Source organism: Pseudomonas sp. McL0111 (assembly GCF_052567255.1).
Window position 1 is genome coordinate 508,091 of record NZ_CP199585.1, and the last position, 115,343, is coordinate 623,433.

Sequence of the window (115,343 nt, forward strand, 5' to 3'; positions counted from 1 at the left end):
GGTGAAGAAGTCGAGAAAGTCCGCGAAGCCACCCTGCTCGCCCATGAACAACAGCACTCGCTGCTGATCGACGGGCCGTTGCAGTACGATGCCGCCGCCAACCAAGACGTGGCTCGACAACTGGCGCCGAACAGCCAGGTGGCTGGTCGTGCAACAGTGTTCGTGTTCCCCGATCTGAACACCGGCAACACCACCCACAAAGCCGTGCAGCGCAGCGCCGACTGCGTCAGCCTCGGTCCGATGCTTCAAGGCTTGCGTAAACCGGTGAATGATTTGCCGCGTGGCGCGCAGGTCGATGACATCGTTTACACCATCGCCCTGACCGCGATTCAAGCCGCCAACCGACCTATGGATGTGTAAATGCTGGACTTCCTCCCTGCCCCTTTGCGCGGCGTGATCGCCGCGCTGCTGCTGGCGCTGAACACGATTCTGCTGTGCTCGTTTCTGTTTTGCGTGGCGCTGATCAAGGTGCTGCCATTCGACCTCGCCCGACGTGCTTCGCTGTGGCTGATGAGCCATACCCACGAAGCGTGGATCAGCAACAACAAAGCCTGGATGAACCTGGTGCGGCGCACGCGCTGGCACATCAGCGGGCTGGAAGGTCTCGACTACCAACACTCGTACCTGATCACCAGCAACCATCAGAGCTGGGTCGATATTCTGGTGCTGCAATACGTGCTCAACCGCCGCATTCAGCCTCTGAAGTTCTTTCTCAAGCAGGAGCTGATCTGGGTTCCGGTGATCGGTCTGGCGTGGTGGGCGCTGGGCTTTCCGTTCATGAAACGCTACTCCAAGGCCTATCTGCAAAAGCACCCGGAAAAGAAAGGCAAAGATCTGGAAACCACCCGCAACACCTGCGCGAAATTTCGCGATAACCCGGTGGGAATTTTCAATTTTGTCGAAGGCACGCGCTTTACTGAAGGCAAACACGCGCAGCAGCAGTCGCCGTTCAGATACCTGCTCAAGCCCAAGGCCGGTGGTATTGCGTTTGTGCTGGATGCGATGGGCGAGCAACTGGAATCGATCGTCAACGTGACGATTCACTATCCGGGCGGGCGTCCGGGTTTCTGGGATTTGCTCTGCGGCAATGTGCGTGATGTGGTGGTGCACTTTGAAGAGCTGAAGATCCCACAGCAGTTCATCGGCAAGAACTACGATCAGGACGGCGAATATCGCCTGCAGTTTCAGGGCTGGATCAATCAGCTGTGGCAGGACAAGGATGCGTTGCTGGAGCAGATGCACCGCGAGTATCCAGCGAAGCCTTGAGGCGCCTGTTCCGGCCCCTTCGCTGGCAAGCCAGCTCCCACAGGTTTCTTGGCCGAACACAATATTTGTGTTCACTGAAGATCACTGTGGGAGATGCACCGCGAGTATCCAGCGAAGCCTTGAGGCGCCTGTTCCGGCCCCTTCGCTGGCAAGCCAGCTCCCACAGGTTTCTTGGCCGTACACAATATTTGTGTTCACTGAAGATCACTGTGGGAGATGCACCGCGAGTATCCAGCGAAGCCTTGAGGCGCCTGTTCCGGCCCCTTCGCTGGCAAGCCTGCTCCCACAGGTTTCTTGGCCGTACACAATATTTGTGTTCACTGAAGATCACTGTGGGAGATGCACCGCGAGTATCCAGCGAAGCCTTGAGGCGCCTGTTCCGGCCCCTTCGCTGGCAAGCCAGCTCCCACAGGTTTCTTGGCCGTACACAATATTTGTGTTCACTGAAGATCACTGTGGGAGATGCACCGCGAGTATCCAGCGAAGCCTTGAGTCGCCTGTTCCGGCCCCTTCGCTGGCAAGCCAGCTCCCACAGGTTTCTTGGCCGAACACAATATTTGTGTTCACTGAAGATCACTGTGGGAGCTGGCTTGCCAGCGATAGCAATCTTGAAGACAACAAAAAACCCGCTGATGATCACTCATCAGCGGGTTTTTCTTTAAGCAGCTAACGCTTAGATCGCGCCACGCTTGCGCAGCAGTTCCAGCACTTGCTTGACGCTGTCTTCCAGCGACAGCGACTGGGTGTCGATCACCAGATCGGCATTCAGCGGTACGTCGTACGGGAAGGATTCGCCCGGAATGTTGTCGCCACCAGCGGCGTACAAACCTTGCGGATCACGCTCGGCGCACACGGCTGGCGATGCCTGCACATAGACCGTCAGCAAACGCTCTTTGCCGATCAGGTCCTTGGCCTGCTCGCGACCTTCGGCACTCGGTGCAACGAATGCAGCCAGGGTCAGCAGACCGGCTTCGTTGAACTGACGTGCAACGTGCGCGGCACGACGCCAGTTCTCGGTGCGACCGGCACGATCCTGCGGCAGACCCTTGTTGAGGTCGTGACGCAGATTCTGACCATCCAGCACAAACACCGCACGGCCCATGTCGAACAGCTTGCGCTCGACGGCATACGCCAACGTGCTCTTGCCTGCGCCCGACAAACCGCTGAACAACACGGTAGCCGGTTGCTGGCCGAAGCGCTGGGCGCGCTCGACAGTCGCGACATGCGCCAGTTTGCCGTGGTGCGTGGCGCTGCCATGCGACACCGGCTGAGCGACGATCATGCCGGCGCCGACGGTGCCGTTGGTCAAACGATCGATGATGATAAACGCGCCGGTGGTGCGGTTGCTTTCGTAACCGTCGAGGGCAATCGGCGCATCGAGCGCGATCCTGACCTTGCCGATTTCGTTGAGCTGCAACGCGCTCGCCGGGCCTTCTTCAAGGGTGTTCACGTCGACCTTGTTGACGATGCTGGCGATGGAGCCCGGCACGTAACTGGTGGCGCGTTTGATGTCGTATTTCTTGCCCGGCAGCATCGGCTCTTCAGCCATCCACACCAGCATTGCTTCGAAGCTGTCGGTGACCGGCGGCACGTTGTCGGCATGCACCAGCAGATCGCCGCGGGAGATGTCGATTTCGTCTTCCATGGTCAGCGTCACCGCTTGACCCGGGCCGGCGTGCTCCAGTTCACCTTCGAAGGTGACGATGGATTTCACACGGCTGCTCTTGCCCGACGGCAACACCACGACTTCGTCGCCTTTCTTGACGATGCCGCTGGCAAGGGTGCCGGCGAAACCACGGAAGTTCAGGTTCGGCCGGTTGACGTACTGCACCGGGAAACGCAGATCGGTGAAGTTGCGGTCGCCCGCCACTTCCACGGTCTCGAGAATTTCCATCAGCGACTGGCCGGTGTACCACGGCGAGCGCTCGGACTTGTTCACCACGTTGTCGCCCTTCAAGGCAGACATCGGCACGAAGTGCATGCTGGTCGGCTTCATCTTCAAGCCTTCGGCGAACTTCAGGTAGTCGGCCTTGATCGACTCGAACACACCTTCATCGAAGTCTTTCAGGTCCATCTTGTTGATGGCGACAACGATGTGTTTGATGCCCAGCAACGAAGCGATGAAGCTGTGGCGACGGGTCTGGGTCTGCACGCCGTAACGGGCATCGACCAGAATGATCGCCAGGTCACAGGTGGAAGCACCGGTGGCCATGTTGCGGGTGTACTGCTCATGGCCTGGGGTATCGGCAATGATGAATTTGCGTTTGGCGGTGGAGAAATAGCGGTAGGCGACATCGATGGTGATGCCCTGCTCACGCTCGGCCTGCAAGCCGTCAACCAGCAATGCCAGGTCGATGTCGTCACCAGTGGTGCCGACTTTCTTCGAATCACGGGTGATCGCTTCGAGGTGATCTTCGTAGATCATCTTCGAGTCGTGCAGCAGGCGCCCGATCAGGGTGCTTTTGCCGTCATCGACGTTACCGCAGGTCAAAAAGCGCAGCAGCTCTTTACGTTCGTGCTGGCCCAGATAGGCGAGGATGTCCTCGCTGATCAAATCAGATTGATGCGACATGACAGCCCCTTAGAAATAACCTTGACGTTTTTTATCTTCCATCGAGCCTGCGCCATCGTGGTCGATGACACGGCCCTGGCGCTCGGAAGTTCGCGTCAGGAGCATTTCCTGGATGATGTCCGTCAGGCTTTCAGCCTCGGACTCCACCGCGCCCGTCAACGGGTAGCAGCCAAGGGTACGGAAACGCACTTTCTTTTTGACGATGCGCGCTTTGTCTTCATCGGACAGGTGTTCGAGGATGCGCTCGTCGTCGATCATGATCAGCGTGCCGTTCTTCTCGATCACTTCGCGTTCGGCGGCGAAGTACAGCGGCACAATCGGGATGCCTTCGAGGTAGATGTACTGCCAGATGTCCAGTTCGGTCCAGTTCGACAACGGGAACACACGGATGGATTCGCCCTTGTTGACCTTGCCGTTGTAGACGTTCCACAGTTCTGGACGCTGGTTCTTCGGGTCCCAGCGGTGCTTGCTGTCGCGGAACGAGTACACGCGCTCTTTGGCGCGGGATTTCTCTTCATCGCGACGGGCACCGCCGAATGCTGCGTCGAAACCATGCTTGTCGAGTGCCTGCTTGAGGCCCTCGGTTTTCATGATGTCGGTGTGCTTGGCGCTGCCGTGGGTGAACGGGTTGATGTTCTGTGCAACGCCATCGGGATTGATGTGGGTGATCAGGTCCAGGCCCAGCTCTTCGACCATCTTGTCGCGGAACTTGTACATCTCCTGGAATTTCCACCGGGTGTCGACGTGCATCACCGGAAACGGCAGTTTGCCCGGGAAGAACGCCTTGCGTGCCAGGTGCAGCATCACGGCGGAGTCTTTACCGATGGAGTACAGCATCACCGGGTTATCGAACTCGGCGGCCACCTCGCGGATGATGTGGATGCTTTCCGCCTCCAGCTGTTTCAGATGCGTCAGTTTGTCGACCATGGCTACTCACGAAAGCTTTCTTATGAACGGCCAGCGGGCCGTGTTCGAGCGGGGAATCCTAGCACAGCGACCTGCTTCTAATCAGGGCGCCAACTAGAACGAAAGGGCATATGAATATGCCCACATGTTTGGCTCGGGAGCGCTGCTCTGTGGGAGCGAGCTTGCTCGCGAATGCGGTGTGTCATTCAACATTGATGCTGGCTGAACGACCGTATTCGCGGGCAAGCCCGCTCCCACAATTGATGTAAGTGTTCCGTCAGATCGGGTTCGGGCAGTCGATGAAGATGTGTTCGAGGGCAAAGCGCTTCGCCAGATAGTCACCCAGCGCCTGCACGCCGTAACGCTCGGTGGCGTGGTGGCCAGCGGCGATGAAGCTGATGTCGTTTTCCCGGGCGCTATGGAAAGTCTGCTCGGACGCCTCACCGCTCAGGTACAGATCGACGCCAGCCGCTACGGCCTGATCGATATAGCCCTGACCGCCGCCTGTGCACCAGCCGACACGCCGAATCATTGCACTGCCTTCTATAAGCAGTGGCTCGCGGCCCATGACTTCCTGTACGCGACGGGCGAAATCCCGGGGAGTTGCCGGCTCGTTGAGCGAACCGACCAGTCCGACGACTTTCAGATTGGCAGGGTCCAGCGGGCCCTCGACGGTGATGTCCAGTTGACGGGCAAGTTGCACGTTATTGCCGACATCCGGGTGCAGATCCAGCGGCAAGTGGTAGGCGAGCAGACTGATGTCGTGCTTGAGCAGTGTCTTCAGGCGACGCTGCTTCATACCGGTGATGCACGGGTTCTCGCCTTTCCAGAAGTAACCGTGATGCACCAATACCAGATCGGCCCCGGCCTCGACGGCGGCATCGAGCAACGCCTGACTGGCGGTGACGCCGCTGACGATGCGCATCACCTGCGGACGGCCTTCGACCTGCAAACCGTTGGGGCAATAATCGGCGATTTTCGAGCTGCCGAGGTAACGGTCGGCTTCCTCGACCAGGGTGCTCAGAGCGACGGCCATGAAAGACTCCTAAATATCCCGTTCAGAGGCGCGCGCGGCCTCGTATAATGCGCGTCATTATGGGCGGTCTGACCCCGCCTGCAACCTTTCCAGGACGTGCTTAATGTTCAAGGCGCTGCGTTTTTTCGGCTGGCCGCTGTTGGCCGGTGTGCTTATCGCTCTGTTGATAATCCAGCGTTACCCGCAGTGGGTCGGGCTTCCGAGCCTCGACGTCAACCTGCAACAGGCCCCGCAAACCACCAGCGTGCAGCAGGGGCCGGTGTCTTATGCGGACGCGGTAGTCATCGCTGCGCCATCGGTGGTCAACCTGTACACCACCAAAGTCATCGCCAAACCGGCGCATCCGCTGTTCGAAGACCCGCAGTTCCGGCGCTTCTTCGGTGATAACTCGCCGAAGCAGAAACGCATGGAATCGAGCCTCGGTTCCGGCGTGATCATGAGCCCGGAAGGCTACATCCTGACCAACAACCATGTGACCACCGGCGCGGATCAGATCGTCGTGGCGCTCAAGGATGGTCGCGAAACCCTGGCCCGCGTGATCGGCAGCGACCCGGAAACCGACCTCGCAGTCCTCAAGATCGACCTGAAAAACCTGCCGGCGATCACCGTCGGTCGCTCCGACAACATCCGCATCGGCGACGTCGCACTGGCCATCGGCAACCCGTTTGGCGTCGGCCAGACCGTGACCATGGGCATCATCAGTGCCACCGGGCGTAACCAGTTGGGCCTGAACAACTACGAAGACTTCATCCAGACCGACGCGGCGATCAACCCGGGCAACTCCGGCGGCGCGCTGGTCGATGCCAACGGCAACCTGACCGGTATCAACACCGCGATCTTCTCCAAGTCCGGTGGCTCGCAAGGCATCGGTTTTGCGATCCCGGTGAAACTGGCGATGGAAGTGATGAAGTCGATCATCGAGCACGGTCAGGTGATCCGTGGCTGGCTCGGCATTGAAGTACAACCGTTGACCCAGGAACTGGCCGAATCGTTTGGTTTGTCCGGGCGTCCGGGGATTGTCGTGGCGGGGATTTTCCGTGACGGCCCGGCGCAGAAGGCCGGCCTGCAATTGGGCGACGTGATCCTCAGCATCGACGGCGAACCCGCCGGTGATGGTCGTCGTTCGATGAACCAGGTGGCGCGGATCAAGCCCACCGACAAGGTGACAATCCAGGTGATGCGCAACGGCAAGGAGCTCAAGCTGAGCGCAGAAATCGGTCTGCGCCCACCGCCTGCACCGGTGAAAGAAGAAGAGTAAAACTTTTTTCGCGCCAAGCGCGCGAATAAAAGACATTCTCAAAAGGCATGTTATATTGTTTCAATTAGACAATTGGAACAACATAACATGTCGTCTCGAAAAAAGGCCTCGCTGCTAGGGCTGACCCTTGGCCTGCTTGGCGATCCGGTATTTGCCGAAGAGCCGCAGCCACTCGAACTCGACGCGATCAGCGTCACCTCCGAATACGAATCCGCCACCGGCCCGGTCAAGGGCTACCGCGCTATCCGCTCCTCCAGTGCGACCAAAACCGACAGCGCGATTCGCGATATTCCACGGGCAATCAGCGTGGTGCCCGCCAGCGTACTCAAGGATCTGGGGAGCAACAGCGTCGAGCGCGCTCTGGACTTTGCCGGCGGCGTGTCGAAGCAGAACAACTTCGGCGGCCTGACACTCTACGAATACAGCGTGCGCGGCTTCACCACTTCGGAGTTCTACAAGGACGGCTTCAGCGCCAACCGTGGTTATCCAAGCACGCCGGACGTCGCCAACATCGAGCGCATCGAAGTGCTCAAGGGCCCCGCCGCCAGTCTCTACGGACGCGGTGACCCCGGTGGCACGGTGAACATCGTCAGCAAAAAACCGCAGCCCGAAGCCTTCACCACTCTGCAAACCAGCGCCGGTAGCTGGGATCGTTATCGCACCGCTGTGGACGTCAATACGCCGCTGGATGAGCACGGCGATGTGCTTTCACGGATCAACCTCGCCGTTGAAGACAACAACAGTTTTCGCGATCACGTCGACAGCAAGCGTGTGTTTGTCGCGCCCTCGATCAGTTGGCAATTGAACCCTGACACGTCGCTATTGGTGGAAAGCGAGTTCGTCCGCCACAGCTCGACTTTCGACCGTGGCATCGTCGCGCCGAACAATAAATGGAGCGGTGTTTCACGCTCGACGTTTCTCGGCGAACCCAACGACGGCAACATCGACAACCACAACAACATGCTCCAGGCCGCTCTCGAACATCAGCTCAATGACGACTGGAAACTGCGTCTGGCCAGCCATTACAAGGACGGCAAACTGTGGGGATTCGCCTCGGAAAATCGTCCGTTGAATGCCGACGGCCATACCGTCAACCGACGCTATCGCGAGCGCGATACCAATTGGCATGACAGCATCACGCAACTGGAACTGCGCGGTCTGTTCGACCTCGGCCTCTGGCAGCACGAACTGCTGATCGGCACCGAATACGAGAACTTCCGCAAGAACGAGCGGGTCACCACCATCGCCGGCGGCCCGTATGCCATCGACATTTACCAGCCGATTTACGGCCAGCCAAAACCCGACGGCAAACGCTCCGGCAGCGACTTCTTCGAACACGTCGAAAGCCACGCGCTGAACCTGCAGGATCAAATTGTCTTCACCGACAAACTGCGCGGGATGATCGGTGCGCGCTTCGAGCATTTTGATCAACACATCGACGATCACAGCCGTAATGCCAAAAGCGACCAGCGCCACGACGCCCTCACCCAACGCGCCGGCCTGCTCTATCAACTGACACCACAGACCGGCGTGTTCGCCAACGCCTCGACCTCGTTCAAACCGAACAATGGCCTCGATGCCTCCGGTAAATCCTTCGATCCGGAACAAGGTGTGGGTTATGAAATCGGGATCAAGAACGAGCTGTTCGATGATCGCCTGAGCAGCACCCTCGCCTTCTTCCATATCGACAAGGAAAACGTCCTCGCCCTCGACCCGGCCACCGATACCAGCCGAGCGATGGGCAAGGCGCGCAGTCGTGGTTTTGATTGGCAGGTCAGCGGGCAGATAACCGACGCCGTGCGGGTGATCGGCGCGTTCGCCTACATCGACGCCGAAGTGACCAAGGGTGATGCGGTGATTCCCACCGGCAGCCGCATCCTCGGTGTAGCCAAACGCAGCGGCAGTCTGTTGGGCGTTTATGAATTTCAGGACGGCCATCTGCGCGGCTCGGACGTTGGCGCAGCGTTCACCTATGTCGGTGATCGCTCGGGCGAATCCGGCAGCGACTTCGAATTACCCGCCTACCAGACCGTCGATTTGCTGGCCCATTACAAGGCCAGCGACACCGTCACCGTCGGCCTCAATCTGAACAATCTGTTCGACGAAAAATACTACGAGCGCTCGTACAGCAACTACTGGGTCAATCCCGGCGAGCCGCGCAACTTCACTGTCAGCCTTACTCTCAACCTGTAAAAGGACGTCCCCAATGCACCACCGCAAAATCCTCCTGCTCGTCGCCGCGCTGTTCGCCACGCAAGCCTCGGCCCATGGTCTGTGGACCGAGCAACGACGCGGCAATATCGAAGTGATTTACGGCCATGGCGCCGAAGACAACGCGTTCAAGGCGCAGAAAATCAGCGGCGCCTGGGCGTATGACGCGGGCGGCAAGATGATCCCGGTCACGGTTGAACGTCTGGCCGATCACGCACGCCTGCAACCGTTGAAACCACCGGCCGTGATGGCGGTGGCGCTGAACAATGGCATGTGGTCGCAAACGGCGGACAAGAAGTGGATCAACCAGGGTCGCAGCAAGGTGCCTGGGGCGATTGAGTCGACAGAAACCTTCAAGTACAGCCTGGCGATTTACCAGCCGGGGGCAAAGTTGCCCAAGCTGGATCAAATGAAATTGCTGATCTTGCCGGAGGTTGATCCGCTGACCGTTGGCCCGGGCAAATCACTGCCGGTGCGGGTGTTGCTCGATGGCAAACCAGCGGCGGGGATCAAGTTGATTGGCGACTATCGCAGTGCGCCGAACACCTTGAGTACCGAGACCGACAAGGACGGTCGCGCGCAGGTGCTGGTGCGTAATGAAGGGCTGAATGTGATTGCGGCGCAGGTGGAAGTGCCGGTGAAGGACAGTGCTGATGTGAGCAGCCGTGGATTGTTCAGCTCGCTGACATTCCTTGGTGAGCCGCATCACGAGTAGGTCTTTAGATCGGCGGCGCGGCATTCGCGGGCAAGCCCGCTCCCACATTAGATTTGTGAACAACACAGATCCAGTGTGGGAGCAGGCTTGCTCGCGAAAGCGGTTTAGAGGTCGCCAAGGCCGTCGATCAACGCCTGATTCTGCTCCGGCGTGCCGATCGAGATCCGCAGGAACTGGGCAATCCGCTCCTGTTTGAAGTGACGCACGATCACCCCTTGCTCACGCAGTTTGGCCGCCAGCCCCGCCGCATCATGTTGCGGATGACGAGCGAAAATGAAGTTCGCTGCCGACGGCAACACCTCAAATCCCTTGGCCTGCAACTGCGCGATCACCCACTCACGGCTCTCGATCACCAGACGGCAAGTCTTGTCGAAATACTCGCGATCTTCGAATGCCGCCGCTGCGCCGACATTCGCCAGACGATCCAGCGGATAAGAGTTGAAGCTGTTCTTAATCCGCTCCAGTGCCTCGATCAGATCCGGATGCCCGACCGCCAGACCGACCCGCAGGCCAGCCAGCGAGCGCGACTTGGACAGGGTCTGAGTCACCAGCAGGTTCGGATAACGATCCACCAGACTGATCGCCGTCTCGCCGCCGAAGTCGATGTAGGCCTCATCCACCACAACCACCGAATCCGGGCTGACCTTGAGGATTTGCTCGACGGCGTCCAGCGCCAACAGGCAACCGGTGGGCGCGTTCGGGTTAGGGAAAATGATTCCGCCGTTCGGCTTGGCATAGTCGGCCGGGTTGATCTGGAACTGCGCGTCCAGCGGCACCGCGTCGAACTTGATGCCGTAGAGCCCGCAGTAGACCGGGTAGAAGCTGTAGCTGATGTCAGGGAACAGCAGCGGCTGATCGTGTTGCAGCAACCCGTGGAAAATGTGCGCCAGCACTTCATCGGAACCGTTGCCGAGGAACACTTGGTTGCTCTGCACGCCGTAGTAATTGGCGACGGCGTTTTTCAGCAGATCGCTGTTCGGGTCCGGGTACAGACGCAGGTTGTCGTTGAGTTCGGTCTGCATCGCCGCCAAGGCTTTTGGCGACGGGCCGTACGGGTTTTCATTGGTGTTGAGCTTGACCAGTTTAGTCAGCTTCGGTTGTTCGCCGGGTACGTAAGGCACCAAATCCTTGACGAACGGGCTCCAGAATTTACTCATCTTTCAGTTCCCCTTCTGTTCGTCTTTGATGCGGTATTCGGCGCTACGGGCATGCGCGCTCAGCGATTCGCCACGGGCGAGAACCGAAGCGGTCTTGCCCAACTCGGAAGCACCTTCCTCGGAGCAGAAGATGATCGACGAGCGTTTCTGGAAATCGTACACCCCCAGCGGCGAGGAGAAACGTGCGGTGCCGGAAGTTGGCAAGACGTGGTTCGGCCCGGCGCAGTAGTCGCCCAGCGCCTCTGAGGTGTGGCGGCCCATGAAGATCGCACCGGCGTGGCGGATCTGCGGCAGCCAGGCTTGTGGGTCGGCGACCGACAGCTCCAAGTGTTCCGGAGCGATGCGGTTGGCGACTTCGATGGCTTGCGCCATGTCACGTACTTGAATCAGCGCACCACGGCCATTGATCGAGGTTTCGATGATGGTTGCGCGGTCCATGGTCGGCAGCAGCTTGTCGATGCTCGCGGCAACCTTGTCGAGGAACTCGGCATCCGGGCTGACCAGAATCGCCTGAGCGTCTTCGTCGTGTTCGGCCTGGGAAAACAGGTCCATGGCGATCCAGTCCGGATCGGTCTGGCCATCGCACACCACGAGGATTTCCGAAGGGCCGGCGATCATGTCGATACCGACCTGACCGAATACGTGACGTTTGGCGGTGGCGACATAGATGTTGCCCGGGCCAACCACCTTGTCCACTTTCGGCACGCTTTCGGTGCCATAAGCCAACGCAGCCACGGCTTGCGCGCCACCGATGGTGAACACCCGGTCAACGCCTGCGATGCACGCGGCGGCGAGCACCAGTTCGTTGATTTCACCGCGTGGGGTCGGCACGACCATGACCACTTCGGTCACACCGGCCACCTTGGCCGGAATCGCGTTCATCAGCACCGATGACGGGTACGACGCCTTGCCGCCCGGTACATACAGACCGGCGCGATCCAGTGGCGTGACCTTCTGGCCCAACACGGTGCCGTCCGCTTCGGTGTAGCTCCAGGAATCCTGCTTCTGTTTTTCGTGGTAGCTGCGCACACGGGACGCGGCTTTTTCCAACGCTTCACGTTGCGGCACGGTGATGCGGGTCAGGGCCAGTTCCAGACGCTCGCGCGGCAGGATCAAGTCCGCCATGGAGGCGACTTCGAGGCCGTCGAATTTCTGGGTGAACTCGACCAGCGCCGCGTCACCGCGCTCGCGTACGGCCTTGATGATATCCAGCACCCGCTGATTGACCGAGTCGTCAGACACACTTTCCCAGCTCAGCAGATGATCCAGATGATGCGCGAAATCCGGGTCAGCAGCGTTGAGTCGGCGAATTGCAGTCGGTGCGGTCATAGCGAGAGCCTCATAGGAATGGCAAAAACTCAGGCGCCCGAAGGTGCGCTGACGTTTAATAACGATCGCGTTGGTACTGTGGTCGCGCCAGGCAAGGCGCGGGACAAAGGTAAGGGTTGTTTCCTTACCGAGTCCCGCAACGCAGCATGGCGCGACCACAGTGCCAACCCGCAGGGCCTTGCTTCAAAAGGCAGGCCTCTACGCGATTTTTACTTCTGAGAAAATTCTTCTGCTGCTTTAGGTCGCCTTTTGGAGCATGGCGCGGTCGTTATTAAACGTCAGCGCACCTTCCCCGGCCAGTCGTTTCCGCTTGGGCACCTGAGATTCTGGCTATGAGGCGGATAGACGGGCGCGACTCAAGGTCGCGCAGGTAAATCAGCCGCGGTGTCGCGACTCCACTGCCTTGCGCAGGGTGTCGATCAACGCCTGGATACGGGCGTGTTGCATTTTCATCGAAGCCTTGTTGACCACCAGACGCGAGCTGATCGTGGCGATCAGTTCCTGAGGTTCCAGGCCGTTGGCGCGCAGGGTGTTACCGGTGTCGACCACGTCGATGATCTTGTCGGCCAGGCCAATCAGCGGTGCCAGTTCCATCGAGCCGTAGAGCTTGATGATATCGACCTGACGGCCCTGCTCGGCGTAGTAACGCTTGGCGACGTTGACGAACTTGGTCGCCACACGCAGACGGCCCTTGGGCTCGACCGCGCCGATCTTGCCGGCGGTCATCAGCTTGCATTGGGCAATCTGCAGATCCAGCGGCTCATACAGGCCCTGGCCGGTGTATTCCATCAACACGTCTTTACCGGCAACGCCGAGGTCGGCCGCGCCATGCTCGACATAGGTCGGCACATCGGTGGCGCGCACGATCAACAGACGTACGTCTGGCTGGGTCGTGGGAATGATCAGCTTGCGGCTCTTGTCCGGATTCTCGGTCGGCACGATACCCGCTTCAGCCAGAAGCGGCAGGGTGTCGTCAAGGATGCGGCCCTTGGACAGTGCGATGGTCAACATGGGAAACGTCAGTCCTTATCAAGGTACTCATGTCCGGTCGCAATCGGCGCCGAACACACATCGAGCCGGAAACCGGCTCGACTCAATCTAATCCAGTGGACACTTCCCTGTGTCCCGATGCAGCTATCAGCCCGGAACGCGACGGATCTTGGCGCCCAGCATCTGCAGTTTTTCTTCGATGCACTCGTAACCACGGTCGATATGGTAGATGCGGTCGATCAGGGTATCGCCTTCGGCAACCAGTGCCGAGATCACCAGACTGGCCGAGGCCCGCAGGTCGGTCGCCATCACTGGCGCGCCCTTCAGGACTTCGGTACCGGTAACGATGGCAGTGTTGCCTTCGACCTGGATCTTGGCGCCCATGCGGTGCAGTTCGTAAACGTGCATGAAACGGTTTTCGAAGATCGTCTCGATCACTGCGCCAGTGCCTTCGGCGATGGCGTTGAGCGAGATGAACTGCGCCTGCATGTCAGTCGGGAAAGCAGGGTACGGCGCGGTGCGCACGTTGACCGCTTTCGGACGCTTGCCGTGCATGTTCAGCTCGATCCAGTCTTCACCGCTGGTGATTTCTGCCCCGGCTTCACGAAGCTTTTCCAGAACGGCTTCAAGAATGGTCGGATCAGTGTCCTTGACCTTGACGCGGCCACCGGTAACGGCAGCAGCAACCAGGTAGGTGCCGGTTTCGATACGGTCAGGCATGACTTTGTAGAAACACGACCCCAGACGCTCGACGCCATCGATGGTGATGGTGTCGGTGCCAGCGCCGGAAACCTTGGCGCCCATGGCGTTCAGGAAGTTCGCCAGGTCAACCACTTCTGGTTCGCGAGCGGCGTTCTGCAGCACGCTGCGACCCTTGGCCAGTGCAGCGGCCATCATGATGTTTTCGGTACCGGTCACGCTTACGGTATCGAAGAAGAAGCTCGCACCACGCAGGCCGCCTTCTGGCGCCTTGGCCTTGATGTAGCCGCCTTCGACGTCGATCACCGCGCCCATGGCTTCGAGGCCACGGATGTGCAGGTCAACCGGACGCGAACCGATGGCGCAACCGCCAGGCAGTGCGACTTCGGCTTCACCGAAACGGGCAACCATCGGGCCCAGAACCAGGATCGACGCACGCATGGTTTTCACCAGTTCGTACGGCGCGATCAGGGTCTTGATGGTGCGCGGGTCGATTTCGACGCTGAGCTTCTCGTCGATCACCGGCTCAATGCCCATGCGACCGAACAGCTCGATCATGGTGGTGATGTCGTGCAGGTGCGGCAGGTTGCCAACGGTAACCGGGCCATCGCACAGCAGGGTGGCGGCCAGGATTGGCAGGGCAGAGTTCTTTGCCCCGGAAATGCGGATCTCGCCATCAAGACGAGCGCCACCGGTAATAATCAATTTATCCATAAGAATCTCGACGCCCTAGGGCTCAGGTGCGCTCGGCCCAGGCCGCGCTGCTGAAAAATTTCATAGTGACCGCATGGATGCTGCCATCGGTGATCCATGGGTTCAAATGGGCATAGACCTGCTGCTGACGCTTCACTGGGCTCAACGCCGCCAGTTCATCGCTAATCAAGTTCAGCTGGAAATTGCAGCCTTCGCCTTCAACTTCCACCTGGGTTCCTGGAAGTTTTTCTTCAAGGAAGCTCTTCACTTCTACGGCCTGCATGCTCAACCTCAATCGGCGCCCATTGCGCGCGGGTCGGACATCATACAAAAAAGCCCCGCGCCTGCGAACCCCGCATGGCAGGACTCTGACGGGGGGCTTCTCTGGTGATGCGTATTAGGGTTGCGCCAACAACTCGGTCAGTTCACTGACCTGAGCGATTTCGCGCATGTCTTCGGGCATTGCGCGGATGCTCACAGCCTTGCCGGCCGCTTGCGCATCACGCATGAAGCACAGCAGCAGCGACAAGCCGACACTGCTGGACTTCTTCACTGCCGAGCAATCGATCACCAGCGAGGCGGCCTTGCTGGACTTGATCAGCGCCTGACCTTCTTTGCGCAGATCAGGCCCGGTGCGGTAATCCAGCACTCCGCTGAGCAAAAGCTCGTCGACATCACTCATACGAACTGCCGCCTCATTCATTGCGCTGGCTTCTCGGCAGCTTTCTCGGTTGTTTCCTTGGCCTTGGCGACTTCACCGGCCCAACCATTGATGGTCTTGTCCAGATCGTTGCCATTGCGCTGCATCGCGTCGGCGAACTGATCACGGAACAGCTTGCCGATGTTGATGCCGTTGATGATCACGTTGCGCAGTTTCCACTCGCCGTTGATCTTCTCAAGGGTGTACTGCACCGGATAAACCGCGCCGTTGCTGCCCTTGACGGTCATGCCGACGCTGGTGCGGTCGCCCGACTCGTCCTTGGCAGGATCAACGGTGATGCCCTGATTGTTGTACTCAAGCAAGGCGTTGCCGTAGAACTGGAACAGGCCTTTCTTGAAGTTTTCCTGGAAGGTCTGCATCTGCGCCGGTGTTGCCTTGCGCGAATACTTGACCGTCATGATGCTCTTGGAAATGCCTTCGGCATCCACCACCGGGCCAACGATGTTGTTCAGCGCGGTATAGAAGTCGCTAGGGTCCTGCTTGTACTTCTCTTTATTGGCGGCAAGATCCGCCAGCATCCGATTGGTTGTATCAGTAATCAGATCGTGTGCCGACTGTCCGGGCGCAGCGCTGGCCATCAGCGGCAATGCCGCGAGCAACACCAACAGGCCACGTCGCAAGGTAGAGATCATTCAAAAGCTCCTCATTTGGCGTCTTTGCTAACGGTATTGAGCAGGAATTTACCGATCAGGTCTTCCAGTACCAGTGACGACTGCGTGTCATGAATGGTTCCACCATCCTTGAGCCGGGCATCTTCCCCGCCCACGCTGATACCGATGTACTTCTCGCCGAGCAATCCAGCGGTGAGGATAGACGCAGTGGAGTCGGTCGGCAGGTTATCGACCTTTTTATCCACTTGCAGGGTCACTCGACCGGTGAAGCTGTCGCGATCCAGATCGATTGCCGTGACCTTGCCGATGGTTACACCGGCCATGGTCACTTTGGCTCTGACCGTCAAACCGGCGATATTATCGAAGTACGCATACAATTTATAAGTATCGGTGGTCGACGTCGGAGACAGGCCACTGACCCGCAACGCAAGCAGAAGCAAAGCCAGTATCCCTGCCAGCAGGAACAGGCCGACACCGATTTCCAGGGTGCGGTTTTGCATCAGAAATCTCCAAACATCAAAGCGGTCAGAATAAAGTCCAGGCCGAGTACTGCCAGCGAGGCAAACACCACGGTCTTGGTAGTGGCACGACTGATCCCCTCGGAAGTGGGCTCACAGTCATAGCCTTGGAATACGGCGATCCAGGTCACGACAAAGGCAAAAACCACACTCTTGATGACGCCATTAAGCACATCGCCAGTGAAGTTCACGCTGTTCTGCATGTTCGCCCAGTAGGAACCTTCATACACGCCCAGCCAGTCGACGGCTACCCACGAACCGCCCCAGATACCCACGACGCTGAAGATCATCGCCAGCACCGGCAGGGAAATGAAACCGGCCCACAGACGCGGGGCAATAATGTACTTGAGCGGGTCGACACCGATCATTTCCAGGCTGGAAAGCTGTTCGGTGGATTTCATGTTGCCGATTTCGGCGGTCAGTGCCGAACCGGCACGCCCGGCGAACAGCAGCGCAGTCACCACCGGCCCCAGTTCACGCAGCAACGTCAGGGCGACCATCTGCCCTACCGCCTGCTCCGAACCGTAGCTCGACAAAATACTGAAGCCTTGCAGCGCCAGCACCATGCCGATGAAGATCCCGGAAACAACGATGATTACCAGCGACATCACGCCGATCGAATGCAGCTGTTTGATCAGCAGCCCGAAACCGCCGCTGATACCGCCACGGCCGATCAAGGCATGAAACAGGAACACGGTCGCCCGACCAAACACCGCAATGGTGTCGATCGCGCCTTCGCCGAAGCGGCGCACGCGCTCTATCAATGAAAGTTTGCGCATCAACGCTTCCCCAGAAGATCTGCGCGGTAATCCGTCGCTGGAAAGTGGTACGCCACCGGGCCATCCGGGTTGCCGGTCATGAACTGGCGGATTCGCGGCTCGTCCGAGTTCATCAACTCGTCCGGCGTGCCCTGCCCCAGCACCTGACCGTCACCCACTACATAGATGTAGTCGGCAATGCTCGCGGTTTCGGCCAGATCATGGGAAACCACGATGCTGGTGATCCCCAGTGCATCGTTGAGCAGACGAATCAGCCGGACCAGCACGCCCATGGCGATCGGGTCCTGACCGACGAATGGCTCGTCGTACATGAGAATCTGCGGATCGAGCGCAATCGCCCGGGCCAGCGCGACACGCCGTTTCATGCCACCGGACAACTCATCGGGCATCAGCTCGATGGCACCGCGCAAACCGACCGCCTGCAATTTGAGCAGGACGATGTCGCGGATCATTTCTTCCGGCAACTGGGTATGAACGCGCAGGGGGAATGCGACGTTCTCGAAGACATCGAGATCGGTAAACAGCGCGCCGCTCTGGAACAGCACACCCATGTGCTTGCGTGCATCGAACAGATCACTGCGCGACAGTTGCGGCAGGTTCTGTCCGTTGACCCAGACTTCCCCGCTGGACGGACGCAACTGTGCGCCCATCAGACGCAGCAGTGTGGTCTTGCCACACCCGGAAGGCCCCATGATGCCGGTGACCTTGCCGCGCGGGATGCGGATATCGACGTTATTGAAAATGCTGCGCGCACCGCGCTTGAAGGAGACTCCCTTCAGCTCGACCGCGTAGGCGTTATCGGCACTCATCTAAACTCCTTGCGATGCAGCCTCTCACTCGGACGCCTGGCTTTCTTGAAAAAGCACGTACATCCCGGGCAGGCCGAACTGGCGGCGAACTATATCACTGCAAACGCCAACCGCCCAAGGCTTGTGCCGGCCCTAGTTCAGCTATATGACAGGTCTTGAGGGTGTTTTTCGAGGTTTTGGTAACGAGTAATGACAAAGCACGACGAACTAGCGTGAGGCTTTGCAACATAACCGCTATAATCGCCGCCTTTTCATCGGGCTATACGATTTCTGACATGAGCCAAACCAGCGACCTGATTCAATCGGCACAACGCACCATCCGCCTCGAAGTGGAAGCCGTACAAGGCTTGTTGCCCCATATCGACGCCGATTTCGTACGCGCTTGCGAGATGATTCTGGCCAGCAAGGGCCGTGTGGTAGTGGTCGGCATGGGCAAATCCGGGCACATCGGCAACAAGATTGCCGCGACCCTCGCCAGCACCGGCACCCCGGCATTTTTCGTGCACCCGGCCGAAGCCAGCCATGGTGACATGGGCATGATCACCCGCGACGACGTGATTCTGGCCCTGTCGAACTCCGGCTCGACCAACGAAATCGTCACCCTGCTGCCGTTGATCAAGCGCCTGGGCATCCAGTTGATCAGCCTGACCGGTAACCCGCAGTCGGCACTGGCCAAGGCTGCCGAGGTCAATCTCAACGTTCACGTCGAGCACGAAGCCTGCCCGCTGAATCTGGCACCGACCTCTTCGACCACTGCGGCACTGGTCATGGGTGACGCACTGGCAGTGGCATTGCTCGAAGCCCGCGGCTTTACCGCCGAAGATTTCGCTTTTTCCCATCCGGGCGGCGCATTGGGTCGTCGCCTGTTGCTGAAAGTCGAAAACGTCATGCACGCCGGCCAGGAACTGCCGCAAGTACAGCGCGGCACCCTGCTCAAGGACGCACTGATGGAAATGACCCGCAAAGGGCTGGGCATGACCGCCATTCTTGAAGCCGACGGCAAACTGGCCGGGATCTTCACCGACGGTGATTTGCGTCGCACCCTGGATCGCAGCATTGATATCCGTACCGCGACGATCGATCAGGTCATGACCGAACACGGCAAGACCGCCCGGCCCGAGATGCTCGCCGCCGAGGCGTTGAAAATCATGGAAGACCACCGAATCAACGCGCTGGTCGTAGTCGATGAAGAAGATCGCCCTGTCGGCGCCTTCAACCTCTCCGATCTGTTGCGCGCAGGAGTCATGTAATGAGCACCGATCTGCTGCAACGCGGCAAAGCGATCAAACTGGCGGTTTTTGACGTCGACGGCGTCCTCACCGACGGGCGCCTGTATTTCCTTGAAGACGGCAGCGAATTCAAGACGTTCAACACTCTCGACGGTCAAGGCATCAAGATGCTGATGAACGCCGGCGTCACGACCGCGATCATCAGCGGCCGCAAGACCCCGGTGGTCGAGCGCCGGGCGAAAAACCTCGGCATCCCGCACCTGTTTCAGGGGCGCGAAGACAAATTGGTTGTCCTCGACGGTCTTCTTGAGCAACTGGGCCTAAGCTATGAACAGGTCGCCTACCTCGGTGACGACCTGCCCGATCTGCCGGTGATCCGCCGCGTAGGTCTGGGGATGGCCGTAGCCAATGCCGCCGATTTCGTGCGCGAACACGCCCATGGCGTGACCCGGGCCCGTGGTGGCGAAGGTGCCGCCCGCGAATTCTGTGAATTGATCCTGCGCGCCCAGGGCCGCCTCGATGCGGCCAACGCCGCGTACCTGTGAGCCAAACCATGTTTAGCAAAAAGTTTCGCAACTTCCTGCTGTTCGGCTGCATCGCTGCGCTATTCGCAGCGGTCGGCTACTGGAACATCAGCCCGGAACGCTTCCTCGACAAGCCACCGGCCAAGTCTGAAGAGAGCCCGATCGACTGGTACGCGACCAACACGCATACCTTTCAATACCTGCCGGACGGCAAATTGCAGTATGAAATGACGTCCGACAAAGCCGAGCACGTCAAAGCGACCGACATCACGCTCGTCACCAAACCCGACCTGAACATGTTCCGTGGCACCGAGTTTCCATGGCACGTGACCAGCGAGCGCGGTGAAGTGAATTCGGGCGGCACCGAGGTCGAACTGATCGACTCGGTACGCATCAAACGCACCGACGAAAAGAACCGCGACACCCTGATCACCAGCACTCGTATGACAGTGTTCCCGCAGCAGCAATATGCGCAGACCCAGCAACCCGTTAGAATCGACGGCGCTGGCGGTGTATCGACTGGCGTGGGAATGAAGGCATATTTGAAGGAAAGCAGGATACACCTGCTATCGAACGTAAGAGGACAGTATGAGGCTCGTTAAAACCCTCCCTATTTTGCTCAGTCTGGGCGCAGCACTGGGAAGCGTGAGCGCCTGGGCTCTGCCGAACGATCAGCAGCAACCTATCCGCATTCAAGCCGACGACGCCCAACTGGACGACAAGAACGGCATCGCTACCTATAAAGGTGATGTGATCATCACCCAGGGCTCGATGATCGTTAAAGGCAACACCGTAACCATCACTCGTACGCCGGCTGGCGATATCGACGTGGTGACTTCGGTGGGCAATCTCGCCTACTTCGAGCAACTGCAAACCCAGGGTGATACCAAACCTGTGCAGGGCTGGGGCGTGACCATCCAGTACCACGCCGCGCAAAACCGTGTCGTGCTGATCGACAAGGCCAAGGTTGTCGACAAGGACAACAACACCACTCAAGGCGAGAAAATCGTCTATGACACGGTGAAAAAACTGGCCAGTGCCGGTCGCGCTACCGGCAGCAAGGTCACCGAGTCGCGTCCGCGCATCGACATGGTGATCCAGCCGAAGAAGAAAACCGACGAGAAGACCCAGTAATGGCAACTCTGAAAGCTCAGCATCTGGCAAAGGCCTACAAAGGCCGCCAGGTTGTGCGTGATGTCAGCCTGTCGATCGACAGCGGGCAGATCGTCGGCCTGCTTGGCCCGAACGGCGCCGGCAAGACCACCTGCTTCTACATGATCGTCGGTCTGGTGCAGGCTGATCAGGGCCGCGTACTGATCGATGATCTGGACGTCAGCCATCAGCCAATGCATGGCCGCGCTACTGCGGGCATCGGCTATCTGCCGCAAGAAGCGTCGATCTTCCGCAAACTGTCAGTGGCCGACAACATCATGGCCATCCTCGAGACCCGCAAGGAACTCGACAAGGCCGGTCGTCGCAAGGAGCTGGAAAGCCTGCTGCAGGAATTCCACATCAGCCACATCCGCGACAACCTCGGCATGAGTCTGTCCGGTGGTGAACGCCGCCGGGTGGAAATTGCTCGCGCCCTGGCCACAGCGCCGAAATTCATCCTGCTCGACGAACCGTTCGCCGGTGTCGACCCGATTTCGGTCGGCGATATCAAGCAGATCATCCATCACCTCAAGGCCAAGGGCATCGGTGTACTGATCACCGACCACAACGTGCGTGAGACCCTGGATATCTGCGAAACCGCCTACATCGTCAACGACGGTCAACTGATCGCCGAAGGTGATTCCGCGACCATCCTGGCCAACGATCTGGTCAAGGAAGTGTATCTGGGCCACGAGTTCCGCTTGTAAGCACGACGGTACTCGGTCAGCCGCCCGGGTGCTGTAACGATGAAGCAGGTTTAATTCGCTTTAATTGTTACAGCACCCTAGGCAAACACCGCAGTTTCAGGCATATAATTTGCTTAAGTTTGGCGCTCCGGCGCCCTGTAGTGGATGGCGCATGAGCGCCGGCGAATAAGGTGTTAAGCCCCTGCCATGAAACCATCGCTAGTCTTGAGAATGGGCCAGCAGCTGACGATGACACCGCAGCTGCAACAGGCCATCCGCCTGCTCCAATTGTCGACCCTGGATCTGCAACAGGAAATCCAGGAGGCTCTGGAATCCAATCCGATGCTCGAACGCCAGGAAGAAGGCGAAGACTTCGACAACACTGATCCCCTGGCCGACAACCCCGAACAGAAACCCACCGAAATCCAGGAACCCTCCTATCAGGAAACCGCCCCGACGGTGGATAACCTCGAGGACGGCGAATGGAACGAACGCATTCCCAACGAGCTTCCGGTAGACACTGCCTGGGAAGACGTCTACCAGACCAGCGCCAGCAGCCTGCCAAGCAACGATGATGATGAGTGGGATTTCACCACCCGCACCTCTGCCGGCGAAAGCCTGCAAAGCCATCTGCTGTGGCAACTGAACCTCGCGCCGATGTCCGACACCGATCGCCTGATCGCTGTGACCCTGGTCGATTGCATCAATAATCAGGGCTACCTCGACGAAACTCTCGAAGAAATTCTTGAAGCGTTCGATCCGGAGCTCGACATCGAGCTGGACGAGATCGAAGCCGTCCTGCACCGCATCCAGCAGTTCGAACCCGCCGGCATCGGTGCGCGCAATCTGAGCGAATGCCTGTTGCTGCAATTGCGTCAGCTGCCAGCCAAGACCCCGTGGCTGAGCGAAGCCAAGCGTTTGGTGACCGACTACATCGATCTGCTCGGCAGCCGCGACTACAGCCAGTTGATGCGCCGCATGAAGCTCAAGGAAGATGAACTGCGTCAGGTCATCGAGCTGGTGCAGAGCCTCAATCCGCGCCCGGGCTCACAGATCGAGTCCGCCGAAGCCGAGTACGTCGTACCCGACGTGATCGTGCGCAAGGACAACGAGCGCTGGCTGGTCGAGTTGAACCAGGAATCGGTACCACGCCTGCGGGTCAACGCGCAGTACGCCGGTTTCGTCCGTCGCGCCGACACCAGCGCCGACAACACCTTCATGCGCAATCAGCTTCAAGAGGCCCGCTGGTTCATCAAGAGCCTGCAAAGCCGCAATGAAACCCTGATGAAAGTAGCCACTCAGATCGTCGAGCATCAGCGCGGCTTCCTGGAATATGGCGACGAGGCCATGAAGCCGTTGGTCCTGCATGACATCGCCGAAGCGGTCGGCATGCACGAATCGACGATTTCCCGGGTTACCACGCAAAAATTCATGCATACCCCGCGCGGTATTTATGAGCTGAAATACTTTTTCTCCAGCCACGTCAGTACCTCCGAAGGCGGTGAATGCTCGTCCACGGCGATCCGCGCGATCATCAAAAAACTGGTTGCCGCGGAAAATCAGAAAAAGCCGTTGAGTGACAGCAAGATCGCTGGTTTACTGGAGGCACAAGGCATTCAGGTGGCTCGCCGCACCGTCGCCAAGTACCGCGAATCCCTCGGGATCGCGCCTTCGAGCGAACGCAAGCGGTTGATGTAAGCCACGTTACAGCGTTCCAGTGGCAGGCTTTTCGGCCTGCCGCTTTATGCACTGGCAACGAAGGAGAAGCGGTATGCAAGTCAACATCAGTGGACACCAACTGGAAGTGACCAAGCCCCTGCGCGAATACATCGAGCTCAAACTCAAGAGGCTCGAGGGGCATTTCGACAAAATCACCAACGTGCAGGTCACGATGACGGTCGAGAAGTTGAAACAGAAAATCGAAGCCACCTTGCATATACCCGGCAACGAAGTGGTCGCCAACGCTGAACATACCGACATGTATGCAGCCATTGACGCCCTTACCGACAAGCTGGATAAACAACTCAAAAAGCATAAGGAAAAGACCCAGAGCCTCCTCCAGGGCGCGACCGGTCGTTAACTCCCCCATCCCATGATCCGACTTGAAAGTATCCTGACCCCCGGCCGTTCCCTCGTGAACGTGCCGGGCGGCAGTAAAAAGAAAGCCCTCGAGCAAATTGCCAACCTGATCGCCCGCGAAGTGCCGGATCTGGAGATGCAAGATGTCTTCGAGGCGTTGATCGCCCGTGAAAAACTCGGTTCTACCGGTTTTGGCAACGGCATCGCCATTCCCCACTGCCGCCTGAAAGGCTGCGAAGCGCCCATCAGCGCCTTGATTCACCTCGAAGCACCCATCGATTTCGACGCCATCGACGGCGCACCGGTTGATCTGCTGTTTGTACTGCTGGTGCCGGAAGCTGCTACCGATGCGCATCTGGAATTGTTGCGTCAGATCGCCAGCATGCTGGATCGCAAGGACGTGCGCGATAAATTGCGCAGCGCTTCAAGCAACGAAGCCCTGTACCAGGTTGTACTGGACGAACAAAACGGGCAGTAATCATGCGTTTGATCATCGTCAGTGGCCGTTCCGGCTCAGGTAAAAGCACCGCGCTCGATGTTCTTGAGGACAACGGCTACTACTGCATCGATAACCTGCCTGCAGGTTTGTTGCCGGAATTGGCCGAACGCGCGCTGATCCACACCGAACTGGCCCAACCGTTAGTGGCCGTTTCGATTGATGCGCGCAACTTGCCAAGCCATCTCTCGCGCTTCCCCGAGCTACTTGAAGAAGTGCGCAGTCGCCATATTCAGTGTGACGTGCTGTATCTGGATGCCGACGAAGAAACCCTGCTCAAGCGTTTCTCGGAAACCCGTCGTCGTCACCCGCTGAGCACCGCCAACCGTTCGCTCGCTGAAGCGATCAACGATGAAACCGCCCTGCTCGGCCCGATTGCCGACCTGGCCGACCTCAAGGTCAACACCACCAATCTGAACCTGTACCAGTTGCGCGACACCATCAAGCTGCGCCTGCTGAACCAGCCGGAGCCGGGTACGGCGTTTCTGGTCGAGTCGTTCGGCTTCAAGCGCGGCATGCCGGTGGATGCGGATCTGGTGTTCGATGTGCGTTGTCTGCCCAATCCATATTGGAAACCGGAGCTACGCGCACAATCGGGTCTTGATGAGCCGGTAGCCGAATACCTGGCAGCCCAGCCGGAAGTCGAAGAAATGTTCCAGGACATTTTCGCTTACCTGCACAAGTGGCTGCCGCGTTTCGCCGCGAGCAATCGCGCCTACGTCACCATTGCCATTGGCTGCACCGGGGGGCATCACCGCTCCGTCTACCTGACCGAACGTCTGGGTCAGGCCCTGCAGAAAACCCTGAAGAATGTCCAGGTCCGCCACCGCGACCTCACTTAAAGGATTCACACCGCGATGCCTGCTCTGGAAATTGAAATCATCAACAAACTGGGCCTGCATGCCCGGGCATCGGCCAAATTCGTTGGCGTCGCGGGACAGTTTCAGGATTGCTCGATCAGAGTCGGACGCACGCCAGCAACCACGGTCGATGGCAAAAGCATCATGGCTATGATGATGTTGGCGGCCGGCAAGGGCACCAAAATCTACTTGAGTACCGAAGGGCATCAGGAACAGGAAGCGCTGGATGCGCTGGTGGCGTTGATCAACAACTACTTCGACGAAGGCGGTTGATCATAAAAGATCAAAAGATCGCAGCCTGCGGCAGCTCCTACAGTTGGAATGTGTTTCCCTGTCGCAGGCTGCGATCTTTTTGTTTTAGCCTAACGCAGTATCCATCACCATCATCAGACAGAACCCGCTCAACAGCCCAAGGCTGGCCATTTTGTCGTGACCATTGCGTCGCGACTCCGGAATGATTTCGTGAGTGACCACCAGCAGCATCGCACCTGCCGCCAACGCCAGCCCCAGCGGCAACAACAACTGCGCAAGACTGACCAGCCAGGCGCAGAGCAGCGCAAATACCGGCTCGACCAATCCTGACGCCGCGCCGATCAGGAACGCCTTGACCCGCGACATCCCGGCCCCAGCCAATACCAGCGCAATCACCAGACCTTCCGGCACATCCTGCAGGGCAATGCCCATCGCGAGGCTATCGGCGTCAGGCATGCCGCCGCCGGCAGAAACACCGACAGCCATGCCTTCAGGGATGTTATGGGCAATGATTGCGAACACGAACAGCCAGATTCGCGGCGGTATCACTGGATGTTCGACAGTGCCAACGAGCATTTCCGGCGAAGCGCCCGAGACCTGACGATCCACCAGAAACAGCCCGAACGCGCCGAGCATGATGCCAAAGCAGATCAGGCCGCTGGCCGCCCACGGAGTCAGGCCCAGACTTTCAGCGGCGGCGATTCCCGGCACGATCAGCGAAAACGCGGTCGCCGCCAGCATCACCCCGGCGCCAAATCCCAGCAGCGTATCGCTGAGTATTTGCGGCATGCGCCGAATCACCAGCACCGGCACCGCTCCGAGCGCCGTGCCGAGGGCGCAGATCGCGCCGCCCTGCAACGCTCGTGACAGTCTCGGCTCAAGGTTCAGCCATTCAAGTCCATGTGCCGCCAGCAACGTCATGCCCGCCAGCAGCAACAATGATCCCACTGCGTAACGAAACATACGCCCGCCGCCGATCGCCAGTGTTTCAGTGCCCATAGTCAGCCTTGGATTGTTTTTATTGGAGACTTAAACCAGTGCGGCTTGATAGCGCGCAGCAACTTCAGGCCAATTGATCACGTTGTAGAACGCGTTGATGTATTCCGGGCGGCGGTTCTGATAACGCAGGTAGTAAGCGTGCTCCCAGACATCCAGACCGAGAATCGGCGTATTGCCGTTCATCAACGGGCTGTCCTGGTTACCGCTGCTTTCAACTACCAGCGTCTTCTGCGGAGTCACGCTGAGCCATGCCCAGCCGCTGCCGAAACGGGTCAGCGCGGCTTTGGTGAAAGCCTCTTTGAAACTGTCGAGGCCACCCAGTTGCTCGTCGATGGCCTTGGCCAGCGCGCCGTTTGGCTTGCCACCGCCGCCAGGCACCATGACTTCCCAGAACAACGAATGGTTGGCGTGACCACCGCCCTGATTAATCACCGCTGCGCGGAGTTTTTCCGGCAGTTGCTGAACGCTGGCGACCAGTTTCTCCACCGGCCACTCGGCGTATTCGGTGCCTTCTACTGCGGCATTGAGGTTGTTGATGTAGGTCTGGTGATGCTTGGTGTAGTGGATTTCCATGGTTTGCGCATCGATGTGCGGTTCCAGGGCATCGTAGGCGTAAGGCAAGGCAGGCAAGGTAAAAGCCATTTCAATGGACTCCATGGTGATGTGAGGCTGAGGCACGGCGCGCATTGCCAGTGTCCGGGTGCAGCAGACGCTGGGTTCGCGGGTATTCGCCGTGCTCGCTGATGAAATTCAACAACTCGACGTAGGTCTTGCTGCTCTGGCGCAACGCGGCCTCACGCAAGGCCGGGCGCAGGCGCTCGTCCTGCATGGTCTGCAATAGCCGTTGATGGATCGCGCAGAGGTATTCGGCGCTCTCCTCCGGCTGGTTCAGGCGCAGGTGCAAGTCCGCCAGGTTGTGATGGGAAATCACACAAGCCGCCACCGCTTCGTCGGCATCCGCCCAACGCTCATACAGCACTTGCGCCAGCGCCAATGCTTGCAGGTAAGCCTCGCGGGCATCGATCAGTTCGCCCAGCATGAAGCAGCGATTAGCCCGTTCAATCGTGCGTTTCCAGTGCTCCATGGTGAGCCTCCAAAGCGGTTGCGGTGATTACACGCCGCCGGCGGTGAGTTTCTCGGGATTGAGCAACTCTTCCAGTTGGCTGCGCGACAGGTCGGTGTGCTCCAGCGCGACGTCGATCACCGGGCGACCCTGCTTGTAGGCCTGCTTGGCGATTTCGGCGGCTTTCTGGTAACCGATGATCGGATTGAGTGCGGTAACCAGAATCGGGTTGCGCGACAGCGCTTCCTTGAGCCGCGACTCGTTGACCTTGAAGGTGGCGATTGCCTTGTCCCCCAGCAAACGGCTGGAGTTGGCCAGCAACTCGATGCTGCTCAGCAGGTTGTCGGCGATGATCGGCAACATCACGTTCAGTTCGAAGTTGCCCGACTGACCGGCAATGGTGATCACCGAATCGTTGCCGATCACTTGCGCGGCAACCATCGCGGTGGCTTCCGGAATTACCGGATTGACCTTGCCCGGCATGATCGACGAGCCCGGTTGCAGCGCTTCGAGTTCGATTTCACCGAGACCGGCGAGCGGACCGGAGTTCATCCAGCGCAGGTCGTTGGCAATTTTCATCAGCGACACGGCAGTCGCCTTGAGTTGTCCGGAGACCGCAACGGCGGTGTCCTGAGAACCGATCAGGGCGAACAGATCCTTGCCTTGAGTGAATTGCACGTCGGTAAGTTGGCTCAACTGACGGCTGAAACGTGCAGCGAATTCCGGGTGAGCATTGATCCCGGTGCCGACCGCCGTGCCACCCTGAGCCAGCGCTTGCAGGCTCGGAAGTAAGTCTTGCAGATGGCCGATATTGGCCTTGAGCTGTTGCGCCCAGCCATTGAGCACCTGACTCATGCGCACCGGCATCGCATCCATCAAATGCGTGCGGCCGGTTTTGACGTGATGGTGAACCTGCGTGGCTTTGCTTTCGATCACTTGCACCAGGTGCAGCAGCGCCGGCAGCAGTTGCTCATGCAGGGCCAGCGCGGCGCTGACATGGATGGTGGTCGGAATGATGTCGTTGCTGCTCTGGCCGCAGTTGACGTGATCGTTAGCGTTCACAGGTTCGCCGAGCAGGCGGGTAGCCAGCGTGGCGATCACTTCGTTGGCGTTCATGTTGGAGCTGGTGCCGGAACCGGTCTGGAAGATATCCACTGGGAAATGCTGCATGAAATCGCCTTCCAGTAGACCCTGAGCGGCATCGCTGATGGCTTTGCCCTGCGCAGCGCTGATCTGGTTGAGTTCGACGTTTGCCCGCGCGGCTGCGGCTTTGGCCAGGATCAGCGCGCGGATGAATTGCATCGGCATTGGTTTGCCGCTGATCGGGAAATTATCCACTGCGCGCTGGGTTTGCGCGCCGTAGAGAGCGTCCACCGGCACCTGCAATTCGCCCATGCTGTCGCGCTCAATACGTGTCTTGGTCATCTGAAAATCCTTGCACCAGTTCAATAAGAGGAATCGAGGGTTGCAACTCGCAGGTCGCCAGTTGCCAGGAGTAGCTTTGCCAGCGCTTGAGCCGGCATTTGCACAAAGACAGGCGCTCCATTTCACGCAGGGGGCGCCAGGCTTGATCGAGACAGAGGCTGCGCCAGTGCCACGGCAGCGCAATGTCGGTGGCCGTGTCGAGCAGCAGACGGAAGGAGGTTTCAGCGATGGTCCAGGGTGAGGTGGCCGTGCAACACGACAGATAACGGCCTTCCGCCAGATAGTGTTCGATCAGGCGCGGCTCGTCGGGGTCCATCGCGCAACGAATCTGGCGGCTCATCCAGCGCCAGCTTTCAAGGTAAGGCTGCTCGTGCAAGGCAGAACTCATGATTCGGGGCTCATCCGATAATGAGATTTATTATTAGATGATAATGAGAACCAAAACAAGCGTGCCTGTACAGGAAGCCAGACACAAAAAAGGCGCGCCACCCGGTTGGGTGGCGCGCCTTTTGTGTAACGGCCGAGCGTTAGCTGCCCGCCACCGTCATCCGCTCGATCAATACCGAGCCTGTGCGAATGTTGCTGCGCAGTTCCAGATCGTTACCGACCGCGACGATCTGCTTGAACATGTCGCGCATGTTGCCGGCGATAGTCACTTCCTGCACCGCAAACTGGATTTCGCCATTTTCGACCCAGAAACCCGCAGCACCACGGGAATAATCGCCGGTCACCATGTTCAGGCCATGGCCCATCAGTTCGGTAACCAACAACCCGCGCCCCATACGGCGCAGCAGCGCAGCTTGATCTTCGTCGCCATGGGTGACGAACAGGTTGTGCACGCCGCCAGCGTTGGCGGTGCTTGGCATGCCGAGCTTGCGACCGGAGTAGGTGCCGAGAATGTACGAGACCAACTCGCCTTTTTCGACGAACGGCTTGGCGTAGGTCGCCAGGCCATCACCGTCGTACGCCGAGCTGCCCATGGCGCGCATCAGATGTGGGCGCTCATCGATGGTCAGCCACTCAGGGAACAGCGTCTGCCCCAAAGTGCCTTCAAGGAACGACGACTTGCGATACAGACTGCCGCCGGAAATCGCCGAGAGGAAACTGCCGAACAACCCGCCCGCCAGCTCGGCGGAAAACAGCACCGGCACTTCGCAGGTCGGCACCGGACGCGCGCCGAGACGGCTCGCCGCCCGTTGCGCAGCACGCTGACCGATGCTCACCGGATCAGCCAGCAATTCGCCCTGACGGCTCACGTCATACCAGTAGTCGCGCTGCATCTGGCCATCAGCCTCGGCGATCATCACGCAACTCAGGCTGTGCCGGGTCGATGAATAACCACCGATGAAACCGTGGCTGTTGCCATAAACGCGGCAACCCTGATGCGTGCTGAGCGTGGTGCCATCGGCATTCTTGATCCGCGCATCGGTATCGAAGGCCGCCGCTTCACAGATCAACGCTTTCTCGATGGCCTGCTCCGGGGTGATATTCCACTCGTGAAACAGATCGAAATCGCGCAGGTCCTTGGCCATCAGCGCAGCATCGGCCAGACCCGAGGCTTCGTCCTCGGAGGTGTGCTTGGCAATGGCCAAAGCAGCGGCAACCGTTTCACGGATCGCGTCCGGACCGGTGGCCGAGGTGCTGGCCGAACCTTTGCGCTGACCCACGTACAAGGTGATACCAAAACCCTGATCGCGGTTGAACTCGACAGTTTCGACCTCGCGCTGACGTACTGAAGTCGACAGGCCCTGTTCCAGCGACACCGCCACTTCACAGGCACTGGCGCCCTGACGCTTGGCTTCGGCGATGATCTGCTCGACTTGTTCCTGCAGTGCCGGCAACGCTTGCGGGCCGACGCTTTGAACTGCACTCATGCTCATCTCCACTCAAATTCTGCTTTCGGCTGGGGTCATCGAGCGACCGGGCCGGACAAGCGGCCCCCGACTGGTTATCATGGCGGCGTTTCTTTGCGGACTGCCACCATGGTTGATTCTTACGACGACTCCCTCGATACGGGAGAAAAAAGCAAATCTCAGGTCAAACGCGAGCTGCATGCTCTGGTTGACCTCGGCGAGCGCCTTACAACACTAAAGCCTGACTTGGTGGCAAAACTGCCTTTGACCGACGCTATGCGCCGGGCTCTGGCCGATGCACCCAAGCACACCGCGAACATCGCGCGTAAACGGCACTTGCAGTTCATCGGCAAACTGATGCGCGATCAGGACACTGACGCGATTCTGACTTTGCTCGATCAACTCGATGCCTCTACCCGTCAGTACAACGAGCGTTTCCATAATCTCGAACGCTGGCGTGACCGCCTGATCGCCGGTGATGACGCCGTGCTGGAGAAATTCGTCGCCGAATACCCGGACGCCGATCGCCAGCAACTGCGCTCGTTGATCCGTCAGGCTCAGCACGAGGTTGCGCAAAACAAACCTCCTGCTTCCGGCCGTAAAATCTTCAAGTACATCCGTGAACTGGACGAGACTCAACGCGGTCTGCGTTGATATTCGTCATCGGGTGGCCGCACCGCGCGCCACCCGCAGTTCCATCCCTTCTTATGCGCCCGTGCCACCGACGGTGATCGCATCGATTTTCAGCGTTGGCTGGCCGACACCCACCGGCACCGACTGCCCATCCTTGCCGCATGTGCCCACACCGCTGTCCAGCGCCAGATCGTTACCGACCATCGACACCCGGCTCATCGCCTCCGGACCATTGCCGATCAACGTCGCGCCTTTGACCGGAGCAGTGATTTTGCCGTCCTCGATCAGGTAGGCCTCACTGGTGGAGAACACGAACTTGCCGCTGGTGATATCGACCTGACCGCCGCCAAGGTTGGCGCAGTAGATGCCTTTCTTCACCGAAGCGATGATTTCTGCCGGATCGCTTTCGCCACCCAGCATGTAGGTGTTGGTCATCCGTGGCATCGGCAGATGCGCGTAGGATTCGCGACGACCGTTACCAGTACGGGCCACGCCCATCAGGCGGGCATTGAGCTTGTCTTGCATGTAGCCCTTGAGCACGCCGTTTTCGATCAGCGTGGTGCACTCGGTCGGGGTGCCTTCGTCATCGACGCTCAGCGAGCCGCGACGACCACTCAAAGTACCGTCATCGACGATGGTGCACAGCTTGGAAGCAACCATTTCGCCCATACGTCCGCTGTAGGCGGAACTGCCCTTGCGGTTGAAATCGCCTTCCAGACCGTGGCCCACCGCTTCGTGCAGCAGCACGCCGGACCAGCCCGAACCCAATACCACCGGGAACGTGCCGGCTGGAGCAGGAATCGCTTCGAGATTGACCAGTGCCTGACGCAACGCCTCACGGGCATAGCCCATGGCGCGGTCTTCCGAGAGGAAATAACGGTAATCGGTACGCCCGCCGCCGCCATGTCCGCCACGCTCGCGACGGCCATTCTGCTCGACGATCACGCTGACGTTGAAACGCACCAGAGGTCGCACATCGGCTGCCAGACCGCCGTCAGTGGAAGCGACAAGAATGCGTTCCCAGACCCCGGCCATGCTCACGCTGACTTGCTGGATACGCGGGTCGAGGGCACGAGTCGCGACGTCGATACTCTTGAGCAACTCGACTTTCTCGGCACGGCTCATGACATCCAGAGGGTTGTCAGGTGCATACAGCTGGGCGACGTCCTGAGTGGTGAACGCCTGCACGGTGCCGTTCTGCCCGGCACGGGAAATCGAACGTGCGGCACGCGCCGCTGCGCCCAGGGCTTCGAGGGTGATCGCGTTGCTGTAGGCAAAACCGGTTTTCTCACCGGACTGCGCACGCACGCCAACACCCTGGTCGAGGTTGAAGCTGCCTTCCTTGACGATGCCGTCTTCCAGCGCCCAGGTCTCGGAGATCTGCCCCTGGAAATACAGGTCGGCAGCATCGATGCCCGGACCTGCCAGGTCGCCCAGCACGCTTTGCAGGCTTTCGATCGTCACGCCACCGGGCGCCAACAGATGATCACTGACTGAGGACAACAACTCGCTCATAGGTTTACGCCTTAAATTCGTGTTCTGAAGCAGGACGCTGTGCGCCCTGCGAGAAAAACCGCCGATGGCTCACCACCGGCATTCGCGCCCTGATGGACGCTTGTTCATTGCTGTCGCGTTCGGCCAGCAGCACCGCTTCGCCTTGATCCTGATGCGCCAGCACGCGGCCCCACGGGTCGACAATCGCCGCATGCCCGAAGGTTTCACGCGGGCCTGGATGAGTCCCGCCCTGCGCCGCCGCCAACACATAACACTGAGTCTCGATGGCGCGTGCGCGAATCAGCACGTCCCAGTGCGCCGCGCCGGTCACTGCGGTAAAGGCCGACGGTGCGGTAATCAATTCGGCCCCGGCAGCACGCAACTCGCTGTACAGCTCGGGAAAACGCAGGTCGTAACACACGGTCAGGCCGACTCGACCGACCGGCGTGTCCGCCACCACCACACCACTGCCATAAGCATAGTCATCGGATTCGCGATAACGGCCGCGATTGTCCGCTACATCGACATCAAACAGGTGCAACTTGTCATATCGCGCAACGGTTTCGCCCTGATCGTTGATCAGCAACGAACAGGCATGCACCTTCGCCGACGGTTGATCAACCGGCGGCAACGGCAACGTGCCAGCCACTATCCATAACTTGAGGTCGCGAGCGGTCTGTTTCAACCATGGCAGGATCGGACCTTCGCCCAATGCCTCGGCGCGGCCGATATCGGCGATGTCGCGACGGCCCATGGCAGCGAAGTTTTCTGGCAATACCGCGAGTTTCGCGCCGCCGGCCGCCGCTTGCTCGAGCAGGCGCCGGGCCTGGGCCAGATTTGCCAGCACATCGCTCTGGCTGACCATTTGAATCACCGCTACCGACATGGCTGCTTCCTTAATTGAAATCAACTCATACCCTGCAGGAGCTGCGGCACGCTGCGATCTTTTGATTCTGCTTTAAAAACAAGATCAACAGATCGCAGCGTGCCGCAGCTCCTACACGGTTACGGTCATGCTACTAGTGGCTGTTCAAAAAGGCTTGTCGAATGTGATTTTCGGCTCTTTCCACGGGCCTTTGACGGTGTACTTCACACTGGCAAAGCGCGCCACGCGGTCACCGATCAGCTTGTCGATCAGGAACAACGCACCGCCGACCGCCGGCGCACCAATGATCAGCGCGGCAATCGGCAGGTTATTGGTGACTGGCAGCGTCACCAAGAGTTTGGCATCGACCTGATCACCGACCAGATCCAGCGTACCGTTCATTTCGATGTTGCTCGACGGCCCGGTCAGGCGAATCGGCTCGCGGGTCACGTAAACGCCGTTGTTCGCCACCAGCAAGCCTTTGACCCGGTCGTAACTCAGGCCTTTGCCGAACAGATCAGAGAAGTCCAGACGCAAGCGGCGGCCGATGGAGTTGAAGTTGAGCAGGCCAAACACGCGCAATGCCTGGGCGCCGCCCTCAACCTCGACGAACTGGCCCTTGTTCAGCGACGCATCGAGCGTGCCGGAGAAGCGCTTGGTCGCCAGCCATGCCGGCGAACCCGGCCAGCGGCCATCGACGTCCATGTGGAAGTCTTCGCTGGTCACACTTGGCGCAAACCCCCAGCCCTTGAGCACATCGGCGAGGTTCTTGCCGCTGATCCGACCCTTGAACCAACTGTTAGTGGCGCCCGGCAAACCTTCCCAGCCACCGTTGCCCTGCAACAGAATGCCTTTGAGGCCCATATCGAGGCTGTTCAGAGCAATGCCTTTGGCGGTCGGCCGCACCTTCAGCGACCAGCCACCGACCAGATCCGGCCCGAGGAACAGTTGATTGATGGTGATATCCAGCGCCGGGATGTTGGTCGGATTGACCGAAACCAGCGGGTCAGGTGAATTCTCGTCCGCTTGTACCGTCGGGTCCGGCGCCGGCAGTTTCACGTATTGCAGGTTGACCACAATCGGCGCGCTCTTGGCATCTGGCAGGCTGGCAGTGCCCTTGGCCTGCTGACTGTCGAGCGCCAAGGCCCAGACTCCCGGCTTGCGATTCAACTGCACCGCAGCCTGATCGAGCGTGGTGCCGAATGCAGTCAGCTTGCCCACTTTGAAATCGGCACCACTGAGCAATTGCTTGGCACTGCCGCCCGGGTCCTGACCCGCGTATTTGCTGACCAGATCCTGCCACGGCGCTACATCCAGCTCCGACAGCACGCCGCGAATGCGCAGACCTTTACCGGCGGGCAGCACGGCCTCGCCTGCGCCAAGGAACAACTCGCCCCGACCTTCAGCGAAATTGCTCGGCGGCGCCGCGAAAGTGAAATTGGCCAGCTGGTCGTAATTGACCCAGTAACGGCGTTCCGCGCCTTGCAGCGTCATGCGGAACACGGTGTCGCGACCGACCTGCGCAGACATGCCGAACGGCGCCGGCAAATCCACCGCGACACCTTTAAGGTTGGAGCTGACCATCAGTTGACTGTCGGCACCGTCCAGATTCAGTTGCAACTGATACGGAATCGTCCCCGACACCGGCAACGGTTGGGTCACGCCCAGCCAGTCGGTGAGTTTCTTGACCTCAACCTGCCCCGACGCCGCCACCCGGGTCTTGAGCTTGCCAGGACTGCCATCAGCGAAGATCTGCGCCGTCACCGGTTTGTCGAATGCTCGCGCAGCGATGTTCTGTCCACTCAGGCCCTTGGCGCTGTCGAAGCGGAAATCGCCCTTGAGCTGAGTCAGTTCCAGCTTCGGCTCAGCCAGTTTCAGGCGTGCATTGGCGGTTTTGAAGTCGACAAGGATTTTCGGTTGATCGCCTTTTTCCAGGGGAACGTCGAGTTTGAGTTTGCCTTGCAGATCCCCCTCGCCTTCCCACCCGGCAAAGGTTTCGCCAGTGCCGATCGGCGCCGTCTGCAGAATTTTCAGACCATCGCCCAGCCCGCCGGCAAACGCGCCGTCGAGGAACAGGTGGGTCTTTTGCCCGGCCGGTACATGCGGAATATTGACGAAAACATCGCTGACCTGCGTGTCGAGCAACTGGCCTTTTTGCGCGACGATGCGCACGCCGCTGTCTTCGATGAAGACATCACCGCTGACCTTGCTCACATGTGGCCAGCCCGGCTGGAACGCCAGTTCGGCGTCATGCACCTTGAAGAACAGGCTGATGCTGCGATCCGCTTCCCCGGCGTCTTTGCTCAGCGAACCCTGATACTGGAAGAAACCCTGATCCACCGCGCCTTTGAGGATCGCAGTACGCAGCCACTCGTCGAGCGCCGGGCTGAGAACCTTCGGCAGATACTTGGCGGTGTAGCGACCATCGCCTTCGACCAAACCGACCCGCAGGTCCATATAGTCTTCCTGGGTGTGGTCGAAGTGCAGGCGAATCAGGAAGTCGCCGGCAATCTTGCCCTCTTCGCCCAGCACCTTCAGGTACGGCGCAATCAGGGTGAATCCTTCTTTGTCGAGCTTCCAGGTCAAGCGGGCGTTGGCCTGAAGGTATTGCCATGGCTTGGCGAAAATCGGGTCGAGGTGCAGCATGAAATCCTTGCTGTCCATGCGCAACTCGCCGCCGTCGAGATTGCCGCTCAGGCTGCCGCTGACATTCCGCGCCGCCGGGGCACCGTGATAGGCATCGAAACCGACGCTATCGAGATTGGCCGCAAAGCTGAATTTTGTACCGTCGGTAGCGTTAGGACGGAAATCCAGCAGCACGTTGCGCAAACCACCGGTCACTTTCAAATGATCGACGACGGTAGCGAAACCTTCCGGCAACGGCCCCAGCGCATTGAGCAACGGCGTGATCGGCGTCAGGTCGAGGCGATCAGCCTGCATGTGCCAGAGCTCGTCGACCTTGTCGCTGGCAGACGTCTGCTTGAGCTGTACATGGGACTCCCAACGGGTTTCGCCGAAATTCATCGCCAGCGAGTCGAGGGTAATGGTCGCACCCTCGGCACTGCTCTGGTAATACGCGTTGAGCGCCAGATTATTGATCTGAATCGGCTTGCGCTCGGCATACGCACCGGTCAGTTGCGGCGCGTTCAAACGCAGTGCCGCGCTTTGCAGGGAACCTTCTTTCCAGTCCACCCACAGCTCGCCGCCCGCTTTGATCTCGGTGAAGTTCCACTGCTGGGTCAGACGCTCAGGCAGCCACTTCGACCAGTCGCTCTGCGGCAGGCTCGCGTAACCTTCCACGCCTGCGTTTTGCCAGTCGGCGGCTCGAATCCGGGTGTTCAGGCTCAATGCGACGGGTTGACCGTCCGGCAGGGTCAATCGCGCATCGAGGCGCTGACGGCTGGAACCGGTTTTCAGATTGATCCCAACATACGTCATGGTCATTGGTGCATGGTCCAGCGGCTGCAACGTCACCTGGCTGTCGAGTACCGACAGCTGTTGCACCATCTGCATGCGATTGAACAGTTGCTCCGGGTCAACCGGCTGATCGTCTTTGACCGGCAAACCTTCCAGAGCCCACTTGCCGTCATCGCCTTCCTTGAGGCTGATTTTCAGGCCATTGAGTTCGAGATGAGCAATGCGCACTTCACGGGCCAGCAGACTGGCCCACAGATCCGGCACGACGCGCACGCGATCAAGGCGCAAGGCGTTCGCGCCATCGCCGACGATCACGTCATGTGCCAGCAGAATCGGTGCGAAACCGCTCCAGTTGCCTTCCAGCTCACCGATCTGCAGCGGCATGCCAAGAGCGGCAGTGGCTTTGTCTTCGATCTCGGCGCGGTATTCCGCCACCAGCGGCGTCAGTTCCCGGCCGAGGCTGACGTACAACGCCATCAACACCAGAACCAACGCGCACAGGCCCAGCCCCCAGCGGGTGAGTGCGGCCAAAATGCGTGTCAGACGCTCCATGTCAGTTGGCTCCCATGGCAAAAATACTGCAAAAAGCTGAGGCCAGCCGATGTGGAAAAAATGTGCCGCAGGGGTTCAGAGCAGTACCACGTCATATTGTTCCTGGGAATACATGGTTTCCACCTGGAAGCGTATGGTGCGGCCGATAAAACCTTCAAGTTCGGCGACGTTACCCGACTCTTCGTCGAGCAAGCGGTCGACGACTTTCTGGTTCGCCAGCACGCGATAACCCTCGGCCTGATAGGCGCGAGCCTCACGCAGGATCTCACGGAAAATTTCGTAGCAGATGGTTTCCGGAGTCTTCAACTTGCCGCGTCCCTGGCAACTGCTGCACGGCTCGCACAGCACTTGCTCAAGACTTTCGCGGGTGCGCTTGCGGGTCATCTGCACCAGGCCCAACTCGGTGATCCCGATGATGTTGGTCTTGGCGTGATCGCGCTCCAGCTGTTTTTCCAGGGTTCGCAGCACCTGGCGACGGTGCTCTTCATCTTCCATGTCGATGAAGTCGATGATGATGATCCCGCCCAGATTGCGCAGGCGCAGTTGTCGGGCAATCGCGGTGGCCGCTTCGAGGTTGGTCTTGAAGATGGTTTCTTCGAGATTGCGATGGCCGACAAACGCCCCGGTGTTGACGTCGATGGTGGTCATGGCTTCTGCCGGATCGACCACCAGATAACCACCGGACTTCAGCGGCACTTTGCGTTCAAGGGCTTTCTGGATCTCGTCTTCGACGCCGTACAGGTCGAAAATCGGTCGTTCGCCCGGGTAATGTTCCAGACGGTCGGCAATTTCCGGCATCAGCTCGGCGACGAACTGCGTGGTTTTCTGAAAGGTTTCCCGCGAGTCGATGCGGATCTTCTCGATCTTCGGACTGACCAGATCACGCAACGTGCGCAGCGCAAGGCCGAGGTCTTCGTAGATTACGCTCGGCGCGCCGATGGTCTTGATCTGCGAATTGATCTGATCCCACAGACGCCGCAGGTAGCGGATGTCCATGAGAATCTCATCGGCACCGGCACCTTCGGCAGCCGTGCGCAGAATAAAGCCGCCCGCCTCCTTGATCCCTTCCTTGGCCACACAATCGCTGACCACTTGCTTGAGGCGCTCGCGCTCGGCTTCGTCCTCAATTTTCAGGGAAATGCCAACGTGGGCGGTGCGCGGCATGTACACCAGATACCGCGACGGGATCGACAGTTGCGTGGTCAGGCGCGCGCCCTTGGAGCCAATCGGGTCCTTGGTGACCTGCACCACCAGACTTTGCCCTTCGTGTACCAGCGAACTGATGCTTTCTACCGCCGGGCCTTCGCGCAGGGAGATTTCCGAGGCATGGATGAAAGCGGCGCGATCCAGACCGATGTCGACGAACGCTGCCTGCATACCCGGCAGCACCCGGACAATCTTGCCTTTATAGATGTTGCCGACGATCCCGCGTTTTTGCGTGCGCTCGACGTGCACTTCTTGCAGCACACCGTTTTCGACCACCGCCACGCGCGATTCCATCGGCGTGATGTTGATCAGAATCTCTTCACTCATGGCAGGATCTCGTTCAGGCATGTTCACGATAATGGCCGCATCTGGATTCGTACGACGCTCATTGCGCGTTCAGGTTTTGCCAACAGGGTATGCCGAAATGGCCCAGCAGTTCTGCGGTTTCGCACACAGGCAGTCCGACTACCGCCGAATAACTGCCATTGAGCCCGGCGACAAACACCGCACCGAGGCCCTGAATGCCATAGCCGCCGGCCTTGTCCCGGGGTTCGCCGCTGGCCCAATAGGCCGCAGCTTCTTCACGGCTGATCGGTCGAAACCGTACCAGACTGCGCACCACCCGCGACTCGCAACGGTCGCCGTCAAGCACGGCGATGGCGGTCAGCACTTCATGTTCCTTGCCGGACAACATCATCAGCATGGCGCATGCGTCGGCTTCGTCCACCGGTTTGCCAAGAATTTTGCCGTCGAGCACCACCGCCGTGTCAGCGCCCAAGATGCAAAACGCCGTTGCCGATGTGAGCGTGCGCCGACCGGCCTCGGCCTTGCCGCGCGCGAGGCGCTCGACATAGGCCGATGGCGATTCTTCAGGTAAAGGGGTTTCATCGATGTCCGCGCTGATGGCGGAGAACGGAATGCCGATCTGCGTGAGCAATTCACGTCGACGCGGCGATCCAGAGGCGAGGTAAAGCGCTTTCATCAAGACATCTCCCTGTCGAGGTGCGGGCACATGCCTGACCGAATTAATTGATTTTGTAGCGGCGACGCAATCCACGCAAAGCGAAGCTGACCCAAGGCCAGAGCAAGGCACTGACCAGTGCTGGCAGTACCAGCGCCAGCGTCGGCTGACGATTGCCGGTCAGGGCGCTGAGCCACAGTTGCACCAGTTGTGCGAGGCCGAAAATCACCAGAATCACCAGGCATTGCTGCCACATCGGGAACATCCGCAGGCGCTGTTGCAGCGACAGGACCAGGAAGGTGATCAGTGTCAGGATCAACGCGTTCTGTCCCAGCAACGTGCCATACAACACATCTTCAGCGAGGCCCAGACAGAATGCGGTGACCATGCCGACCGTCTGCGGCATGTACAGCGCCCAGAACGTCAGGAGCAGTGCCAGCCACAGCGGGCGGAGGATTTCCATGAATTGCGGCAACGGCGAAACGCTGAGCAGCAGGCCGATGGCGAACGTCAGCCAGACTATCCAGCCGTTTCGGGAAGCAGTAGCCCCGACCATTATTCTTGTCTCCCGGTATTGGCGGGCGCGGTGACCGGCGGTTTCGCCGCTGGTCGCGCAGCAGGCTGGGTAGCCGGAGGTTTACTGGCCGCTGGTGGTTTTGCAGGCGGTTTGCCGGCAACCGGTTTGGCAGGTGTGGCTGCGGCCGGCACCGATGCAGCAGCGGGAGTTGCCGGGGCGGCGGTCGCTGGAACGGTATTCACGGTTTTCGGCACAGTGGCCGGAACGATCGGGCCGCCACCGAAGGCATCAAGATTTTCCTGCGCCTGCGCCGCATCATTGGCGCGTTCTTCGGCGGTGCGGGTGTCACTGAATACCAGCAGCAGATAACGGCTGCGATTCAGCGCCGCTGTCGGTACGGCGCGGACAATCGCAAACGGCTGGCCGGAGTCGTGAATCACTTCCTTGACCGTCGCCACCGGGTAACCCGCCGGGAAACGCTGACCCAGGCCCGAGCTGACCAGCAGATCGCCTTCCTTGATATCCGCCGTGTCCGCTACGTGACGCAATTCCAGGCGTTCCGGATTGCCGGTGCCACTGGCAATCGCCCGCAGACCGTTACGGTTCACCTGAACAGGAATGCTGTGAGTGGTGTCGGTCAACAGCAATACACGCGAGGTGTACGGCATCAACTCGACCACTTGCCCCATCAGGCCACGCGCATCGAGCACCGGCTGACCGAGCACCACGCCGTCGCGCTCACCTTTATTGATGATGATGCGATGGGTGAAAGGATTGGGGTCCATACCGATCAACTCGGCCACTTCGACCTTTTCGTTGACCAGTGCGGAGGAATTGAGCAACTCGCGCAGCCGAACGTTCTGCTCGGTGAGGGCGGCAAGCTTCTGCATTCGACCCTGCAACAGCAGGTTTTCGGTCTTGAGTTTTTCGTTGTCGGCGACAAGTTCGGTGCGACTGCCGAACTGGCTGGCGACACCTTCCCAGAGACGACCGGGCAGGTCGGTTATCCAGTAGGCATCCATCAGCACCAGCGACGCTTGGCTGCGTGCAGGTTTGAGCAGACTGAAGCGGGCATCGACCACCATCAGCGCGACCGAAAGTACGGCCAGCACCAGCAGGCGAACACCCAATGAAGGGCCCTTGGCGAAAAGCGGTTTAATAAGCCGCTCCTCCCAGGCAAATGTTCTGTTTATTCATACGGCATCAAACCGGCCTGGATGAAGACTGACAGAAGATAAACGCCAACAGGCAGCACTGCAAAGTGCTGCCTGCGCGCTCACCCACGTATTGCAACCCGGCGACTTATTCGCTGGAGAGCAGATCCATGGTGTGTTTATCCATCATTTCCAATGCACGGCCACCGCCGCGAGCAACACAGGTCAGCGGATCTTCGGCAACGATCACCGGCAGACCGGTTTCCTGGGCCAGCAACTTGTCGAGGTCACGCAGCAGCGCGCCACCACCGGTCAGCACCAGTCCACGCTCGGCGATGTCGGAAGCCAGTTCCGGCGGCGATTGCTCCAGAGCGCTTTTCACGGCCTGAACGATGGTTGCCAGCGACTCTTGCAGAGCTTCCAGCACTTCGTTGGAGTTCAGGGTGAATGCGCGTGGAACGCCTTCGGCCAGGTTGCGACCGCGAACATCGACTTCGCGAACTTCGCCGCCCGGGTAGGCAGTACCGATTTCCTGCTTGATGCGCTCGGCAGTCGATTCACCGATCAGGCTGCCGTAGTTACGGCGCACGTAGGTGATGATCGCTTCGTCGAAGCGGTCGCCGCCAACGCGGACGGATTCGGCATAAACCACACCGTTCAACGAGATCAGGGCGATTTCGGTAGTACCACCACCGATATCCACGACCATCGAACCGCGCGCCTCTTCTACCGGCAGGCCGGCACCGATCGCAGCAGCCATTGGCTCTTCGATCAGGAACACTTCACGAGCGCCGGCACCAAGGGCCGATTCACGGATGGCACGACGCTCAACCTGGGTGGATTTGCATGGAACGCAGATCAGCACACGAGGGCTAGGCTGCAGAAAGCTGTTTTCGTGAACCTTGTTAATAAAGTATTGCAGCATCTTTTCGCAGACGCTGAAGTCGGCGATCACGCCGTCTTTCATCGGACGAATGGCAGCAATGTTGCCCGGCGTACGGCCGAGCATGCGCTTCGCTTCGGTGCCGACAGCAACGACACTTTTCTGGTTACCGTGTGTCCGAATGGCCACAACCGATGGCTCATTCAGGACGATACCGCGCTCGCGCACGTAAATAAGGGTGTTGGCAGTGCCCAGGTCAATGGAAAGATCGCTGGAAAACATGCCACGCAGTTTCTTGAACATGGGAAAGGGACCCTAGGCAACGCGTGGGTAAAAAAGTGCGGCAAACTCTAACAACGACAGGGATTTTGGGCAAGGCGCCAATATGTTAAATTGGCCGCTTTTCTGTGCACCAAGCCCCACAATCGCGGCCTTATGACCGTAGAAGTGCGGTAGTGTTCCGACAATCTAACACACGGACGCCGTCCGTTCTGTTTTCCACAGGAGAATCCCGATGGCGCTAGAACGCTCCGACGTGGAAAAAATCGCACATTTGGCCTGCCTTGGCCTTAATGATGCCGATCTTCCACACATTACTTCCGCACTCAACAGCATTCTCGGGCTGGTCGACGAAATGCAGGCTGTTAATACCGACGGAATCGAGCCTCTGGCCCACCCGCTGGAAGCCAGTCAGCGCCTGCGCGCCGACGTCGTGACCGAGACCAATCATCGCGAGGCCTATCAGTCCATCGCACCAGCGGTCGAAAACGGCCTGTATCTGGTTCCGAAAGTCATCGACTAAAGGGAAAGAGCCTGCAATGCATGAAATGACTCTGGCCGAGATCGCCCGCGGTCTCGCCGATAAAAAGTTTTCCTCCGAAGAGCTGACCAAAGTCCTGCTGGCGCGTATCACCCAGCTCGACCCGCAGCTCAACAGTTTCATCAGCCTCACCGAAGAGCTGGCCATCGAGCAGGCGAAAGCCGCCGACGTGCGCCGTGCCAACGGTGAGAGCGGCGCCCTGCTTGGCGCGCCGATCGCTCACAAAGACTTGTTCTGCACCCAGGGCATTCGCACCAGCTGCGGCTCGAAGATGCTCGACAACTTCAAAGCCCCGTACGACGCCACCGTAGTCGCGAAACTGGCAGCTGCCGGCGCCGTGACCCTGGGCAAGACCAACATGGACGAATTCGCCATGGGTTCGGCCAACGAGTCGAGCTGGTACGGCGCGGTGAAAAACCCGTGGAACCTGGAACACGTACCGGGCGGTTCGTCCGGTGGCTCGGCTGCGGCCGTTGCCGCTCGTCTGTTGCCAGCCGCCACCGCGACCGACACTGGCGGTTCGATCCGTCAGCCGGCCGCGTTCACCAACCTCACCGGCCTGAAACCGACCTACGGTCGCGTTTCGCGCTGGGGCATGATCGCTTACGCCTCCAGCCTCGATCAGGGCGGCCCGTTGGCGCGCACTGCCGAAGATTGCGCAATTATGTTGCAAGGTATGGCCGGCTTCGATCAGAACGACTCCACCAGCATCGATGAGCCTGTGCCGGATTACTCCGCCAGCCTCGGCGATTCGCTGCAAGGCCTGCGCATCGGCGTGCCGAAGGAATACTTCAGCGCCGGTCTCGACCCGCGCATCGCCGAACTGATCCAGAACAGCATCAAAGAGCTGCAGAAGCTCGGTGCCGTGATCAAGGAAATCAGCCTGCCGAACATGCAGCACGCGATCCCTGCGTACTACGTGATCGCGCCGGCAGAGGCTTCCTCGAACCTGTCGCGTTTCGACGGCGTGCGCTTCGGCCATCGCTGCGAGAACCCGGAAAACCTGATCGACCTGTACAAACGCTCGCGTGGCGAAGGCTTCGGCCCGGAAGTACAGCGCCGGATCATGGTCGGTGCCTACGCGCTGTCCGCCGGTTACTACGACGCCTACTACTTGAAAGCGCAGAAGATCCGTCGCCTGGTGAAGAACGATTTCATGGCTGCCTTTAATGAAGTCGACATCATCCTCGGCCCGACCACGCCAAACCCGGCCTGGAAGATTGGCGCCAACAAGAACGATCCGATCGCCGAATACCTGGAAGACATCTACACCATCACCGCCAACCTCGCGGGCCTGCCGGGCCTGTCGATGCCGGCCGGTTTTGTCGACGGTCTGCCGGTTGGCGTGCAGTTGCTCGCTCCGTATTTCCAGGAAGGTCGCCTGTTGAACGTTGCCCACCAGTATCAGCTCAACACTGACTGGCACACCCGCACCCCAACCGGCTTCTGAGGAGACACACATGCAATGGGAAGTCGTGATCGGGCTGGAGATTCACACCCAGCTCACCACCCGGTCGAAAATCTTTTCCGGTAGTTCCACGCAGTTCGGCTCTGAGCCGAACACTCAGGCCAGCCTGATCGACCTGGGCATGCCCGGCGTATTGCCGGTGCTGAACCAGGAAGCGGTGCGCATGGCGGTGATGTTCGGTCTGGCGATTGATGCCGAGATCGGTCAGCACAACGTGTTCGCCCGTAAAAACTATTTCTACCCGGATCTGCCGAAGGGCTACCAGATCAGCCAGATGGAATTGCCGATTGTCGGCAAAGGCCACCTGGACATCGCCATGGAAGACGGCACGATCAAACGTGTCGGCGTAACCCGTGCGCACCTGGAAGAAGACGCCGGCAAGAGCCTGCACGAAGAATTCAACGGTGCCACCGGCATCGACCTGAACCGTGCCGGCACGCCGCTGCTGGAAATCGTTTCCGAGCCGGACATGCGCAGCGCCAAGGAAGCCGTGGCCTACGTCAAGACGATCCACGCGCTGGTACGTTATCTGGGCATCTGCGACGGCAACATGGCCGAAGGTTCGCTGCGTTGTGACTGCAACGTGTCGATCCGTCCGAAAGGCCAGGTCGAGTTCGGCACCCGCTGCGAGATCAAAAACGTCAACTCGTTCCGCTTCATCGAGAAGGCGATCAACTCCGAGATCCAGCGTCAGATCGAGCTGATCGAAGACGGCGGCAAAGTGATCCAGCAGACCCGTCTGTACGATCCGAACAAGGACGAAACCCGTCCGATGCGCAGCAAAGAGGAAGCCAACGACTACCGTTACTTCCCCGATCCGGACCTGCTGCCGGTGATCATCGAGAACTCGTTCCTCGACGAAGTGCGCGCCACGCTGCCGGAACTGCCACCGCAAAAACGCGAGCGCTTCCAGGAGCAATTCGGCCTGTCGGTCTATGACGCCAGCGTCCTGGCCACCAGCCGCGAGCAAGCCGATTACTTCGAGAAAGTCGCGAGCATCGGCGGCGACGCCAAACTGGCGGCGAACTGGGTGATGGTCGAGTTGGGCAGCCTGCTCAACAAGCAAGGCCTGGACATCGAAGCATCGCCGGTTTCAGCCGAGCAATTGGGCGGCATGCTGCTGCGCATCAAGGACAACACCATCTCCGGCAAGATCGCCAAGGTCGTGTTCGAAGCGATGGCCAACGGCGAAGGCAGCGCGGACGAGATCATCGACAAGCGCGGTCTCAAGCAAGTGACCGACAGCGGCGCAATCTCGGCAGTACTGGACGAAATGCTCGCGGCCAACGCCGAGCAGGTCGAGCAATACCGTGCGGCAGACGAAGCCAAACGCGGCAAGATGTTCGGCTTCTTCGTCGGCCAGGCCATGAAAGCCTCCAAAGGCAAGGCCAACCCGCAACAGGTGAACGAATTGCTGAAAAGCAAGCTCGAAGGCTGATGCAAATGGAGCCAGATCCAAACCCTGGCTCTATTCCCTGTGGGAGCGAGCTTGCTCGCGAAGGCGTCATGACATTCAACATGAATGCTGAATGTGACGACCTCTTCGCGAGCAAGCTCGCTCCCACATTGTTATTTGGGAGCTTTCGAATGAAACGTCTGCTCGGCGCTTGCGCCCTGCTCTCTTTACTGGCCGGTTGCGCCAGCACTGACACCATCGACCCGCACGGTTACGACCAGACCGGCGTCGCCTCCTATTACGGAGCCAAACACCACGGTAAACGCACCGCCAGCGGCGAAGCGTTCAACCAGAATTCCCTGACCGCCGCCCACCGCCAGTTGCCGTTCGGCACTCGGGTGAAGGTCACCAATCTGAAAAATGACCAGTCCGTCGTGGTGCGAATCAACGACCGCGGCCCGCATACTCGTGGGCGCCTGATCGACCTGTCCCGCGAAGCCGCAGACCAGATCGGCATGCTGCGCTCCGGCACCGCACGGGTTCGCGTGCAGGCCCTCGACGACTGACTGATGGAGCACAAATCATTTTCGGATTAGCCGATATCCCGCTGATCAACCTGATCGAACTGTTCAGCGGTTTGCTCCTGCTGATCGTCGGCGCTGAATTGATGGTGCGCGCCGCCGTGCGCCTGGCCGCGCGCCTGCATGTTCGACCACTGATCATCGGCCTGACCATCGTCGCCCTCGGCAGCAGCGCACCGCAGATGACCGTCAGCCTGCAAGCTGCGCTGACGCACAACCCGGACATCGCGGTTGGCAGTGTGATCGGCAGCAGCATTTTCAACATCCTCGTGACCCTCGGCCTGTCGGCGCTGATCATACCTTTGCGGGTATCGCGGCAACTGGTGCGTCTGGATATTCCGTTGATGATCGGCGCGAGCCTGCTGGTGTTCGTCATGGCGTGGAATGAACAGATCAGTCGCTTCGACGGGGTTCTGCTGCTCGGCGCATTGGCGCTGTATCTCGGCTTGCTGTTGCGTCAGTCGCGGCATTCGGTGCGCCCGCATTCCGAACAACCGCAGGGGCCGCAAGCGCCGTGGCTCAGCAGTCTGCTGATGATCGTCGGCGGTCTGGCACTGCTGGTTTTCGGCGGGCATTTGCTGATCGGTGCTGCAGTGGTGGTGGCGACTGATCTGGGCTTCTCCGAGCGGGTGATCGGCCTGACCGTCGTCGCCGTCGGCGCCTCGCTGCCGGAACTCGCGACCTCGTTGATCGCCGCGTTGCGCGGGCAACGGGATATCGCCGTGGGCAACGTGATTGGCGCCAATCTGTTCAATCTGCTCGGGGTGCTAGGCCTCACAGCGCTGATTACGCCGACGCCGCTGTCGGTTTCACCGAATGCGCTGGATTTCGATTTGCCGGTGATGCTCGGTGTCGCCGTGCTGTGCCTGCCGGTGTTCTACTCCGGCTACCGCGTGACCCGCGCCGAAGGTTTGTTGCTGCTCGGTTTGTACCTGGTTTATGCGCTGCATGTGGTGTCGTTCACCACTGGCATGCCGCTGGCCGGCAGGCTCGAACGGCTGATGCTGTTTTATGTGCTGCCGTCGCTGCTGGCGTTTCTGCTGTTCACGTCAGTGCGCGCCTGGCGCCGCCAACACCACAAAAGGGATATGCCATGACCGATTCGAAGAAGTCCGGGGTTGAAGTCCGCCGCCAGGTAATGGGCGATGTGTTTGTCGATCGCGCCTTGGGCAACGCCACCGAGTTCAGCCAGCCGTTGCAGGATTTCGTCAACGAGCATGCCTGGGGCGGTGTGTGGAACCGTGAAGGTCTGCCGCTGAAAACCCGCAGCCTGATTACCCTTGCCGCCCTCACCGCACTGAAGTGCCCGCAAGAGCTGAAAGGCCATGTGCGCGGCGCGCTGAACAATGGTTGCACGGTAGAAGAGATTCGCGAGGCGCTGCTGCATTGCGCGGTGTATGCCGGCGTGCCGGCGGCGATTGATGCGTTTCGGGCGGCGCAGGAAGTGATCGATACCTACCAAAAACCTGAGTGATTCAGTGCTGCTGAAATAGCTATCGCTAGCAGGCTAGCTCCCACAAGTTTGGTGTTGTTAAGCAAATTTCATCAACACTGAGAATCCCTGTGGCAGCTAGCTCCCACAGGTTTGGTGTTGTTAAGCAAACTTCATCAACACTGAGAATCCCTGTGGCAGCTAGCTCCCACAAGTTTGGTGTTGTTAAGCAAATTTCATCAACACTGAGAATCCCTGTGGCAGCTAGCTCCCACAGGTTTGGTGTTGTTAAGCAAATTTCATCAACACTGAGAATCCCTGTGGCAGCTAGCTCCCACAGGTTTGGTGGTGTTAAGCAAATTTCATCAACACTAAGAATCCCTGTGGGAGCTAGCCTGCTAGCGATGAGGCCCTAAGCAACACCGCAAAACTCAGGATCAGATCCACCCGCCCCACTGTAAAAAGAAGATCCCGAGGTTGGTGGTGATCGCCGCCATCAGCGTGGTCAGCACAATGATCGCCGCCGCCAGCTCATGATTGCCCTGCGCCGCCCGGGCCATGACGAAACTGGCCGCCGCCGTCGGGCTGCCGAAGTACAAAAACAGAATCCCCAGTTCCGCCCCGCGAAACCCGCACAGCCACGCCCCAAGGGTCGCCAGCACCGGCAGGCCGATCATCTTCACCAGACTCGAACTCAGCGCCATGCTGCCGCTCTTGCGCAACGCCGCCAGTGACAGCGTGCCGCCGATGCAGATCAATGCCAGCGGCAACGTGGTCTGCGCCAGATATTGCCCGGAAGTTTCCAGCCATCCCGGCAGGCTGATCTTGAAGTAAGCGAACGGTGCCGCCGCAATCACGCTGATGATCAGCGGATTGCTGAACACGCTTTTGCAGATGCTCCACGGATCGGACTTGATCACCGGGCTGTACACCGCCAGCACGATGGTCGAAAGGGTGTTGTAGAAGAGGATCACCAGCGCCGCAAGAATCGCCCCGAGCGAGATGCCGTAATCGCCATACATGCTCGCCGCCAGCGCCAGGCCGATCACCCCGTTGTTGCCGCGAAATGCGCCTTGGGTGTAGATGCCGCGATCTTCACGCGGGCATTTGATGATCGCCCAACCCCAGGCGATAGCGAAACACACCAGCGTGGCGACAGAGAAGTAGATCAGCAGTGCCGGTTGCAGTGCTGCGTGCAGGTCGGCATGCAGAATGCCGAGAAACAACAGCGCCGGCATGCTGACGTTGAATACCAGCGCCGACGCAGTGTGGATGAAGTTGTCGTTGATCCAATCGATGCGCTTGAGCAGCACACCGAGAAACAGCATGGCAAACACCGGCGCGGTGATGTTCAGGGTTTCGAGGAAGATAGCCAGCATGCCAGGGGGAACCTTGGGTGAGCGTCGGTTAGGGGGCTAATGATAAGCCACAAGTCCTCTGGCGTCTGTTGGATAGCCTTCGCGAGCAAGCTCGCTCCCACAACTGACCTTCAGTGCTCACACAGTTAGTGAAACAAAGGAGATCCCCTGTGGGAGCGAGCCTGCTCGCGAAGAACGATAACGCGGTCTCAGGTAATCGGCGCCGGGTTGAACAATGTGATGTCGTTATGCAGCTTGTGCTTCTCAGCCCATGTCTGCTGCTTGCCGCTCGCCACGTCCAGGTAGAAGTGAAACAACTCCCAACCGAGTTCTTCAATCGTTGCGCGCCCGGTCGCGATCCGTCCGGCATCGATGTCGATCAAGTCCGGCCAGCGCTGCGCCAGCTCAGTCCGGGTCGAAACTTTGACTACCGGCGCCATCGCCAGACCATACGGCGTACCCCGCCCGGTGGTGAACACATGCAGGTTCATCCCCGCCGCCAACTGCAACGTACCGCAGACAAAATCACTCGCCGGCGTGGCGCAGAAGATCAAACCCTTCTGCTTGAAACGCTCACCCGGACCGAGCACGCCATTGATCGCGCTGCTACCGGATTTGACGATTGAGCCCAGCGACTTCTCGACAATGTTCGACAAGCCACCCTTCTTGTTGCCCGGCGTGGTGTTGGCGCTGCGATCCGCCTCACCCTTGGCCAGATAACGGTCGTACCAATCCATCTCGCGCACCAGTTCCTTGGCGACGGTCTCGGTTTGCGCGCGGGAGGTCAGCAGGTAAATCGCATCGCGCACTTCGGTGACTTCGGAAAACATCACCGTCGCTCCGGCACGCAGCAGCAAGTCCGAGGCATAACCGAGCGCCGGGTTGGCGGTGATTCCGGAGAACGCATCGCTGCCACCGCACTGCATGCCCAGAATCAGCTCGGACGCCGGTACGGTTTCGCGGCGGCGCTGGTCGAGTTTCTTCAGACGGACTTCGGCCAGCGCCATGATCTGCTCGATCATTTCGCTGAAACCGTGACTGGAGTCCTGCAAGCGATACAGCCATGGATCGCTGAGATCAACCGACGCGTCGTCCTCGTGCATCACCTGCCCGGCCTGCAATTTCTCGCAGCCCAGACTGATCACCAGCGCTTCGCCACCGAGGTTCGGGTTGCGCGCCAGATTGCGCACCGTACGGATCGGGATGTAGGCGTCGGTGGCGGTGATCGCCACGCCACAACCGTAGCTGTGCGTCAGCGCCACCACGTCATCGACATGCGGATACTTCGGCAGCAGCTCATCCTTGATCCGTTTTACCGCATGGTCCAACACCCCGGTGACGCACTGCACGGTGGTGGTGATCCCGAGAATGTTGCGCGTGCCGACGGTGCCGTCGGCGTTGCGATAACCCTCGAACGTGAAACCTTCGAGCGGGGCCTGCGCGGTCGGCACTTCGGTGGACAGCGGCAGGCTGTCCAGCGGCGGCGCGGTCGGCATGCGCAGTTGATCTTCCTTGACCCAACTGCCACGGGGAATCGGCTGCAACGCGTAGCCGATGGTCTGCCCGTAACGAATCACCTGGCCGCCCTCGGGAATGTCTTCGAGGGTGACTTTGTGGCTCTGCGGCACGAAGTCCACGGTCACCAGGCCATCCGGGAACTCGGTACCCGCAGGCACGCCCTGGTCGTTGACCACGATCACTACATTGTCCCGCTCGTGCAGGCGGATGTAGCGCGGCGAGTCGGAATGTTCAATCAACTGCATGACGCCGCTCCTCAGGAATGCGCTTGAGACAATTTGCCGGTGACTTCAGAACCGCCGTTGGTTGGCGGTTCTTTGAGTACCACACGTTTGATCGGACCAACGATCACCAGGTAGCTGAACACCGCAACCAGCGCGTTGGCACCGACGAACACCAGTGCCCATTTGAACGAGCCGGTGGCGCTGATGATGTAGCCAATAACGATGGGCGTGGTGATCGACGCGATGTTGCCGAACATGTTGAACAGCCCGCCGCTGAGGCCGGCGATCTGCTTCGGCGAAGTGTCGGACACCACCGCCCAACCCAGCGCACCAACGCCTTTGCCAAAGAATGCCAGGGCCATGAAACCGACCACCATCCATTCGATGTCCACGTAGTTGCAGGCGACGATGCTGCTGCTGACCAACAGGCCGGCGATGATCGGAGCCTTGCGGGCGAAGGTCAGCGAATGACCTTTACGCAGCAGGTAATCGGAAATCACCCCGCCGAGCACACCACCGATAAATCCGCAGATCGCCGGCAAAGAAGCAATGAAACCAGCCTTGAGAATGGTCATGCCACGCTCTTGCACCAGGTACACCGGGAACCAGGTCAGGAAGAAATAGGTAATGCCATTGATGCAGTATTGGCCCAGATACACGCCAAGCATCATGCGATTGGTCAGCAACTGACGAATGTAATCCCACTTCGGACCGTCGGTCTTTTTCCCCTGCTTCAGGTCCATGTCGACCATGCCGCCGTTGTCGGCGATGAACTGCACTTCCGCTTCGTTGGCCATCGGGTGCTGGCGCGGGCTGTGGATAACCTTCAGCCAGATCAGCGAGAAGACAATGCCGAACATTCCCATGACGATGAACACGTGTTCCCAGCCAAAGCTGTAGACGATCCAGCCCATCAGCGGGGCAAACAGCACGGTGGCAAAGTATTGCGCCGAGTTGAAGATCGCCGAGGCGGTGCCGCGTTCAGCGGTCGGGAACCAGGCCGCGACAATACGCGCGTTGCCGGGGAAGGATGGCGCCTCGGCCAGACCGACCAGAAAGCGCAACATGAACAGCGCGACAATCGCCGTGGACATGCCGAACTCACCGACAAAGCCTTGCAGCACGGTGAACAGCGACCAGGTGAAGATGCTCAGCGCATAGACTTTTTTCGAACCAAACCGGTCGAGCAGCCAGCCACCAGGAATTTGCCCGGCGACGTAGGCCCAACCGAATGCGGAGAAGATATAGCCAAGAGTGACCGCGTCGATACCCAGGTCTTTTTGCAGGCTGGAACCGGCGATGGCGATGGTCGCGCGGTCGGCGTAGTTGATCGTGGTCACCAGAAACAGCATGAGCAGGATCAAATAGCGGACGTGAGTCGGCTTGGACGATTGCATGTAGATGTACTCCCACTGATTATTTTTATGCGCGGGTGAATCTTCTTTGGTCTTGCTTTTTGTGGGAGCTGGCCTGCCGGCGATGGCATCACCACGTTTTTTCAGCGACACCGCAGTGATGCCATCGCTTGCAGGCAAGCTCCTACAGATCAGGAGCCGATGTACGCGGTTTTCACCACGGTGTAGAACTCTTGTGCATAGCGGCCTTGCTCACGTGAGCCATAGGATGAACCCTTACGGCCACCGAACGGAACGTGGTAATCGACACCGGCGGTCGGCAGGTTGACCATCACCATCCCGGCTTGCGAGTGACGCTTGAAGTGGTTGGCGTACTTCAGCGACGTGGTGGCGATGCCCGCCGACAGACCGAATTCGGTGTCATTGGCCATGGCCAGTGCGGCGTCGTAATCGGCCACGCGCACGATGTTCGCCACCGGGCCAAAAATCTCTTCGCGGCTGATGCGCATCGATGATTCGCTGTCGGCAAACAGCGTTGGGGCGAGGAAGTAGCCTTCGGTGTCGCAGGTCACCAGACCGCCACCGCTGACCAGACGCGCACCTTCGGACTGGCCGATGTCGATGTATTTCATGTCTTGTTCAAGCTGCGCCTGCGAAACCACTGGCCCGATATCGGTGCCGGATTTCAGCGCGTGACCGACCTTGATCGACTTCATACGCTCGGCCATCGCCTCGACGAATTTGTCGTGGATGCCGGCAGTAACGATCAAGCGGCTCGACGCGGTGCAACGCTGGCCGGTGGAGTAGAACGCGCTCTGCACCGACAACTCGACCGCTTGCTTGAGGTCGGCGTCGTCGAGAATGATCTGCGGGTTCTTGCCGCCCATCTCCAGTTGCACTTTGGCCTGCCGCGACACGCAGTTGATCGCGATCTGCCGACCGACGCCAACCGAGCCGGTGAAGCTGATGCCGTCGACTTTCGGGCTGTTGACCAGCGCTTCGCCAACCACACGACCGCTGCCCATCACCAGGTTGAACACGCCGGCCGGGAAGCCTGCGCGGGAGATGATTTCCGCCAGTGCCCAGGCGCAGCCCGGTACCAGATCGGCAGGCTTCAACACCACGCAGTTGCCGTAGGCCAGGGCTGGGGCAATCTTCCATGCAGGAATGGCAATCGGGAAATTCCACGGGGTGATCAGACCGACCACGCCCAGCGCTTCGCGGGTGACTTCAACGTTGACGCCCGGACGTACCGACGGCACATAGTCGCCAGACAGACGCAGGCATTCACCGGCGAAGAACTTGAAAATGTTGCCAGCGCGTGTCACTTCGCCGATGGCTTCGGGCAGAGTCTTGCCCTCTTCACGGGCCAGCAAAGTGCCGAGTTCTTCGCGACGAGCGAGGATTTCAGTGCCGACTTTGTCCAGCGAATCGTGACGCGCCTGAATGCCCGAAGTCGACCACGCCGGGAACGCGGCACGGGCGGCGTCGATGGCGCTGTTGACCTGAGACAGATCGGCTTTGGCGTAGTCACCAATGGTGTCGCTCAACTCGGACGGGTTGATGTTGGCCGAGTAATCGGCACCGGCAACCCATTCGCCGTTGATGTAGTTGTCGTAACGCTTTGCATCAGTCACTGAATTTCTCCTCTCTACGCAAAAGCCGCTGATCGCTCAGCGGCCTCGGTTGGCTCGGGTGTTATTGCGCACCTTGTTTGTCGATCAGCGCGGCGAGCATTTCGTACTCTTCGCCGGTCAGGTCGGTCAGCGGCGCCCGCACCGGGCCTGCGTCATAGCCGGCGATTTTTGCGCCAGCCTTGACGATGCTCACGGCGTAACCGGATTTGCGGTTGCGGATGTCGAGGTACGGCAGGAAGAAGTCGTCGATGATCTTGCCAACGGTGGCGTGATCTTCACGGGCAATGGCGTGGTAGAAATCCATCGCGGTTTTCGGGATGAAGTTGAACACCGCCGACGAGTAAACCGGTACGCCCAGCGCCTTGTAGGCGGCGGCGTAGACTTCGGCGGTCGGCAAACCACCCAGGTAGCTGAAGCGATCGCCGAGGCGACGACGGATCGACACCATCAGTTCGATATCGCCCAGACCGTCCTTGTAACCGATCAGGTTCGGGCAACGTTCAGCCAGACGTTCCAGCAGCGGCGCGGTCAGGCGGCAAACGTTGCGGTTGTAAACCACCACACCGATTTTCACCGATTTGCACACGGCTTCAACGTGGGCGGCAACCCCATCCTGGCTGGCTTCGGTCAGGTAATGCGGCAGCAGCAACAGGCCTTTGGCGCCCAGACGTTCGGCTTCCTGAGCGTACTCGATGGCCTGCCGGGTCGAACCACCGACACCGGCCAGAATCGGCACGCTGGTTTCGCAGGTGTCGACGGCAGTCTTGATGATTTCCGAATATTCGCTGGCTGCGAGGGAGAAGAACTCACCGGTACCGCCAGCGGCGAACAGGGCCGAAGCGCCGTACGGAGCCAGCCACTCAAGGCGTTTGATGTAGCCAGCGCGGTTGAAATCGCCCTGGGCATTGAAATCTGTCACCGGGAACGACAGCAGACCGGAGGAGAGGATGGACTTCAGTTCTTGTGGATTCATTTTTCGAACACCCTGGGTAGCAACATATTGTGAGTTTTTATGGTCCGGCCAGCGCCGAAGTTGTAGGTCATCGTACAACTTAAAAGATAACCGTCAACTGCATTTCATCGCTGGCAGGCACTTTTTGTCGGACAAGATCGTTCCTTGACGTAGGAAAGTTCTCGGCTAAGCTCGATTTAACTGTATATGCATACAGTTAAATAAGAATCCACCGACGACATATCAAGGAGAAAGAAATGTCCGGACTACAAACAAAACCCCAGGAACGACCGACCCCGGTCATAGCGCGTTTCGATGATCTGTTCACCGAAAAAGGCATCGCCATCAGTGCCAACAATCCGCATCTGGTGCTGCACATCGCCGATGCCCACAGCGATGTCGACCCCGTCACCGCCCTCCCCGGCAAAGCCTTGAAAGGCAAACCGCAGCTGAGGTTCGAAGGTGGCGAACACACCGCGATAGGCGACAACACGCTGCTGCGCTTCGTCGAAAACGCCGAACCGGTGCTCGCGCAAAATGTGCAATTGCACCTGCCCAACGGCCTCGCACCGACTTATGGGCAAGTGCTGGCACTGGGCGGGGATTTCTACGGGGTCGTTGATCGACCGATCAACGAAGGCCCCACGCCGGTCGATCGCCTGCAACGCTTCAACGCCGCGTTTGACTCACTCGCCGTGCTCCCGGCCTCGAAGGCCGAAGCAACGCAGATTCTGGCGGTCATGCAAAAGGAGATCGACGCGGTCAAACAGGCGATCAAGGACGGCAAGCAACCGCACGAAGCCTATGACGCGCTCGGAGATACGTTGTCCGAAGAGTGGAACAAAATCACCGGCGGCGGCAGTTTCGTCTCGGCGCTGTTCCCGCTCGGTCGCTATCTGAAACTGGCGGCGAACAACGCCGACCACTTCGGCGAATGGGCAAAACTGGCCTACATCGCCGGCCACACCGCCGCCCTGCAAACCGTAATCGCTGCCCGCGCCACGCAGAACGAGCAACAACTGGAACGGGCTTACGCGATGAATGCGTTTGCCGATCACTACCTCACCGACCTGTTCTCTTCCGGCCACTTGCGGGTGCCCCGCAAAGCAATGGCTGCGGCGGTGACACCGAGCGACCTGGGTTCACTGGTCACCCGCTTCATGCATGACGAGGACAGCAAATTCGGCCTCAAGGTGCGCAATGCCCGGGGTGATCAATGGCGCGCGTTTGGCGACAAGCGTTACTTCGATGCAACCGATGCGGACAACCGTGCGCAGGTCAACCAAGCGGTACAGGCTTCGGCGGATGAGGTGTTTGCCGCCTATCTCAGCGGCACCCTGCCCGCCCCGTCCACATTCGCGGCGCTGCAACGGACACCCGATCTGAGCGCTGTACTGAATCTGGCGAACAACTTTTCGCCGCTGTTTCGCGTCGAGGGCGGCAAGGTTCTGCGCCGCAAGGATGTGAACAACCTCAACGACACCGCGACCATTGATAACTGGTGGGGCTGGAGCACTTATCTGTTGCTCAAGGACTACAAGCCAACCGGTAACACCCACTAAGGAGAGTACAGATGACGATCAAATTGAAACTGGAACTGGCGTCGGGACAGTCGCTGGAAGGTGCGCCGCTGGAGTTGCTGGCGGATGGCAAGGCGATTGCGCGGGGGGTTGTGGATAAGCGCGGGGATGTTGTGTTTGCAGTGCAGCCGGGGAAAGTGGCGTTGGCGGTGCGGGTGGATCGGTCGATATTGCAGAGTTGAATTTAAAGGCCCCATCGCGAGCAGGCTCACTCCTACAGGGTTATGTGTTGAGCACAGATCTTGTGCACGACATCAATTACTGTAGGAGTGAGCCTGCTCGCGATAGCGATGTGTCAGTCAATACATTACTTAGCCCCGCTGGGCCTGCGCCTCTTCATGCGCCTGGCGCAGTCGTTCGCGGCTGTTAGTCAGGTGCAGACGCATGGCCGCACGGGCCGCGTCCGAATCCTGACGGGCAATCGCTTCGTAAATCTCTTCGTGCTCACGGCTCAGGCGGCTCATGTAATGCTGCTGATCATCATGGGCCAGACGCGCCGAATTCAGCCGCGTACGCGGAATGATGCTGGTGCCGAGGTGGGTCATGATGTCAGTGAAATAACGGTTGCCGGTGGACAGCGCGATTTCCAGGTGGAAGGCAAAGTCCGAGGCCACTGCATCACTGGCGTGGGCGGCGCTTTCGTTTAACGCATCCAGCGCAGCGCGCATGGTTGCCAGTTGTTCGGGGCTGCGGCGTTGCGCGGCGAGGCCGGCGGACTCGACTTCGAGGCTGATACGCAATTCCAGAATTGCCAGTACGTCACGCAGGGTGACGACCGTCGCCGGGTCAATACGGAAGCCGCTCGGGCTCGGTGTGTCGAGCACAAACGTGCCGATGCCGTGACGGGTTTCGACTTGTCCTGCGGCCTGCAATCGGGAGATGGCTTCGCGCACCACGGTGCGGCTGACACCATGTTCCTGCATGATCGCCGACTCGGTTGGCAGCTTGTCGCCACGCTTGAGCAGGCCATCGCGGATCTGCTCGCTCAGCACCGTCACCAGTTCCTGTGCCAGGCTGCGGCGCTTGCGCGGAAGGCGCGGGGTGTCGATCAGGTTTTCCATGGCTCAGGTCTTGTCTCGTGGGTTCGGCTTGGTCCGCATGATAGCGCAAGCGGGTTGTACGATCACTTTCCCCTGTGGGAGCGAGCTTGCTCGCGAAGGCGGTTTCACATTCAACAATCATGTTGACTGCTCCAACGTCTTCGCGAGCAAGCTCGCTCCCACAGGGGGTTTCGCTGATCAGGCGGTTACGGTTTGCTCCACCAGGTGGCCGCTGTCGATCCGCACGTGCCGTGGGTGGAAGCGTTTCAGGCTGCTGCGGTGGCCGACGCTGACGATGCTCACGCCCGGCAACTGATCGATCAGTGCCTGATACAACGTCGCCTCATCTTCTTCATCCATCGCCGAAGTCGCTTCGTCCATGTACAACCAGTGCGGTGCGTAAAGCAGTGCGCGGGCGAAGGCCAGACGTTGCTGTTCACCCGGCGACAACATGCGCTGCCAGTGATTGGCTTCGTCCAGTCGTGCGACCAAATGTGGCAAACGGCAGGTCTCCAGCACTTGCACGTAACGCTCCGGCGCGTAGGTATCGCCCGGTTGTGGATAACTCAGCGCCTCACGGAGCGTGCCGATCGGCAGATACGGTTTTTGCGGCAGGAATAGATAACGCGCAGCCGGCAAGCGGATATTGCCGTGGCCCCGTGGCCACAAATGCCCCATCGCGCGCAGCAACGTGGATTTACCGCTGCCGGAACGGCCGCTGAGCATCACTCGGTCGCCCTCTTCCACCGTCATGTCGGCGCTGGTTAGCAAGTGACGACCGTCAGCCAGATCCAGACCGAGGTTATGCACTTTCAATTCGCTGCCCTGATTCTGCACATCGATGGCCGGCGTGCGTTCTTCGTTGTCGCGCATGGCTTGATGGAAACTCAGCAGACGATCACACGTGGCGCGCCAGGAAGCGAGGCTCTGGTACGCGCTGATGAACCAGCTGAAACTTTCCTGGACGTTGCCGAATGCCGAGCTGATCTGCATCAGTTCACCGAGTTCGATCTTGCCGGCGAGGTAACGCGGCGACGCAACGATGAACGGGAAAATGATCGCTGCCTGGCTGTAACCGGCAGTGAAGAATGTCAGGCGCTTGGACACTTTCATGATGTCCCAGAAGTTATGCCAGACATTGCCGAAACGGCTGCTCAAGCGACGGTTTTCGTTCGGTTCGCCGTTGTACAGCGCAATGCTTTCGGCGTTCTCGCGAATACGCACCATGGAGAAACGCAGGTCGGCTTCGAAGCGTTGTTGTTGGTTGTTCAGGCCAATCAAGCGACGACCGATCAAATGCGTCAGCCAACTGCCCACTACCGCGTAAACCAGCACGCACCAGAACATGTAGCCGGGAATGGTGATGCCGAAGACTTCGATGCTGCCCGACACGCCCCACAGAATGATCGAGAACGACACCAGGCTGACGATATTGCGCAGCAGGCCAATGCCCAGCTCGAGGGTGTTGGAGGTGAAGTTGTTGAGGTCTTCGGAAATCCGCTGGTCCGGGTTATCGGTGTAACCGCCCTGCTCCAGCTGATAGTAATTCTTGTCGGCCAGCCAACGGGCGAAGTGCTTCTCCGTCAGCCACGCTCGCCAGCGGATCGTCAGCATCTGGGTCAGATACAGCCTGTACACCGCGCCGACAATCGCCACCGCCGCAATCGCGCAGAAATACAGAATCAGCTGCCAGAACGCGGCTTCATCCTTCTTTTGCAAAGCGTTGTAGAAATTCTTGTACCAGGTGTTGAACCACACCGAAATCCCCACGCTGAGCAGGGAAAGCGCTATCACCGCAATCAGCAGCGTCCAGGCCTTGGCCTTCTCTTCACTGCGCCAGTAAGGCGTGATGATCGCCCATACCTTACGAAAAAACTGGCCGCGCACAGCATCGTTGACCGCGGAATATTCAGCGTTCTGATTCATGGAAAAGGCTCGATAAAGAAAAGAACAGACACGCACCGATCATAGTTGATCGGTGCGATTTATCGCGAGGGCTGGCGATAGTCGTTCAGCGCAGGTTCAGCGACGAACCGGGCGCTTCTGCAGTTTGCGCTGCAAGGTGCGGCGGTGCATGCCCAGAGCGCGGGCAGTGGCGGAGATGTTGCCTTCGTGCTCGGTCAGCACGCGCTGGATGTGTTCCCATTGCAGTCGATCGACCGACATCGGGTTTTCCGGCACCAGGCTGTCGAGGTCGGCGTGCTCGGACAGCAGAGCGGCCAGCACGTCGTCGGCATCCGCCGGTTTGCACAGGTAGTTGCAGGCGCCGCGCTTGATCGCTTCGACCGCGGTGGCAATGCTCGAATAACCGGTGAGGATTACCACGCGCATTTCCGGGTCCAGCTCCAGCAGCTTGGGCAGCAAGACCAGACCGGAATCGCCGTCCATTTTCAGGTCCAGCGCGGCGTAGTCAGGCAGATCGGCCTGGGCGATGGTCAGGCCTTCTTCGGCGGAACCGGCGGTGCTGACGCGAAAACCACGGCGAGCCATGGCACGAGCCATCACGCGGGTGAAAGTTGCATCATCGTCGACCAGCAGCAAATGCGGCAGTTCTTCGCCTTCGACTTGGATTTCGTCACTCATGTTGGTCTCCTCGGGCGGCACGGGGCAGGCGCAGCTCGGTGAGCGTGCCGCCTTCCTCATGACTATAGAGTTTCACTGAGCCGCCAGCGCGTGTCACGCTGGCCTTGCTCAAAAACAGGCCCAGGCCGAAACCTTTGCCCTTGGTGGTAAAAAACGGTTTGCCAATCTGTTCGGCGATGGCCAGCGGCACACCGGCGCCGTGGTCACGAATGCTGATGGTCAGGTCTTCGGTGTTCCAGTCCAGCGTCACCTGGAGGTTTTCCGGGCAGGCATCGGCGGCATTGTTCAGCAGATTGAGCAGCGCCTGCGTCAGATCCGGTGGCGGCGCCATGCGCGGCACGTCGCCCTGGCCGAGTCGCTGGAAGCGGTAACTGGCTTCGGGGCGCATCAGGTGCCAGCGGTTCAGCGCCTCATCGAGCCAGTCGGTGACATCCTGCATCTCCACCGCCAGACGTCGGTTGGCCTCCGCGGCGCGCACCAGTTGCTGCAAGGTCTGTTTGCACAGTTTGACCTGATCCTGCAGCACCTTGAGATCGTCTTGCAGCAGCGGGTCAGAGTGATCTTGCTGCATTTCGTTGAGCAACACGCTCATGGTCGCCAGCGGCGTCCCCAATTCATGTGCGGCGCCGGCAGCTTGAGTCGCAACAGCGAGCAATTGCTGATCGCGCAGGCCTTCTTCACGACGGATGGCGCGCAACTCTTCCTGACGACGCAGCTCTTCGGCCATGCGCGCAGCGAAAAACGTGATGACTGCGGCGGCAAGGGCGAAGCTCAGCCACATGCCGTAGATCTGCAAATTCTCGCGGGCAATCGGGAAAGTTTCCAGGGGAAACGGGTAGAACCGTGCCAGCAGCAAGGTGTACAGCGCCAGCGCAATGCCCGACAGAATCACCGAATAGCGCCACGGCAACGTCACCGCCGCAATGGTCAATGGCACCAGATAATAGGAAACAAACGGGTTGGTCGAACCGCCCGAGAAATACAGTAAGGCACTGTGGATAAACAGGTCGCAGGCCAGTTGCAGCGCGTATTCAAGCTCGGTGACCGGCCATGAAGTGCGCAGGCGCACGGCGGTGAACACGCACAACAGCGTCGAGCAACCGAGGGTCATCGCCAATTGCACCCATGGCAATGGCAGCAGTTCGAGCCAGTAGGCAATACCTACGGAACCGGCCTGCGCGGCGAGCACCAAAGTGCGGATGAAAGTCAGCCGCCAGAGGTTCTGGCGAGTGGCGGAAGTCAGTTGTACGGGGGCGAGCATGAGCTCTCCTGATGAGCGCTCCAGGCGAATCGCACGGAGTATAACCAAGGCGCGGGCTTGAGAGTCGAAAGTGCGGCAAACGACCACATGGCAGAAAGGTTATTTGAGGCTATAAGGCCCCATCGCCAGCAGGCTGGCTCCCACAGGATGTGCATTGCCGGATTTTAAGTCAGGCAGAATCATTCAAGAAGTGCATGGCCAGTGTGGGAGCCAGCCTGCTGGCGATTGGCTGCATAGCAGCCCCAACTATCTGTATAGAAGTTGTAACTGGGCGAACCGCATCATAAAAGTTAGAGTCTGATGGTTTCACGCAGGCCCCCGAACCATCACCTGCGCCCCCATCAAGGAGCTTTCATGCACACATTTCGCCGCAGCGCCGCCCTTCTCGCCCTGACCGTCGGCACCGTTGCCAGCCTTCCGGCGCTGGCCGCCGATGAGCTGCATTACAACCAGATTTCCCTGCGCGCCGAAGTCAGCCAGGAAGTAGCCCGCGACCTGATGATCGTGACCCTCTACACCGAAGAGCAAAACACCGACCCGGCCAAACTCGCCGCCGACGTCAGCACCACCATGAACAAGGCACTGGCCCAGGCCAAGCAAGTCAAAGACATCACCCTGCGCCAGGGCAGCCGCAACAGCTACCCGATCTACGACACCAAGGGCCAGAAAATCACCGGCTGGCGTGAACGCGCAGAACTGCGTCTGGAAAGCTCCGACTTTGCCGCCCTGTCCAAACTCACCGGCGAACTGCTGGGTGACCTGAAAATGGGCGGCATGGATTTCGCCATCGCCGACCCGACCCGCAAGGCCAGCGAAGACCAACTGCTGAAAGAAGCCGTCAGCGCTTTCAAGGCCCGTGCCCAGCTGGCCACCGATGCACTCGGCGGCAAGGGCTACAAAATCGTCAACCTGAACCTCAACAGCAACGGTTATCCACAACCGTACCTGCGCGCACCGATGATGATGAAAGCGGCGGCCATGGACTCGGCACCAGTCACTCCAGAAGTCGAAGCCGGCACCAGCCAGGTCAACATGACGGCCGATGGCTCGATTGAAGTGCTGATGCAGTGATTTGATTTGGGCTGAATGAAAAACCGGCGATCAGTGAATGATCGCCGGTTTTTTTTGTGCCCGGGATATGTGCTGGCTGATCCGACGCCATCGCTAGCAGGCTAGCTCCCACAAGGGTATGCATTCCAACTGTGGGAGCGAGCTTGCTCGCGATGAACGATGACACGGTCTCAAGCCTGTGGATCAACCCGATCCAGCGCCCGATTCACCGCCAACTCGGCGAGCATGATGATCTGCTGGATCGCCAGCACCGTATTGCGCTCTGGCCCGACCGAGCCGGTCGGCGAAGTGGGTGGCAGCTGATACGGGTACTGAATGACTAATTTTTCCAGGGTTCTCACACCCGATCACTGAATGTTCAGCGACAACCAAAGACTAGAGAGCCCACGTCCGACGGACAACCTGAAAACCTTGTGGGAAGGTTCCGGTTATTTGAAACACTTTTAAACAGTCAAAAACTTACCCTCACCCCAGATATGTATCCAAGGCGCTACCAAAAGAAGCACCCCAGTTGCACCCAGTACTACCCCCCGAAAAAACCACCACCCCAGCCCCCACAAAGCCCCCACCCAAACATCAGAAAATTCCCACAAAACCAACGGTATATATAAGTAACACCAAGCCCCACCCCGGCGCACACAACGTGACCAACGCACCGTTTTGGGGCTTCATTTGCACCGTAAAAAACACTCGCAAACGGTCAAATGCGTCAAAACTTATACCAATGCGACATTAAGGTACGTACGTGCCACCGTTTGACGCTTGCTAACACTCTGGATCTTGCAATGGGTATGGCCCCTGCATAAGTATCCGCAGGCACGACTCACGAGGTCGTACCTCACAACTAAAAAATGACAACAAATCATGAGGCCAACATGCTTAAACACGCGGTCATTCCGTTTTTAGTCGGCGCAGGCTTGTTAGCCTCCGCACCATTCGCAGCCGCTGCGACTAACCTGGTGTTCTGCTCCGAAGGGAGCCCTGCCGGATTCGATCCAGGCCAGTACACCACCGGAACCGACTTCGACGCCTCTGCTGAAACCATGTTCAACCGCCTGACCCAGTTCGAGCGCGGCGGCACCGCCGTTGTTCCTGGCCTGGCGACCAGTTGGGACATTTCAACCGACGGCCTGACTTACACCTTCCACTTGCGTGAAGGCGTCAAGTTCCACACCACCCCGTACTTCAAGCCGACTCGTGAGTTCAACGCCGACGACGTGCTGTTCACCTTCAATCGCATGATTAACAAGGATGACCCGTTCCGTAAGGCGTACCCGACAGAATTCCCGTACTTCACCGACATGGGGATGGATACCAACATCACCAAGATCGATAAAGTCGACGACCACACCGTCAAGTTCACGCTGAAAGAAGTTGATGCCGCGTTCATCCAGAACATGGCCATGAGCTTCGCGTCGGTTCAGTCCGCCGAGTACGCTGCCCAGCTGCTCAAGGAAGGCAAGGCTTCCGACATCAACCAGAAGCCGATCGGCACTGGCCCGTTCGTGTTCAAGAGCTACCAGAAAGACTCCAACATCCGCTACACCGGGAACAAGGACTACTGGAAGCCTGAAGACGTGAAGATCGACAACCTGATCTTCGCTATCACCACCGACCCGTCGGTACGTATTCAGAAGCTGAAAAAGAACGAGTGCCAGGTCACCCTGTTCCCGCGTCCGGCCGACCTGAAGGCGCTGAAGGAAGACAAAAACCTGAAGATGCCTGACCAGGCTGGTTTCAACCTGGGCTACATCGCTTACAACGTGATGGACAAGGTCAAGGGCAGCAACGAAGCCAACCCGCTGGCCGACCTGCGTGTACGTCAGGCGCTGGACATGGCCGTGAACAAACCGCAGATCATCGACTCGGTTTATCAGGGCGCAGGCCAACTGGCTGTCAACGCCATGCCGCCAACCCAGTGGTCTTACGACACCACCATCAAGGACGCCAAGTACGATCCTGAGAAAGCCAAAGCGCTGCTCAAGGAAGCCGGCGTCAAGGAAGGTACCGAGATCGTTCTGTGGGCGATGCCGGTTCAACGTCCGTACAACCCGAACGCCAAGCTGATGGCCGAAATGCTCCAGTCCGACTGGAAGAAGATCGGTCTGAACGTGAAGATCACCAGCTACGAGTGGGGCGAGTACATCAAGCGCTCCAAGGGCGGCGAGAACCAGGCGATGATCATCGGCTGGAGCGGCGACAATGGTGATCCGGATAACTGGCTCAACGTTCTGTTCGGCTGCGACTCGCTGAGCGGCAACAACTTCTCCAAATGGTGTGACAAAAAGTTCGACGGCCTCGTGAAAGAAGCCAAGCGCACCACCGACCAGGCCAAGCGCACCGAACTGTACAAACAGGCGCAACACGTCCTCAAAGATGCAGTCCCAATGACACCTATCGCTCACTCGACGGTGTATCAACCCATGCGCGCCAACGTGCAGGACTTCAAGATCAGCCCTTTCGGCTTGAACTCCTTCTACGGCGTCAGCGTCAGCAATTGAGTTAACGCAACGGCGACGTTTTTGACGTCGCCGTTGCTTTATCTGCCGGGAAGTTAGGAATTAGCCTACATCCAATTCCGCTGTGGATTACCGCAGAGGTATAGGACGTGTCGCCCTTTCCTACGAGGTTTTCAGGCTTTTACGTATTTACTGCCAGGCCCACGGTTCCTACTGTCGGGTTCTGACCAGTTATCGCGTGGGCCACCGGTTTGCCGTACGTATTGGATTGAGCTCGATGCAGCCACAACGTTTCCGGATGAGACGGCGGCGCATCGAACAACACTAAAAAAGAGGGAGCGTTATGCGCCATACCTTGGTTTTTTCCGCATTGCTGGGTGCCGGTCTGTTGGCCGCCACTTCCACCGGTTTCGCCGCCGGCAACAGTCTGGTGTTCTGTTCAGAAGGCAGCCCAGCGGGTTTTGATACCGCGCAATACACCACGGCAACCGACAACGACGCCGCCGAGCCGATCTACAACCGGTTGGCCGAGTTCGAAAAAGGCGCGACCAACGTCGTACCGGGCCTCGCGACCAAGTGGGATATTTCCGAGGATGGTCTCAAGTACACCTTCCACCTACGTGAAGGTGTGAAGTTTCATACAACGCCGTACTTCAAACCCAGCCGCGACTTCAACGCCGATGACGTGCTGTTCACGTTCAATCGCATGCTTGATCCGCAGCAACCATTCCGTAAGGCTTATCCCACCGAGTTCCCGTACTTCAACGGGATGAGCCTGAACAAGAACATCGCCAAGGTCGAGAAGACCGGGCCGTTGACCGTGGTGTTTACGCTAAACAGCGTTGATGCCGCGTTTATCCAGAACATCGCCATGAGCTTCGCCGCGATCCTGTCCGCCGAATACGCCGACAAGCTGCTGGCCGAAGGCAAGCCGAGCGATATCAACCAGAAGCCAATCGGCACTGGTCCGTTCGTGTTCAAGAGCTACCAGAAAGACTCGAACATCCGTTACACCGGCAACGAACAATATTGGGACCCGAGCCGGGTCAAGCTGAAGAATCTGATCTTCGCAATCAACACCGACGCCTCGGTACGTGTGCAGAAGCTCAAGGCCAACGAGTGCCAGATCACCCTGCACCCACGCCCGGCCGATGTCGTGGCGTTGAAAACCGATCCGAAACTGAAGCTGATCGAGAAGCCCGGTTTCAACCTCGGCTACATCGCCTACAACGTGCGCCACAAGCCGTTCGACCAGCTCGAAGTGCGTCAGGCGCTGGACATGGCGGTGAATAAACAAGGGATTCTCAACGCCGTTTATCAAGGTGCAGGTCAATTGGCGGTCAACGCCATGCCGCCGACCCAATGGTCCTACGACGAGACCATCAAGGACGCCGCCTACAACCCGGAAAAAGCCAAAGAGTTGCTCAAGGCTGCCGGCGTAAAGGAAGGCACCGAGATCACTTTGTGGGCGATGCCGGTGCAACGTCCGTACAACCCGAACGCCAAACTGATGGCCGAAATGCTCCAGGCTGACTGGGCGAAAATCGGTCTGAAAGTGAAGATCGTCAGCTACGAATGGGGCGAGTACATCAAGCGCACCAAGAATGGCGAGCACGACATCAGCCTGATCGGCTGGACCGGTGACAATGGTGACCCGGACAACTGGCTCGGCACGCTTTACAGCTGTGATGCCATCGGCGGCAACAACTACTCCATGTGGTGCGACCCGGCTTACGACAAGCTGATCAAACAGGCCAAGATCGTCACCGATCGCGACCAGCGCACCGTGCTTTATAAACAGGCCCAGCAATTGCTTAAACAGCAAGTGCCGATCACGCCTGTCGCCCATTCAACGGTCAACCAGCCGTTGAGCGCCAAAGTCGAGGGATTCAAAGTCAGTCCCTTCGGCCGCAACGTTTTCTCGGGTGTCAGTATCGATTAACCCAACCGATTAGCCGCAATGCTGAGGGGGACCGTCTACCCCCTCACGCAGGCGCTTTGCCGAAATTCGCCTATCAGGCCTTTGGCAAACGTTTGCGATGTGTGAATGAGTTCTAAACCAATAACCGGCCAACCTAAAAAAGCCGGCATAAAAAGAAAGTAAAGGAGCTTCACCCATGAAACTGAGCAACTCCGCGATACTGGCCCTGGCCATAAGCAGCATCACCGCCACGGCTTATGCGGAAAACCAGAGTCAGGCGTTCACTCCGGTGAGCGTCAACGAAAAAAGTGCCCAGGCTGACGCCACCGGCTTCGTCGAAGGTCAATCGATCACCGGCACCACGCGTAACTGGTATGCCAACGAGCAACTGCAACGTGGCGCTAAGTTCGTTTACAAAAAGAATGGTTCGCTGGCCGAAACCGACCGCCGTATCAACTGGGTGCAGGGCACCATCATCAAGTACAACTCGGGCTTTACCGAGGGTACTGTAGGTTTCAGCACTGAAGTGGCGGCCTACAACGCCGTAGCGTTGGAGCGTGACGTCGAAAATCTGGCAGCAGGCAACGGTGGCGCGCCGAAAACCGGTTTGAGCTCCGGCAACAACCGCACCCTGACCCACAAAGGCAGCGGCGACGCTGTAGGTCAGTGGAGCAAACTTGGCCTGGCCAACCTCAAGGCACGTGTTTCCAACACCACTCTGACCGCTGGCCGCATGGGCTTCAGCAGTCCGCAGGTCGATGTGATCGGTAACCGTGCTTTGCCTTCGAGCTTTGAAGGTATTGCACTCCACAGTGAGGAATTGAACAACCTGTCCTTCGATCTGGCCTCTTTCGACCGCGTATCGCCGCGTTCGGAACAAAGCCTGCAAAAATTCCGCGCGGAGTACGCCAACGGCCGCGTCGAGTCTGATCGCGTCAACACTGCCGGTATCACCTACCAGCCGCTCGCCAGCCTGAAAACCAGCCTGTGGGGCACCCAGGTTGAAGACCTGTGGAACCAGTACTACTTCGGCGCCACCCATGAACTCGGTGACAGCAACGTCCTCAGCCTGACCACCGGTCTGAACTACTACAAGACCGTAGACGAAGGCAAAAAATTGCTGGGCGACATCGACAACGACACCTACTCGCTGTCGTTCGGTCTGACCCATCAGGCTCACAACCTGACTTTCTCGTACCAGCAAGTGAACGGTAACGAATACTTCGACTACCTGCACGAGACAAACGGCATTTACCTCGCCAACTCCCTGCTGTCTGACTTCAACGGCCCGAACGAGAAATCCTTCCAGATTTCCTATGGCATCAACATGGCCGAATATGGCGTGCCAGGCTTGAAGTTCAACATCTATCAGGCGCGTGGCTGGGGTATCGACGGTACTCACTACGACGGCAACAAAGGCGTGGCTCTCAAAGGTTACGACGGCATCCAGAATCAAGACGGCGAGCACCACTATGAATACGGCATCGGTGCGACCTATGCCGTGCAGAGCGGTCCTCTAAAAGCCGCCACAATTCGCGGCACCTACACTGCGCACCGCGCGAGCGAGTTCCAGAACGATGGCAGCATCAACGAGTTCCGTCTCGTGACCACCATCCCGTTCAACATCCTGTAAAAACGCCAATCGACGGCTGACTCATGATGAGTCGGCCGTTCGGTTTTTTGTCTTCAACCGATTGCAGAGGGTTATCGATGAAAATGCTTCCCCTACGTGCGGCCATTGCTGCCGCGTTGCTGAGTGTCGCTGTTGGCGTCTCGGCCAAACCCTTGGTGGTCTGCACCGAAGCCAGCCCGGAAGGCTTCGATATGGTCCAGTACACGACTGCAGTCACTGCGGACGCTGTGGCCGAAACCATCTTCAACCGTCTGGCCGACTTCAAGCCTGGTACCACCGACGTGATTCCAGCGCTGGCCGACTCCTGGGACATCAGTGAGGACGGTCTGACTTACACGTTCCACCTGCGTAAAGGCGTCAAGTTTCACACCACCGAATACTTCAAGCCGACCCGCGACATGAATGCCGACGACGTGGTCTGGAGCTTCCAGCGTCAGCTGGACCCGAACCATCCGTGGCACAAGAAGTCGAGCGTGGGCTTCCCGTACTTTGAGAGCATGGGCTTCAAGGAACTGCTCAAGAGCGTAGAGAAAGTCGACGACAACACGGTCAAGTTCACCCTGACCCGCCGCGAAGCGCCGTTCCTCGCCGACATCGCCATGGCGTTCTCCTCGATCTACTCCGCCGAGTACGCCGACCAGTTGCTCAAGGCCGACAAGACTGGCGACCTCAACAGCAAACCGGTCGGCACCGGCCCGTTCATCTTCCAGCGCTACGCCAAGGATGCCCAGGTACGGTTCAAGGCCAACCCGGATTACTTCCGTGGCAAGCCGCCGGCTGATGCGTTGATTCTGGCCATCGCCACTGACAACAACGTGCGCCTGCAAAAGCTCAAGGCCAACGAGTGCCAAATCGCGCTGTATCCGAAGCCGGATGACATTCCGAGCATCAAGAAAGACACCAACCTGAAAGTCGATGAACTGGACGCGATGACCGTCTCGTACATCGCCATGAACACCCAGCACAAGTACATGAGCGACGTGCGGGTACGTAAGGCAATCGACATCGCGTTCGACAAGGAAGCTTACGTCAACGCGCTGTTCGGCAAGGGCAACGCCTCGGTCGCGGTCAACCCGTACCCGCCGACGCTGCTGGGTTACAACCACGACCTGAAGAACCCGCCACGCGACCTCGACAAGGCCCGCGCCTTGCTCAAGGAAGCCGGGGTTCCAGACGGCACCGTGTTTACCCTGTTTACCCGTAACGGCGGTGGTCCGACCAACCCGAACCCGATGCTCGGCGCGCAGATGATGCAGGCTGACCTGGCGAAAGTCGGGATCAAGATCGACATCCGCGTCATGGAATGGGGCGAAATGCTCAAACGCGCCAAGAACGGTGAACACGATATGGTGTCTGCCGGATGGGCGGGCGACAACGGCGACCCGGATAACTTCCTGACGCCTATGCTCAGTTGCGAAGCTGCCAAGAACGGCGAAAACTACGCGCGCTGGTGCAACGAGAAATTCCAGACTCTGCTGGATGAAGCACGGGCTAAAGTAGATCCGGCGGAACGCGCCAAGCTCTATGAAGAGGCCCAGGTTCTGTTTAATCAGGACCAACCGTGGATCAGCATGGCCCACACCCGGATGTTCACTGCAATGCGCAACAACGTAGAGGGTTATCACATCAGCCCTCTCACCACTAATAACTTCGCCACTACCCAGGTGAAGTAGATAAGAAACTCCCGGTTTCCCTGATCCCAGGGAGACCGGGCACGCCTAACCGGCTGATGAGGTACCACACAAGATGTTTAGTTTTATTGCCCGCCGACTGGGGTTGTTGATCCCCACGTTTTTCGGCATCACCTTGCTGACTTTCGCGTTGATTCGCATGATTCCTGGCGACCCTGTGGAAGTCATGATGGGCGAACGTCGGGTCGACCCCGAAATGCACGCTCAGGCAATGGAACGCCTAGGTCTGAACAAACCGCTGTATGCCCAGTATCTGGACTACATCGGCAAACTGGCCCACGGCGATCTCGGCGAATCCCTGCGCACGCGCACCAGCGTATGGACCGAGTTCACCTCCCTCTTCCCCGCGACCCTGGAACTGTCCATGGCCGCGCTGCTGTTCGCCGGTGTCCTTGGCCTGTTGGCCGGGGTGATCGCGGCCCTCAAGCGAGGGTCCCTGTTCGACCATGGGGTGATGGGTATCTCCCTGGCGGGATACTCGATGCCGATCTTCTGGTGGGGCCTGATCCTGATCATGTTCTTCTCGGTGAGCCTGGGCTGGACCCCGGTTTCCGGGCGGATCGACCTGCTTTATGACATCGAGCCGCGCACCGGTTTCATGCTGATCGACACGCTGCTGGCCGATGACGTCGGCGCGTTTTTCGATGCGCTGCATCACCTGATCCTGCCGGCCATCGTGCTCGGTACGATCCCGCTGGCGGTGATCGCGCGGATGACCCGTTCGTCGATGCTCGAAGTCTTGCGTGAAGACTACATCCGCACCGCCCGGGCCAAAGGCCTGTCGCCATCGCGTGTGGTATTCGTGCACGGTCTGCGTAATGCGCTGATTCCGGTACTGACAGTGGTCGGCCTGCAAGTCGGCACCCTGCTGGCCGGTGCGGTTCTGACCGAAACCATCTTCTCCTGGCCCGGCATCGGCAAATGGCTGATCGAAGCCATCGGCGCCCGGGACTATCCAGTCGTACAAAACGGCATCCTGTTAATCGCTTGCCTGGTGATTCTGGTCAACTTCGTAGTGGACATCCTCTACGGCTTTGCCAACCCACGCATCCGTCATCAGCGCTGAGGTCAATATCCATGAGCACTCCAACTTCCTCAGTAGCCACTTCCGCGTCCGCCGTGGATCAAAGCCTGCTGTACCCGTCGCCGTACAAAGAGTTCTGGCAAGCCTTCTCGAAGAACAAAGGTGCCGTTGCCGGCCTGCTGTTCATGTTGCTGGTGGTTTTCTGCGCGCTGTTCGCGCCGTGGGTCGCCCCGCACAACCCGAGCGAGCAATACCGTGATTTCCTGCTGACGCCTCCGGCGTGGCTTGAAGGCGGGCAGATGCAATTCCTGCTCGGCACCGATGAACTGGGTCGTGACCTGCTGTCGCGTCTGATCCAGGGTTCGCGCCTGTCGCTGCTGATCGGCTTGTCGTCGGTGGTGATGTCGCTGATCCCGGGGATTCTGCTGGGCCTGTTCGCCGGCTTCTTCCCGAAAGCGCTTGGCCCGACCATCATGCGTCTGATGGACATCATGCTGGCCCTGCCGTCGCTGCTGCTGGCTGTGGCGATTGTCGCCATCCTCGGCCCTGGCCTGATCAACACCGTGATCGCGATTGCCGTGGTGTCCCTGCCGTCCTATGTCCGTCTGACCCGCGCTGCGGTGATGGGCGAACTGAACCGCGACTACGTGACCGCCGCCCGTCTCGCCGGTGCCGGTCTGCCCCGTCTGATGTTCATCACCGTGCTGCCGAACTGCATGGCGCCGCTGATTGTTCAGGCAACGCTCAGCTTCTCCTCGGCGATTCTCGATGCTGCTGCTCTGGGCTTCCTCGGCCTTGGCGTACAACCGCCAACCCCTGAGTGGGGCACCATGCTGGCCTCGGCCCGCGACTACATCGAACGCGCCTGGTGGGTAGTCAGTCTGCCTGGTTTGACCATTTTGCTCAGCGTGCTGGCAATCAACTTGATGGGCGACGGTCTGCGCGATGCGCTGGACCCGAAACTCAAGAACGCCGCCTGAGGAGATTCCCATGTCACTGCTAGAAATCAAGAATCTCAACGTTCGCTTCGGCGACAAGAACGCCGTGCCGGTGGTCGATGGCCTCGACCTCAAAGTGGACAAGGGCGAAGTACTGGCCATCGTTGGCGAATCCGGGTCCGGCAAGTCCGTGACCATGATGGCGCTGATGGGCCTGATCGAGCACCCGGGGATCGTCACCGCTGACTCCCTGAGTTTCGACGGCAAGAACATGCTCAAGCTGAGCAACCGCCAGCGTCGGCAGATCGTCGGCAAAGACCTGGCGATGGTATTTCAGGACCCGATGACCGCACTGAATCCGAGCTACACCGTCGGTTTCCAGATCGAAGAAGTGCTGCGCCTGCACCTGAAAATGTCCAGCAAGCAAGCTCGCAAACGTGCCATCGAACTGCTGGAAAAAGTCGAAATCCCGGGCGCCGCCAGCCGTATGGATGCTTACCCGCATCAACTGTCCGGCGGTATGAGCCAGCGTGTGGCAATTGCCATGGCGATTGCCGGCGAGCCGAAACTGCTGATCGCCGACGAACCGACCACGGCACTCGACGTGACGATTCAGGCACAGATCATGGATCTGCTGCTGGCGTTGCAGAAAGAACAGAACATGGGTCTGGTACTGATCACTCACGACCTCGCGGTCGTGGCTGAAACTGCCCAGCGCGTGTGCGTGATGTATGCGGGCCAAGCCGTTGAAGTCGGTCAGGTGCCGCAACTGTTCGACATCCCGGCACACCCGTACAGCGAAGCGCTGCTCAAGGCGATTCCGGAACACAGCCTCGGTGCCGAACGTCTGGCGACTTTGCCCGGCATCGTCCCCGGCCGTTACGACCGTCCGCAGGGTTGCCTGCTGTCGCCGCGCTGCCCGTACGTGCAGGACAACTGCCGTACCCAGCGCCCGGCGCTTGACCCGAAAAGCAACAGCCTCGCCCGCTGCTTCTACCCGCTGAATCAGGAGGTGGCGTAATGGCCGTCGTACTTACCGCCCGCGACCTGACCCGTCACTACGAAGTCTCCCGTGGCCTGTTCAAGGGCCACGCGACCGTACGCGCCCTCAACGGTGTGTCGTTCGAACTGGAAGCCGGCAAGACCCTCGCCGTTGTTGGTGAATCGGGCTGCGGCAAATCCACCCTCGCCCGCGCCCTGACCCTGATCGAAGACCCGTCTTCGGGCTCGCTGAAAATCGCCGGTCAGGAAGTTACCGGCGCCGACAAGGCTCAGCGCAAGCAACTGCGCAAAGACGTGCAGATGGTGTTCCAGAGCCCGTACGCCTCGTTGAACCCACGGCAGAAAATCGGCGATCAACTGGCCGAGCCGCTGCTGATCAACACCAACCTGAGTGCCGCCGAACGTCGCGAAAAAGTTCAGGCGATGATGAAGCAGGTCGGCTTGCGTCCCGAGCACTACCAGCGTTATCCACACATGTTCTCCGGCGGTCAGCGCCAGAGGATCGCCCTGGCCCGGGCGATGATGCTGCAACCGAAAGTACTGGTGGCGGATGAACCGACCTCGGCTCTGGACGTGTCGATTCAGGCACAGGTGCTGAACCTGTTCATGGATCTGCAGCAGGAATTCAATACTGCCTACGTGTTCATCTCGCACAACCTCGCGGTAGTGCGTCACGTTGCCGACCATGTGATGGTGATGTACCTCGGTCGTCCAGTGGAAATGGGCCCGAAAGAGGACATCTACACCCGTCCTCTGCACCCGTACACCCAGGCACTGCTGTCGGCGACACCGACCATTCACCCGGACCCGGACAAGCCGAAAATCAAGATTGTCGGCGAACTGCCCAACCCGCTGAACCCGCCGTCAGGCTGCGCTTTCCACAAGCGCTGCCCGTACGCGACCGAGCGTTGCAGCACTGAAGAGCCGGCCCTGCGCCATCTCGACAGCCGGCAGGTGGCATGCCACTACGCCGAGCAATTCCTCGACGGCGCGGCATAAAGAACTGTAGGAGTGAGCCTGCTCGCGATGGCGGTGTACCAGTCAACATCTTCATTGACTGATACACCGCCATCGCGAGCAGGCTCACTCCTACAAGTAATTTGAGTTGCTCCAGTGTTACCAAACCCCTTCTGCCCCGATTGCGCATCAGTCGAGGAAGAAGGGGTTTTCTTTTGTCTGCGATTTACGACTGGCTGTCGCCGTCATCATCGTCATCGGTGTCTGGTTCGTCAGTGGTCGAATCGTCATCGTCCTTGCTGCCGCCCTGATCCTGATCGCCAGGTTCGGACTCGGACTTGGCCAGCATGATCACACCTGCGTGCCCGTGAGCTGCATTGAATCCCTGTGGTGGCGAGGCAGTACTCGCCCAGGCCGCCGTGGTGCCAAGCGTCAACATCACCAAAACCTTAAGCAACAGCACAATGCGTTGAAAAATGTTCATAGCTGATTCCATCCTTTCTGGGTTGAAGCCTGGGTGCCGATCTGGCGCTGAGTGAAATCTAGTTCCGATCAGCCGGGTTCACCAGATAGGACGCTAATCAACCCTCGGAAATGCCCCGCCACGGCAGATCGCTTTCGAATAACACCTATAACCAGAACAGCTAAGCACTGCGCGTCGCCCGGTACATCAACGGTATCGCCAGCAACGCCAGCGCGGCACTGACCAGCCACACACTGTGCCCGCCGAAGTGGCCGTAGAGCTGACCGCCAAGCACTGGCGACAGCAACGCACTGGCGCTCCAGCTCATGAAAAACAGGCCGAAATACTGGCCACTCTTGCCTGCCTGCGCGTGCTGCATGACCAGCACATTCATCGGCGGCATGAAAAAAGCTTCACCCAGGGTCCAGATCACCGTCGACAGGCAGGCATAAAACAGCCCGGAACCAAACGGCAACATCCCCAGACCGCAAGCCAGCAATACGCTGCCCGCGATCAATTGCCGACGCAGGCCCCAGCGCTCGCCCCAATGCGACAGCGGAATTTGCAGCAACACCACCAACAGCGCATTGAGCCCGAATTGCCAGCCGATGGCCTCGGTACTCAAGTGGTAATACTCACGCAGATAGTTGCCGAGGGTGCTGTAGACCGTGTCGAAAGCGATGCCGAGCAGCACCGCCGCTGCCAGCAACCAGAGGAATGGTTTGTCGCGATAAGGTACGCCGGGGCCAGCCGCGTTCTCGGGCACCGGGTCGGCAATCAGCACCGGGCGATGCCAGGTCGAACGGACAAACCAGAGCAACGCCAGCGCTGTCATTGCCGCGCTGACAAAAAACACCCAGCGAAAACCCGTCTGCGCCAGCACGCCACCGGCCACCCCGGCGACCGCCATGCCGAGGTTGCGCGCAACCCGACTCAGCGATTGCGCACGGGCGCGCTGTGCAGGCTGACAATATTCCATGATCAACCGCTGATGCAGTGTGCGAATGGCGCCATCGAGCGTGCCGCTGAACAACAGCAACCCGGCCAGCAACGGCACTTGTGTGACCAGCCCCAGCGCAATCAGGGTCCACACCGAAAGAAAAAACAGCGCCGCGGTGAGCCGTGCCGTGGGCACATGATCACTGAGCAGCCCACCGGCCATCGAGCCGATCAACAGCCCCGCGCCATAAGCGGAGAGCAACCAGCCCACCGTCTCAATCGCCAGCCCCAGCTCCTGGCGCAGATACAGCGCCATGAACAGCTTGACCATGCTGCTCAGGCGATTGATGAACAGCAGCGCGGCGAGCACCCAGGCCATTGGGCTGAAGTAGCCGTCATATCGCAGCAGGTGAGTCAGTCGACTCAGCATTCCCTTTGATCCTTTTCCCTGTGGACAATCGCTGTGGATGAAATCCGCCCTCCGAACACTAACCGTCGACGCCGAGGTTGTCGTTAGCAAAAACTCCAAGTGCAGAAGATCAAAAGATCGCAGCCTTCGGCAGCTCCTACGGGATCGCGTGCAATAAAAAGCCCCCGAGGCTTTCGCATCGAGGGCTTTTGGCGGAACCGTTCAGCGCTTAGTGATGCTCACGCGTCGCACGGAATTTCACGTCCGGCCAGCGCTCTTCCATCAGTGCCAGGTTGACCCGCGTCGGGGCGAGGTAGGTCAGGTGACCGCCGCCGTCGATCGCGAGGTTTTCCACAGCCTTGTTGGAAAATTCTTCGAGTTTCTTCTTGTCACCGCATTCGATCCAGCGCGCGGAATAAACGGTGATCGGCTCGTAGGAGCACTCGACCTTGTATTCCTCTTTCAAGCGGCTGGCGACCACATCGAACTGCAGCACACCAACGGCGCCGAGGATGATGTCGTTGCTGCGCTCCGGGAAGAACACCTGCGTCGCGCCTTCTTCGGCCAACTGTTGCAGGCCCTGACGCAGTTGCTTGGATTTCAGCGGATCGCGCAGACGTACGCGGCGGAACAGTTCCGGGGCGAAGTGCGGGATACCGGTGAAACCCAGGGCTTCGCCTTCGGTGAAGGTGTCGCCAATCTGGATCGTGCCGTGGTTGTGCAGACCGATGATGTCGCCGGCAAACGCTTCTTCAAGCTGCTCACGCTCGGAGGAGAAGAACGTCAGGGCGTCGCCGATGCGCACATCCTTGCCGGTGCGCACATGGCGCATCTTCATGCCTTTCTCGTACTTGCCGGAGCAGATACGCATGAAGGCGATGCGGTCGCGGTGTTTCGGGTCCATGTTCGCCTGGATCTTGAAGATGAAGCCCGAGAACTTCTCTTCAATCGGCTCGACGGTGCGCTCGTTGGCCACACGGGCCAGCGGACGCGGTGCCCAGTCCACCACGGCATCAAGCACGTGATCGACACCGAAGTTGCCCAGTGCGGTACCGAAGAACACCGGGGTCAGTTGGCCGTCGAGGAACTCCTGCTGGTTGAACTCGTGGCAGGCGCCCTGCACCAGTTCCAGCTGATCGACGAAGCGATCGTACTCATCACCGAGGTGGGCGCGGGCTTCGTCGGAATCGAGCTTCTCGATGATCTTGGTTTCGGTGCGTTCGTGACCGTGACCGGCGGTGTAGACAATGATGTAGTCGTCGGCGAGGTGATACACGCCTTTGAAGTCGCGGTAGCAACCGATCGGCCAGGTGATCGGCGCAGCCTTGATCTTCAGAACGGCTTCGATTTCGTCGAGCAGCTCGATCGGGTCGCGAATGTCACGGTCGAGTTTGTTGATGAAGCTGACAATCGGCGTGTCACGCAGACGGCAGACGTCCATCAGCGCAATGGTACGTGGCTCTACACCCTTACCGCCGTCGAGAACCATCAATGCCGAGTCGACCGCCGTCAGGGTGCGGTAGGTATCTTCGGAGAAGTCTTCGTGGCCCGGGGTGTCGAGCAGGTTGATCATGTGGTCGCGATACGGGAACTGCATGACCGACGTGGTAATGGAAATACCACGCTGTTTCTCCATCTCCATCCAGTCGGATGTCGCATGGCGATCGGACTTACGCGATTTCACCGTGCCGGCCACTGCAATCGCCTTGCCCATCAACAGGAGCTTTTCGGTGATGGTGGTTTTACCGGCATCGGGGTGGGAAATAATGGCGAAAGTGCGGCGTTTCGCGACTTCGGCGGCCTGTCTGGTCATGGGAAATCGCCTGGCGGTGATTCAAAAAAGGGCCGCGATTATAGCCCAACTCAGTGCAATAACCGAACCGTTGAGCACATTAAGGGTGGCCAAATGCTGCCTCAGATGGGAACCTTTTAAAGCACGGAGACGTCCATCCCCTGTTACGACATTTCGTCAGGGGCTGAAAAATCAGCAAGTTAGCCTGACGAGGCTGCGCTCATGGCTCGCTTTCAGACCGCTTTTGCCGGACTGAAAAGCAGCTGCTTCTCGCGAACGACTTTCCCGGCAGCCAGGCATGGCATGCCACACGGGACGGCGTTCGCCGACTATAAAAAAGGAGTCCGCCTGTGGCTATCCGCTATGGCAAAGGGCTGATTGGAGGTGCGGTGGTGATCGCGCTCCTGGCCCTGCTGGTCCACTGGATCGGCATCAACACGATCGAACACTACCGCGACGATTTGTTGTTTTACCTGCAAGCTCATCTGATTCTCGTCCTTGCTTCAATGCTCGCTGCCCTTGTCGTGGGCATCCCCGCCGGCATCTTCCTCAGCCGCCCGACCATGGTCGGCCGCGCCGAACGCTTCATGCAGATCTTCAACATCGGCAACACTGTGCCGCCCCTCGCCGTACTGGCCATCGCCCTCGGTATCCTCGGGATCGGCAGTGGCCCTGCGATCTTCGCGTTGTTCCTCGCCTCCCTGCTGCCGATTGTGCGCAACACCTACGAAGGTCTGAAAAACGTTCAAGGCTCGCTGAAAGAAGCAGCGGTCGGGATCGGCATGACGCCGCGTCAGGTGCTGTGGAAAGTCGAATTGCCCAACGCAGTGCCGATCATTGTCGGTGGCGTGCGTGTGGCACTGGCGATCAACGTCGGGACAGCGCCGCTGGCGTTCCTGATCGGCGCCAACAGCCTTGGCAGCCTGATATTCCCCGGGATTGCCCTGAACAATCAGCCGCAACTGCTGCTCGGCGCCGCGTGCACCGCGCTGCTGGCCTTGTTGCTCGACGCACTGGTGACACTCGCCAGCCGTCTCTGGCTCGAACGCGGCTTGCGCCCGTCTTAAGCCTCGGCAAAGGAATTTTCATGAAACGACTTAGCTTGATCTTAGGCTGCGTCCTGCTGTTCGCAGGAATCGCACAAGCCGCTGAAAAACCGCTTATCCGCATCGGCGCCCGGGTGTTCACCGAACAGACCCTGCTCGCGGAAATCACTTCGCAATACCTGCGCAGCAAAGGCTACGACGCACAGGTTACCGGTGGTCTGGGCAGCAATCTGGCCCGCAGCGCCCACGAAAGCGGACAACTCGACATGCTCTGGGAATACACCGGCGTATCGCTGGTGGCCTACAACCATGTCACTGAAAAACTCGACAGCGAACAGTCCTACGCCCGAGTAAAAGAACTCGACGCGAAAAAAGGCCTGATCTGGCTGACCCCGTCGAAATTCAGCAACACCTACGCCCTCGCCCTGCCGAAAAACGTCGCCGAGGAATACCCGCAGATCAACAGCATCAGCGATCTGAACAAGGTGCTGCGCGACGAAGCCAAGACGAATCACTTGGTGGCGCTGGACACCGAGTTCGCCAATCGCTCCGACGGCCTGCTCGGCATGGTCAAGTTGTATGACATGAACCTGGGCCGCGAAAACATCCGGCAGATGGACGCGGGGCTGGTTTACACCGCGCTGCGTAATGGTCAGGTGTTTGCCGGTCTGGTCTACACCACCGATGGTCGCTTGAACGCTTTCGGCCTGAAGCTGCTGGAAGACGACAAGCACTACTTCCCCGACTACACCGCCGCACCCGTGGTGCGTCAGGCCTACCTCGACGCTCACCCGAAACTGGCTGAGCAACTCAAGCCACTGGCCGAATTGTTCGACGACGAAACCATGCGCCAACTGAACGCGCGGGTCGATGTCGATCATGAAAGTCCATCGTCGGTTGCCGCTGATTTCCTGCGTCAGCATCCGCTGAATTAAGAGAGGAGAAGTCATGGAATTCTTGAACGCCTTTTCCCATCTCGACTGGCAGCAGGTGATGCACCTGACCTGGCAGCACATCACGCTGGTCGGCATCGCCGTCAGTCTGGCGATTCTCTTCGGTGTGCCGCTGGGCATTCTGATGACGCGCTTCCCGAGCCTTGCCGGCCCGTTGCAGGCCAGCGCCACAGTGCTGCTGACCGTGCCGTCGATTGCGCTGTTCGGCCTGCTGCTGCCGTTCTACTCGAAATTCGGCCAGGGCCTAGGCCCGATGCCGGCGATCACGGCGGTGTTTCTCTATTCGCTGCTGCCGATCATGCGCAACACCTACCTCGCCCTCACCGGCGTCGAACCGGGTATCCGTGAAGCCGCACGCGGTATCGGCATGACCTTCGGCCAGCGCCTGCGCATGGTCGAGTTGCCGATTGCGGTACCGGTGATCCTCGCAGGCGTGCGCACCGCCGTGGTGATGAACATCGGCGTAATGACCATCGCCGCAACCATCGGCGCCGGTGGCCTTGGTGTGTTGATCCTCGCTTCCATCAGCCGCAGTGACATGTCGATGCTCATCGTCGGCGCGCTGCTGGTCAGTCTTCTGGCGATTTTCGCCGACTTGTTTTTGCAGTGGCTGCAACGCTCGTTGACTCCAAAAGGACTCCTGAAATGATCGAACTTCAAAACCTCAGCAAGACCTTCCAAAGCAACGGCAAAGATGTCAAAGCCGTGGACTCGGTAAGCCTGACCGTCAATGAAGGCGAAATCTGCGTGTTCCTCGGGCCATCGGGCTGCGGCAAAAGCACCACGCTGAAGATGATCAACCGCTTGATCAAACCGACCTCAGGCAAGATCCTGATCAACGGCGAAGACACCACCGATCTCGACGAAGTGACCCTTCGCCGCAACATCGGCTATGTGATTCAGCAGATCGGCCTGTTCCCGAACATGACCATCGAAGAGAACATCGTCGTCGTGCCGAAACTGCTCGGCTGGGACAAACAGAAATGCCATGACCGCGCTCGCGAACTGATGAGCATGATCAAACTTGAGCCCAAGCAGTATCTGCATCGTTATCCGCGAGAACTGTCTGGTGGCCAGCAACAGCGTATCGGCGTAATCCGCGCATTGGCCGCAGATGCGCCGCTGCTATTAATGGATGAGCCGTTCGGCGCGGTCGACCCGATCAACCGCGAGATGATTCAGAACGAGTTCTTCGAGATGCAACGGGCGCTGAACAAGACTGTGATCATGGTCAGCCACGACATCGACGAGGCAATCAAACTGGGCGACAAGATCGCGATCTTCCGCGCCGGCAAGCTGTTGCAGATCGACCACCCGGATACGTTGCTGGCGCATCCGGCGGACGACTTTGTCAGCAACTTCGTCGGCCAGGACAGCACGCTCAAACGCCTGCTGTTGGTGAAGGCTGAAGATGCAGCGGACAACGCGCCATCGGTCAGCCCGGAAACCCCGGTAGCCGATGCGCTGGAGTTGATGGATGAGCATGACCGTCGCTATGTGGTGGTCACTGATGGTGAGAACAAAGCGCTGGGCTATGTCCGACGTCGCGACCTGCATCGTCAGACCGGTACCTGCGCGCAGTATCTGCGTGAGTTCAACGCTACGGCTGCATATGACGAGCATCTGCGCATCCTGCTGTCGCGCATGTATGAGTTCAATCGGGCGTGGCTGCCGGTGATGGATGCCGAGCGGGTGTTCCTCGGTGAGGTGACACAGGAGTCGATTGCGGCTTACTTGAGTTCGGGTCGTTCGCGCGGGATGAAGACCAACATCGTCTCCCCGGCTGAGGCCGTGGTCGCCTGATTACCCGATAAAAACACAAAACCCTGTGGGAGCTAGCCTGCTAGCGATTGGGCAATGTCAGTCAATACTGTTTTGATGATGAAATTGTCATCGCCAGCAGGCTGGCTCCCACAGGTTCCGTGGAGATTTAAAGTCATTGGCAAGGCGGCAAAGAATCTCAACACGTGCCGATCACACGACACTTGAAGAACCCCCTTCCAAACAAGCAAAACCCCTCTCTGACTCCCTTCTCGCAGCCATCGTCGCCGATGTTGCAGTTATCGCACTTACCTACAATAAAGCGCACAACTGCGTCGAACGTGCAGGTATTTTTAACACTTCGAAATTCTTCGGGAACATCTGTCCGTCATCTCGGTCGGCTACAAAGAGTGATGCAAGTGACGCACGTCAGAGATGTGCAAAAACGCGACATTTTTAGTTGATCTCAGGCCACTCACGCCCTAAAGTTCGCGCCGAACGTCCATGCTGGAAACGATCCATCCGGCTCAAGTACTGACGACGAGACAGCAAGGCCAAGGGCAAGCTCCCATGGCCTTTTTGCTTTCGGCGACATGCCTTGGGAAGTAGGCGAACCAAAGTGGGGATACGGAGGACGTTCATTTGCACCCATTGTTTTTACCCGTTTGCCCATAGGAGCACTCCAGCATGTCGATCAATGTCGAAGACTATTTCGCGCGCGCCACTTTTGACAAAATGAAGGCGTTCGCCGACAAACAGGAAACCCCGTTCGTGGTGATCGACACCGCGATGATCAGCCAGGCCTACGATGACCTGCGTGCCGGTTTCGAATTCGCCAAGGTTTACTACGCAGTCAAGGCCAACCCGGCTGTCGAGATCATCGACCTGCTCAAGGATAAGGGGTCGAGCTTCGACATCGCCTCTATCTATGAGCTGGACAAGGTGATGGATCGCGGCGTCAGCGCCGATCGCATCAGCTACGGCAACACCATCAAGAAATCCAAGGACATCCGCTACTTCTACGAGAAGGGCGTGCGTCTGTTCTCCACCGACTCCGAAGCCGACCTGCGCAACATCGCCAAGGCTGCGCCGGGCTCGAAAATCTACGTGCGTATCCTCACCGAAGGCTCGACCACCGCGGACTGGCCACTGTCGCGCAAATTCGGCTGCCAGACCGACATGGCCATGGATCTGCTGATCCTCGCTCGTGACCTGGGTCTGGTGCCGTACGGCATCTCGTTCCACGTTGGCTCGCAGCAGCGCGACATCAGCGTCTGGGACGCGGCCATCGCCAAGGTCAAAGTGATCTTCGAGCGTTTGAAAGAAGAAGACGGCATCCACCTGAAGCTGATTAACATGGGCGGTGGCTTCCCGGCCAACTACATCACCCGTACCAACAGCCTGGAAACCTACGCCGAAGAAATCATCCGCTTCCTCAAGGAAGACTTCGGTGATGACCTGCCGGAAATCATTCTGGAACCGGGCCGTTCGCTGATCGCCAACGCCGGCATTCTGGTCAGCGAAGTGGTGCTGGTTGCACGTAAATCGCGCACCGCCGTCGAGCGTTGGGTTTACACCGATGTGGGCAAGTTCTCCGGCCTGATCGAAACCATGGACGAAGCGATCAAGTTCCCGATCTGGACCGAGAAGAAAGGCGAGATGGAAGAAGTGGTAATCGCCGGCCCGACCTGCGACAGCGCCGACATCATGTACGAGAACTACAAGTACGGTCTGCCACTGAACCTGGCCATCGGTGATCGTCTGTACTGGCTGTCGACCGGTGCGTACACCACCAGTTACAGCGCCGTTGAATTCAATGGCTTCCCGCCGCTGAAATCGTTTTACGTCTAAGCAGCTTCACAAGTAAAAAGGTCCCTTGAACGGGACCTTTTTTATTTTCTTAGCCAGGCCTCAAAGTGATTCAACATCTGTAGAAGCTGCTTGGCATCCGCCTGTGCAGATTCAATCTTGAAGTTCAGCATTCCCATGGTGGCCATATTTGCCGTTTGCGTGAGATCGGTGTTCAACGTTGATATACGCAGCGAAATCTCCCTGACGAATACCCCCATTTGAGTATTCAGCAGTACAAAATCAGTAAAGAGCTTCGCAATATCGGCCTGGTACTCTTTGACCCTGATCGAAGGGTCTGAAGAAGAGTAGGCAAGGTCCCAAATAGGCACCGTGATGGTTTTCCTGAACAACTCTTGCGCAACAGTCGGTTGCGTGTGACACGCACACGACTGCCAACCCATTATTTTGATGAAAGCTGCGTTCAATCCGAATGAGGCTTCACCCAACGTGTCAATTATTCCGCCGAGCGACGTAATCACGCCGTTTAGACTCCAAAAACGATTACCTAACTCGTGCACCAATGATCTGGCGCTCGTGGGGGGAAACGGCCCCCAATTCATCGAGTGATAGAGGCGGTAACTTCTCACATCTATTTTATTGACGGGCTCGCTTCTGGATGTCCTCTGCGTTATCTCCAAAGATTCTCGACCGAATATCTCTAACTCATTAACGTGTCGATTGACCAACTCCCTTATCTGCTCAACTCGCGCCCAGTGCCCTTGTAGATATTGTTCATAAAAACCGACACGATTCAGTCGGGTGTCCCAAGACAGCTCTGCACGCCGATGCCCCATTTGTCCACGAGCATCAAATATCAGCGAAGTACTGTTGTAGATGGGAACCAATGTATAGAGCCAACGACTATATCGATCCAGTACGCGTCGTTGTTGCGTAGAAAATTCATAGTTCATTAATTCATACTCTCCATGCAGGAGGCGGGGAATATCCCGCCTCCTCATCTCCTTATTATTGAGAAATGGATTTCAGAAACTTAACGACATCGGCAATTTTCGCAATTGCCGAGGTCGCCCGCTCTTCCACCGCTATCGAAGTGTCCTGGGAAAAATCACGAGAAAAAACACCAAAGTCACCAATCAGGTTTTCGAACTCGGTCACGTAACTGGAGCGTTCCCCATCCAGCATGTCCAACGTATTGACTAACTCAATCCGCCCAACAATCCGAGTAAGATCCTTGGCGTATTTTTGCGACTCAGCACGTAATTCAGCCGCCTTTTCGCTGAGTCGGCGATGCGCAGCCAGCATATTCAGGAAAGAGATGGCCTCGCCAATACCGGAAATCAACTTTTTCAGCGTATCAATCGCCAACAAAGCGATTTGAACCTGTGGAGGTGCCAGGCCCAACGCCTTAAGACTTTCAAGCGACAACCTGGCTTCCTCGCCGATCTTCTCAATGCCAGCCTTGCTGATCAGATCAATCGCTTCCGTGACGGACTTCATCTCTCCAACGAGTACTGCCAGTTTCTCTTCGGATTTTATCTTGAGGCTTTCAGTAACGGCCTGATTACCTTTCAGATTTACGATCCACTCGGCAGAGGCTTTTTTGTCGTAGGCAACACCAACACTGCCAACAACACTTTTAAAGTCGTGAGTCTGTTCAAATACTTTAGCGGAAAATGCTTTGAGTTCTTTTTCCATATCTTCGCGAACTTCATCCGCGTCCTCCGGAAAATCCAGTTCCGTCTGATAGGACCTCAGCTTCCTTTCGACCTGCATCATATTGATACTGGTTTTCTGGGCCTGATCGCGCAAGTCAAAGGTCGCCTTGTTCACAGCAAGCGCCATACTGTTCATGGCCCCGACGGTGCCAGGCATATAATCAAATTGTTCAAATAGCATTTGCGCGGAAACATTCAGCTTCTGCACAGAAGCGTTAGAGTTACGCAGCTTGGCCATGTTGAACACTGGCTCAGCAGAATTGGCCAACAGACGTTTCATTAGCGACCTGCTCCGAATTTCCAAATTACTATTTTCGTAGTCTTTATCAGCCTCGGCAAACACAGCGAGCAACTGATCGGCGCTGGATTTTATTTGTTCCCACGGCCCGATAATATTCATTATCTGATTCTTGAATCGACGCAACGAAACGGCTTCGTCGATGTTATCGACTTCAGCAACGGAAGCGCCGACATAATCACTGAGCGAATTCCAAACCAGCATCAGATTTTGCGTTGCCACTTCAGCTTCTATCGCCACATAACTCAGGTTTTGAAGATCATCGCGGATTTTATTCAACGAACTCAGCGTCTGATTCTTGCTGGCCATCTTTTGATTATCCGCCTGCTGCTGTTGCTTCAACGCGTTACGTTCACGGCGTATTTGTTCCGCTTTGACGCCCTGATAGATACCCAGAATCAATCCGCCGATATTGAGCGTCGCCGCAGCAGCGATCGCCTCCTGAACCAGAGCCTCGTACTGTTTATTCAGCGTATCAATTTCACTCGAGCGCTGATCAATCTGGCCTTGCAACGCCTTTATATCTGCCGCGTAGGTGTTTCTGGAGACGAATTCCAGTCGCAACTTGATTTCCGGAAGAACACTCGCGCGCATATCGATGCCAAAACGATCCAGCTCCCCGCGTACCTGTTCGGCCCTTTGATGACAAACCCTGATCTTCGCCAATAGATCATTGAGATAGCCCCTGATATCGGTGACATCATCTGACGACAATTCAAGATCAGGCAGCCCAGCGATCTGCCTTTGAAGCTTCAGATACTCTTCAACGGTAGAAATATTGTGTTCTTCCAGATACCTCGAAGACTTGAGTTCGTCATACACTTCTACAATTGCTGTTCCGGTCCTGATAATGCTCCCGGCGAAGATCTTCAGATCGGTTCCTGTCAACATGACCTTTTCACGCAAAGGTGACCAGCGCCGGGCATGTTGGTAAGTGACGGTAAACGTGCGTAAAAAGTCGCGGGCAGTACGCCCCACGCCACCATCATCACCGGAACCATAATTCAGATAGGCAATTACATCATTCAGTTGGGTAGGAAGGGACAGCCCCAGAGTTTCATACCTCCTCAGACTGATGATTTGCTCCTTGGTCAGTTGTATACCGGTCTCCCGATTGTATCCGTCACCTTCACCCATCGATGCACTTACAAAAATCATGGGGGCTTTGGCGGCGGCCTCGACCACCTTGTCATTCATCTTCAATTCCATTACAGACTCCTTGTCTTTTTTGGAAATAAATACTAATTATTTATTACAGCAGCCACTGATATGCTCCAACAATTCCAAGCTTCTGCGCCGAACAAACCTATTTCCACCACTGCAGTTAGCACAAGCTAATAAATATTAAATCTCAAGACAGCAAACTCCTAACTCACCAACAATAAGTCACACACATTCAATATACGAAACACCGAAAGCGAGATTAGTCTGAGGACTCAAATTCACCACAAAAGGAATTCAAAGGTGCAATCAAGTCCAACCCCACTGGTCACTAAAGACGACATCCGCAGGATCAAAAATTACATTTCGGCAGCGAAAGCATTGCCTCGCACGGTTGAAGAAGTAGAGAAACAATTAAAAACATCGCACACCGGTATAGCAGGACTGGAATTGATCGACGTGGTGACTCTTAATCACACGATCATTAATAACGCCAACTCCTGGAACGATATCGAGTATTCGATGAAACGCGTCGCTGGCAGCCTGGCGACCTTCTCGGAAGATCTGGAGAGCTTTGGCCAGGACATCATCGATGCTATCGAGACCATGCCGGGTTATGTGAATTACCTGAGCACTATCGACACGCTGACGGAAGAGGAAATCAATAGCCTTCCACCTCTGGAAATGGGCAAGGCCGAGAAAAGCCGGTTCGGTTCGATCAATGAGTCACTAGTATTTATTGCCAGTTCGATTAATGAGAAAAAACTCAGCAGCCTGGATGTGAGCGAGCGCCTTAAATTCTTCAAATCCGAACTTAACGATAAAGTTGCCATCGGCATTGGCGAAAAGTTGAATCTCGCCAACAGCGAACAAACCAACCGGCAAGTCACCGAGCTTAACGCCGCCATTGACCAGGCGCAGCAACAGATAAACGAAAAAACCAAAGAGACCGAACCTGATTTTTTTGATCACATTCTCGGCTTTATAGTTGGTCACGGCAACAGCGTCGGCCGCGAGGTTTGGTACAAATATCTCGAGATTCAGCAGGCCATACACTTACGTCCTCTGATCACCCAACGAGATGTATTGACGGAGCAAGTCAAACAAAAAAGCATTCTCGCCGGCAGCCTTATGGAGTTTCAAGCAGGCTTGGGTAGCATGTCGATTTACATTGAGGGGGCAATCCAAAGCACTTCGCATTTAGAGACCTTGTGGATATCCATCACCGACTACATTAACGCTTCTAAAAACAAAGTAGAGGGCATGAATGATTTCCTCACGCTCCGGAGTTTTGTTTCGAGTTTAAAGATCGTTCTAAAAAACTGGAAAACAGTTCAAAACAATTCAAACACGCTTATCCGCGCATTCGACTAACTTCTACCTCATACGGAATAACTAAACATGAAAGACGCTACTTACGTTCTCCCCGACCTTGGCCGTGTTCGAGAAAGCCGCGAGGCCATTCGTTATCAGGCAATCACTGGCTCCGCCAATATTTACATCAAGGCCCTGGGCGATGAACTCATCAGCCTGAATGCGGCAGTCAATGAACTTGACCAAGCGGCCGCCAACGCCATTACCTCTGCAATTACGGCGTTGGACACAGACGATCTGAGCGAGAACCTGAAAGCGCTGGCCGACATCAAGCGAGAAGAGCCGAGCGATCAGACCAAAAACGCCCGCGAGCTTTACTCGCAAGTCGTCACACAATTGATCAAGTTGTGCACCGGGCAAATTTCCACTCTGCACTCAGCACTGAAAAACAGGGTGTTCGATGTGCAGAGCATCACCATCAGCAACAACCGGTTCAGGCTCGAAGAATTGGCTGCTGCCAAAGTCAATCTGGACAGGGAATACAGCGCCGAGAAAATCCCGCTGGATGAATTGAAAGGCGATGAGGCCGTGCTGAATCTGGCGATCACCGAATTTGAAAAGCTGACCTTCATCGATCGAATCAAACCCCTGTTCGAGCAACTCAAGGCATTGATCGGCAATAAGCCGAAAACACCTGAAGCCGCTGCGCTGGAAGCTGGTCTGGTTGTCGCCAACAAGTTTCTGGATGAAGCTAACGAACTGATCAAATACAAAGATTTGATCAGTGCGCGAAAAATCATACAGACGCGCCTTGTGCAACGTGAGGAGCGAGTGATGTCGCTGGCAAAACAGATTCGTGAAAACGAAGACAAGTCCCATCAGCTAAATGACACACAGAAAGTACTTCCGCACCGAGAGGCTTATGTCAGTGAAACCAACAAACTGACGGATGCGCTGTCTGCCTTTCTCGGCGCCATTACGCCGTCGGCCAACGACGAACTTTCCACCCGCGGCGAACTGATGCTCGAACAGAGCCAGGCACTGCGTGACTACATGCATCAACTCCAGGGTCGCTGGCTGCGCGGTTGATCAAGGTGCGTGCCCTTCATTGCAATTGAAGGGCACTCCCGCCGCCGCCCAGTAGCTCCGCCCGTTGGCTGTAAGCCTCCGCCATGAGTCGAATCTGCGGATGCGCTGAAGCCATCAACGACTCACAGCTGATTCGCAGAAACCGCAGGTTGCCACCGTCCAATGCTTTACTCAGCCATTGCAGTGCTGCGTCGATTCGCCCCTCCTGCGCCAACACCGCGGCATAACTGAATTGCCCGCGAAAATCTCCACCCTCGGCCGAACGCCGATACCAGTCGCGTGCCGCTAATGGGTCCGGTGGGCAAATCTGCCCTTCCTCACAATAACGCCCGAGCAGATTCATCGACTTCGCATGGCCGGCCTCGGCGGCGCGTTGATACAAACGCATCGCTTGAGCATGATCCACCTCCACACCACGCCCGGTTGCCAGCAAATTGGCCAGGTTGTACATCGCCCAATCCAGCCCCACGTCGGCGGCTATTCGATAGTGCCGCACAGCAGCCACAGCATCCGCCACGCAACCCCAGCCATGTTCATGGCAACGCCCGAGCATGTTGCGCGCCATCAGGTGACCATGGCCGGCCGCAATGCTGAACCAGCGCATTGCCAGTGGTTGATCCTGCGCGATGCCCTGACCATCCAAAAGAATCTGTCCGAGCAACGCCTGCGCCTCGACGACGCCCTCGCCCGCCGCCAGCAGGATCGCCTGCGCGGCACGAGCCGGGCTTTCTTCGAGCATGGCGCGCAATTGTTCGCCATCGAGAACTTCTTGGCGGCGTAAACGAAAGTCCGCCACTCAGACCTCGACCCAGCGACGCAACAGGTTGTGGTAAGTGCCGGTGAGGCGGATCAACGACGGATGATCAGGCATGTCCTGGGTCAGTTGCTGGATCGCCCCATCCATCTCGAACAGCAGCGCTCGCTGACTGTCTTCGCGCACCAGACTTTGCGTCCAGAAGAACGACGCATATCGCGCGCCACGGGTGACCGCATTGACCTTGTGCAGACTGGTGCCGGGATATAGAACCATGTCGCCGGCAGGCAGTTTCACTCGTTGGGTGCCGAAGGTGTCCTGAATTTCCAGTTCGCCACCGTCGTAGTCCTCGGGCTCGCTGAAAAACAGCGTGGCCGACAGATCGGTGCGCACTCGTTCGATGCTGCCCTTGGGCTGGCGCACGGCGTTGTCGATGTGGAAATCGAAGCTGCCACCCGCCGTGTAACAGTTCACTAACGGAGGAAACACTTTGTGCGGAAGCGCGGCGGACATGAACTGTGGATTTTTCCACAGTCGCTCAAGCATCGCTGCGCCGATCTCCTTGGCCAGCGGATGGCCTTCAGGCAGTTGCAGATTGTGCTTGGCCTTCGCCGATTGATAGCCGGCGGTGATCTTGCCATCGGCCCAATCCGCTTGCTCCAGAGCCTCGCGAATGCGCTGCACTTCTTCTTTCGCGAACAAGCTGGGGATGTGCAGCAACATGGCAAAGCTACCTGATGGCAAAGGGACGCCAATGGTATTGATTCTTATTGGCTGTGTACAACCCATGCGACGAACGAATCGGCAAAAACCGTAAGGTTAAATTGTAAAGAATGTAAATTCAGTGCAGTTAGCAATGTTTCGCAATTGATACGAATACCTGTTTACCCTATATTCCGCGACCTCAAATCCTTGGGGAGGGGAATAGAAATGTCACGTCAACAATCACAATTACCGGTCAGTTCACCACGTTTGCTCGCCTCTGCAATTGGCGTGGCAATCACGGCCGGCTCCGCTGGCCACATGGTGTTCGCCGCAGAAAAGACCGACAGCAAAGCCTCCGGCAACGCCATCGCGCTGGACGCAACTTCCATCACCGGCCAGGCTCAGGACTCGACGTCCTATCAGGTCGAGAAAGCCTCCTCGCCCAAGTACACCGCACCGCTGATCGATACACCGCGCTCGGTCACCGTGATTCCACAACAAGTATTGAAAGACACTGGCGCCCTGAACATGCAGGACGCGCTGCGTACCGTGCCGGGCATCACCTTTGGCGCTGGTGAAGGCGGCAACCCGCAGGGCGACCGTCCGTTCATCCGTGGCTTCGACGCCCAGGGTGACACCTACCTCGACGGCGTGCGCGACACCGGTTCGCAGAGCCGCGAAATCTTCGCTGTGGAAAACATCGAAGTCAGCAAGGGCCCGAACTCCGCTATCGGCGGTCGCGGCGCGGCTGGCGGCAGCATCAACCTGGTGAGCAAGAAAGCGCACCTGGGCAACTCGTTCGACGGTGGTTTTACCTGGGGCTCCGACCAGACCCAGCGCTACACCCTCGATGGCAACTACCAGTTCAGCGACACCGCTGCCGGCCGTCTGAACCTGATGAGCCACGAGAGCAACGTCGCCGGTCGCGACAAGGTCGATTACGACCGTTGGGGTATCGCCCCGTCCCTGGCGTTCGGCCTGGGCACCGACACCCGCGTCAACCTCGATTACTACCATCTCGAAAGCAACGACACCCCGGACTCCGGCATTCCTTACTCCATCCCGACCGGTGGTTCAGCCGCACGTACCAAGTCGAACCCGGACAAGCCAAATTCAGGCGGTGATCACAGCAACTTCTACGGTCTTGATCGCGACTTCCGCAAGGGCCGCACCGACACCGCGACCTTCGCCATCGAGCATGATCTGAGCGACTCGCTGACGATCAAGAACACCCTGCGTCACGGCACCAGCATGCAGGATTACATCCTGACCCAGCCGGACGACAGCAAGGGTAACGTCAACAACGGCAGCGTCTGGCGTCGTGCGAATACTCGGGTGAGCAACACTGAGACCACCACCAACCAGACTGACCTGTTCGGCAACTTCTACGTCGCCGGTTTCAAGAACAGCTTCTCCACCGGTGTCGAATACACCCGTGAGGAAAGCCAGAAGTCCTCGTACAACGTCAACACCGACACCACGCCGCGCACGACTAACGTGCCTTCGAGCACCAACTGCACCCCGTCGATGATCGGCGCGTCGAGCGGCTACAACTGCACCTCGCTGTCGAACCCGAACCCGAACGATCCATGGAACGGCGCGATCTCGCGTAACTACGCCGGCACCGACACCAAGGCCAACACCTACGCACTGTATGTGTTCGACACCCTGGAATTGTCTCCGCAGTGGCTGGTAAACATGGGCCTGCGTTACGACCACTTCGACACCGACTACAAGACCTACACCGCAGCCGGCGCCACCACCGCCAAAGGTGCTGACACCAGCGAGTTCGTCACCGGCCAGTTCGGTGTCGTCTACAAACCTGCGGAAAACGGCAGCATTTATGCTTCCTACGCCACCTCGGCCACACCACCGGGCAACACCCTGGGTGAAGGCATGGACGGCAACCCGTTGGGCGGCGCGACTGATCGCAGCGGCAACCTGCTGAGCAGCGACATGGAGCCGGAAACCACCAAGAACTACGAGATCGGCACCAAGTGGGATCTGCTGAATGATCGTCTGTCGCTGACGGCCGATATCTTCCGCACCGAGAAAGAAAACGCTCGTGTTCAAGTCGACACCACGTCGTACGAAAACGCCGGCAAGACCCGCGTGCAAGGTCTCGAACTGTCGGCCAGCGGCAAGCTCACCGACAAATGGCAAGTGTTCGCCGGTTACGCCTACATGGACAGCGAGCAGGTTGATGGCGGCCCGCTGAACCGCGCCACCGACGGTAACGAACTGCCTAACACGCCGAAAAACAGCGCCAGCCTGTGGACCACTTACCAGGTCACGCCGAAGCTGACCATCGGTGGCGGTGCGTTCTATGTCGATGACGTATTCGGCAGCGTGGCCAACACCACCATGGTCGATTCGTACGTACGTTACGACGCGATGGCAGCCTACAAGCTGACCAAGAACGTCGACCTGCAACTCAACGTGCAGAACCTGACCAACGAAACCTACTACGACAAAGCCTTCTCGACCCACTTCGCCAACCAGGCGGCGGGCCGTACGGCACTGTTGAGCACCAACTTCCACTTTTAAACACGTTAAAACTGTAGGAGTGAGCCTGCTCGCGATGGCGATCTGTCAGAGGAATTGATGCTGACTGATACACCGCAATCGCGAGCAGGCTCACTCCTACAAGGATTGCGCCGCAAGGCTCGGCCCCGTTCATTCAGTTGAACGGGGCTTTTGTGCGTAATAAAGAACGTTTCTCGATAACCCACGGCATAATGCACGCCGTGATGACATTTCCCGAACGGACAAGGCAAGCGACGTGTTGAAGAGAACCCTGTTCCAGTTGCACTGGTTTTTTGGCATCACTGCCGGACTGGTGCTGGCCCTGATGGGCATTACCGGCGCCGCCTATTCGTTTCAGGACGAAATTCTGCGGGCGCTGAATCCGTCGGTGTTGCAGGTGGAAAAACAGGTCACCGGCGTCCTGCCGCCCGTCGAACTGGTGGAGCGCATCGAAGCCACGTCGGGCAAGAAAGTCTCAATGCTCTGGGTCGAGACCGACAGCGGCAACGCAGCCCGCGTCTACTTCACGCCACCCAAGGGCGAACGTCGTGGCGAGATGCGCTACTTCGATCCGTATACCGGCGAGTTCATGGGCGATGCGACTGGCCAGGACTTCTTCGGGCTGATGCTGCAATTGCACCGTTTCCTCGCCATGGGCGACACTGGTCGCAACATCACCGGCGCCTGCACCTTGATTCTGTTGTTCTTCTGCCTGTCCGGCCTCTATCTGCGCTGGCCGCGCCAGTGGAACAGCTGGCGTGTGTGGCTGACGCTGGACTGGAAGAAAAAGGGCCGCAGCTTCAACTGGGATCTGCACTCGGTGGCCGGAACCTGGTGTCTGCTGGTGTATCTGCTGCTGGCGTTGACCGGGTTGTCCTGGTCGTACGAGTGGTACAACAAGGGCCTGACCAGACTGCTTTCCGACGCACCGCAAAACGAGCGCGTGCGTGGCGGTCGCGGGCCTGCCCCGGAAGGTCCGGCGCCAACCGCCGACTACGCGGCCATGTGGAGCAGCATCTACAGCGCTGCCGGACCGGGCCTGTCTGCCTATAACATCCGCATGCCGCCCGTGGCTGGCCAACCGGCGACGGTGTTCTATCTGCTGGAAAGCTCGCCGCATGATCGCGCGCTGAATCAGATCACACTCGACCCGGCCACCGGCATCGTCAAACGTGTCGATCGCTACGCCGACAAGAGCTTCAAGGCACAACTGCTGACCAGCATTTATGCGCTGCACGTCGGCAGTTATTTCGGCCTCGTCGGGCGGATCATCATCACCCTTGCCGCCGTGTGCATGCCGCTATTTTTCATCACCGGCTGGTTGCTGTACCTCGACCGTCGACGCAAGAAAAAACAGATCAAGGATGCGCGCAAAGGCCTCGAACAACCGGCCAGCGATACCCCGGCGTGGCTGATCGGTTTCGCCAGCCAGAGCGGATTTGCCGAGCAACTGGCATGGCAGACCGCCGGCCAGTTGCAAGCCGCCGGGTTGCCGGTGAACGTGCAACCACTGGCCAACGTCAGCGAGCAGGATCTGCGTGAATCGAACAACGCATTGTTTGTGGTCAGCACCTTCGGCGACGGTGAAGCACCGGACAGCGCCCGTGGTTTCGAGCGCAAAGTGCTGGCGAAAGCATCGGCGTTCGATAGCCTCAATTACGCGGTACTCGGCCTCGGTGATCGTCAGTATCAGCACTTCTGTGGTTTCGCCCGGCGCTTGCATCAATGGCTGGGTGAGCACGGCGGCAAAACCCTGTTTGCCCCGGTCGAGGTCGACAGCGGTGATCCGTACGCGCTGCGCCACTGGCAGACGCAACTGGGCCAGCTCACCGGACAAGCGCCGGTCGACACCTGGCAGGCACCGAGCTACGACAACTGGACGCTGACTCGCCGCGAACTGATGAACCCCGACAGCAGTGGCTCGCCGGTTTATCTGCTGGGCCTGACGGCGCCGAACACCAGTAGCTGGCTGGCCGGTGATCTGGTGGAAGTGCTGCCACGCAATTGCCCGTGGATCATCGAGCACTTCCTCGACGGCCTCGGTATTCGTGGCGAAACCCTGGTGAAAATCAACGGCCTCGAAGAACCACTGGACGTCGCCCTCGCCTCGCGCCAGTTGCCTGAACATCGGGCGCATCTGGTCGGCCTGCATGCTCAGGCATTGGTCGATGCAATGGTGCCGCTGGCCATGCGCGAATACTCGATCGCCTCGATTGCAGCCGACGGCGTGCTGGAACTGATCGTACGTCAGGAACAACACTCGGACGGCAGTCTCGGCATCGGTTCTGGCTGGTTGACCGAACATGCTCCGGTGGGCAGCAGTATCAGCCTGCGGGTACGACGCAACAGTGGGTTCCATCTACCGAACGAGCCGGTGCCGATGATCCTGCTGGGCAACGGCACCGGACTCGCCGGGTTGCGCAGCTTGCTCAAGGCGCGGATTGCCGACGGTCAGCAGCGCCAGTGGCTGCTGTTTGGCGAGCGTAACCGTGAGCACGATTACCTGTGCCGGGCAGAGCTGGAAGAGTGGTTGATCAATGGCGATCTGGCGCGACTTGACCTGGCGTTTTCGCGGGATCAGGCAGAGAAGATCTACGTGCAGGATCGCTTGCGAGAATCGGCTGCGGAGTTGAAAAAGTGGCTGGCGGATGGCGCAGTGATTTACATCTGCGGCAGCTTGCAGGGGATGGCATCCGGCGTGGATCAGGTACTCAACGAAGTGTTGGGTGCCGCCGAAGTCGAACGCCTGATCGAACAGGGCCGCTATCGTCGTGACGTCTACTGATCACACCCCATCTCCCCATGTGGGAGCGAGCCTGCTCGCGAAGACGATTTAACATTCAACATTGATGTTGGCTGTAAGTCCGCTTTCGCGAGCAAGCCCGCTCCCACAGGGGGGAAGTGCTTAGACGGGCTGCAGCTTTTTCTCGAACACCGCTACCCCATCCAGATCCCGCAACACCACACTCATCTCGCCGCTCTGCCCTTCAATATTCACCTCGCCAAAAAACTGAAACCCGGCAAACGGTGAGCTGTTCTGGACCGGTGGTGCCTTCTCGAAAACCACCTCCGGCCCGAAGGTCTTATCCAACGGGTTAGGCCCGAAACTCCCGGCATTCAACGGCCCGGCGACAAACTCCCAGAACGGTTCGAAATCCTGAAACGCCGCCCGATCCGGGTGATAGTGATGCGCTGCGCAGTAGTGCACATCCGCCGTCAGGAACACGAAATTGCGCACTTGTTGCGCCCGCAGAAAACCCAGCAACTCGGCGACTTCCAGCTCCCGTCCCTGAGCCGGCCCCGGATCACCATTGGCTACCGCCTCCCAACGTGCAACCCCCGGACTAACCTCGCCATCGGGCACGCCGAGGCCGATCGGCATGTCGGCGGCGATAACTTTCCACTGCGCCCGTGAGGTCTTCAGGCCGTGCTTGAGCCAGTCCAGTTGTTCACGTCCGAGGAACGGTTTTGCGGCGCCGAGATTGTCGTCGTTGGCCCCGCGATAACTGCGCATGTCGAGCACGAACACATCGAGCATCGGCCCGTAGCTGAGCTTGCGATAAATCCGCCCGCCATTGTCAGCCGCCTGCAAACGCATCGGCGAATATTCCAGCCACGCCTGTCGTGCACGCCCGACCAGGGTCTGGATATTTTTCTCCTGATAACGCTCGTCGAGTTGCTTGCCCGGCGACCAGTTGTTGACCACCTCGTGATCGTCCCACTGCCAGATCTGCGGCACTTCGGCGTTGAAGCGGCGGATGTTTTCATCCATCAGGTTGTAGCGGTAATTGCCGCGATAGTCGTCGAGGGTCTGCGCGACTTTGCTCTTGGCCTCGGTGGTGATGTTGCGCCAGACCCGACCGCTTTCGGTGGTCAACTGCGCCGGTACCGGGCCGTCGGCGTAGATGGTGTCGCCGCTGTGGATAAAGAAGTCCGGCAGGCGCAGGCGCATGGATTCGTAGATGCGCATGCCACCGATATCCGGGTTGATACCGAAGCCCTGGCCGACGGTGTCACCGCTCCAGACGAAGCGAATATTGCGTCGCGCCGTCGGTGCGCTACGCAGGTGACCGAGCCACGGTTCACTGGCGACACCGGTGCGGGCATCCTTGAAATACACGCGATAGAAAATCGCCTGATCGGTGGGTAATCCGGTGAGCTCGACGCGCGCGGTAAAATCGCTACGCGCATCGGCCAGCGCTGAGACGAGTCGATGCGGATTGCGAAACTGACTGCGCGTGTCCCACTCCACGACCATCCGCGCCGGACGGTCGCTGCGGCTCCAGATCATCGCGCGGTCGCCTTGCAGGTCGCCGGACTGCACACCATCGGTGAGCTGCGGTCGATCCTTGACCGACGCAATTACCGCAGGTGCCAGGCCCGGCATCAGCAGGCCTGCGCCGACCACTTGCATGACCCGACGCCGACCGGGATTGAAATCGCTCATGGTGTTCTCCCTGAAAAAGGAAAACTAAAGCACGCCTGTATGAACTCGCCATGACACCACTGATCAATGTGGGAGCCAGCCTGCTGGCGATGGTGGTATGTCAGGCACCTTCAACGTCGCAGACAGATAGCTATCGCTAGCAGGCTAGCTCCCACAGGGGTACTGCGGCGTCAGGCTTTGGCGGGCTCCAGCGCCAGCTCCACCGCTTCAGGCCGTTTCACCGTCGCGTAAACCACCGCCGTCAACAGACTCCCCGCAACAATCGCCAGCAGATACAACAACGCATGGTTGATCGCATTCGGAATCGCCAACACAAACAAGCCACCGTGCGGCGCCATCAGTTTGCAGCCGAAATACATCGACAACGCACCGGTCAGCGCACCGCCAGCAATGCTTGCCGGAATCACCCGCAACGGGTCTTTCGCGGCAAACGGAATCGCCCCTTCGGAGATAAAACACAGCCCCAGCACCAGCGCCGCTTTACCGGCCTCGCGCTCGGTCTGGGCGAACTTGCGCCGGGCGATGAACGTGGCGATACCGAGACCAATCGGCGGCACCATACCGGCGGCCATGGTCGCGGCCATCGGTGCATAACTCTGCGATGCCAGCAGTCCCACCGAGAACGCATAGGCCGCCTTGTTGATTGGCCCGCCAAGGTCAACGCACATCATGCCGCCAAGCAACACACCCAACAGAATCGCGTTGGTGGTGCCCATGCTGTCGAGGAAATGCGTGAGCGCGGCAAGCATGCCCGCCACCGGTTTGCCGACCACGTAGATCATCACCAGCCCGGTGATCAGGCTGGCGAACAACGGGATGATCAGAATCGGTTTCAGCGCCTCAAGACTTTGCGGCAACGCGACATAGCGACTGATCAGCTTGGCCGCGTAACCGGCGATGAAACCAGCCACGATGCCGCCGATAAACCCGGCGCCCAGCGTGCTCGCCAGCAAGCCGCCGATCATCCCAGGCGCGAGGCCCGGACGGTCGGCAATCGAGTAAGCGATGTAACCGGCCAGCAAAGGCACCATCAGTTTGAACGCGGTCTCGCCACCGATCTGCATCAGCGCGGCCGCCAGCGTGCCTTCTTCCTTGAACGCGGTGATGCCGAACACAAACGACAACGCGATCATCAAACCGCCCGCCACCACCATCGGCAGCATGAACGACACACCGGTCAGCAGGTGTTTGTAGACGCCAGTTTTCTCTTGTTTGGCCGGTGCCTTGCCATCGCTGGCAGCGCTTTCCTGCTGCGCTTCGGCCAAGGCTTTTTTCAGCGTGGCTTCCGATTGCTTCAACGCAATGCCGGTGCCGCAGCGGTAAATTTTCTTGCCGGCGAAACGCTCGGTGGCGACTTCGATATCCGCCGCCAGCAGCACCACGTCAGCCTCGGCAATCGCTGTTGCACTCAACGGATTACGAGCGCCAACCGAGCCTTGGGTTTCGACTTGCAGTTCATAGCCCAGACGCTTGGCCGCTTGCTGCAAAGCCTCGGCCGCCATGAAGGTGTGGGCAACGCCAGTCGGGCATGCAGTGACCGCGACGATACGCGGCACGCTGTGCGAAACAGCTACAGACGCAACCGCATCGGCGACATAAACCTGCGCCTCTTCAGCACCACGCCGCAGCACTGCTTCGACATCCTGCAACGCTTGCGCCGGGGCAATCTGGAACACGCGTTTGCCGACAAAGCGGCGCATGTCGACCGAGCCGGTGCTGACCAACAGCACCCACTCTGCCGCCTCGATGGTGGCTGCCGACAACTCGCGCTCGGGATGCACCGCATCGACCACTTCGACGCTGGTGCTCCAGCCCTGACGCTGGGCCGCTGCGTCGAGCAGCCGGGCGCACAGCACACTGGTGACCATGCCGTTGGGGCAGGCCGTGACAATGGCTAACTTCATGACAAACCCTCTTATTGTTCTGTCAGGGGGCGCACGCGCACACCCTGTTCGAGCTGCGCCAGTTGCGCGGCGTCGTTAATGCCAAACCCGATCTGCGTCACCGCCATCGCGGCAATCGCGGTGGCTGTGCGCAAGGTCTGCTCAGGCGTATCGGCACTCAGCAAACCGTGGAGCATGCCTGCCAGCAGCGAGTCCCCGGCACCCACGGTGCTGGCGACGCTGACCTTCGGCGGCGAGGCATGCAATGCCGAACCGACGCTGAACCAGTTCACGCCGTCAGCACCATGGGAAATCACCACATGCTCGATGCCTTGAGCGTGCAACCGCGCCGCCGCTTGTGCCTCGGCAGCGTGGGAAACCACATCGCAACCAAGCGCATCCGTCAGCTCTTCAGTGTTCGGTTTGATCAGCCACGGGCCGGCCTGGAGGGCGGCGCGCAGTGCTTCACCACTGGTGTCGAGGGCGACTTTCAGACCGAGCTGTTTCAACTTCTCGATCAGTTCACGCAACCACTGCGCCGTGACGCCACGCGGCAAACTGCCGGCGACCACCACCGCATCATGCCCCGGAGCGATCTGCAGCAGACGCTCCAGCAAAGTCTGCTGCGCGAGTGCATCCACCACCGGCCCCGGGCCGTTGATGTCGGTGATGCGCCCGTTCTGCTCAGCGACCTTGATGTTGCTGCGGGTCTCGCCCGGAACACGGACGAAGGCGTCGACAAAACCACGCTTGGCGAACAGCGTTTCGAACGCTTGCAGATTGTCTTCACCGAGAAAACCGCTGACCGTCATTTGATGCCCGAGGTCGGCCAGCACTTGCGCGACGTTGACGCCTTTGCCGGCGGCATGGGTGTGCATTTCGTCGCTGCGATTGACCTGACCGGGCGCCAATTGCGTCAGCTCGACGGTGAGATCCAGCGCCGGGTTGAGGGTCAGGGTTAGAATCTTGGCCATTACAGGGCCTCCACTAATGCGCGCACTTCGTTGGCGCTGCCCACGGCCAGGGCGTGTTGAGCAAGGGTTTGCGCCTGAGTCAGGCTGAGTTCACGGATGCGTGCCTTGACCTCGGCGATGCTGCGCCCGGACACGCTCAACTCATCGACGCCGAGGCCGACCAGCACTGGCACCGCCAGCGGATCTGCCGCCAGCTCACCGCAGACGCCGACCCATTTGCCATGGGCATGGGCCGCACGCACGGTGATGTCGATCAGTTGCAGCACTGCAGGATGCAAGCCATCGGCCTGCGCGGAAAGCGTCGGATGACCACGGTCGATGGCCAGGGTGTATTGGGTCAGGTCATTGGTGCCGACGCTGAAGAAATCGACTTCCCTGGCGAGCACCGGCGCCAGCAATGCGGCTGACGGCACTTCAATCATGATCCCCAGTTGCAGGTCGGCGACCGGAATTTCCACACGCAAGCGTTCGGTCATGTCGCGGGCCTGACGCCACTCTTCAACGCTGCCGACCATCGGGAACATGATGCGCAAAGGACGGTTGTCGGCAGCACGCAGCAAGGCACGCAATTGCGCTTCCATGATCTGCGGACGCTGCAAGGTCAGGCGAATGCCACGCACGCCGAGGAACGGGTTTTCTTCCTTGGCAATCGGCCAATACGGCAGCGGTTTGTCGCCGCCGACATCCAGCGTGCGCACCACCAGCGGCCGTCCGCCGAGACCATCGAGAACGCGACGGTATTCGGCTTCCTGAGTCGCCTCGTCCGGCGCTTGCGGGTGGGCCATGAAAATCAGCTCGGTGCGCAACAGACCGATGCCTTCGGCGCCCTGCTCCACTGCGCTGATCACGCCAGCGCTTTCACCGATATTGGCGAACACTTCCACGGCATGACCGTCGGTGGTGTGCGCCGGTTGATGGCGTTGTTCGGCGGCAGCCTTGAGGCGTTGTTCGCGAGTGTCGCGTTCTTCCGTGGCGCGTTGCAGGGTCGCCGCGTCGGCATCGACATGCAGACGCCCACGCTGACCATCGAGCAGCAACGGCGTGCCCGACTTCAACAGCAACACCGCAGCACCAGCACCGACCAGCGCTGGAATCCCCAAGGCGCGGGCGACGATGGCGCTGTGCGCGGTCGCGCCGCCACGAGCGGTGAGAATCCCTGCGACCCGTGCCGGATCAAGCCGCGCCACGTCCGACGGGCCGACTTCATCCATCACCAGAATGTACGGTTGCTCAGGTTCGCTCGGGGTTTGCACGCCGCACAGTTGCGCCAGCACCCGCCGACCAATATCGCGCAGGTCAGCGGCGCGCTCGGCGAGCAAGGCATCTTGCAACGACTCCTGTTGTTTGGCCGCCGCTTCGATCACCGCCATCCAAGCCGCTTCGGCGCTTTCGCTCTGTTTGAGGCGGGTGTCGACTTCATCGGTGAGTTCCGGGTCGTCGAGCATTTCCTGGTGGGTGATGAAGATCTCGCGAATCGCTTTGGCTTTGCTGCGTTCGATCAAACCCTGGATGTCGTTACGCACCTCGGCCAGCGCCTGTTTCAGACGCTCGCGTTCGATGGCGGCGGATTCGCCGCGCAACGGGTATTCGATGACTTGCTGCACTTGAATATGCGCCGGGCCAATGGCGATCCCCGGTGCTGCGGGAATCGCTTGCAGCTGACTGCCCGAGGCCGGTGCCAACAACACTTCGGCAATATCGGCGATGACTTCGCGCTGTTGGCTCACGGCAGGCAGCGGCTCGACTTCTTCACCGAGCCCTTGTTCGATAGCCGCCAGCAATGCCGGCAAGGCATCGGCGGCGATGCTCGGCTCGGCGATCAGTTCCAGCACCTGACCGCGACGAGCGCCGAGGCTGAGCAGTTTGCTCAAGCTCTTAACCGACACCGCGCTGTCCGTTCCATCGACGATGCGCACGCGGATTTCGCCGTCAAAACTCTTGGCGAGTTGCGCGAGAATTTTCGCCGGGCGCGCGTGCAGACCATGGGCGTTGGCCAGTGCAATGCGTGCGCTTGGCCAGTCGGCAGGCAGTTCGCCGCCGAGCACTTCCAGAACTTTGCGACTGCTGGTGGCGCGGCCCAGTTCATGCCCGCGACCTTCAATCAGCAACGCGCACAAACGTTCGAGCAGCGCCTGATGCGCCTCGCCAAGGCTGGCCAGACAAAACAGACCGCTTAGCGGCTGACCGAGGTAACGCATCGGTTTGTCCGGAGTGACGAACGCCAGACCGGGACGCTTCACCGTCTGCTCGCTGTCCAGCCACCACAGGCCGTCGCCCAGCGGCAGCGCTTCGACCTGTTGCAGCACCGCAGAGAAACCGTTGCTCACACAGTCGGCCTGCCGCAGGAGTCGCGCGCCGCGCCAGACCAGTTCTTCGAAATCGTCGGCGGAAACACCGAGGCCGATCATTTGTGCATCCAGCGCCAGTTCCTGCGGCGCGCCTTGCAGCAGTTTCAGCAAGGCTTCGGGCGAACTGGCGCGACGCAGCGCCTGCCCCAGATCAGTCTCGCCGAGGGCGCGGGTCAACAGTTGCAGCAGGCGCAAATGCTCGTCGGATTTGGCGGCAATGCCGATCGCCAGATAAACGATCTGCCCGTCGCCCCAATCGACGCCGTCAGGAAACTGCATCAGCCGCACGCCCGTGGCGAACACCTGATCGCGGGTTTGTGGAGTGCCATGGGGGATCGCAATGCCCTGACCGAGAAAGGTCGAACCCTGGGCCTCCCGGGCCTGCAATCCGGCGAGGTAGCCGTCGGCGACCAGACCATCGGCAACCAGATGACTGGCCAGCAGTTGCAGGGCTGCAGGTTTATCCACAGCCGACTGGCCCATGGATATTTGCTCTACAGTGAGTTCGAGCATGCGATCTCCTTTTTGACGCGGGGCGCGCCAGGTATTGTTTTGAATGGTCTCAGCTTAGGCGCTGGTCAGCCTTCCTTTTCGGCGGCTGTTTTGGCGGTTTCACGGCAGAACCGTCCAAATGCGTCTAAAACGTAGAAAATACGCCTGCTGAAACGTTTAATCTAGATTGTTCGGCACGTTACTCGATAATGTTCCATCCTTGAAGTCCAACTTGTCGGATGCGTTGCGACAATAGTCGCCTGCCCGAATCGGGTAGGATTGGCGAAAATGTCGGGGCAAGCTCGAAAAAACAAGGAAATCCCGGGTTGAAACTCAGTGATATCGCACGGTTGGCCGGAGTGTCCGTGACCACCGCCAGCTACGTCATCAACGGCAAGGCCGAACAGCAACGCATCAGCAGCGCCACCGTCGCGCGGGTGCAGGCTGTCGTCGAATTGCACGGCTTCACGCCAAATCCTCAAGCGGCCGGGTTGCGCAGTCGGCATACCCGCACGTTGGGCTTTATTTTGCCGGATCTGGAAAACCCCAGTTACGCGCGAATCGCCAAACTGCTGGAGCAAGGGGCGCGGGCTCGTGGTTATCAGTTGCTGATCGCCAGCTCTGACGATGCGCCGGACAGCGAGCGGCAATTGCTGCAACTGTTCCGCGCCCGTCGCTGCGACGCGCTGATCGTCGCCAGTTGCCTGCCGGCCAGTGATGACAGCTATCGGCAGTTGCAGGCCAAGGGCATGCCAATCATTGCCATCGACCGGGTCATGGATCCCGAGCATTTCTGCTCGGTGATCAGTGACGACCGCGAGGCCAGTCTGCACCTGACGCAGAGCCTGCTCGACCCGCAGCCGAAACAGATTGTGCTGCTCGGTGCCCGTCCTGAACTGAGCATCAGCCAGGAACGTGCGGCCGGTTTCAAACAGGCGCTGGTCGATTTCAAGGGCGAAGTGCTGGTCGAACATGCCGAGGCGTTCAGTCGCGAATGCGGCAAGCAGTTGATGGACGAACTCCTGCAACGTCTCGGGCATTTGCCGGATGCATTGGTGACCACTTCTTACGTGCTGTTGCAGGGCGTGTTCGATGCGCTGCATGACTTCCCGCTGAAGTCCCGCCCGCTACGCCTCGGTACGTTTGGCGACACCCAGTTACTGGACTTCCTGCCGCTGCCGGTCAACGCCATGGCCCAGCAACACCAGTTGATCGCCGACAAGGCGCTGGAACTGGCATTGGCCGCTGTCGAACAAACCGACTACCAGCCTGGCGTGCAGGCCATCGCCCGTACGTTCAAGCAGCGTATTCACCGGGACTGAACCGTGGAGCTGATCGACAGCCACACCCACCTCGACTTCCCCGACTTCGACGCCGACCGCTTGGCGTTACTCGCCGAAAGCCGCGCCCTCGGGGTGCGGCGGATGGTGGTGTTGGGCGTCTATGAAGGCAACTGGCAGCGGGTCTGGGATCTGGTGCAAAGCGATCCTGATCTGTATGCGGCGTTCGGTCTGCACCCGGTGTATCTCAATCAGCACCACCCGCAAGACTTGCAGGCACTCGGTGACTGGCTGACGCGCCTGCGCGGTCATCGACAACTGTGTGCGGTGGGTGAGATCGGTCTGGATTACTTCATCGAAACCCTCGACCGCGAGCGGCAACAGGCGTTGTTCGACGCGCAGTTGCAACTGGCGGTGGACTTCGAACTGCCGGCGCTGATCCATGTGCGACGCAGTCATGCGGCGGTGATCGCCACGCTCAAGCGTTATCGTCTGAAACGTGCCGGGATCATTCATGCCTTCGCCGGCAGTCGTGAAGAAGCGCGGGAATACATCAAGCTCGGCTTCAAACTCGGCCTCGGCGGCGCGCCAACCTGGCCGCAAGCCTTGCGCATGCACCGGGTACTGGCGGACTTGCCGCTGAATTCGATTGTGCTGGAAACCGACTCGCCGGACATGGCGCCCGCCATGTTCCCCGGTCAACGCAACAGCCCGGCGCACTTGCCGGCGATCTGTGAGGCGCTGGCGCAATTGATGAATATCACCCCGGAAACACTGGCCGAGGCCAGCACTGCCAACAGCTGCGAAGTGTTCGGTTGGTAATCAGTCGGCGTGAGTCTTGGCGGCGTCGAGGCTGAGCGTCAGTTGCTGACGATGACGGGCGTAACGCACCACAACGAAGTAGACAAAAATCGTGATCAGCGAGGCATTCAGTTGCTCGGTGACCGTGAGCAACCCTATCCATTCCATCACCAACGCCACCAATAACGCGGTGCACACCGTCACCGATGCGCTAAAGCGCAACAGCGCCAGCGAATCGAGCGACTTGAAACGGCTGATCTGTTTCGGACAGCGCAGCTCAAGGGCTTTTTGGCAGTGGACGCAGGTGAAGGGTTCATTGATCGCAATCGCGTTGAGTTGCCAGGGCTTGAGCAACAGCGTGATCTGGCAATGGGCGCAGTGGCCGCGGATTCCCAACGTTGCGACGGACATGATTGGCCTCCTCCTATAGGTCAGATGGTATGCATCATGGTTGATTGAAGCCGAAAAACCAGTGCGAGGAAGAAAACCGGATATGGCTTACAGACGCGAGTAAAAAAGGATTACAAATTATTCAGACAACACCACAAACCTGTGGGAGCGAGCCTGCTCGCGAAGGCGGTGTGTCAGACAACAAATAGCTGAATGAAACACCGCTTTCGCGAGCAAGCTCGCTCCCACATGGGTTATGTATATTCAGACACGAAAGGCGCTGATCAGCTGTTTGAGTTCGACCACCTGCGCTGACAGCGCCCGGCTGGCGTCTTCGGTCTGGTGCGCGCCCTCGGCGGTGCGTTCACCAGCACGGTTGATCTCGACGATGTTCTGATCGATATCGTGCGCCACGGCAGTCTGTTGCTCCACCGCCGCAGCGATCTGCTGGTTCTGATCAACGATCATACCCACCGCGCCAAGGATGTTTTCCAGCGCCCGCTGGACTTTTTCCGACTGCCCGACCGTGCCATTGGCCATCTGATGGCTGACGCCCATGGCTTTCACCGCAGCGCCGACGCCGCCGTGGAGCTTGGCGATCATCTGTTCGATTTCTTCGGTCGATTGCTGGGTGCGTTTGGCCAGCGTGCGTACTTCGTCCGCGACTACGGCAAAACCACGGCCCTGCTCACCGGCACGCGCCGCTTCGATTGCCGCGTTGAGTGCCAGCAGGTTGGTCTGTTCGGCGATGCTTTTGATCACTTCCAGAACACGGCTGATCGACTGGCTGTCACTGGCCAACTGGTTGATCACCAACACTGACTGATCGATCTCGCTGGCCAGCGCGGCGATGCTGCCCTGCTGCGACTCGACCAGACCACGACCGTTGATGGTCTCATCATTGACGCTGTGGGCGCTGCTCACCGCCGCCGCTGCGCTGCGCGCCACTTCCTGCGCGGTCGCCGACATCTGGTTCATCGCCGTCGCCACTTGCTCGATCTGCGTGCGTTGCCCGGCCACTGCCTGATTGCTTTGCGCCGAGACGTTTTCCACTTGCCCGGCCTGACGCTCGACTTCGCCGACGGTATGCCCGACGCGTTCGATCAGGTCGTGAATCTTCTTCACCGTGCCGTTGAACACTTCACCCAACTCGCCCAGCTCATCGCGGCTGTGGGCCACAAAATTGACCGTCATGTCGCCAGCTGCGACCTTGTCCATCATCGCCCCGAGGCGTTTTAGCGTGGTGCGGGTCGAGGCGTAGAAACCTCCGTAGAGATAGAAAATCAGCACGAACACCACCGACAGCGCCACCGCCTGCAACACCATGTGCGTGCGGTTCTGTGCCAGCCGTTGCTGCAATTGGGTATCGAGGAATTTCAGGGTGGATTCGTTGAGCTGGTAGGTCTTGTCCATCAGGGCGCTGACCTGGTCGTAGAACGGCTGCCATGGCGCATCAAGGGTTTCGGCCATCACCACTTGCTCTTCGAACAGTTCGCTGGCCTGTTTCAATGAGGCCTTGCTGGCCTCGGCCTGAGCGCTGAGGGATTCACGCGCGGCTTTGCTTGATCCGAGGGCGTCCTGCAGTTTCAAGCCGTATTCGGCCTGGAGTTTTTCGATCTGCGCCAGCAGCTCATCAAAACGGGTGCTCGACGCGCTGTTGAGAAAGCCCTGCCCCAGCGAATACGAGCCGACGGCGCGGCCTTCGCCGAGGGTTTGCGTGACGAGCGGCGTAGTGCTGGTCAGCAGTTCGCTGAGCTGACGGATATCGCCTTGATTATCGCGGCTCAAACCGGCCTGACTGGCGACGATCTGACTGAAAATCTGCGCATTGCCGAGCAATTTGCCGATCAACGCACTTTTGCTTTGCAGGGAGTTTTCCACCTGTTGGGCTTTGAACGCGGCGATCATTTCATCGCGTTTGCCGTCGAACACCTTGATCTGCTCGGGATCGTCGGTCATCGCCTTCAGCCCTTGCAGGCGCGCCATCACCGCTTGCTCGAGGGTGCTGATTTTCGCCTCGACATTGCCGGCCTTGCCGGACTGGCCAAGGGTGACGTTGATTTGCACGAGGTTATTGAGCGTCTCCAGATCCCGGCGCAGGGTCAGGCTGTTGCCCAGCAGATCAAGGCTTTGCAACTCGACCTGGGTGCCCTGGAACTCACGATAGGAATCGCGCACCAGATAGAAATTGGTTACCAGCATTGGCACCAGAAACAGCACGCTGATCAAGCTGAACTTCATGCCGAAGCTCAGACGGTTCATCAGCGAGACGGCGGGATAGAGCAAGCTCTTCACTGGAAGTCTCCCTTGGTTTTTTCTTGTTTTTATTGGCAGGCGCGGGGCGACAGCAGATAGCCACTATCCGGCGCCATCTCTGTATAGCTCAAATCGAAGGGAGGTTTTGTAACTTAAGGTTAACGAAAAAAAAGATCACATCCTGCAACAGTTCCAACAGGAGAATGTGATCCCTGTAGGAGCTGCCGCAGGCTGCGATCTTTTGATCTTCCCGCTGAATCAGTGAATCAGAACGGTCCACAGCGCAAACCCGGCATACCACAGCACCGCAGCGCGCAGCAGCAGTTCCCACAGGCAATCAAGCGTGTTGATGCCCTCTGGCCCGACTGCCGGAGCCGGAATCTCCCCCGCCGCCAACCCGACCCGATTGATCAGTTGCGCAGCGCTGATGTTCCAGTTCAGCAGTTCATGCAACATCACCCGGCTGACCGCGACAAAGTTGCCGACCAGCGCCAGACTCGCTGCCAGCAGACGCACTGGCACCCAGTCGAAGGCGTGCCGCAGTTGCGCCGCACGCTCAACCAGCGCCGGGGTCTGGCCATGCTCTTCGGCCAACGCCAGCAAGCGATAGGCCAGCGCCGCCACCGGACCGAGCACGAAGTACCAGAAAATCACCGCAAAAAAGCTTTGATAGGCCTGCCAGAGCAAATGCCCCTGAACCTGTTCCAGCAACTGCTCGCCGCTGTCGGCGCAGATATCCAGATCGCGCTTGGCCACATGCGCCGCAGCTTGCAGGTCTTCACGGCGCCAGGCATCGCGAAACGGCCCGAGACCGCCGAGCAGGTCGCCACGCCCAAGACTGTAAATCACCACCAGCAAATGCACGGGCAAGGCCAGCAAGCCGTAGGCCACCGGTTCCAGCACCAGCAGCAACAGGCCCAATAGAGCCACCGGCAGCAGGACCATGATCGTCAGCACCAGCCATGATCGATTGGCCAGCCGTGGGCTGTGTTCAAGCTTGTTCAGTTCGCGGGTCCATCCGCCATCGCGTTGAACCCGATGGCGCAGGGCCGAGAACTTCTCGATCCACACGGCCAGCAGTAACACCAGAAAACTCATTGTCCTTCCTCTTGTGCCAGGGCTGCGCGGTAACGCGCCCAGTCAAACCCCGGGCCAGGATCAGTCTTGCGCCCTGGGGCAATGTCGCTGTGTCCACAGATGCGTGTGCCGGTTATAGCCGGAAATGCCTTTTGCAACTGACGGGTCAGCGTGGTCAACGCCTGATACTGCGCATCGGTAAATGGCAGATCATCGGTGCCTTCAAGTTCAATACCTACGGAAAAATCATTACAGGTTTCGCGCCCTTCGAAAATCGATACACCTGCGTGCCAGGCGCGCTCAAGACAAGAGACAAACTGCGTGACCTTGCCGTCACGTTCAATCAGAAAGTGCGCCGAGACCCGCAGGTCGGCAATCCCTGCAAAGTAGGGATGCTCGGTGACATCCAGACGATTCTGGAAAAATTCCTGCACCTTGCCGGTGGCAAACTGCGCCGGTGGCAGGCTGATGTTGTGGATCACCAGCAGGGAGATTTCGCCCTCAGGGCGTTCATTGAAGTTGGGCGATGGGCAAACCTGCACCCCGTGACACCACCCGCTAGCGCGGTCCAGCTGCATACCGATTCCTTCAACGCCGACTGTGTTGGCGCTCAGTATGCCGCGATCCGCCCCCCGCGCGCGATCACTTGCCGCGATTGAGTCGCCGCAAATTACCGAGTACCGATTCCAGTGCCCGGTCGAACAACAGGGTGTCGTCCAGTGCCCGCACGGTGCCACGACGGAATTCCAGGGCGAGCCCGGTGCGGGTGCGCTCCAGCACTTTCATCCCGGTACGGTCGACAAACACGTAGCGGCCGGTGGCTTCGATGATCGCCGCGAGTTTGCAGCGCAGGGTGTGATCTTCATCTTCCTGAAATGCCACCCAACTGCCGAGACGCAATTGCTCGACCTGGCGCAGACCGGCATCGTCGTGAGGCAAGCGCTGCGAACCCGGCGCCACACCGCCCTCGTCGGCGGTGTGCAGGACGATCTGCTCTGACACTTCGACCATCGCCGCAGCCTCGGTCTGATCCGGCTCGGCGCCATGTTCCAGCACCCGTACATGCAGGGCTTCCAGCTCGCTGAAAAACTCGCTGGTGGCAAACGGGTCGAACGCCGAACTGCTCAGGCCATCGCGCAGCGATTTGAGTAGCCCCGGCACCAATGCCAGCAGGCGCAGGCTGGATTCGGCATCGTCATGGCGCTGCACACTCCAGATCAGTTGCTCCATGGTTTGCACGTCGGCATGCCATTCGGCGGACTGGTCGCCATGCTTGAGACAGGTCAGCAGCAAGACTTTGCTCCAGGCATCCTGGACGAAGCTCACCACCGATGGCGGCAGCAACTTGCCCAGCAAGGCCTGATTCAGTACTTGTTCGACCCGCTGCCGGGCCAGCTCGGTTTTCGCCCGGCCCTCTTCCGCATCGCGCAGGCGTTGTTCGAGTAATTCGCTACGCCGACGCTCGTCGCTGGTGAAGGCGAGGAAGTCAGCGAGCAATTCGGAAAAGATCGCCGGGTCATCGACAAAATCCGTCAGCAAGCGCTGTACGACTTGTTCGATACGCAGATACAAACTGCTGCGCGCCTCACCGTCGCAATCGCCCCAGCCCATCGCGGCATCGGCGATTTCGTTGAGCAGGCGTCGCGCCGGGTGGCTGCTGCGACTGAAGAAACTTTTGTCGAGCACCGCAACCTTGAGCATCGGAATCTGCAACCGGGCGATCAGTGCCTTGAGCGAGTCAGGCAGATTGCGATCATCCAGAATGCACTCGAAGACCATGGCGATCAGATTGATCACGTCCTCGTCCGCACCGCCGACGATCCGCGATTTGCCGCTTCTGACGCTGACCCGCGTCAGCAACTGTTCGAGCTGATTGCGCAGATCAAAGTCGTCCTGCGCCGCCAGCGCCGGCACGTATTGCTGAAGATGCGAGAGCAGGCGCAGCAGGTCACGGGTGGTGATCGGCTGCGCCGCAATATTCGGTTCGAGGGTCGGCGCGACGCTGCCACGCACGTGCAGCAGCAGTTCCTGCAACGCAGCAAAAACTTCCTGCACGCCTTCGTCGGCGGGTGACGGGTCGCTGCTTTCTTCGCTGGAAACGGCAGCCGCCGCACGATCGATCGCCCGACGCGCAGGCGCCGGTTTCAACTCTGGCAGCACGCCGGTGGCGATCAGCAATTGGTTGGCTTCGCTGTAAAGCTGCTCGGTGTCGGCCAGCACGTAGCGCTCGAAGAGTTTCAACAGGATCAGTTTGACCTTGATCTCCACGCCAAGATTGCGACCGGCCTGCAAGAAATACTCACAGAGCAGCGCCGGACCGAGCGGGTTGTGCTGATCGTCGAGAGGTTTACCGAGCAACGCGCTGAGCCGCGCGGTCAGTTGATCAAGGGCAAAGCCGTCACGCTTGAGCACGCGGCCGACCATGGTCTCGACCGCCACGCTGCGTTCCATGTCATCGGTACGCGGCGCCGACTCTTCGAACAGCAACGGGCACGACAAGGTGTTTTGCGGGCAGTCGTGTTGTGTGAGGCCGGTAAAGGCTTCGAAGAATTGCTCAAGAAAGCCACGCTCGATGTTTTTGCGCTTGAGGCGCAGGTCGCGCATGGCTTCGAAAAAGATGTTTTGCTCGACGTCGTTACGCGCCCGATCAGCCATTTCAAACAGCGTGTCGTCGGCGTTATCGAACAGTTCCTGCAACGCGTGGCGCAGTTGCTGCGCAGCCTTGTCGCGGACCTGAAGCAGAATCACAGGCAGGCGGGCGAGCGGCGAGTGATTCGCCTGATCGGTAGCAGCCTTATGCAAAGGCACTACATTCCCGTCTTTGTGCATCCAAGCCTCCTGAAACGGTGATTCTTCTGCCACTTTCAACACAAGGCACTTGTGGGGCCTCAACGACAGTCAAAGGCATGACGTCAAATACAAGGCGGATTATCTGGCAAAAGCTGCTCCCAACGCCATAGGCATCAGGGTTTCCCCTAGGCGCGGTGATACTCCAGTGACAATGACTGACGAGCATGTACTCAAAGGAAATCGACCGGATGCAGGCACGCAGGCGAGTTCTCGCCTTGGGTTGGCTCGCGCCATGGCCCTATAATCGGAGCACTTAGTTTGTGGAGCCCGTTATGCCGAATCTACGTCTCGCCGATTTGACCGCCGAAATCGAAGCCAACGTGCGCCGTGCGTTGCTCGAAGACATCGGCAGCGGCGACATCACCGCGCAACTGATCCCGGCCGAACGTCTGGCCAAAGCCACCATCATCACTCGCGACGCGGCCGTCATCTGCGGCACCGCGTGGGTCGATACGGTGTTTCGCCAGCTCGATCCGCGTGTGGCGGTGCACTGGCAAGTACGCGACGGCGAACGGGTCCAGCCCAATCAGCCACTGTTTCATCTGGAAGGCCCGGCGCGTTCGCTGCTGACCGGCGAGCGCAGTGCGCTTAACTTCTTGCAATTGCTCTCGGGCGTGGCGACTCGGGCACAGTATCTGGCGGACTTCGTCGGCCAGACTCAGGTCAAACTGCTCGATACCCGCAAGACTCTGCCGGGCCTGCGCTTGGCCCAGAAGTACGCTGTCACTTGCGGCGGTTGCCACAACCACCGGATCGGCTTGTATGACGCGTTCCTGATCAAGGAAAACCACATTGCCGCCAGCGGTGGCATCCCGCAGGCGATTGCCGCCGCACACAAGATCGCCCCGGGCAAACCGGTGGAAATCGAAGTGGAAAGTCTGGATGAGCTGAAGGCAGCCCTTGCGGCGGGTGCCGACATCATCATGCTCGACGAACTGAGTCTGGAAGACATGCGCGAAGCCGTGCGCCTGAACGCCGGCAAGGCCAAACTGGAAGCCAGCGGCGGGATCAACGAAAGCACGTTGCTGCCAATCGCCGAGACCGGGGTGGATTACATCTCGATTGGTGCAATGACCAAGGATGTGAAGGCAGTGGATCTGTCGATGCGACTGAGCCTCTGAGCTAAAAATGTGGGAGCGGGCTTGCTCGCGAAGAGGGAGTGTCAGTCGACGTAATGGTCGCCTGATTCACCGCTTTCGCGAGCAAACCCGCTCCCACAGTTCAGACCACCAGATTATTCATCTCGCAGTACTCGTCCCACTCGACGCCCAAAACTTCGGCCGCTTCCTTATGCAGCACAAGACGCTGAGCCTCGAACTCCTCCGGAGTGCTGGTGTACTTGAGCGTCAGTTCCCACGGCTGCAAGCCCTGAGCTTCGGCTTCGTCTTCGAATGCCCACTGGATCTGGTCTTTCTGATCATCAGGACTCAAGTCCTTGATCTCTTCCAACAGTTGAGGCGCGTCGAGTTTGTACTTTTCCAGCGCTTGTTCGTGGCGTTGCTCTTGGGTCAATTCTTTCACGGTCATGGCGTTCTCGCTGATCATGGGAATGGAAGATGGATCTGGATCATCAAGGATCTCTCTGACGCGGATTGTCCGGCCTTCAGAACCATTCGGGATCATCTGAAAACTGCTGGGCGATGCTCATGCAGACTCCGAATATAGGACGTTTGCCTGAGGAATTACACGCCTCTTTACATCTCCCCCACAAAAACCTGTCGCAGGGATCAACTCAACCGCAGGAATCAAGAGAAGTGGTGCCCGAGACAGGAATCGAACCTGCGACCTTCGCGTTACGAGTGCGCTGCTCTACCGGCTGAGCTACACGGGCGGTGGGCTAAACCTAGCAGCGCTATCGAGGTTCGGCAAACTGAGGGGTGCCGCAGATTTCACCAGACAAAAAAATGCCCCGCCGTTTTCACGGCGGGGCATTTTTATTGCGCTAAAGCTGAGGGGTGATTAAACGCCCGAAGCCTTGGCTGCTGCCACGTCTTTGATGGACAGCTTGATACGGCCGCGGTTGTCCACGTCCAGTACCAGCACTTCCACTTCCTGGCCTTCTTTCAGGATGTCGGTCACTTTCTCTACGCGAGCGTCGCTCAGCATCGAGATGTGAACCAGACCGTCCTTGCCTGGCAGGATGTTGACGAATGCGCCGAAGTCGACGATGCGCTCAACCTTGCCGACGTAGATCTTGCCGATCTCGGCTTCAGCGGTGATGCCCAGAACGCGCTGACGTGCAGCTTCAGCAGCTTCCTTGGTTTCGCCGAAAATCTTGATCGAACCGTCGTCTTCGATGTCGATCGAAGCCTTGGTTTCTTCGCAGATCGCACGGATGGTCGCGCCGCCTTTACCGATAACATCACGGATTTTGTCGGTGTCGATTTTCATCGCGATCATGGTCGGAGCATTTTCCGACAGTTCGGTGCGGGACTGACCAATGATCTGGTTCATCTGACCGAGGATATTCAGGCGCGCCTCCAGGGCTTGGCCCAGAGCGATTTCCATGATTTCTTCGGTGATGCCTTTGATCTTGATGTCCATCTGCAGCGCGGTAACACCTTTGGCGGTACCAGCCACTTTGAAGTCCATGTCGCCGAGGTGGTCTTCGTCACCCAGGATGTCGGTCAGGATGGCGAACTTCTCGCCTTCTTTAACCAGCCCCATGGCGATACCGGCAACCGGTGCCTTCATCGGAACACCAGCGTCCATCAGGGCCAGGGAAGCGCCGCAGACCGAAGCCATGGAGCTCGAACCGTTGGACTCAGTGATTTCCGACACAACACGAATGGTGTACGGGAACACGTCGGCGGCAGGCAGCATGGCTGCAATCGAACGACGGGCCAGACGGCCGTGACCGATTTCGCGACGACCAGCGCCACCCATGCGACCACACTCACCTACCGAGAACGGAGGGAAGTTGTAGTGCAGCATGAACGGGTCTTTTTTCTCGCCTTCCAGGGTGTCCAGCAGTTGTGCGTCACGGGCGGTGCCCAGTGTTGCAACAACCAGAGCCTGGGTTTCACCACGGGTGAACAGGGCCGAACCGTGGGTCTTAGGCAGAACACCGACTTCGATGTTCAGCGGACGTACGGTCTTGGTGTCGCGGCCGTCGATACGTGGCTTGCCGTTTACGATGTTTTCGCGAACGGTGCGGTATTCGATTTCGCCGAAAGCAGCTTTGACTTCGCTGGACGAAGGCTGGCCTTCTTCACCGGACAGTTTGGCTACAACCTGGTCTTTCAGCTCACCCAGGCGAGCGTAACGGTCGGCCTTGATGGTGATGGTGTAAGCCTGGGAGATCGCGTCGCCGAACTCGGCACGGATAGCGCCCAGC

Annotated in this window: 99 protein-coding genes, 1 tRNA gene and 2 pseudogenes (2 of these 102 running past the window's edge); 45 read left to right on the top strand and 57 right to left on the bottom strand. The window is 58.8% G+C overall.

Going from position 1 to position 115,343, the window contains the following annotated elements; genetic code table 11:
• Both pta and ACTWLJ_RS02460 read left to right on the top strand, forming a co-directional pair.
• Nucleotides 1-360, top strand: the final stretch of a protein-coding gene (pta, locus tag ACTWLJ_RS02455) for a phosphate acetyltransferase (RefSeq protein ID WP_401220859.1). The gene continues 1,740 nt to the left of window position 1, outside the view; 360 of the gene's 2,100 nt are visible here — the last part of the coding sequence; its start codon lies off the left edge, out of view; its stop codon occupies nucleotides 358-360.
• Nucleotides 361-1,266: an acyltransferase gene (locus ACTWLJ_RS02460; RefSeq protein ID WP_445179755.1), complete on the top strand. Its 906-nt coding sequence runs from the start codon at nucleotides 361-363 to the stop codon at nucleotides 1,264-1,266.
• 673 nt (nucleotides 1,267-1,939) lie between these two features.
• Here the strand turns inward: ACTWLJ_RS02460 and cysN are convergent.
• The 3 genes from cysN to ACTWLJ_RS02475 all read right to left on the bottom strand — a co-directional run bounded on the left by cysN (nucleotide 1,940) and on the right by ACTWLJ_RS02475 (nucleotide 5,780).
• Complete coding sequence (cysN, locus tag ACTWLJ_RS02465) at nucleotides 1,940-3,838, bottom strand: sulfate adenylyltransferase subunit CysN (RefSeq protein WP_445179756.1); 1,899 nt, start codon at nucleotides 3,836-3,838, stop codon at nucleotides 1,940-1,942.
• Nucleotides 3,839-3,847: 9 nt separating this feature from the next.
• Entirely contained in the window at nucleotides 3,848-4,765 is a 918-nt protein-coding gene (cysD, locus tag ACTWLJ_RS02470; RefSeq protein ID WP_007912374.1) for a sulfate adenylyltransferase subunit CysD, read from the bottom strand.
• A 256-nt stretch (nucleotides 4,766-5,021) separates the two neighbouring features.
• On the bottom strand, nucleotides 5,022-5,780 hold the full coding sequence (locus ACTWLJ_RS02475) for a Nif3-like dinuclear metal center hexameric protein (RefSeq protein ID WP_445179757.1): 759 nt from the start codon (nucleotides 5,778-5,780) through the stop codon (nucleotides 5,022-5,024).
• 103 nt (nucleotides 5,781-5,883) lie between these two features.
• Between ACTWLJ_RS02475 and algW the strand changes: the two genes are divergently transcribed.
• The 3 genes from algW (at nucleotide 5,884) to ACTWLJ_RS02490 (ending at nucleotide 9,964) form a co-directional block, all read left to right on the top strand.
• Entirely contained in the window at nucleotides 5,884-7,038 is a 1,155-nt protein-coding gene (algW, locus tag ACTWLJ_RS02480) for a Do family serine endopeptidase AlgW (RefSeq protein WP_401218517.1), read from the top strand.
• A gap of 87 nt (nucleotides 7,039-7,125) precedes the next feature.
• Nucleotides 7,126-9,231: a TonB-dependent siderophore receptor gene (locus tag ACTWLJ_RS02485; protein WP_445179758.1), complete on the top strand. Its 2,106-nt coding sequence runs from the start codon at nucleotides 7,126-7,128 to the stop codon at nucleotides 9,229-9,231.
• Between the two features lie 13 nt (nucleotides 9,232-9,244).
• Entirely contained in the window at nucleotides 9,245-9,964 is a 720-nt protein-coding gene (locus ACTWLJ_RS02490; RefSeq protein ID WP_445179759.1) for a DUF4198 domain-containing protein, read from the top strand.
• Between the two features lie 104 nt (nucleotides 9,965-10,068).
• Here ACTWLJ_RS02490 and hisC read toward each other — a convergent pair whose 3' ends face one another.
• From hisC to ACTWLJ_RS02540, 10 genes are all read right to left on the bottom strand, one after another.
• Nucleotides 10,069-11,121: a histidinol-phosphate transaminase gene (gene hisC / locus ACTWLJ_RS02495; RefSeq protein ID WP_445179760.1), complete on the bottom strand. Its 1,053-nt coding sequence runs from the start codon at nucleotides 11,119-11,121 to the stop codon at nucleotides 10,069-10,071.
• 3 nt (nucleotides 11,122-11,124) lie between these two features.
• Nucleotides 11,125-12,450, bottom strand: a complete 1,326-nt coding sequence (gene hisD / locus ACTWLJ_RS02500; protein WP_401218503.1) for a histidinol dehydrogenase — start codon at nucleotides 12,448-12,450, stop codon at nucleotides 11,125-11,127.
• 375 nt (nucleotides 12,451-12,825) lie between these two features.
• Complete coding sequence (gene hisG / locus ACTWLJ_RS02505; RefSeq protein ID WP_401218500.1) at nucleotides 12,826-13,461, bottom strand: ATP phosphoribosyltransferase; 636 nt, start codon at nucleotides 13,459-13,461, stop codon at nucleotides 12,826-12,828.
• A 126-nt stretch (nucleotides 13,462-13,587) separates the two neighbouring features.
• Entirely contained in the window at nucleotides 13,588-14,853 is a 1,266-nt protein-coding gene (murA, locus tag ACTWLJ_RS02510) for a UDP-N-acetylglucosamine 1-carboxyvinyltransferase (protein WP_201227957.1), read from the bottom strand.
• A 22-nt stretch (nucleotides 14,854-14,875) separates the two neighbouring features.
• The gene (locus ACTWLJ_RS02515) at nucleotides 14,876-15,115 is read right to left on the bottom strand and encodes a BolA family protein (RefSeq protein ID WP_401218497.1); all 240 of its coding nucleotides are present in this window, start codon (nucleotides 15,113-15,115) and stop codon (nucleotides 14,876-14,878) included.
• A gap of 114 nt (nucleotides 15,116-15,229) precedes the next feature.
• Entirely contained in the window at nucleotides 15,230-15,535 is a 306-nt protein-coding gene (locus tag ACTWLJ_RS02520) for an STAS domain-containing protein (RefSeq protein ID WP_401218494.1), read from the bottom strand.
• The gene (locus ACTWLJ_RS02525) at nucleotides 15,532-16,185 is read right to left on the bottom strand and encodes an MlaC/ttg2D family ABC transporter substrate-binding protein (protein ID WP_401218492.1); all 654 of its coding nucleotides are present in this window, start codon (nucleotides 16,183-16,185) and stop codon (nucleotides 15,532-15,534) included. Before ACTWLJ_RS02525 ends, ACTWLJ_RS02520 begins: the two co-directional genes overlap by 4 nt.
• Before the next feature lie 11 nt (nucleotides 16,186-16,196).
• Nucleotides 16,197-16,664, bottom strand: coding sequence for an outer membrane lipid asymmetry maintenance protein MlaD (gene mlaD, locus ACTWLJ_RS02530; RefSeq protein ID WP_095190863.1), 468 nt, complete (start codon nucleotides 16,662-16,664; stop codon nucleotides 16,197-16,199).
• Complete coding sequence (gene mlaE / locus ACTWLJ_RS02535) at nucleotides 16,664-17,461, bottom strand: lipid asymmetry maintenance ABC transporter permease subunit MlaE (RefSeq protein ID WP_445179761.1); 798 nt, start codon at nucleotides 17,459-17,461, stop codon at nucleotides 16,664-16,666. The genes mlaD and mlaE overlap by 1 nt, the downstream gene beginning before the upstream one ends.
• Entirely contained in the window at nucleotides 17,461-18,270 is an 810-nt protein-coding gene (locus ACTWLJ_RS02540) for an ATP-binding cassette domain-containing protein (protein ID WP_445179762.1), read from the bottom strand. Before ACTWLJ_RS02540 ends, mlaE begins: the two co-directional genes overlap by 1 nt.
• Before the next feature lie 275 nt (nucleotides 18,271-18,545).
• Between ACTWLJ_RS02540 and ACTWLJ_RS02545 the strand changes: the two genes are divergently transcribed.
• The 10 genes from ACTWLJ_RS02545 (at nucleotide 18,546) to ACTWLJ_RS02590 (ending at nucleotide 25,569) form a co-directional block, all read left to right on the top strand.
• Nucleotides 18,546-19,520, top strand: a complete 975-nt coding sequence (locus ACTWLJ_RS02545; RefSeq protein WP_445179763.1) for a KpsF/GutQ family sugar-phosphate isomerase — start codon at nucleotides 18,546-18,548, stop codon at nucleotides 19,518-19,520.
• The gene (locus ACTWLJ_RS02550; protein ID WP_401218482.1) at nucleotides 19,520-20,044 is read left to right on the top strand and encodes a KdsC family phosphatase; all 525 of its coding nucleotides are present in this window, start codon (nucleotides 19,520-19,522) and stop codon (nucleotides 20,042-20,044) included. Before ACTWLJ_RS02545 ends, ACTWLJ_RS02550 begins: the two co-directional genes overlap by 1 nt.
• An 8-nt stretch (nucleotides 20,045-20,052) precedes the next feature.
• A complete protein-coding gene (gene lptC / locus ACTWLJ_RS02555) occupies nucleotides 20,053-20,625 on the top strand; it encodes an LPS export ABC transporter periplasmic protein LptC (protein ID WP_401218480.1) in 573 nt (190 codons plus the stop codon).
• Nucleotides 20,612-21,157: a lipopolysaccharide transport periplasmic protein LptA gene (gene lptA, locus ACTWLJ_RS02560; protein ID WP_401218477.1), complete on the top strand. Its 546-nt coding sequence runs from the start codon at nucleotides 20,612-20,614 to the stop codon at nucleotides 21,155-21,157. Before lptC ends, lptA begins: the two co-directional genes overlap by 14 nt.
• Nucleotides 21,157-21,882, top strand: a complete 726-nt coding sequence (gene lptB / locus ACTWLJ_RS02565; RefSeq protein ID WP_401218474.1) for an LPS export ABC transporter ATP-binding protein — start codon at nucleotides 21,157-21,159, stop codon at nucleotides 21,880-21,882. The genes lptA and lptB overlap by 1 nt, the downstream gene beginning before the upstream one ends.
• Before the next feature lie 186 nt (nucleotides 21,883-22,068).
• On the top strand, nucleotides 22,069-23,559 hold the full coding sequence (locus ACTWLJ_RS02570; protein ID WP_445179764.1) for an RNA polymerase factor sigma-54: 1,491 nt from the start codon (nucleotides 22,069-22,071) through the stop codon (nucleotides 23,557-23,559).
• Nucleotides 23,560-23,632: 73 nt separating this feature from the next.
• On the top strand, nucleotides 23,633-23,941 hold the full coding sequence (gene hpf, locus ACTWLJ_RS02575) for a ribosome hibernation-promoting factor, HPF/YfiA family (RefSeq protein ID WP_401218468.1): 309 nt from the start codon (nucleotides 23,633-23,635) through the stop codon (nucleotides 23,939-23,941).
• Between the two features lie 12 nt (nucleotides 23,942-23,953).
• Nucleotides 23,954-24,418, top strand: coding sequence for a PTS IIA-like nitrogen regulatory protein PtsN (gene ptsN, locus ACTWLJ_RS02580; protein ID WP_401218465.1), 465 nt, complete (start codon nucleotides 23,954-23,956; stop codon nucleotides 24,416-24,418).
• Nucleotides 24,419-24,420: 2 nt separating this feature from the next.
• Nucleotides 24,421-25,278, top strand: coding sequence for an RNase adapter RapZ (gene rapZ / locus ACTWLJ_RS02585; RefSeq protein WP_445179765.1), 858 nt, complete (start codon nucleotides 24,421-24,423; stop codon nucleotides 25,276-25,278).
• A gap of 15 nt (nucleotides 25,279-25,293) precedes the next feature.
• The gene (locus ACTWLJ_RS02590) at nucleotides 25,294-25,569 is read left to right on the top strand and encodes an HPr family phosphocarrier protein (protein ID WP_445179766.1); all 276 of its coding nucleotides are present in this window, start codon (nucleotides 25,294-25,296) and stop codon (nucleotides 25,567-25,569) included.
• A gap of 84 nt (nucleotides 25,570-25,653) precedes the next feature.
• On the opposite strand, the gene ACTWLJ_RS02595 is transcribed toward ACTWLJ_RS02590, so the two are convergent.
• The 6 genes from ACTWLJ_RS02595 to pmbA all read right to left on the bottom strand — a co-directional run bounded on the left by ACTWLJ_RS02595 (nucleotide 25,654) and on the right by pmbA (nucleotide 30,909).
• Nucleotides 25,654-26,547 (bottom strand): ZIP family metal transporter, encoded by an 894-nt coding sequence (locus tag ACTWLJ_RS02595; protein WP_445179767.1) that lies wholly within the window; start codon nucleotides 26,545-26,547, stop codon nucleotides 25,654-25,656.
• A gap of 30 nt (nucleotides 26,548-26,577) precedes the next feature.
• On the bottom strand, nucleotides 26,578-27,189 hold the full coding sequence (locus tag ACTWLJ_RS02600) for a superoxide dismutase (RefSeq protein WP_445179768.1): 612 nt from the start codon (nucleotides 27,187-27,189) through the stop codon (nucleotides 26,578-26,580).
• Between the two features lies 1 nt (nucleotide 27,190).
• Nucleotides 27,191-27,631, bottom strand: coding sequence for a hypothetical protein (locus tag ACTWLJ_RS02605; protein ID WP_401218452.1), 441 nt, complete (start codon nucleotides 27,629-27,631; stop codon nucleotides 27,191-27,193).
• Between the two features lie 27 nt (nucleotides 27,632-27,658).
• Nucleotides 27,659-29,035 carry a class II fumarate hydratase gene (locus ACTWLJ_RS02610; protein WP_445179769.1) on the bottom strand — a complete coding sequence of 459 codons (1,377 nt, stop codon included), beginning with the start codon at nucleotides 29,033-29,035 and terminating at the stop codon, nucleotides 27,659-27,661.
• Entirely contained in the window at nucleotides 29,016-29,423 is a 408-nt protein-coding gene (locus ACTWLJ_RS02615; RefSeq protein ID WP_401218447.1) for a FagA protein, read from the bottom strand. The genes ACTWLJ_RS02610 and ACTWLJ_RS02615 overlap by 20 nt, the downstream gene beginning before the upstream one ends.
• A 139-nt stretch (nucleotides 29,424-29,562) precedes the next feature.
• Complete coding sequence (pmbA, locus tag ACTWLJ_RS02620; protein ID WP_401218444.1) at nucleotides 29,563-30,909, bottom strand: metalloprotease PmbA; 1,347 nt, start codon at nucleotides 30,907-30,909, stop codon at nucleotides 29,563-29,565.
• Between the two features lie 108 nt (nucleotides 30,910-31,017).
• On the opposite strand from pmbA, the gene yjgA reads away from it, so the two are divergent.
• Nucleotides 31,018-31,542 carry a ribosome biogenesis factor YjgA gene (yjgA, locus tag ACTWLJ_RS02625; RefSeq protein ID WP_401218441.1) on the top strand — a complete coding sequence of 175 codons (525 nt, stop codon included), beginning with the start codon at nucleotides 31,018-31,020 and terminating at the stop codon, nucleotides 31,540-31,542.
• A gap of 51 nt (nucleotides 31,543-31,593) precedes the next feature.
• Here yjgA and tldD read toward each other — a convergent pair whose 3' ends face one another.
• The 8 genes from tldD to mreB form a co-directional block, all read right to left on the bottom strand.
• Nucleotides 31,594-33,036, bottom strand: coding sequence for a metalloprotease TldD (gene tldD / locus ACTWLJ_RS02630; protein ID WP_445179770.1), 1,443 nt, complete (start codon nucleotides 33,034-33,036; stop codon nucleotides 31,594-31,596).
• 4 nt (nucleotides 33,037-33,040) lie between these two features.
• Nucleotides 33,041-33,901 (bottom strand): carbon-nitrogen hydrolase family protein, encoded by an 861-nt coding sequence (locus tag ACTWLJ_RS02635; protein WP_445179771.1) that lies wholly within the window; start codon nucleotides 33,899-33,901, stop codon nucleotides 33,041-33,043.
• Between the two features lie 144 nt (nucleotides 33,902-34,045).
• The gene (locus ACTWLJ_RS02640; RefSeq protein WP_445179772.1) at nucleotides 34,046-37,849 is read right to left on the bottom strand and encodes a YhdP family protein; all 3,804 of its coding nucleotides are present in this window, start codon (nucleotides 37,847-37,849) and stop codon (nucleotides 34,046-34,048) included.
• Between the two features lie 75 nt (nucleotides 37,850-37,924).
• Entirely contained in the window at nucleotides 37,925-39,382 is a 1,458-nt protein-coding gene (rng, locus tag ACTWLJ_RS02645; protein WP_445179773.1) for a ribonuclease G, read from the bottom strand.
• A gap of 58 nt (nucleotides 39,383-39,440) precedes the next feature.
• Nucleotides 39,441-40,037 (bottom strand): Maf family protein, encoded by a 597-nt coding sequence (locus ACTWLJ_RS02650; RefSeq protein ID WP_445179774.1) that lies wholly within the window; start codon nucleotides 40,035-40,037, stop codon nucleotides 39,441-39,443.
• A gap of 43 nt (nucleotides 40,038-40,080) precedes the next feature.
• A complete protein-coding gene (mreD, locus tag ACTWLJ_RS02655; RefSeq protein WP_212544075.1) occupies nucleotides 40,081-40,572 on the bottom strand; it encodes a rod shape-determining protein MreD in 492 nt (163 codons plus the stop codon).
• On the bottom strand, nucleotides 40,572-41,693 hold the full coding sequence (mreC, locus tag ACTWLJ_RS02660) for a rod shape-determining protein MreC (protein ID WP_445181440.1): 1,122 nt from the start codon (nucleotides 41,691-41,693) through the stop codon (nucleotides 40,572-40,574). Before mreC ends, mreD begins: the two co-directional genes overlap by 1 nt.
• 142 nt (nucleotides 41,694-41,835) lie before the next feature.
• A complete protein-coding gene (mreB, locus tag ACTWLJ_RS02665; protein WP_002555108.1) occupies nucleotides 41,836-42,873 on the bottom strand; it encodes a rod shape-determining protein MreB in 1,038 nt (345 codons plus the stop codon).
• Nucleotides 42,874-43,084: 211 nt separating this feature from the next.
• Between mreB and gatC the strand changes: the two genes are divergently transcribed.
• The 6 genes from gatC (at nucleotide 43,085) to ACTWLJ_RS02695 (ending at nucleotide 48,309) form a co-directional block, all read left to right on the top strand.
• Nucleotides 43,085-43,372 carry an Asp-tRNA(Asn)/Glu-tRNA(Gln) amidotransferase subunit GatC gene (gene gatC / locus ACTWLJ_RS02670; RefSeq protein WP_007901429.1) on the top strand — a complete coding sequence of 96 codons (288 nt, stop codon included), beginning with the start codon at nucleotides 43,085-43,087 and terminating at the stop codon, nucleotides 43,370-43,372.
• 16 nt (nucleotides 43,373-43,388) lie between these two features.
• The gene (gene gatA / locus ACTWLJ_RS02675) at nucleotides 43,389-44,840 is read left to right on the top strand and encodes an Asp-tRNA(Asn)/Glu-tRNA(Gln) amidotransferase subunit GatA (protein WP_445179775.1); all 1,452 of its coding nucleotides are present in this window, start codon (nucleotides 43,389-43,391) and stop codon (nucleotides 44,838-44,840) included.
• Between the two features lie 10 nt (nucleotides 44,841-44,850).
• Entirely contained in the window at nucleotides 44,851-46,296 is a 1,446-nt protein-coding gene (gene gatB / locus ACTWLJ_RS02680) for an Asp-tRNA(Asn)/Glu-tRNA(Gln) amidotransferase subunit GatB (protein WP_445179776.1), read from the top strand.
• A gap of 149 nt (nucleotides 46,297-46,445) precedes the next feature.
• On the top strand, nucleotides 46,446-46,820 hold the full coding sequence (locus ACTWLJ_RS02685) for a septal ring lytic transglycosylase RlpA family protein (protein ID WP_445179777.1): 375 nt from the start codon (nucleotides 46,446-46,448) through the stop codon (nucleotides 46,818-46,820).
• A 50-nt stretch (nucleotides 46,821-46,870) separates the two neighbouring features.
• A complete protein-coding gene (locus tag ACTWLJ_RS02690) occupies nucleotides 46,871-47,932 on the top strand; it encodes a calcium/sodium antiporter (protein WP_445181441.1) in 1,062 nt (353 codons plus the stop codon).
• On the top strand, nucleotides 47,929-48,309 hold the full coding sequence (locus tag ACTWLJ_RS02695; protein ID WP_445179778.1) for a carboxymuconolactone decarboxylase family protein: 381 nt from the start codon (nucleotides 47,929-47,931) through the stop codon (nucleotides 48,307-48,309). The genes ACTWLJ_RS02690 and ACTWLJ_RS02695 overlap by 4 nt, the downstream gene beginning before the upstream one ends.
• Nucleotides 48,310-48,704: 395 nt before the next feature.
• On the opposite strand, the gene ACTWLJ_RS02700 is transcribed toward ACTWLJ_RS02695, so the two are convergent.
• The 5 genes from ACTWLJ_RS02700 to kdgD all read right to left on the bottom strand — a co-directional run bounded on the left by ACTWLJ_RS02700 (nucleotide 48,705) and on the right by kdgD (nucleotide 55,332).
• Entirely contained in the window at nucleotides 48,705-49,646 is a 942-nt protein-coding gene (locus ACTWLJ_RS02700; RefSeq protein WP_401220464.1) for an AEC family transporter, read from the bottom strand.
• 188 nt (nucleotides 49,647-49,834) lie between these two features.
• On the bottom strand, nucleotides 49,835-51,388 hold the full coding sequence (garD, locus tag ACTWLJ_RS02705) for a galactarate dehydratase (RefSeq protein ID WP_445179779.1): 1,554 nt from the start codon (nucleotides 51,386-51,388) through the stop codon (nucleotides 49,835-49,837).
• 11 nt (nucleotides 51,389-51,399) lie between these two features.
• A complete protein-coding gene (locus ACTWLJ_RS02710; RefSeq protein ID WP_445181442.1) occupies nucleotides 51,400-52,848 on the bottom strand; it encodes an MFS transporter in 1,449 nt (482 codons plus the stop codon).
• A 65-nt stretch (nucleotides 52,849-52,913) separates the two neighbouring features.
• Nucleotides 52,914-54,359 carry an aldehyde dehydrogenase family protein gene (locus ACTWLJ_RS02715; RefSeq protein WP_445179780.1) on the bottom strand — a complete coding sequence of 482 codons (1,446 nt, stop codon included), beginning with the start codon at nucleotides 54,357-54,359 and terminating at the stop codon, nucleotides 52,914-52,916.
• Between the two features lie 61 nt (nucleotides 54,360-54,420).
• Nucleotides 54,421-55,332, bottom strand: a complete 912-nt coding sequence (kdgD, locus tag ACTWLJ_RS02720; protein ID WP_008026855.1) for a 5-dehydro-4-deoxyglucarate dehydratase — start codon at nucleotides 55,330-55,332, stop codon at nucleotides 54,421-54,423.
• Nucleotides 55,333-55,568: 236 nt separating this feature from the next.
• On the opposite strand from kdgD, the gene ACTWLJ_RS02725 reads away from it, so the two are divergent.
• Together ACTWLJ_RS02725 and ACTWLJ_RS02730 are read left to right on the top strand one after the other, a co-directional pair.
• Nucleotides 55,569-56,873, top strand: a complete 1,305-nt coding sequence (locus tag ACTWLJ_RS02725) for a phospholipase (RefSeq protein WP_445179781.1) — start codon at nucleotides 55,569-55,571, stop codon at nucleotides 56,871-56,873.
• A gap of 11 nt (nucleotides 56,874-56,884) precedes the next feature.
• The gene (locus ACTWLJ_RS02730) at nucleotides 56,885-57,073 is read left to right on the top strand and encodes a hypothetical protein (RefSeq protein WP_400774890.1); all 189 of its coding nucleotides are present in this window, start codon (nucleotides 56,885-56,887) and stop codon (nucleotides 57,071-57,073) included.
• A 129-nt stretch (nucleotides 57,074-57,202) separates the two neighbouring features.
• On the opposite strand, the gene ACTWLJ_RS02735 is transcribed toward ACTWLJ_RS02730, so the two are convergent.
• From ACTWLJ_RS02735 to ACTWLJ_RS02750, 4 genes are all read right to left on the bottom strand, one after another.
• Nucleotides 57,203-57,952 (bottom strand): FadR/GntR family transcriptional regulator, encoded by a 750-nt coding sequence (locus tag ACTWLJ_RS02735; RefSeq protein ID WP_401220449.1) that lies wholly within the window; start codon nucleotides 57,950-57,952, stop codon nucleotides 57,203-57,205.
• Nucleotides 57,953-58,129: 177 nt separating this feature from the next.
• A complete protein-coding gene (locus tag ACTWLJ_RS02740; protein WP_445179782.1) occupies nucleotides 58,130-59,857 on the bottom strand; it encodes an ABC transporter ATP-binding protein/permease in 1,728 nt (575 codons plus the stop codon).
• A gap of 96 nt (nucleotides 59,858-59,953) precedes the next feature.
• The gene (locus ACTWLJ_RS02745) at nucleotides 59,954-60,514 is read right to left on the bottom strand and encodes a response regulator transcription factor (RefSeq protein ID WP_003221630.1); all 561 of its coding nucleotides are present in this window, start codon (nucleotides 60,512-60,514) and stop codon (nucleotides 59,954-59,956) included.
• On the bottom strand, nucleotides 60,507-61,775 hold the full coding sequence (locus tag ACTWLJ_RS02750; protein WP_445179783.1) for an ATP-binding protein: 1,269 nt from the start codon (nucleotides 61,773-61,775) through the stop codon (nucleotides 60,507-60,509). The genes ACTWLJ_RS02745 and ACTWLJ_RS02750 overlap by 8 nt, the downstream gene beginning before the upstream one ends.
• A 354-nt stretch (nucleotides 61,776-62,129) precedes the next feature.
• Here ACTWLJ_RS02750 and ACTWLJ_RS02755 point away from each other — a divergent pair, with 354 nt between their 5' ends.
• Nucleotides 62,130-62,846, top strand: coding sequence for an SIMPL domain-containing protein (locus ACTWLJ_RS02755; RefSeq protein ID WP_445179784.1), 717 nt, complete (start codon nucleotides 62,130-62,132; stop codon nucleotides 62,844-62,846).
• Nucleotides 62,847-63,016: 170 nt separating this feature from the next.
• Here the strand turns inward: ACTWLJ_RS02755 and ACTWLJ_RS02760 are convergent.
• Nucleotides 63,017-63,118, bottom strand: a pseudogene (locus ACTWLJ_RS02760) (DUF6124 family protein); the annotation flags it as partial.
• Between the two features lie 603 nt (nucleotides 63,119-63,721).
• On the opposite strand from ACTWLJ_RS02760, the gene ACTWLJ_RS02765 reads away from it, so the two are divergent.
• The 8 genes from ACTWLJ_RS02765 to ACTWLJ_RS02800 all read left to right on the top strand — a co-directional run bounded on the left by ACTWLJ_RS02765 (nucleotide 63,722) and on the right by ACTWLJ_RS02800 (nucleotide 74,513).
• Nucleotides 63,722-65,347 carry an ABC transporter substrate-binding protein gene (locus tag ACTWLJ_RS02765; RefSeq protein WP_401217495.1) on the top strand — a complete coding sequence of 542 codons (1,626 nt, stop codon included), beginning with the start codon at nucleotides 63,722-63,724 and terminating at the stop codon, nucleotides 65,345-65,347.
• 301 nt (nucleotides 65,348-65,648) lie between these two features.
• Nucleotides 65,649-67,247, top strand: coding sequence for an ABC transporter substrate-binding protein (locus tag ACTWLJ_RS02770; RefSeq protein WP_445179785.1), 1,599 nt, complete (start codon nucleotides 65,649-65,651; stop codon nucleotides 67,245-67,247).
• A 175-nt stretch (nucleotides 67,248-67,422) separates the two neighbouring features.
• Nucleotides 67,423-68,859, top strand: coding sequence for an OprD family outer membrane porin (locus tag ACTWLJ_RS02775; RefSeq protein ID WP_445179786.1), 1,437 nt, complete (start codon nucleotides 67,423-67,425; stop codon nucleotides 68,857-68,859).
• 77 nt (nucleotides 68,860-68,936) lie between these two features.
• Nucleotides 68,937-70,532 (top strand): ABC transporter substrate-binding protein, encoded by a 1,596-nt coding sequence (locus ACTWLJ_RS02780; RefSeq protein ID WP_445179787.1) that lies wholly within the window; start codon nucleotides 68,937-68,939, stop codon nucleotides 70,530-70,532.
• Between the two features lie 73 nt (nucleotides 70,533-70,605).
• Nucleotides 70,606-71,616, top strand: a complete 1,011-nt coding sequence (locus tag ACTWLJ_RS02785; RefSeq protein WP_445179788.1) for an ABC transporter permease subunit — start codon at nucleotides 70,606-70,608, stop codon at nucleotides 71,614-71,616.
• Between the two features lie 11 nt (nucleotides 71,617-71,627).
• Nucleotides 71,628-72,554 carry an ABC transporter permease subunit gene (locus ACTWLJ_RS02790; RefSeq protein ID WP_401217482.1) on the top strand — a complete coding sequence of 309 codons (927 nt, stop codon included), beginning with the start codon at nucleotides 71,628-71,630 and terminating at the stop codon, nucleotides 72,552-72,554.
• A gap of 10 nt (nucleotides 72,555-72,564) precedes the next feature.
• Nucleotides 72,565-73,533 (top strand): ABC transporter ATP-binding protein, encoded by a 969-nt coding sequence (locus tag ACTWLJ_RS02795; protein ID WP_445179789.1) that lies wholly within the window; start codon nucleotides 72,565-72,567, stop codon nucleotides 73,531-73,533.
• On the top strand, nucleotides 73,533-74,513 hold the full coding sequence (locus ACTWLJ_RS02800; RefSeq protein ID WP_401217476.1) for a peptide ABC transporter ATP-binding protein: 981 nt from the start codon (nucleotides 73,533-73,535) through the stop codon (nucleotides 74,511-74,513). The genes ACTWLJ_RS02795 and ACTWLJ_RS02800 overlap by 1 nt, the downstream gene beginning before the upstream one ends.
• Before the next feature lie 184 nt (nucleotides 74,514-74,697).
• On the opposite strand, the gene ACTWLJ_RS02805 is transcribed toward ACTWLJ_RS02800, so the two are convergent.
• The 3 genes from ACTWLJ_RS02805 to ACTWLJ_RS02815 all read right to left on the bottom strand — a co-directional run bounded on the left by ACTWLJ_RS02805 (nucleotide 74,698) and on the right by ACTWLJ_RS02815 (nucleotide 78,095).
• Complete coding sequence (locus tag ACTWLJ_RS02805; protein ID WP_445179790.1) at nucleotides 74,698-74,955, bottom strand: hypothetical protein; 258 nt, start codon at nucleotides 74,953-74,955, stop codon at nucleotides 74,698-74,700.
• Between the two features lie 160 nt (nucleotides 74,956-75,115).
• Nucleotides 75,116-76,303, bottom strand: coding sequence for an MFS transporter (locus ACTWLJ_RS02810; protein ID WP_445179791.1), 1,188 nt, complete (start codon nucleotides 76,301-76,303; stop codon nucleotides 75,116-75,118).
• Between the two features lie 208 nt (nucleotides 76,304-76,511).
• Nucleotides 76,512-78,095, bottom strand: a complete 1,584-nt coding sequence (locus tag ACTWLJ_RS02815) for a peptide chain release factor 3 (RefSeq protein WP_401217459.1) — start codon at nucleotides 78,093-78,095, stop codon at nucleotides 76,512-76,514.
• Between the two features lie 329 nt (nucleotides 78,096-78,424).
• Here ACTWLJ_RS02815 and ACTWLJ_RS02820 point away from each other — a divergent pair, with 329 nt between their 5' ends.
• The 5 genes from ACTWLJ_RS02820 (at nucleotide 78,425) to ACTWLJ_RS02840 (ending at nucleotide 83,685) form a co-directional block, all read left to right on the top strand.
• Nucleotides 78,425-79,141, top strand: coding sequence for an ABC transporter permease (locus tag ACTWLJ_RS02820; RefSeq protein WP_401217456.1), 717 nt, complete (start codon nucleotides 78,425-78,427; stop codon nucleotides 79,139-79,141).
• 20 nt (nucleotides 79,142-79,161) lie between these two features.
• The gene (locus ACTWLJ_RS02825) at nucleotides 79,162-80,055 is read left to right on the top strand and encodes a glycine betaine ABC transporter substrate-binding protein (RefSeq protein WP_445179792.1); all 894 of its coding nucleotides are present in this window, start codon (nucleotides 79,162-79,164) and stop codon (nucleotides 80,053-80,055) included.
• A 13-nt stretch (nucleotides 80,056-80,068) separates the two neighbouring features.
• Nucleotides 80,069-80,722 (top strand): ABC transporter permease, encoded by a 654-nt coding sequence (locus ACTWLJ_RS02830; protein ID WP_401217451.1) that lies wholly within the window; start codon nucleotides 80,069-80,071, stop codon nucleotides 80,720-80,722.
• Nucleotides 80,719-81,876, top strand: coding sequence for an osmoprotectant ABC transporter ATP-binding protein OsmV (locus ACTWLJ_RS02835; RefSeq protein WP_401217449.1), 1,158 nt, complete (start codon nucleotides 80,719-80,721; stop codon nucleotides 81,874-81,876). Before ACTWLJ_RS02830 ends, ACTWLJ_RS02835 begins: the two co-directional genes overlap by 4 nt.
• 645 nt (nucleotides 81,877-82,521) lie before the next feature.
• A complete protein-coding gene (locus tag ACTWLJ_RS02840; protein WP_078731537.1) occupies nucleotides 82,522-83,685 on the top strand; it encodes a type III PLP-dependent enzyme in 1,164 nt (387 codons plus the stop codon).
• Between the two features lie 41 nt (nucleotides 83,686-83,726).
• Here ACTWLJ_RS02840 and ACTWLJ_RS02845 read toward each other — a convergent pair whose 3' ends face one another.
• Both ACTWLJ_RS02845 and ACTWLJ_RS02850 read right to left on the bottom strand, forming a co-directional pair.
• Entirely contained in the window at nucleotides 83,727-84,596 is an 870-nt protein-coding gene (locus ACTWLJ_RS02845; protein WP_445179793.1) for a hypothetical protein, read from the bottom strand.
• Nucleotides 84,597-84,651: 55 nt separating this feature from the next.
• Nucleotides 84,652-86,868 (bottom strand): alpha-xenorhabdolysin family binary toxin subunit A, encoded by a 2,217-nt coding sequence (locus ACTWLJ_RS02850; RefSeq protein ID WP_445179794.1) that lies wholly within the window; start codon nucleotides 86,866-86,868, stop codon nucleotides 84,652-84,654.
• 255 nt (nucleotides 86,869-87,123) lie between these two features.
• Between ACTWLJ_RS02850 and ACTWLJ_RS02855 the strand changes: the two genes are divergently transcribed.
• Both ACTWLJ_RS02855 and ACTWLJ_RS02860 read left to right on the top strand, forming a co-directional pair.
• On the top strand, nucleotides 87,124-88,194 hold the full coding sequence (locus tag ACTWLJ_RS02855; RefSeq protein WP_445179795.1) for an alpha-xenorhabdolysin family binary toxin subunit A: 1,071 nt from the start codon (nucleotides 87,124-87,126) through the stop codon (nucleotides 88,192-88,194).
• Between the two features lie 27 nt (nucleotides 88,195-88,221).
• Nucleotides 88,222-89,223, top strand: a complete 1,002-nt coding sequence (locus tag ACTWLJ_RS02860; RefSeq protein WP_445179796.1) for an alpha-xenorhabdolysin family binary toxin subunit B — start codon at nucleotides 88,222-88,224, stop codon at nucleotides 89,221-89,223.
• Nucleotides 89,224-89,239: 16 nt separating this feature from the next.
• Here the strand turns inward: ACTWLJ_RS02860 and ACTWLJ_RS02865 are convergent, their stop codons facing one another.
• Nucleotides 89,240-90,019 carry a tetratricopeptide repeat protein gene (locus ACTWLJ_RS02865; RefSeq protein WP_445179797.1) on the bottom strand — a complete coding sequence of 260 codons (780 nt, stop codon included), beginning with the start codon at nucleotides 90,017-90,019 and terminating at the stop codon, nucleotides 89,240-89,242.
• Complete coding sequence (locus ACTWLJ_RS02870; RefSeq protein ID WP_445179798.1) at nucleotides 90,020-90,700, bottom strand: Fe2+-dependent dioxygenase; 681 nt, start codon at nucleotides 90,698-90,700, stop codon at nucleotides 90,020-90,022.
• A gap of 207 nt (nucleotides 90,701-90,907) precedes the next feature.
• Between ACTWLJ_RS02870 and ACTWLJ_RS02875 the strand changes: the two genes are divergently transcribed.
• Nucleotides 90,908-93,229 carry a TonB-dependent receptor gene (locus ACTWLJ_RS02875; RefSeq protein ID WP_445179799.1) on the top strand — a complete coding sequence of 774 codons (2,322 nt, stop codon included), beginning with the start codon at nucleotides 90,908-90,910 and terminating at the stop codon, nucleotides 93,227-93,229.
• 235 nt (nucleotides 93,230-93,464) lie between these two features.
• Nucleotides 93,465-95,993, top strand: a complete 2,529-nt coding sequence (locus ACTWLJ_RS02880) for a PepSY domain-containing protein (protein WP_445179800.1) — start codon at nucleotides 93,465-93,467, stop codon at nucleotides 95,991-95,993.
• 120 nt (nucleotides 95,994-96,113) lie between these two features.
• Here the strand turns inward: ACTWLJ_RS02880 and ACTWLJ_RS02885 are convergent, their stop codons facing one another.
• From ACTWLJ_RS02885 to ptsP, 4 genes are all read right to left on the bottom strand, one after another.
• A complete protein-coding gene (locus ACTWLJ_RS02885) occupies nucleotides 96,114-97,655 on the bottom strand; it encodes an alkaline phosphatase D family protein (RefSeq protein WP_445179801.1) in 1,542 nt (513 codons plus the stop codon).
• A gap of 170 nt (nucleotides 97,656-97,825) precedes the next feature.
• Nucleotides 97,826-99,559, bottom strand: coding sequence for a PTS fructose-like transporter subunit IIB (locus ACTWLJ_RS02890; protein WP_445179802.1), 1,734 nt, complete (start codon nucleotides 99,557-99,559; stop codon nucleotides 97,826-97,828).
• 11 nt (nucleotides 99,560-99,570) lie between these two features.
• Entirely contained in the window at nucleotides 99,571-100,512 is a 942-nt protein-coding gene (gene pfkB, locus ACTWLJ_RS02895; protein ID WP_445179803.1) for a 1-phosphofructokinase, read from the bottom strand.
• Nucleotides 100,512-103,373, bottom strand: coding sequence for a phosphoenolpyruvate--protein phosphotransferase (gene ptsP, locus ACTWLJ_RS02900; protein ID WP_445179804.1), 2,862 nt, complete (start codon nucleotides 103,371-103,373; stop codon nucleotides 100,512-100,514). Before ptsP ends, pfkB begins: the two co-directional genes overlap by 1 nt.
• A 305-nt stretch (nucleotides 103,374-103,678) precedes the next feature.
• Between ptsP and cra the strand changes: the two genes are divergently transcribed.
• Together cra and ACTWLJ_RS02910 are read left to right on the top strand one after the other, a co-directional pair.
• Complete coding sequence (gene cra / locus ACTWLJ_RS02905; protein WP_445179805.1) at nucleotides 103,679-104,674, top strand: catabolite repressor/activator; 996 nt, start codon at nucleotides 103,679-103,681, stop codon at nucleotides 104,672-104,674.
• 3 nt (nucleotides 104,675-104,677) lie between these two features.
• Complete coding sequence (locus tag ACTWLJ_RS02910; protein ID WP_445179806.1) at nucleotides 104,678-105,454, top strand: TatD family hydrolase; 777 nt, start codon at nucleotides 104,678-104,680, stop codon at nucleotides 105,452-105,454.
• On the opposite strand, the gene ACTWLJ_RS02915 is transcribed toward ACTWLJ_RS02910, so the two are convergent.
• The 6 genes and pseudogenes from ACTWLJ_RS02915 to ACTWLJ_RS02940 form a co-directional block, all read right to left on the bottom strand.
• A complete protein-coding gene (locus ACTWLJ_RS02915) occupies nucleotides 105,455-105,844 on the bottom strand; it encodes a hypothetical protein (RefSeq protein WP_445179807.1) in 390 nt (129 codons plus the stop codon).
• A gap of 243 nt (nucleotides 105,845-106,087) precedes the next feature.
• Nucleotides 106,088-106,801, bottom strand: a complete 714-nt coding sequence (locus ACTWLJ_RS02920) for a methyl-accepting chemotaxis protein (protein WP_445181443.1) — start codon at nucleotides 106,799-106,801, stop codon at nucleotides 106,088-106,090.
• A gap of 144 nt (nucleotides 106,802-106,945) precedes the next feature.
• A pseudogene (locus ACTWLJ_RS02925) lies at nucleotides 106,946-108,085 on the bottom strand (HAMP domain-containing protein); the annotation flags it as partial.
• Between the two features lie 252 nt (nucleotides 108,086-108,337).
• Complete coding sequence (ampE, locus tag ACTWLJ_RS02930; RefSeq protein ID WP_401217411.1) at nucleotides 108,338-109,177, bottom strand: regulatory signaling modulator protein AmpE; 840 nt, start codon at nucleotides 109,175-109,177, stop codon at nucleotides 108,338-108,340.
• Nucleotides 109,174-109,734, bottom strand: coding sequence for a 1,6-anhydro-N-acetylmuramyl-L-alanine amidase AmpD (gene ampD / locus ACTWLJ_RS02935; protein WP_401217408.1), 561 nt, complete (start codon nucleotides 109,732-109,734; stop codon nucleotides 109,174-109,176). The genes ampE and ampD overlap by 4 nt, the downstream gene beginning before the upstream one ends.
• A gap of 64 nt (nucleotides 109,735-109,798) precedes the next feature.
• Nucleotides 109,799-111,985, bottom strand: a complete 2,187-nt coding sequence (locus ACTWLJ_RS02940; protein WP_445179808.1) for a DUF1631 domain-containing protein — start codon at nucleotides 111,983-111,985, stop codon at nucleotides 109,799-109,801.
• Between the two features lie 293 nt (nucleotides 111,986-112,278).
• Here ACTWLJ_RS02940 and nadC point away from each other — a divergent pair, with 293 nt between their 5' ends.
• Nucleotides 112,279-113,127: a carboxylating nicotinate-nucleotide diphosphorylase gene (nadC, locus tag ACTWLJ_RS02945; protein WP_445179809.1), complete on the top strand. Its 849-nt coding sequence runs from the start codon at nucleotides 112,279-112,281 to the stop codon at nucleotides 113,125-113,127.
• Nucleotides 113,128-113,227: 100 nt separating this feature from the next.
• On the opposite strand, the gene ACTWLJ_RS02950 is transcribed toward nadC, so the two are convergent.
• From ACTWLJ_RS02950 to pnp, 3 genes are all read right to left on the bottom strand, one after another.
• Complete coding sequence (locus ACTWLJ_RS02950; protein ID WP_401217400.1) at nucleotides 113,228-113,533, bottom strand: DUF6388 family protein; 306 nt, start codon at nucleotides 113,531-113,533, stop codon at nucleotides 113,228-113,230.
• A 228-nt stretch (nucleotides 113,534-113,761) separates the two neighbouring features.
• Nucleotides 113,762-113,837: transfer RNA gene (locus tag ACTWLJ_RS02955), tRNA-Thr, on the bottom strand.
• A gap of 128 nt (nucleotides 113,838-113,965) precedes the next feature.
• Nucleotides 113,966-115,343: the 3' portion of a polyribonucleotide nucleotidyltransferase gene (gene pnp, locus ACTWLJ_RS02960; RefSeq protein WP_046045794.1), read on the bottom strand. Its footprint extends 728 nt past the window's final position; only the last 1,378 of its 2,106 coding nucleotides appear in the window; its start codon lies off the right edge, out of view; it ends in the stop codon at nucleotides 113,966-113,968.

What these genes read in the sequence shown, in the direction of transcription:
- nadC (WP_445179809.1), top strand. Translation starts at nt 112,279, where the DNA reads ATGCCGAATCTACGTCTCGCCGATTTGACCGCCGAAATCGAAGCCAAC.
- ACTWLJ_RS02545 (WP_445179763.1), top strand. Translation starts at nt 18,546, where the DNA reads ATGAGCCAAACCAGCGACCTGATTCAATCGGCACAACGCACCATCCGC.
- mlaD (WP_095190863.1), bottom strand. Translation starts at nt 16,664, where the DNA reads ATGCAAAACCGCACCCTGGAAATCGGTGTCGGCCTGTTCCTGCTGGCA.
- ACTWLJ_RS02485 (WP_445179758.1), top strand. Translation starts at nt 7,126, where the DNA reads ATGTCGTCTCGAAAAAAGGCCTCGCTGCTAGGGCTGACCCTTGGCCTG.
- ACTWLJ_RS02685 (WP_445179777.1), top strand. Translation starts at nt 46,446, where the DNA reads ATGAAACGTCTGCTCGGCGCTTGCGCCCTGCTCTCTTTACTGGCCGGT.
- ACTWLJ_RS02640 (WP_445179772.1), bottom strand. Translation starts at nt 37,849, where the DNA reads ATGGAGCGTCTGACACGCATTTTGGCCGCACTCACCCGCTGGGGGCTG.
- ACTWLJ_RS02885 (WP_445179801.1), bottom strand. Translation starts at nt 97,655, where the DNA reads ATGAGCGATTTCAATCCCGGTCGGCGTCGGGTCATGCAAGTGGTCGGC.
- ACTWLJ_RS02735 (WP_401220449.1), bottom strand. Translation starts at nt 57,952, where the DNA reads ATGGAAAACCTGATCGACACCCCGCGCCTTCCGCGCAAGCGCCGCAGC.
- ACTWLJ_RS02915 (WP_445179807.1), bottom strand. Translation starts at nt 105,844, where the DNA reads ATGTCCGTCGCAACGTTGGGAATCCGCGGCCACTGCGCCCATTGCCAG.
- ACTWLJ_RS02525 (WP_401218492.1), bottom strand. Translation starts at nt 16,185, where the DNA reads ATGATCTCTACCTTGCGACGTGGCCTGTTGGTGTTGCTCGCGGCATTG.
- mreB (WP_002555108.1), bottom strand. Translation starts at nt 42,873, where the DNA reads ATGTTCAAGAAACTGCGTGGCATGTTTTCCAGCGATCTTTCCATTGAC.
- pmbA (WP_401218444.1), bottom strand. Translation starts at nt 30,909, where the DNA reads ATGAGTGCAGTTCAAAGCGTCGGCCCGCAAGCGTTGCCGGCACTGCAG.
- mlaE (WP_445179761.1), bottom strand. Translation starts at nt 17,461, where the DNA reads ATGCGCAAACTTTCATTGATAGAGCGCGTGCGCCGCTTCGGCGAAGGC.
- cysD (WP_007912374.1), bottom strand. Translation starts at nt 4,765, where the DNA reads ATGGTCGACAAACTGACGCATCTGAAACAGCTGGAGGCGGAAAGCATC.
- ACTWLJ_RS02550 (WP_401218482.1), top strand. Translation starts at nt 19,520, where the DNA reads ATGAGCACCGATCTGCTGCAACGCGGCAAAGCGATCAAACTGGCGGTT.
- ACTWLJ_RS02590 (WP_445179766.1), top strand. Translation starts at nt 25,294, where the DNA reads ATGCCTGCTCTGGAAATTGAAATCATCAACAAACTGGGCCTGCATGCC.
- ACTWLJ_RS02830 (WP_401217451.1), top strand. Translation starts at nt 80,069, where the DNA reads ATGGAATTCTTGAACGCCTTTTCCCATCTCGACTGGCAGCAGGTGATG.
- ACTWLJ_RS02810 (WP_445179791.1), bottom strand. Translation starts at nt 76,303, where the DNA reads ATGCTGAGTCGACTGACTCACCTGCTGCGATATGACGGCTACTTCAGC.
- ACTWLJ_RS02600 (WP_445179768.1), bottom strand. Translation starts at nt 27,189, where the DNA reads ATGGCTTTTACCTTGCCTGCCTTGCCTTACGCCTACGATGCCCTGGAA.
- ACTWLJ_RS02635 (WP_445179771.1), bottom strand. Translation starts at nt 33,901, where the DNA reads ATGTCGGTAGCGGTGATTCAAATGGTCAGCCAGAGCGATGTGCTGGCA.
- ptsN (WP_401218465.1), top strand. Translation starts at nt 23,954, where the DNA reads ATGATCCGACTTGAAAGTATCCTGACCCCCGGCCGTTCCCTCGTGAAC.
- gatC (WP_007901429.1), top strand. Translation starts at nt 43,085, where the DNA reads ATGGCGCTAGAACGCTCCGACGTGGAAAAAATCGCACATTTGGCCTGC.
- ACTWLJ_RS02745 (WP_003221630.1), bottom strand. Translation starts at nt 60,514, where the DNA reads ATGAGTGACGAAATCCAAGTCGAAGGCGAAGAACTGCCGCATTTGCTG.
- ACTWLJ_RS02825 (WP_445179792.1), top strand. Translation starts at nt 79,162, where the DNA reads ATGAAACGACTTAGCTTGATCTTAGGCTGCGTCCTGCTGTTCGCAGGA.
- pfkB (WP_445179803.1), bottom strand. Translation starts at nt 100,512, where the DNA reads ATGGCCAAGATTCTAACCCTGACCCTCAACCCGGCGCTGGATCTCACC.
- yjgA (WP_401218441.1), top strand. Translation starts at nt 31,018, where the DNA reads ATGGTTGATTCTTACGACGACTCCCTCGATACGGGAGAAAAAAGCAAA.
- cysN (WP_445179756.1), bottom strand. Translation starts at nt 3,838, where the DNA reads ATGTCGCATCAATCTGATTTGATCAGCGAGGACATCCTCGCCTATCTG.
- lptA (WP_401218477.1), top strand. Translation starts at nt 20,612, where the DNA reads ATGAGGCTCGTTAAAACCCTCCCTATTTTGCTCAGTCTGGGCGCAGCA.
- ACTWLJ_RS02770 (WP_445179785.1), top strand. Translation starts at nt 65,649, where the DNA reads ATGCGCCATACCTTGGTTTTTTCCGCATTGCTGGGTGCCGGTCTGTTG.
- ACTWLJ_RS02610 (WP_445179769.1), bottom strand. Translation starts at nt 29,035, where the DNA reads ATGACCAAGACACGTATTGAGCGCGACAGCATGGGCGAATTGCAGGTG.
- lptB (WP_401218474.1), top strand. Translation starts at nt 21,157, where the DNA reads ATGGCAACTCTGAAAGCTCAGCATCTGGCAAAGGCCTACAAAGGCCGC.
- ACTWLJ_RS02850 (WP_445179794.1), bottom strand. Translation starts at nt 86,868, where the DNA reads ATGGAATTGAAGATGAATGACAAGGTGGTCGAGGCCGCCGCCAAAGCC.
- ACTWLJ_RS02785 (WP_445179788.1), top strand. Translation starts at nt 70,606, where the DNA reads ATGTTTAGTTTTATTGCCCGCCGACTGGGGTTGTTGATCCCCACGTTT.
- ACTWLJ_RS02790 (WP_401217482.1), top strand. Translation starts at nt 71,628, where the DNA reads ATGAGCACTCCAACTTCCTCAGTAGCCACTTCCGCGTCCGCCGTGGAT.
- gatB (WP_445179776.1), top strand. Translation starts at nt 44,851, where the DNA reads ATGCAATGGGAAGTCGTGATCGGGCTGGAGATTCACACCCAGCTCACC.
- murA (WP_201227957.1), bottom strand. Translation starts at nt 14,853, where the DNA reads ATGGATAAATTGATTATTACCGGTGGCGCTCGTCTTGATGGCGAGATC.
- lptC (WP_401218480.1), top strand. Translation starts at nt 20,053, where the DNA reads ATGTTTAGCAAAAAGTTTCGCAACTTCCTGCTGTTCGGCTGCATCGCT.
- ACTWLJ_RS02860 (WP_445179796.1), top strand. Translation starts at nt 88,222, where the DNA reads ATGAAAGACGCTACTTACGTTCTCCCCGACCTTGGCCGTGTTCGAGAA.
- ACTWLJ_RS02595 (WP_445179767.1), bottom strand. Translation starts at nt 26,547, where the DNA reads ATGGGCACTGAAACACTGGCGATCGGCGGCGGGCGTATGTTTCGTTAC.
- tldD (WP_445179770.1), bottom strand. Translation starts at nt 33,036, where the DNA reads ATGAGCGAGTTGTTGTCCTCAGTCAGTGATCATCTGTTGGCGCCCGGT.
- ACTWLJ_RS02520 (WP_401218494.1), bottom strand. Translation starts at nt 15,535, where the DNA reads ATGAATGAGGCGGCAGTTCGTATGAGTGATGTCGACGAGCTTTTGCTC.
- ACTWLJ_RS02890 (WP_445179802.1), bottom strand. Translation starts at nt 99,559, where the DNA reads ATGAAGTTAGCCATTGTCACGGCCTGCCCCAACGGCATGGTCACCAGT.
- ACTWLJ_RS02750 (WP_445179783.1), bottom strand. Translation starts at nt 61,775, where the DNA reads ATGCTCGCCCCCGTACAACTGACTTCCGCCACTCGCCAGAACCTCTGG.
- ACTWLJ_RS02815 (WP_401217459.1), bottom strand. Translation starts at nt 78,095, where the DNA reads ATGACCAGACAGGCCGCCGAAGTCGCGAAACGCCGCACTTTCGCCATT.
- ACTWLJ_RS02765 (WP_401217495.1), top strand. Translation starts at nt 63,722, where the DNA reads ATGCTTAAACACGCGGTCATTCCGTTTTTAGTCGGCGCAGGCTTGTTA.
- gatA (WP_445179775.1), top strand. Translation starts at nt 43,389, where the DNA reads ATGCATGAAATGACTCTGGCCGAGATCGCCCGCGGTCTCGCCGATAAA.
- mreD (WP_212544075.1), bottom strand. Translation starts at nt 40,572, where the DNA reads ATGGTCGGGGCTACTGCTTCCCGAAACGGCTGGATAGTCTGGCTGACG.
- ACTWLJ_RS02700 (WP_401220464.1), bottom strand. Translation starts at nt 49,646, where the DNA reads ATGCTGGCTATCTTCCTCGAAACCCTGAACATCACCGCGCCGGTGTTT.
- hisG (WP_401218500.1), bottom strand. Translation starts at nt 13,461, where the DNA reads ATGTTGACCATCGCACTGTCCAAGGGCCGCATCCTTGACGACACCCTG.
- ACTWLJ_RS02800 (WP_401217476.1), top strand. Translation starts at nt 73,533, where the DNA reads ATGGCCGTCGTACTTACCGCCCGCGACCTGACCCGTCACTACGAAGTC.
- rng (WP_445179773.1), bottom strand. Translation starts at nt 39,382, where the DNA reads ATGAGTGAAGAGATTCTGATCAACATCACGCCGATGGAATCGCGCGTG.
- ACTWLJ_RS02515 (WP_401218497.1), bottom strand. Translation starts at nt 15,115, where the DNA reads ATGCAGGCCGTAGAAGTGAAGAGCTTCCTTGAAGAAAAACTTCCAGGA.
- ACTWLJ_RS02795 (WP_445179789.1), top strand. Translation starts at nt 72,565, where the DNA reads ATGTCACTGCTAGAAATCAAGAATCTCAACGTTCGCTTCGGCGACAAG.
- algW (WP_401218517.1), top strand. Translation starts at nt 5,884, where the DNA reads ATGTTCAAGGCGCTGCGTTTTTTCGGCTGGCCGCTGTTGGCCGGTGTG.
- ACTWLJ_RS02730 (WP_400774890.1), top strand. Translation starts at nt 56,885, where the DNA reads ATGACGATCAAATTGAAACTGGAACTGGCGTCGGGACAGTCGCTGGAA.
- hisC (WP_445179760.1), bottom strand. Translation starts at nt 11,121, where the DNA reads ATGAGTAAATTCTGGAGCCCGTTCGTCAAGGATTTGGTGCCTTACGTA.
- ACTWLJ_RS02725 (WP_445179781.1), top strand. Translation starts at nt 55,569, where the DNA reads ATGTCCGGACTACAAACAAAACCCCAGGAACGACCGACCCCGGTCATA.
- ACTWLJ_RS02950 (WP_401217400.1), bottom strand. Translation starts at nt 113,533, where the DNA reads ATGACCGTGAAAGAATTGACCCAAGAGCAACGCCACGAACAAGCGCTG.
- ACTWLJ_RS02695 (WP_445179778.1), top strand. Translation starts at nt 47,929, where the DNA reads ATGACCGATTCGAAGAAGTCCGGGGTTGAAGTCCGCCGCCAGGTAATG.
- ACTWLJ_RS02475 (WP_445179757.1), bottom strand. Translation starts at nt 5,780, where the DNA reads ATGGCCGTCGCTCTGAGCACCCTGGTCGAGGAAGCCGACCGTTACCTC.
- ACTWLJ_RS02605 (WP_401218452.1), bottom strand. Translation starts at nt 27,631, where the DNA reads ATGGAGCACTGGAAACGCACGATTGAACGGGCTAATCGCTGCTTCATG.
- ACTWLJ_RS02875 (WP_445179799.1), top strand. Translation starts at nt 90,908, where the DNA reads ATGTCACGTCAACAATCACAATTACCGGTCAGTTCACCACGTTTGCTC.
- ACTWLJ_RS02740 (WP_445179782.1), bottom strand. Translation starts at nt 59,857, where the DNA reads ATGAATCAGAACGCTGAATATTCCGCGGTCAACGATGCTGTGCGCGGC.
- ACTWLJ_RS02615 (WP_401218447.1), bottom strand. Translation starts at nt 29,423, where the DNA reads ATGAGTTCTGCCTTGCACGAGCAGCCTTACCTTGAAAGCTGGCGCTGG.
- ACTWLJ_RS02920 (WP_445181443.1), bottom strand. Translation starts at nt 106,801, where the DNA reads ATGAACCAGATGTCGGCGACCGCGCAGGAAGTGGCGCGCAGCGCAGCG.
- ACTWLJ_RS02940 (WP_445179808.1), bottom strand. Translation starts at nt 111,985, where the DNA reads ATGCACAAAGACGGGAATGTAGTGCCTTTGCATAAGGCTGCTACCGAT.
- ACTWLJ_RS02570 (WP_445179764.1), top strand. Translation starts at nt 22,069, where the DNA reads ATGAAACCATCGCTAGTCTTGAGAATGGGCCAGCAGCTGACGATGACA.
- hisD (WP_401218503.1), bottom strand. Translation starts at nt 12,450, where the DNA reads ATGACCGCACCGACTGCAATTCGCCGACTCAACGCTGCTGACCCGGAT.
- rapZ (WP_445179765.1), top strand. Translation starts at nt 24,421, where the DNA reads ATGCGTTTGATCATCGTCAGTGGCCGTTCCGGCTCAGGTAAAAGCACC.
- ampD (WP_401217408.1), bottom strand. Translation starts at nt 109,734, where the DNA reads ATGCAGCTGGACCGCGCTAGCGGGTGGTGTCACGGGGTGCAGGTTTGC.
- ACTWLJ_RS02870 (WP_445179798.1), bottom strand. Translation starts at nt 90,700, where the DNA reads ATGTTGCTGCACATCCCCAGCTTGTTCGCGAAAGAAGAAGTGCAGCGC.
- ACTWLJ_RS02835 (WP_401217449.1), top strand. Translation starts at nt 80,719, where the DNA reads ATGATCGAACTTCAAAACCTCAGCAAGACCTTCCAAAGCAACGGCAAA.
- ACTWLJ_RS02650 (WP_445179774.1), bottom strand. Translation starts at nt 40,037, where the DNA reads ATGAAAGCGCTTTACCTCGCCTCTGGATCGCCGCGTCGACGTGAATTG.
- ACTWLJ_RS02755 (WP_445179784.1), top strand. Translation starts at nt 62,130, where the DNA reads ATGCACACATTTCGCCGCAGCGCCGCCCTTCTCGCCCTGACCGTCGGC.
- hpf (WP_401218468.1), top strand. Translation starts at nt 23,633, where the DNA reads ATGCAAGTCAACATCAGTGGACACCAACTGGAAGTGACCAAGCCCCTG.
- ACTWLJ_RS02840 (WP_078731537.1), top strand. Translation starts at nt 82,522, where the DNA reads ATGTCGATCAATGTCGAAGACTATTTCGCGCGCGCCACTTTTGACAAA.
- ACTWLJ_RS02490 (WP_445179759.1), top strand. Translation starts at nt 9,245, where the DNA reads ATGCACCACCGCAAAATCCTCCTGCTCGTCGCCGCGCTGTTCGCCACG.
- ACTWLJ_RS02845 (WP_445179793.1), bottom strand. Translation starts at nt 84,596, where the DNA reads ATGAACTATGAATTTTCTACGCAACAACGACGCGTACTGGATCGATAT.
- ACTWLJ_RS02460 (WP_445179755.1), top strand. Translation starts at nt 361, where the DNA reads ATGCTGGACTTCCTCCCTGCCCCTTTGCGCGGCGTGATCGCCGCGCTG.
- ACTWLJ_RS02540 (WP_445179762.1), bottom strand. Translation starts at nt 18,270, where the DNA reads ATGAGTGCCGATAACGCCTACGCGGTCGAGCTGAAGGGAGTCTCCTTC.
- kdgD (WP_008026855.1), bottom strand. Translation starts at nt 55,332, where the DNA reads ATGAATCCACAAGAACTGAAGTCCATCCTCTCCTCCGGTCTGCTGTCG.
- ACTWLJ_RS02775 (WP_445179786.1), top strand. Translation starts at nt 67,423, where the DNA reads ATGAAACTGAGCAACTCCGCGATACTGGCCCTGGCCATAAGCAGCATC.
- ptsP (WP_445179804.1), bottom strand. Translation starts at nt 103,373, where the DNA reads ATGCTCGAACTCACTGTAGAGCAAATATCCATGGGCCAGTCGGCTGTG.
- ampE (WP_401217411.1), bottom strand. Translation starts at nt 109,177, where the DNA reads ATGAGTTTTCTGGTGTTACTGCTGGCCGTGTGGATCGAGAAGTTCTCG.
- garD (WP_445179779.1), bottom strand. Translation starts at nt 51,388, where the DNA reads ATGCAGTTGATTGAACATTCCGACTCGCCGCGCTACATCCGCCTGCAC.
- ACTWLJ_RS02780 (WP_445179787.1), top strand. Translation starts at nt 68,937, where the DNA reads ATGAAAATGCTTCCCCTACGTGCGGCCATTGCTGCCGCGTTGCTGAGT.
- ACTWLJ_RS02805 (WP_445179790.1), bottom strand. Translation starts at nt 74,955, where the DNA reads ATGAACATTTTTCAACGCATTGTGCTGTTGCTTAAGGTTTTGGTGATG.